We start from the raw sequence: 115,343 nt of genomic DNA, 5'->3' as shown, positions 1-115,343 counted from the left end.
ATATAGCATAACAGATGTTCGGTTGTTTGGAAATGAGTAGAGGGGTACATCTTACGAAAAGATGTTCCCCTCTTGTAATTTCATCCCATATGAACCATTCGCTTTTCCCCTAATTGGAGACAGCCCTGATTGTCTAAACACACTTGTAAATTAGCAATTGGTTCCGGAATCGTCGGATCAGCAACATGCGCTTGGTGAAAATAATGCTGCGCTTTCTCCGTATTTCGATCCATCGCTTGAATACAACCTAGTGCATTGTATGCCAATGCCTTCAACATTGCATCCTCCGTCAACGGAATAATAAAATGAAAATGACGGCATGCTTCCTGCTTGCGACCGAGATGCAAATAAGACAATCCCAAATAGGCTCTTGCTAATAATCGTTCAGGTTGCTGTAAAGCAGCCTCTTCAAAATGATTGGCCGCTTGATGATACATCAGTAGCGTAAAGTAACCTTGCCCCCGTTGAAAAGGATCACTGTAATCCAAGTCCAGCATTGACTTCTGTACAGAAGTTGAAGTCTGTTTTTGGGAAACAATACTTGTTAGACTGTTGCTTTGGCTGTTATGCTCGCCTTCATTTTGCTTACGAAGTAATGCCAGTTTTTCTTCAAATCGGAGCCATTCTTCTAGAAAATGGTCACTCATCGAAGTAAGCAGTTGAATTTGCTGATTCAGCTCTTCACGTATCTGCCCCTTCGCTTTCGGATAATGCTTCAAGATGTCATCCAACTGATCATTCATCGTCGCGAACATGTGCTGCAACACGATTCATCCCACCTCTACATGTGATGCTGTGCGTTGTTGTTTGGCTCACGTTCATTGTGTGTATCAACGATGCTTTTCATGCGAGATGGCATTGATTCAACAATGCTGCCTCATGCTGTTATCTAATTATCGAATTGTAGCATGAATTTCAACACCCGCTGTTTCAGTAGGGCGATTGCGCTCATCTACAAAGACGATACGAGGCTCATATTGACGCGCTTCTTCATTCGTCATGCCAGCGTAGGATATAATAATGACGTTATCTCCTGGTTGAACAAGTCGAGCTGCAGCCCCATTCAAGCAAATAACGCCAGAATGGCGCGCTCCACGAATGACATAGGTCTCTAGACGAGCACCATTGTTATTATTAACGATTTGAACTTTCTCATTCGGCAGCAGATCAGCAAGCTCCATAAGATGCTCATCAATCGTAATGCTTCCAACGTAGTTCAAATTTGCTTCTGTTACCGTCGCACGATGAATTTTCGACTTCATCATTTCACGAATCACGGCATAATCCCCATTTCTTTATGATTCATATATTTGTAAAACGTAAATAATATAGAAACGCAGAAACTAAATTCCAAACTTATGATTGATACGGCAAATATAAGTTATCAATCAATCTCGTTTTGCCAAATCTTACAGCAAGCGCGATTAGTATGTCCGACTTTTGTTCTGGCAACTTCGCAGAACCAGCAAATCGCTCCATACTTGGATACTGAACAATTTCCACATAATCCATATTTGCAAGTGGCATTGCATGGATATGTTTTACGATTATATCCATCAATTCTCCTGCTGAAATGGCAGCTTGTTCGCGAAATAGTGAATGAGCCATTTGTAATGACTCTGATAATACAAGCGCCTGACGACGTTCTTCATCCGACAAATAGACATTACGCGAACTAAGAGCTAGACCATCTGCTTCTCTTACAATCGGACAAGGAACAACGTCCACGTCGATATTAAGATCATTTACCATCTGCTGAATAACAGCCACTTGCTGAGCATCCTTTAGACCAAAATAAGCACGATCTGGCTTTACCATATTAAATAATTTGGCTACAACTGTTGTTACTCCGTCAAAATGACCTGGTCTAGAAGCACCGCATAAACCTTCCGTTACTTCAGCAACTCTGATTTTAGTCTTTGTTGCTTGTGGATACATAACTTCAACGGATGGTAAAAATACGATATCAATACCACATTGTCCAGCCAATTGCAGATCACCTGATTCATTTCTTGGATAGCGATCCAAATCTTCATTAGGTCCAAATTGAATGGGATTCACAAAAATGCTAAGCACCGAAATGTCATTTTGTTCAACCGACTTGCGCATTAGACTTGCGTGTCCTTCATGCAAATATCCCATTGTCGGGACGAAACCAACCGTACTATTAGGGCGATTGCCACGCAATTGCTGCACTGCTGCTCTTATTTCTTCAACCGTACGTGCTACGATCAACGTACTTCCACCTTTCCTGGGCCATACAAATGATCAACTACATCATCTTCTGCACGGAAGCTATTCGCCTCTGCTGGGAATGAACGCGTCTTGACATCTTGTACATAAGATTGAATGCTTTCTCTTATCGTCGTTCCGATATCGGCATATGTCTTAACAAAACGCTTCTCACGGTAATCTGGAGAGTATCGGACAATATCATGGAATACAAGCACTTGGCCATCACAACCAGCACCTGCACCTATTCCAATAGTAGGGATGCTGAGTCGTTCGCTAATATACGCAGCCACTTGATCGGTTACTAGCTCAAGTACAATTCCGAATGCACCCGCTCGCTCCAATGCAAGTGCATCTTGCAACAATCGATCTGCATCTTCTTTCGTTTTCCCTTGAATGCGATAACCACCAAGTTGATGTACAGATTGAGGCGTTAGTCCGATATGACCTAGTACAGGCACTCCTGCCTTAACGCATGCATCCACCATAAGCGTAATTTCCGCGCCGCCTTCCATTTTAACAGCGTTTGCATGACCTTCTTGCATAAGTCGACGAACATCATTCAACGTCTCTGCAACCGTGCTGTGATAAGTCATGAACGGCATATCTGCAACGATAAATGTATGAGGCGCTCCACGGCGTGCAGCGCGTGTATGGTAAACCATGTCATCAACGGTGACTGGCAGTGTGGAATCGTATCCAAGTACGACATTTCCAAGTGAGTCTCCGACAAGAATCATATCTACACCAGCTTGTTCCACAAGTGCTGCAGTTGGATAATCATAAGCAGTCACCATCGTAATAGGATCTTTATTTTCTTTCATATTTTTCAATTTAATAATGCTTACAGGCTGTTTTTTGACTACTGACATGTAAGTCAACTCCTTTGGTTTTTCCTTTTTAGTTTACGCAAAACAAAAAAAACCTTTTAGCGTTTCCACTAAAAAGGTCCCAAAGCAAAAAAGAAGTCACATGCGGACGTCTTTCTGTCTCGGTCCCTTCGGCTCAGAGCAGAAATGTGCAGCACAGCTACTATGCAATTAAAGGCACAATTCCGTTGCTTTGCGAGTGCGGTTCCAATCATGGATACCGCCTACACAGCTAGTATACCAGAAATGCGCCTTCAAATCATGTGCTAAATTGCACGTCTCCTGAAAATACTTTCTTATAGCAGCCATCCGTATCAAGCAGTACGAGCGCACCGGATTCATCCAATCCTTGTGCGACACCGCTAACCTGTCCGAAAGGCGTATCTACGTTGACCGAACGACCAATTGTAATGCTTTGCGCTTCCCATAACGAGCGAATCGGGCCGAAACCTTGCTCTTCATAGAGTCGATACAATTGCTCCCATTCGAATAATACTTCGGCAAGCAGTGCAGCTCGGTCTACTTCTCGACCACTTTCATGTCGCAGCGAAGTCACCACTTGTCGAAGTTCCTCTGGGAAGTCTTCTTCTTCTAAATTAACGCTGATGCCTACACCAGCTATTACACTAAGTAATCGCTCGTCCTCTGCTTGGGACTCCAGCAAAATACCGCATACTTTCCGCTCGCCCACGAGTAAATCGTTCGGCCATTTTATACCAATCGGCAAAGAAACCATTCGTTTAATAGCACGACAAATCGCTACAGCGGTCAGAAGCGTTAAATGAGGCGTGAAGTGAAGTGGTATACGCGGCTTAAGCACGAGACTCATCCAAATCCCTTTACCCGCAGGGGAATGCCACGCTCGTCCACGACGACCGCGACCTCCCCCTTGTTCTTCAGCAATGACAATCGCTCCCTCTTCTGCCCCTTCCAAAGCCCAAGCAAGTGCCACATTCTGAGTCGAATCTGTTCGTTCAAGCAGCTTTAGCTGCTGGCCAAAGCTGCTTGTCTTCAGATGCTCTCTAATCGAAGCTTCATCGAGCTTGGTAGGCTGACCAATTAAACGATAACCGAGCTTTGGAACCGCTTCGAACTGATAACCTTTGTTGCGCAAACGATTAATTTGCTTCCATACCGCTGTACGCGATATGGACAGCTCCCTACTTATCTCTTCGCCAGAAATATATTGATCTTGATGGGATTGGAACCATCCTAAAAGTGGATCGCTCACGTCGTATCCCCACCTTTCCTTACGACATTCATTAGGGCATCGTGCTCATTCGGAAGCGTGTCAATTGCCACCTGGAGCCAGATATGTTCAAGACTAGCTCGTACCCAAGGGCCAGCAGGACGCTCGCTCGCTTCTAGAATGTCTCGACCCTTAATAGCGAGGTCTGACAGCTGACGGACCGGCATGGTGCTAAGCCATTGCGGTCCCATGCGCAGCAGCGTGCAAGCAGCATGCGCCACCGCGCATTCATGCGGTAGATCAGCTGCGGCCTGCGGCTGCATGTATGCCTGCTGCACTGCCGCAGGCTGCTTGCCCTCGCTTACGCCTAGCATCGCTTGGCGGCAAGCGAGAGCTCCGCGCACAGCCGTTTCGCCATAGGCGAGCACGGCTTGCGCGAACGCGCGGCGCAGCGCAGCTTCGCCAGCGCTAGCGGCGCCTTGCGCTGCTGCGTCGGCGGATGCCGCCTGCGCCGCAGCAGCGAGCTGCGCATGGGCGCGCAGGACGGGCAATATGCCGTCCTGCTGCGCGCCTGAGAGGCGCAGTGCCAGGCATACAGCCTGCGCCTCTTCTGTGCTTGCGCCATGCACAAGCGCAAGCAGCGCAAAGCGCAGCTCGGGCGTCTCGACCTGCCCCAACACGAGCAAGGCACTTCGCCAAGTGGCGCTCCATGGATGCGCCAAGAACAGAAGCGGCTCTTTTGCATATGCGAGTATGCCGCTACGCACGACGAATGCCCAGCCTCTAGCAGGATCTGGCCCAGCAGTAAGCTTCCACAGCTCCTCACGCACGCGTTCCATCGCAACAGGAGCCAATCCAGCACGCATCTTCACCAATGCGCGCCATGTCCCCTTTGCGATCCGCATCTGTAACACAGATGCGAAGCGAAGCGCTCGCAGCATACGTAATGCATCCTCGCTGAATCGCTCCTCTGCAACACCAACCGTCCGAATACGACGAGCTTGCAAATCGACTTGTCCAGCAAATGGATCCAGCAACGTGCCGTCAGCATCAACTGCCATTGCATTCATCGTAAAGTCTCTGCGACGTAAATCTTCCGTCACATCCATAATAAATGCCACAGATGCCGGACGACGATTATCCACATAGCCGCCCTCATGTCGGAATGTCGTCACTTCATAGGTACCATTTTTCATGACAACTGTAACCGTCCCATGCTGCAAGCCTGTCGGTATAACACGCTCAAACCACGCAATTACTTGATCAGGCTCTGCGGAAGTAGCAATATCGATATCGTGAATCGGTTGCCCGAGTATCGTATCACGTACACATCCGCCTACCATATAAGCTTGATGACCCTGCTGCTCTATTGCGCGAATGATTTCTCGCGCTCCCTCAGCCAGTTCACTATTCAACTGTAGTCGAAGCATATTCATTCAGGCCTTTCTTGACATTTGGACATTTGCTTCATGTAAGGATGCCGACAATAACCAAATGTATATCGTCCCTTACACTTACGTGCACACCGGTTGCTCTAAATTCACTTCCCGATTCAATACACGATAATAAATTTTCTCATACTCATGTGTAATAAGATCATTACAGAATACATGACGAGCTCTATGCAAGCACGCTTCACGCATTCGTGCTGCCAAAGCATCATCCGATAACAAGCGAACCGCATAAGACGCCATCGCGTCGGTATCCCCCACTGGCGCCAAAAATCCCGTCTCTTCATGCGTAACGAGCTCAGGAATTCCGCCGGCAATGGAACCGATAGTCGGAACTCCACAAGCCATTGCTTCTAACGCAACTAAGCCAAAGCTTTCTTTTTCCGAAGGCAATAGCAGCACATCAGCCAAGGAAATGACTTGAGCGATCTCATCCTGCTTTCCAAGGAAATGAACCCGGTTTTCCAAACCCATCGCCATAATTTTATGCTGCACTTTTGGCATATCAGGCCCTTCCCCTACAAAAACAAGTCGTGAAGGCACTTTTTCCGCCATTTTTGCAAACGTATCAACTACATCACATACCCGCTTCACAGGACGGAAATTAGAAATATGCATAACGATTTTCTCATCTGGATAGGCAAATTCTGAACGCAAGTGAGAAATATCACGCGGATAATACACACGCTTATCGATAAAGTTATAAGTCAAATCAATATGACGATTAATATCGAGAAGATCTCTTGTTTCAGCAATCAAGTCTTGGGAAACTGCCGTAACAGCATCACTTTGATTAATCGCAAATCGAATCATATCCTTTAATGTTTCATCCTGCGCCAACACGGTAATATCTGTACCATGAAGCGTAGTGACTACTTTAAGATCGGAAGTGCTCATTTGTTTCGCCAAATAGGCGCACACAGCATGTGGTACCGCATAATGAACATGGAGCAGATCCAATTGCTGCATTTTTGCCACCTGTGCCATCTTGCTGGCTAATGACAAGTCATAAGGCGGATATCGGAACACATAATAATCGTTTACATCCACCTCATGATAATAAATATTTTTTTGAAAAGAAGTCCCTAACCGAAACGGAATATTGTGTGTAATAAAATGAACTTGATGTCCACGCTCAGCCAACAGTTTGCCAAGCTCCGTTGCAACAACACCTGACCCACCAAGTGAAGGGTAGCATGTTATCCCTATTTTTAAAGGCTCCTGTGTCATACCCCGACCTCCCTTACACTGCTGCTTTTTACAACAACGGTTTCCTGCTGCTGCATCAATGAAGGATTCTATGCCTTCTATAGTATTTACTTATTTATAATTCCCGGTCTAACAAATATGCAACATGATACGGTCCCTTATAAATAAAGCCTTCTGCGAAACCAATTCCTCTTGCCTGTCCTATAAGCGCATCGCGAGCAGCAACCCGTTCAACGTAACCTTGATTCAATGGGGTAACAACGATATCTTCTCCACGCTTGGCACTTGTGAACTGAGACTTATAAGCATGGAGTGCTGCTTGCTTCTGTTCATAAACTTCTGTTACATCGACAATAAGATCAGCTGGTGCTAAATCATTAATGAAATAGAAATATACATGTTCAGGCTGATGAGCAGCCAACTCAGGCATATATCGACGTAACTTCGCATTAAATAGTGCTTCCTGAACAATACGACTACACATGACGTGATCAGGATGCCTATCTTCCCAATAAGGCACGAACACAATACGCGGCCGATAGGTACGAATCGCCTTAACAACTTCATCAACATGCGACTTATCCAGTTTCAATCCGCGGTCAGGCAACCCCAAGTTCAAACGAAAGGCAACTCCCAAAACTTCATCAGCTGCCTTGGCTTCCAGTTGACGTATTTCTACCGTTCCATTAGAAGACATTTCAGCATAAGTCATATCGACAATGCCAATGCTAAAGCCTGCTTGCTGATGTTTGGCCAGTGTACCCCCCATCCCAATCTCTACATCATCAGGATGAGCCCCGAATGCCAATAAATCCACCTGATTCATTAAGCTTCATCGACTCCCGGTTTATATTTGTCCGTTAACTCTCTCCAAGCAAAATCTCCACGCTCTAATGCACGTACAAGCAGCTCAGCTGTAGCAATATTCGTCGCCACCGGAATACCTTGCACATCGCATAGACGAAGAAGTGCGATAATATCCGGCTCGTGAGGTTGTGCCATAAGTGGATCACGCAAGAAGATAATAAGATCCATTTCATTTTCAGCAACTAGAGCTCCAATTTGTTGATCTCCACCAAGCGGTCCAGATTGGAAGCGACGAATGTCTAAGTTAGTAGCAGCCATAATACGGCTTCCTGTCGTACCCGTCGAGTAAAGCTTATGCCCGTGAAATACATATTCGTAAGCAATGACAAAGTTGACCATTTCATCTTTTTTGCGGTCATGTGAAATGAATGCGATGTTTAGCATAGTTAATTACCCTCCGTCTATCTGCGATGTGTATTAGTTTAGTTATCGTGAATAGCATGTATCTAATAAGTCTATTAGTCCATCATGTGCTCAAAACCATAAATTAATTCTTCTATTTCCATGACTTTCTTTATCGCAACATTAACACCAGGCATATAGCCTGCTCGCTCGTAAGAATCATGACGAATTTTTAGTGATTGGCCATATCCGCCGAAAATAACTTCTTGCTGTGCAAACACACCAGGTAGTCGAACACTGTGAATTCGGAATCCATTGTAGTATCCGCCACGAGATCCTTCGATGGTCTCTTCCTCATTCGGATTGCCTTGACGATGCTCTTTACGAACTTGAGAAATCAACTCCGCCGTTTTAACAGCAGTACCTGATGGTGCATCCAACTTTTGATCACCATGATACTCAATAATTTCGAGATCAGGGAAGTATTTAGAAGCCTGTTGGGCAAATTTCATCATTAAAATAGCTCCAATAGAGAAGTTTGGTGCAATTAAGCCTCCCAGCTTCTTCTCACTGCATAGCTGCTGTAACTCTTCAATCTGTTCTGTCGTAAAACCAGTTGCTCCTACAACAGGCCTTACACCATATCGAATAGCAAGTAATGTATTATCCATAACTACGTGAGGAGTAGTGAAGTCAACAAGTACATCAGGGCTTGTCTGTTCCAATGCTCGTTCCAAATCATTTGTCACGATAACACCACTTGCTGGCAAGCCAACTAATTGTGCAGCATCTATGGAGCCAGAAGATCTATCGATTGCTGCTGCCAGTTCCAGCGTTTCATCTTCTAGAACCATCTTTACAACTTCGCGGCCCATACGACCACCCGCTCCAGTCACAGCCACTCTTATCTTTTTCAATTTTCATCAACCTTTCCGTTATCAGCCTGTTCCACGTTCGATGTTTCGTCAATTCGAGTCCATCGATTCGCATCACGCGTATTGAATTTATCCATTACTTTATCATGAGCTTCTGTCAAATCAATTCCTAAGGAATTGGCAAAGCATATTAGAATAAAGAGAACATCCCCAAGCTCCATTTCAATGGAGTTATCAGCTTCTGATGATTTCTTCGGTTTTTCACCATAGAAATGATTCACCTCACGAGCTAATTCTCCCGCTTCCTCCGTTAATCTAGCAAGCATCGCTAATGGGCTGAAGTATCCTTCTTTAAACTGAGATATGTATTGATCCACTTCGCGCTGCATTTCAGCCAATGGTTTGTCACGAAGGTCTTTTAATGAAGAAAATGGTTGTTGATGATCCGACATGGTCAATCCTTTCTGTACATGCACATGTTGTATGCCTGCACGATGCCTAATATAGCTAATATGTTATCGCAAAGCATGATGGAAAACAAATGCTTTTTAAGCCCATTTATTGTTGCTGTACAGGATTGAAGCATGCTAACAGGCACCAATTTCACCAAATGATAAAAAAGACGACTTCTACTTTCAGAAGTCGCCCTAACTTTCATTTATAACGAGCCCATGGACTATTGTGAATACCATCTCGATCATAGCGATATTTTTGATACGCCACATATGCTAATGTAACCGTAACCATACACCCTAACCATATTAGCACTTGCATCGGAATCGGTTCTTCAACTAGTGGCGCAATTGTCTCTAATTCCTTCGTTGATCCGAACAAGTTATCTAAAATGATGGATTCATAATCTTTTAAAGCTCGCTGTACATCTTCATGCTTCACTTCACCACGAATGCCTTTATTAACAAGTGCAACCATCGAAGATGCCATTTCAATAACTTCCGGTGATCGATCCATGGAAGCAGCAGGAAGCAACCTATCCATATGTTCCAACCATTGTAAGGATACTTGCTTCCATTCAGCAGCAGATTTGGCATCCGCCATCTGCTGCATCTCATCCATAATGACCGTTGCATACTGTCGCCACATCGCATCTTGTTCATGTGTGACAGCGTCAATAACTAATCGTAATCGAGCAGCCGCACGTTCAAGCTTCTGTTCATCTTGCTGTGCAGCAACGAACGTCTGCTTAAAGCGGATCACACTATCGGTAATCGCCTTCATTTGCTCGTAGGTCATATGATCGAACATGCCTGGTGCTGATAGTACCGTGGTAAAGTTTTTCATATTGGCATGTATATTTGTCATGTTTCCATTCACGCTATCTTTATACATCGCGGCAGCAATTCGGTCTGCCTCTTTCCAATTCAGGATGTTGACATCCGATTGTTTCTCAACGGCAGCTTGTACGTACGGAGGCATGGACATTATGGCCCATACAAGTACGAAACAAATAACGATACGAAGTGCATGCATGTACACCCCTCCCCTTCACTAACCTATGGGGAAGAAGAGAAATGTAGAACAATTCAAACAGACAACCTATCTTTTTCTTGCAGCAATAACAATACTAATCGAATCCCCTGTCAAAGGCTGCTCTTTCCAACCACCCCACATATGAAGCAGCTCAAATCCACTATCCTTAATTAAACGAACTAGCTCTTGAGGGAAGGTATAACGTAAATCAATATAGGTTGTATCCTCACTATCTAATGTTTCATTCACATAATAGGACCTAACCGTCTTATACCGTTGAATTTGGCTAACCGCATCATAGCTGCTTTGATAAGCAACTTCACATAGACGCCCATCTGCACATGTATATTTATGATCGACGAGCAGCTCATCTGGCTGAAATATTTCTTCTGCCAACGGGAATCTCGTGTCAAATATACAAATGCCTCCTGGCTTCAGTGCTCGATGAAAAGATTGCAGCAAACGGTTCTGGGCTTCATTTGTCATAAAATGCTGAAATGCATTCCCCACCATAGAAACGAGCTGGAATTGATTGTCCCAAGGTAGATCTTCACAGTCAGCTTGTTGCCAAACAATGTCCAAATTCAGCTCAGCTGCCTTTTGAGCAGCATGATCGAGCATACCTTGATGAAGATCAACACCTACAACTTCATACCCTTGTTGTGCTAAAGGTATCGCAATTCGACCTGTTCCTGTCGCTGCATCTAACACAGGACCTGCTGACAAATGACACATTTTCAAAATAGTTTCAAGTTCATGAGTACCTTTGTTCTCTTCATCATAACGTATAACATCTGCATATTCTTGTAGATTATGATCCATGCTATGCCTCCGTATGCGCTAGTTGTATGTATAAAACTGAAACTGATTAGAGCCATCGATTCTTATCTTTCCCTACAAATGCCAATCGTGCAGCAGCAACACTGACGCCGGTAAGTATAAATGTAAAAATACAAATGATGGTCAAGTCATCCATTAATAATCGAGATAAACTAGGAAATACACCGAACATGTAATCAACAGTATCATTGAGCCAAGTCCAGCCAGCTGCCACCATAAGACTAATCGCCCCATAGCGGAACCATTTGGCAAATATTAAGGCCTCGATTGCCATGGCCAAGTGAGAGGAAATTAACATCCAGTCCTGCCAGACCATGTCCTGCCCTTGATAGGTCGCGCTAAAAATCATTACGCATGCCCATATCCCATATTTAATTGAGGTAACCACGGCTAATGCATCAATGATTCCCCTGAATGCAATTATCGCAATTCCCGTCCCTTTAGGAGGAAATAACAAGAATAGAAGAGATAGCGTGAAAAACAAGCTCGCAGTAGGGCTGTCCGGCACAAATACAATTTGCCATAGCGGACGATTCATCCAAGTGTAAACAAGCTGTTCTTTGTACCAATAATAACCGTATATTGTACCTATCGCATTAGACCAAAATAACGCCCACAATACCCAGCGCTTTGTGAAAAAAGCTTGATTACCTAATGAAATTGCCATACTATGCCTCCAAACAGAAAAATGATCGCAGAAAGCCTGACCGCAAGATTGCGATCAGGCCTGCATTGTGGATCATTCTACTATTCTTTCTTCTGCTTCGCAAGCCAATCAGCAAGCTTATCTAACTCTTCTTCGGTCACGCCTGCTGACTTAGATGTATCCAACATCGGCGGCATCGCACCACGACCATCTTTAATGACAGTCAATATTTCTTCCTTGGACAAACGGTCACCTACACCAAGCAAGGCAGGAGCTCCGCCACCTTCAAGTTCCCCACCATGACACGCGATACAAGTAGCTTTCTTGTACGTTTCCATAGCTGGATCATCTGCAGCTACTAACGCAACCGAATCGTTAGGCTTCGGATGATTGTACGGCTTGCCTGCAAGCGCATTCTTTTCTGCCTCACGGACACGCTTATGATGTTCTGGCTCAATCTTTTGCACTTCAAGCTCATGTTGGTATTGATCCCATGAAACTACTGTTAAATAGACACAAGCAGCCAAAGAAACAAGCATAAGTGAAGTAGCAATTGGACGTTTATAGAAGCGGCGTTCTTTGCCAGTGTCCAAGAATGGAGCAAGCATTAATCCACCAAAGGCAATACCTGGTATAAGCACAGTACCAATGAGTACATAATCACCGGCAGCATACGGATATTTGAGTAATTGATACAAAAATAAGAAGTACCAGTCCGGTATTGGAATAAACGCTGCATTGTTCGGATCAGCCGGATAACCTAACGGTGGAGCCTCCGAAATCGTTAAAACGAGAAACCCAACAAGTACAACCGCACCTACCATCCATTCTTTTAATAGAAAGTTAGGAATGAAGGCTTCCGATTTACCTGGATAGGAAGAATAGTCCGGCTGAAGCGGTTGCGAACTCTTCTTCTTGACGCGGGAGTCTCCTACGTATACGACTTTTTCATCTTTAGAACCATGTGCCATCTCTTCTCCCCCTCTCTTATAGCGGCCCTGATATGCCTTGACGGCGTATCATGAAGAAATGTGCTCCTAGCAATCCTAATAGAGCTGCAGGTAAGAAGAAAACGTGTATAGCAAAAAATCTAGTTAGTGTCTGCGCACCAACAATTTCGCCGCCTTGCATTAATTCTTTTAAGTATGGCCCGATATATGGAACCGTATCGGCAATCTCCATACCAACTTTTGTTGCAAAATAAGCTTTGTTATCCCAAGGAAGTAAGTAGCCTGTGAAACCGAGTCCTAGCATGACAAAGAAGATAAGCATACCAACTACCCAGTTCATCTCACGTGGAGCTTTGTATGAGCCTGTGAAGAAAACACGGAGTGTATGTAAGAACATCATAACAATGACTAGTGATGCTCCCCAGTGATGCATTCCTCGAACGATACCACCGAATGCAACTCGTTGTTGTAAGTACTCTACGCTGTAATATGCATTTTGAATATCTGGCACATAACTCATCGTAAGAAACATACCCGACAAAATTTGAATTACCGTTATGAAAAACGTCAATCCACCAAAGCAATACACGAACGCTGAAAAATGATGTGCTGGGTTAACGTGTTCCGGCACTTCATGATCGGCTACATCACGCCATATCGGAGTGATGTCCAGACGTTCGTCTATCCAGTTGTAAACACCTTTAAACATCTGTCATGCGCCTCCTTATTTCACGCGTGTATTTGGTTTGATTGCTCCTAAATAAACAATACCATTGTCAACTTTTACGTCGTATTCGTCCAATGGAGCACGTGCAACTGCCATTTGTTTGCCGTCTTTAGTGTAAAACGCTCCATGACACGGACAAAAATATTGGTCTTTATGAGCGGCACTATTATTCCAGCCAACAGTACAACCTAAATGCTTGCATACTGGGGACAAAGCTAGAACTCCATTCTCATCCTTCGTAATCCAAGCTTTCATCTTAACTTCGCTTTCGTACCATCCATCAACTTGCAGTTTCTTAAAGGAAAATTCTTGCGGCTCAGCGGTCAATTTACTCTCTTCCACTACCTTAATATACTCGCTCGCTCCCTTTTCTTGAAGCAAAGGATCAACAGCGAAGCGAACCATCGGTAGTGCCGCACCACCCATCATAAACGCGCCAGCCCCACCTAGCGTGTAGGAAAGAAATTGTCGACGGGACATTTCTTTACGAGTTGCCGGTTTGTGAGGTTGCTTGTTCTCAAGCGGTTGACTCATCCTCTCTAACCCCCTTTACCAACCGTTGTTACAGCTAATTATGAGATTTATTACCATCTAACTAAGACATCCCTATAATATCCCAGCACTATGTAAGCGTCAATAATTTACCAGATTAATTGGAACTATCAACCATTAATACTTCATTAATTGTTGATAATTTGTCACATTTAGTGATCAGTTTGTGACGGATTCCACATTTCACTCACTTTAATTTCTATCATTTTAGCTATACTTTTCTCATTTTCCACTCCTACAGAATATGGAGTTAGTATTAAATCAGCCTCAGATAGATTCTCTTTAGAAATATGAGGCTGACAGGACATAATAATGACATATTTGAACCCGATGCGTTTCACCATACGTACAACCTCTTGTAAAGCAAACCACGCATCATCCCTATCATTCATTCCGAAACTGCTATAATGATAAGCAGGATAAGTGACAACCCTCCCGTGAAAAGGAGTTTCAACTAAGTCCAACCAATCTCGTAACTCTTCTAATCTTTCTGCCGCCTCCACAGGAGACTCCAGTCCAGTTAACCCTGTAATCGGTAAAAGGCAAGTATCTAGATATGGCCTCCACTCTGTCCATTGTTCTCTAGTCAAATCACTAAATTTCATCATTACCCCTCCATCATTGCCAAGTTGTTCCTATTCCATTATACCTGTACAAACAAAAAAATGAAGAACTGCAAAATGCGTTCTTCATTGAAGCGTCTTTAGTTCATTTGTGAGTTGATGAAAGGTGTTTTCATCCCCCGCAGCGAGCGCTTTATCAATTTCTTCGTAAATTCGTAAAGTTCGATGCTTTTTAATCGCTTCGTCCCACACCATTTCAGCAGTCAGACTCAGCATTGCTTCATACGTTACTTTCATTTTGTCCATAGGATGCACCTCCAACCATAACGATTAAGAGCCCCTATATTCCTTTCCTTTCACCACATAGCTTTCGGTTGTTCGCTTCATACGTTGTAAATCTTCTTCCGTCAGTTCTCGAATAACTCGGGCGGGTGAACCGATGGAAAGAGTATAGGCCGGGATTGATTTGTTTTCGGTTACAACCGATCCTGCCCCTATTAAAGCATATTCACCGATGTCTGCCCCGTTCAGTACAATCGCCCCCATCCCAATTAATGTACCCTTGCCTAGTGTACAACCGTGGATGATCGCCCCGTGTCCTACAGACACTTCCGAGCCTACAATTAAAGGTTGATTTGCATTCACGTGACCGATGACTCCATCTTGAATATTAGCGGATTCTCCAATGATAATAGGTGCCAAATCCCCTCGCAGTACCGCATTAAACCATATGGTCGACTGCGCTCCAACCGTTACGTCTCCAATTATTTTAGCTCCATCTGCAACATATACCGATTGATGAATAGTCGGCATAATATGATTGTAAGGAATGAGCATCGCTTTCCCCTCCAAGTCGGCATAAATAGCTTTACTGTAAGCATAGCCGTTCAATTTGGGTTCATCGTAACAATGCTGCATTTTATTGTCAACCTAGCTTAATTTTATCCTCATGTGTGATATTTACACCTTTAACTAGAAGATTTCCCCGTTTTGACATTTGAACGGATGTACCCGTCTGTGCATCTTCACCTATTCTCATCAAGCCAAGATGAACTAGCATCTGAATGATCCGCTGCCTAATGATAGACTGTGGTTCATCGTAGAAAAAAGGCTTCACATAAGGAATCAATGCTTGTTCCATTGATTCAACGGTCGTCCATCTTGCCGTACATAAGTGAATCCAATGAACGATAGCTGACAAATTAGGGATTGCATTTTTATACAGTTTCAACCAAAACCGGTAAATTGGCTGTATCGGCTCATAAGCTGCACCTTTTTCCAACCGTTCAAGTCCCGACGATGAAACAATTAGCTTACCTGCATGTTCTTCGATCCATCCTTGATAGAACACATAATCGTACAATAGAGATAAACGATTCGGGTAATTATGAAACCGTCTTCCATAACCGAAGCGCCATTCTCCTTTGGATACGGTTTCTTCCATCACAGACATTTTTTCAATAAGCAATTGCTGTGTCTTCTTGTACATGACTCCTTCAGGATTAAGCGGCACGCTGCCTGCTTCATGAAAATATCGAAGCATGGTAATGATATCGTCACCAATTCGACCATCTTCATCCCGATATGCCTCCGGCTCTTGAACAGATACAAGTTCTTGCTCCATTCGTCTTTTCATAACAAGTTTGAAGCGCTCTTTAAGATCTTCTGGAACTTGAAAGAGATATTTGGTTTGCTGGCTAGCACCATTGAACAACCAACCACTCTGCCGCATTTTCACAATCATATCGCGCGGGCTAGACGTTTGCGTTTGTTCATCTCGTTCAAATCGAGTTTGTTGAACTCTCGCAATTAACTCTTCCAAACTGAACAACGTTCGCTGCTCAAACAGTAAAGAGTTTATGAAACGAAGCTCCTCTACGCTCATCTCATTAATGAATTGCTCAAACCAATCTTTGCGACCAATTTTCGTCAAAATGGATTGAATCAATTCACGCTTCGAATGGGCATCACACTCGCAATCATATCTTTTCGCAATGCTGACGAGCTGTTGAATATCTGCATAGCTAAGCATATCGGCTAAGTTCATGAGCCACCTCCAATTGTCCCTTCATCCATCGCCGATTCTCGTTGTCTAGAATCCATTATTGGACAATTCTGCTTGTTTATACGAATGATCTGAAAAAATATAATAATAAGCCGGATTGTAACCTCATGATTACACTTATCTAAAAATAAAAAAGGTTGTTCCGAAGCTGGTGTGCAGCCTGTGGAACAACCTTTTTTATAAAACTCTCAAACCTATTTAATTCAATTTACCGAACCTCAACAGTCGGCTCTTCCATATGACGAGAACAGTTTAACAACAAAGACTCCCACTGCTGCTCATTCCTCTCTACAACCGTAAATGACAAGTTTCCAATATGACTTGTACACTCTTCTCCGAACCAAGTGTAGAACAACTGAGCTAGCCAGCTTCCATGGCTAATAATGAGTATGTTGCGATCAGGCCATTGATTGGCAATAAAGCTCACTGCTTCTACCGCTCTCAACCTAATAGCATGATCTTTCTCTTGACCAACATCTTGAGCTTTCCAATCCACTCCCCATCTAGAAGTTCTTTCTTCTAGAGTGGTTCCTTCCGCAAGTCCAAATGCCCTCTCTAGCAAACCAGCATGCGGCTCTAATAACGGAATCTGTAAATGTGATGCAATGATAGCAGCCGTTTCTTCGGCACGTTGCAGACCACTTGAAATAACGGCATCAAAGCGATAAGGCTCGTGCACTAATCGTGCAGCAAGCTTCATCGCTTGATCTCTACCGATATCATTAAGTGGAATGTCAGTCTGACCTTGAATACGACCATGCGCATTCCAATCAGTCTGTCCATGTCTTACTAATCCTATCTGTTGTCTACTCATTAGATACTCCTACCTGTTCCAATTGATGATATCATCAATATTACCATATTAACGCCTCATACGCGCTAAATAATGATACAGTAAGGAGGCTATGATGATCCCTACTAGGGAATAAACAATCCAGTACTCTGGAATAGTCGGGACGACTTGTAGAATTAGCGGTTCACTTGTTTCAGAATAAGGAACATCTCCGATGGTAATGTCCAATTCTGTTGAATTGCTGCCTGCTATTGCGGTTGGTATAATGCCACTCTGATCAGAAGGACCCGTTTCCGCTTTGTTTGGGTAAACAGCCATCACAATCAGACTGCTCATAAATACTACGATACAAAAAGACATTACCCCAACCAAAATGTTACGCATCTTAAGCGACATCACATGAGAACGTCTATGGACCGGCATAAGCCATTCTTGTTCACTGTATATGCGGTCCATCACCAGAGAGGAGTCAAACGTAATAGGCCCGTTTATCTCCGCCTCTGCCAAGCTTGACTCTACTAAGTCATCTGTCCATGCCTCACTTGCCGCCCAAATCAGATACTCTTCCGCACAGCCTTCACAAACTGACAAATGACTTTGAATGCTAAGACGTTGCGGATCGTCTTCTGGCATATCGCTGTAAACCGATATCCATTCGAGCGCTTCCGCACATTTCATTTTCCGTTCATCCCTTCAATCCCGGGTCAGTTATGTATCCTTCCATTTGACATTTAATACTTGTGCGAGCCCGGAACAACAATGATTTTACTGAGCTTACCGTCTGTCCTAGCTGATTAGCTATCTCTTGGTAATCCAGTTGGTCATATTCACGCAGGATGATGGCAGAACGCTGTTTATCAGGCAAATTGTTAATCGCTTCCCTAACGAGCTGTACTTTCTCATTACGAAGAGCTGTATACTCAGGTGTTAGTTCCTTTGGAGCTTCAGGTACAATGCTATTATCTTCATCTAGTGATACTTGAAGGCTTCGTTGCTTACGAAGTTCACTTAACACCGTATTACGAGCTATCGTATAGAGCCATGTAGAGAATGAAGCTTCTGCTTCTCTAAACGTATGTAAGCTGCGGTATGCCTTATAGAAGGTCTCTGCACACAAGTCCTCTGCAAGCAATTCCAACTGAGAATTACGAAGCATGTGATAAATAAAAGCTAAAACTTTGCGGTGATAACGATTCATCAAATCCGCATACAAGTCGGTATTTCCTTCCTTGATTTCACGGATAATTAGGGAGTCTGTCATGGATTGCGATCCTCCTTGCTTTCCATTTCGTCCCCGATGCGCTACCTTTAACGATATTATACATCAAGAAACAATAAAAAGTTGCGAATCGGATACTACTTATATTTATAAAACGATAATTAATTTCCAACGATACGACAATAAATCCTATGATTTGACATCTTTGTTTACTACATTGCTATTTTAGCATAAGACCTGCCCGCATAATGTTAATTTTTCTTAAGAATCTTTTAAGGTTAGACATTTGCACAAAAAAGAACCTCTTCGTATTGAAGCGGCTCCAGCTCTTACATAATAACACATATTATACATCTGTAGCACAGAATTGGAGAATTGCGAGCATGGTAATTAATGTTTCTTTAAGCTTTTGATTCGTACCTTGGCTTTGTCACCTTGCACAATAATTTATAAAAAATGCATCCGCTTCCTTTACGATGGAAGCTCCATTATTCTGGATGAAGATAAAAAAAAGAACCACTCCATAATGGAGTGGTTGCACAAAGTGCATATTTGGATAGGAGTGGAGAGAAACCATACTGTAGTTATAGTATAATGTATACGTTTTCATTCTGTCAATAACTTCTACCGAAAAAATTTCATGTCTTATCAATTTTTTCCGTTTCCACGTAAAAAAGCCCTTTCACAAGGGCTTTTTTACCTACACGTATACTTCATAACCCAAAGTACGCAAGCACGCCTGCGCACGCTCCCAGTTCTGCTCTTCTCGGAATGAAAGTCGAAGCACGCCTGGAACATCTTCTCTACTTTCAATAATCTGAAGATTGCTAAGATTAATCTCTTCTTGTCCCAATTGGGTTGCAATGCGGCCAATAACACCTGGCGTATCAGGTATATCCATATATACATCATAAAGGGCATGAATGGCACCTTTACGTCGTTCAGGCATTTGATTGCGGAAATGTCCCGAAAGACGGAAAGACTCTTCTATCCACTCACCATCTTCTCGCAGCAAAACATCTTTCCATTCCTCCACTTTATCCTGCCAATCCTGAAGTAAATCCAGCATGACTTGGCGATTGTTAATCAAAATGTCTCGCCAAACAGTAGGATCACTGGATGCAATCCGAGTAATATCTCGGAAACCGCCAGCAGCAAGTACAAGATGCAGCTCATTAGAATCATTGTACTGGCGTACTTGGTTGACTAGTGCAGTTGCCACAATATGCGGCAGATGACTAATCGCTCCAACCACTCGATCATGCTCTTCTGCATCCATTTGAATAATATGTGCGCGTGTATATTGAAGCAGTTGACGAAGTTCTTGTATCACATTGTCTGGACAATCACTAGTAGGTGTCAGTACATAGTATGCATTCTCAAATAACAATAAGGACGCCGCTTCCACACCAGAACGCTCAGATCCTGCCATCGGATGACCACCAACGAAGTAAACCTCATTCCAATTCAATTTACTTGCGCATGCGGTTACCGAGGCCTTTGTACTGCCAACATCCGTAATGACACAACCGCGTCTAAGCGTTAAAGTATTCAGGTGCGAAATAGTTTCTTCTAGCATACCTACAGGAGAACAAATAAATATATAGTGCGCATCTTTCACTGCTTCTTCCAGATTTGTCGTTGCTTCATCAACGACACCGCGCTCTACGTATTTCTCAGCTGATGATGCACGGGGGGAATATCCAATGACATGAAGCCCTGGTTTTCCCTTAAAACATAATGCAAGCGAGCCTCCGATGAGGCCCACTCCAAGAATGGCAATCTTTGTAGTCGTAGTCATAGATCCACCTTACATTCTGATAAAATTTGTTCTATAGCTTGAATAAATGCTTCATTCTGCTCACGACTTCCTACCGTGACACGTATCGCATTTGGATAATGACGGAATCCTGCTCGAACGATAATCCCTTTGCTAACCAATTGTTCGAACATGACCTTACCAAGCGTTGGAACTTCGATCATAATGAAGTTACCATGTGCTGGCATTGTACGTAATTCTAACCGCTCACACTGCTCTTGTAAATACCTCAAGCCTTCCGCGTTCCATTGCTTACATTGTGATACATACTCTTGATCTTGAATCGCAGCGATTCCTGCCGCCTGTGCAAAGCGCGACGTATTAAATGGCTCTCTAACTTGATTAATCGACCGAATCACCTCAGGTTGGCCGATACCATAGCCAAGCCGCAATGATGCTAAGCCATGAATTTTGGAAAACGTGCGGAGTGCAACCAAATTTGGATACTTTGCAATTAATTCGAGTGAATTAGGATAGCTTGCATCCGTCACATATTCACAATACGCTTCATCTAGAGCTACTAGTACATGAGTAGGAACCTGACTCATAAATGTAATAAGCTCTTCTTTCGTAACTATCGTTCCAGTTGGATTGTTCGGGTTGCATATCCAGACTATTTTCGTTCGATCAGTAATAGCAGCGAGCATACCTTCTAAATCATGTTTGCCTTCTTTTAAAGGGACTTCAATCGTACGGGCTCCCTCAATGTCAGCATTGTGCTTGTATTGAGGAAAGGTTTGATCCGCTACAATAGACTCATCATTCACAGTTAAAAATGCACGACATATCATCAGTATAATATCATCTGAGCCTGCTCCAAAAATAAGCTGTTCACTGCTAACTTGCAATTGTTCTGCAACTGCCTGCTTCAGCTTAAGAGAAGCTCCATCAGGATATAAACTCAGCTTGCTCATTTCTGCTTCAAGCGCCTGCTTGACTTGAACCGAACAACCGTACGGATTTTCGTTGGATGCTAGCTTAACGACCTTTTCAATGCCGTATTCACGCTTCACATCCTCAGCAGATAAACCAGGCTGATAGACAGGAAGCTTCGCGACGATGTCTTTCGTTTTGATACGCATCCAATCACACCTCTCCACTTCAGGGTATCAACTTGCTAAAGCTATGATTTTAATTCTCGCACAAATTTACAAATTTGCAATACCCCATCTTGAGCCGTCTGTGGTGATTGGAGTAATGGCAGTGCCTCTTCAATTTGACGAACAATAGCACTCCCAACAACAACTCCATCACAGTGTGAAGAGAATCGGCGTACATGCTCTGCATTGGAAATACCAAATCCGATCGCAATTGGCAGATTCGTAGCTGTACGAACTTCTTGCAAAAACTGTTCGATATTAGCGGCAAATGAACTCCGAACGCCTGTTACACCTAATGAAGACACACAATAAATAAACCCTCGGCCATGCTGTGCGATTTGTTGGACCCGCTCCTTCGAAGTTGGCGCAACTAGCGGCACAAGATGGATCGAGTAGCGATCCGCTATTTCTCGAATAGGTGTACTCTCTTCAAGAGGCAAATCAGGGATAATAATGCCGCTGATCTCGGAGTCTACCATTTCCTTAAATAATTTCTCTGCTCCATATTGAAACACAGGATTGTAGTACGTAAACAGCACATATGGAATGTTTGCACCACGTTCTCTAGCTTTTTTCGCTACTTGTAAACTGTCCCGAAGCGTAATATCGTTTTGCAACGCACGGGCTGAAGCACGTTCGATAACAGGCCCATCGGCAAGCGGATCTGAGTAAGGTACACCTAACTCAATCATATCCGCTCCTGACTGTTCCATACCAAGCAACAATTCTAACGTAACATCGATATGAGGGTCTCCAACCGTAATAAACGGAATAAGTGCCGTTTTTCCTTCTGACTTTAATTTTTCGAATGCTGCATCCATACGATTCATGACGGTGTTATTCATGTTTATTTCCCCCTAGTACTTCCATGATCGTACCAACATCCTTATCCCCGCGACCAGACAAACAGATTACTAACAACTCATCTTGCCTCATCGTAGGAGCAAGCTTTATCGCTTGGGCTACAGCATGAGAAGATTCCAAGGCAGGGATAATCCCTTCTGTACGACACATAAATTGAAGAGCATCTAGTGCTTCGTTATCTGTAATTGGTGCGTAGGTTGCTCTTCCGGATGCATGTAAGTGAGCATGCTCTGGCCCAACACCTGGGTAATCAAGACCTGCCGAAATGGAATGAGCTGGCTGTACTTGACCAAACTCATCTTGCAACAAATAGCTTAATGAACCCTGAAACACCCCTGGTGTACCCAAAGTCATCGTAGCGGCATGCTCTTTCGTGTCAACACCTCGTCCTGCAGCTTCCACGCCTACAAGATTGACACTGAGGTCATTTATAAATGGATAGAACATTCCCATCGCATTGCTTCCACCGCCAACAGCGGCAACACATACATCTGGCAATCTTCCCTCTAACTCTTGTATTTGTCGTTTCGTCTCGTCCCCGATAATACGTTGAAAATCACGAACGATCATCGGATAAGGATGAGGTCCTACTACAGAACCCAAAATATAGAAGGTATCCGTCACGTTAGAAACCCAATAACGCAATGCTTCATTTCCGGCATCCTTCAGTGTTCTTGTACCAGAAATAACTGGCACCACCTCAGCACCGAGCAGCTCCATCCGGAACACATTCAGCCGTTGACGTCTCATATCTTCCTCACCCATAAATACTTTGCACTCTAAGCCAAGCAGTGCACATACGGTAGCTGTAGCTACACCATGTTGTCCCGCTCCAGTCTCTGCGATTACCTTTTTTTTGCCCATTCGTTTGGCCAGTAAAGCCTGACCAATGGTATTGTTTATTTTGTGAGCCCCTGTATGGTTCAAGTCTTCTCGTTTTAAATAAATCTTCGCACCGCAGAGCTCCTTTGTCATGCGCTCCGCATAATAAAGTGATGTCGGACGACCTGAATAGCTTTGCAACAGCTGCTTGTACTCCGCCTGAAACTGCTCATCATTTCGGTATGTTTCATAAGCTTGCTCTAGCTCAATTAATGCATTCATTAATGTTTCAGGGACATACTTTCCACCAAACTGACCATAACGTCCGTTCGCATCAGGATAACGGTAAACTTGTTCTTGTATCGACATGCTGTCTCACCCTTCCTATAAATGTGTCTACTTTACTCATGTCTTTCATTCCGTCTGTCTCGACACCGCTGGAAACATCAACCCCATCAAGCTTATAGCTTGTTAGTAAACTACCAATGTTGTCCGGATTCAATCCGCCAGCCACATACAGCGGCATACCTAATTGCTGGGCACGAGATTGGTAAGATGGGATCACATCCCATTGAAACACTTTCCCTGAGCCCCCACCCTGAACTGAATCATGAGTGTCGAGCAACAATAAGTCAATGTAAGGAACTGCTTTCGCTAAGCGCTCAAACTGATCATTCAATTTATCCTCAAAATCTATTTTTTTAACGTTTGATATTGGTAATGTTAACCAAACATCCATATTACTATTTTCTTTCACCCATCGACAAATGTCCAGCTGTTCATTGCCATGAAATTGCAGCGCCTGAACCGAGCAGGATTTCATGACAGCCTTTAAACTTTGAATATCAGCATTTGCAAATACACCCACTGTATGAGGAATGTGAACTTGCTCATTCTCTAATTGATTCAGAATGGATTGAACGGTGTCAGGTGACACTTGCCTGCGACTTTTCGCAAATACAAATCCGATATGATCAGGATTGCATGCAATGACGCCTCTAGTCATCTCCAAAGACGTCATCCCGCATATTTTAACGTTCATGAACTCACACTTCCTGTGGTAGATGACACCTGCTCAGCGGGCTTCATCAGATCGTGCACAGCCTCTCCAATGTTGTCATTTCGCATAAAATGCTCGCCTATAAGCACTGCATCGACACTGGACTCATATAGATGAGCAATATGTTCGGGCAAATGGATACCACTCTCACTCACTAATGTGCAGTGACTAGGCACCAATTTGCGCAATTGATCCGTTTGAGCCAAGTCTGTAACAAAGGTGTGTAGGTTACGATTGTTAATGCCAATTAATTGAACATGCTCCAAGTTCAACACACGGTGCAGTTCACTTTCTTCATGCACTTCAATTAATGCTTCCATTCCCAGCTCTTTGCTTTGCTCGAATAATTCCTTCAGCTGTACATCATCTAAAATGGCAGCAATGAGCAAAACCGCGTCCGCTCCTATTAATCTTGCTTCGAGCAGTTGCTCACGACTGATGATAAAATCTTTGCGCAGCATAGGAACATCTACTTGAGCCCGAACTTGCTTAAATATATCGATTCCGCCCTGAAAATAGGAAACATCGGTCAATACCGACAGTGCATCAGCACCCGCTTGAACGTAGCTTTGCGCGATTTCTACCGGATTAAATTGCTCTCGTATGATCCCTTTAGAAGGAGATGCTTTTTTCACTTCGGCGATTAATCCTACTCCACGACTGCGCTTCGTCGTAATCGCTTCTCGTAGTGAGCGCACTGGCATTAACGTAGATATATCTGCTTCTGCTTGAGCAACATTCAAATGCTTCTGCAGTTGTTCGACTTCTGCCTTCTTCGTTTCTACAATACGATTAAGAAACATGACTCATCCCTCCAGTTGTCTCGATCAATTGTTGCAGCTTACTGTTTGCCTTTCCAGTATCTATCATATCAGCAGCAATTTGTACCCCTTCGCGTATGGAATCTGCTTGACCTGAGACATAAATGCAAGCACCTGCGTTTGCTAGTACGATATCTCGATGCGCCCCGCGCTCGCCATTTAAAATATTCACGATAATTTTTGCATTATCTGCCGCTTCGCCGCCAAGTACGTCACTCAATGACTGAGTTCGCAAACCCATATCTTCAGGTGTGAGTTCATACGTCCGCAAATCTCCATTTCGCAATTCGCTTATACGAGTTGGTGCAGACAAGCCAATCTCATCTAATCCATCAAGACTGGACACAACCATAGCCCGCTTCAGTCCTAACTCTCGCAGTACCGCTGCAACAGTATCCGTTTTCGATTTGTCATAAATGCCTAACAGTTGTCGATCAGCCCCAGCTGGATTGGTCAATGGTCCTAACATATTAAATACGGTACGTATGCCAAGCTCTCTACGGGGTGCTGCTGCATATTTCATTGCAGGATGGAACATTTGAGCGAACATAAAGCAGATTCCAATGCGATCCAAACACTCGGCAGCACTCTCACTAGAAAGATGGATGTTCACACCTAATGCTTCTAACACATCTGCACTGCCTGAACGACTGGATGCTGAACGATTTCCATGCTTTGCTACGCGGACAGATGCAGACGCCGCAATAATAGCAGATACAGTCGATACGTTGAGCTTATGGATTCCTGATCCGCCAGTACCACATGTATCAAGCAATTGTTCACGAGACGTAATTACCTGTTTCGCAGCATTTCGCATCCCTTCAGCCAACCCCGTGATCTCATCGACCGTTTCACCTTTAAAGCGAAGACCAGCAAGTAAGGCGCCAATCTGAGCAGGTGTTACATCACCGCGCATAATATCTTCCATGACATGCCTAGCTTCTTCTCTTGTTAAGCTGTCTCCGCTTAACAACTTACTTAAAGCTTCCTTCACACGATAATCATTTATCATATGATCCTCTCCTTTTCGTTTCTTAATTTAATAAGCAACTATGTCCTTCGTGACATCTAAACTCGTTTATGATGCAATGAAGCTTCTAAGTTTCCTAATTGAATTACTTGCAAATAGCTTCTTATCAGCGAGTTGTACTGCATAACGTTCGCCAATCTTCTAATCGGTAATTCGGTATGTGTGAGAAACGAAAAAGAGAAGATACTGAACTCGTGGGATCATTCCTGCGCTCAATCATTGGAGGAATCATCGCGCACACTCCTTTCCCTTACTTGCATTTGTAGGGATAGATAGGTGTTCAACAACAAAAAAACCTCTGCTTCCGCAGAGGTGTGTTGAACGCGATGATAAAATTGAAGAAATAAAAGGTGGTGTTGTTATCAGAACGCAAGGTACATGAAGTAAAGACAACGATGCCCATACATCATCTATCCATGCATAAGTATGGACATATAGAAGATATACCAATATTAATGTTCCACCCTTGTTACACAAACAAGACTATGGACACATAGCACTGAGAACTCTTCTTATCTCCATATATCGAAATCTGATCTGATAATCAAAAACACGCTTAAACTCAACTCTACTCATCTAATCTCATCTCAACTACACTATACTCAACTCTGCTAATGCCAACTATACACTAGCATGTGGAAGTCGTCAATGACGGAATCACATGCTCATAGCTATTCCGCTACGAAGTCGGTCCAGCCAAATCAGGGCGTAGCTGTGCCGACTCCTTTAAATACACATGCTGGATAGCCTCTTGTGATTTTTCAGTATTAATATGAACCATTAATCGTATACATTTAGGCAAACTACCCTCCACAGGTATTTCCAATGCACACATAATAGGAACGAGCTCCCAATTCGGCAAAGTACGGATCGCACGAGCCGGGAACGTTGCATTTAAATCTTCTGTCATAGTAATCCAAACACTTGAAATGGATTCTGGCTCAACGCCATTACGTTGAACGATTTCGTCTAACAGCTCTGATGTTGCTTGTAAAATTTCATCTGCATCATTTGCTTGCACGGTTGTTGCTCCACGTATTCCCCTCACCCACATCGTTAAGCCTACTCTCCTTTCAATTTATCCACTACGCTGCGCACAAGCTCAATAGATATATCATGCCTAATATCTACTTGGCCCACTGCAGTTGGAATGACAAATGTCGTTCTGCCGCCACTAAATTTCTTATCATGCATCATAGCCGCCATTATAGCGTCTGTTTCATAATGTGACGGAATGGAAGTTGGCAAGCCGAATGCTTCGATTATGCAACGAGTATATGTGACAAGTTGTGAATCTTCACCGAGTAGTACGGCCAACTCAGCTGATCCCACCATACCAATAGAAATTGCCTCACCATGAAGCAGTTCGCCATAATGGCCTACTGCTTCAAGCGCATGACCAATCGTGTGCCCTAAATTCAAAATGGCGCGTAAATTTTGTTCACGCTCATCTTTAGAAACGACCTGCGCTTTCACATTGCAGCCCATATAAATGCCATATGCTACCTTCTCCTGATCTAGAGCAACTAAATCATCGGCATGCTCTAAACACCAATCCGAAAATGCTTGATCCCAAATCAAACCATGCTTAATCATCTCAGCAAGACCAGCACGTACTTCTCTAATTGGAAGTGTATGAAGCGTATCCAAATCAAAAATAACCGCCTCAGGCTGATGGAAAGCACCAATCATATTTTTGGCCAACGGATGATTCACAGCTACTTTACCGCCTACGCTGCTATCATGAGCTAAAATAGTAGTAGGAAGTTGAATAAATCGAACGCCTCTCATGTACGTAGCTGCTACAAAGCCTGCCAAATCTCCGACTACACCGCCACCAAGCGCAAGCACAGTAGATTTCCGATCCAAGCCCGCCTCAATGGCAGTTGTCATACATGCTTCATAATGCGATAAAGATTTTGAAGATTCGCCCGATGGAACAATATGTACAACCGTGTTATGGCCGCCTTCTTGCAAAGCTTGTAGTACAGTCTCTAGATGATGCTTAGCAACCTGTTCATCGGATACTAGCAAAAGCGGACTCTTATTTGATATGCTACGTTCAAGCAGTAACGTACTTAAGCGAGGGAGCAGACCACTCCCTATCCATATCGGATAGGAGCGATCCTCCAAAGAGACGACAAGTTCACGACATCCCAAAGATTCATTAGTATCCATATCTATCACCTTAGTACTGCGTTAGTTGATTCAAGTAATTATCGTAGTTAGAACGAATTTCTTCCATGGAGTCCCCGCCAAACTTCTCTAAAAATGCCTTAGCAATTTCCCACGCCACGACATGCTCCATCACTACACTTGCAGCAGGTACTGCACAAGCATCTGAACGCTCTACTTGAGCGGTAAATGCTTCTTTTGTATCAATATCAACACTGCGCAACGGCTTGTACAAAGTTGGTATCGGCTTCATAACACCACGGACAACAACAGGCATGCCATTCGTCATGCCACCTTCAAAGCCGCCTAAGCGATTCGATGAACGTGTATATCCATGTTCACCGTGCTCTATTTCATCATGGACCTGTGAGCCACGAAGAATACCTGCTTCAAAGCCGATTCCAATCTCAACGCCTTTGAAAGCATTAATGGACATAACTCCTTGTGCAATACGGCCATCCAGCTTACGATCGTATTGAACATGACTTCCTAACCCTACAGGCAACCCTTCCACGATACACTCGACAATGCCGCCGATAGAATCGCCTTCTTTTTTTATCTGATCGATATAAGCTTCCATTTTCTTCTCAGTCTCTCCATCAACTACACGCACAGAAGACTGTTCTGTACGCTCGATTAATTCATCAATGGAAATATCTCCTACAGGAGGCGCCTCAATCTCACCAATACGAATAACGTGACCTGCAATTTTGATTCCAAATTGCTCAAGAAGTTGGCGAGCCAAAGCACCGCAAGCTACTCTTGCAGCAGTTTCACGTGCACTTGAACGCTCCAATACATTGCGCAAATCTTTCAAGTTATATTTTAATCCGCCGTTCAAATCCGCATGTCCAGGGCGCGGACGATGCACGCGGCGCTTCTCTTCGTCTGTTCCTTCGATTGGCTCTACATTCATAATGGACGTCCAATGCTTCCAGTCTTTATTTTCAACGACTAACGCAATTGGCGCCCCCGTTGTACGTCCATGGCGAACACCGCCTACGATTTGCGCAGTATCTGTTTCAATTTGCATGCGACGACCACGTCCATAACCTTTTTGACGACGTAGCAAATGATTGTTCAACTGTTCAAAATCTACACTCATATTACTAGGCATTCCTTCTATAATAGCGGTTAGTTGCGGACCGTGGGTTTCACCAGCTGTCAAAAATCGTAGACTCATTTACTGTTCCTCCTTTAAGCTGTGATGCTGTGAATGACTAAAATCTCAGACTCTTTGCTCATTATAGTATAGGTGACATGGTTTGACAAGAAAGCATCAACTGCATACATCAATCCTCTAGCAGGAAGAAGCAAAGATTACATCTATGTACATCTAGCGATTGCAACCATATATCCCTCATTATTCCGAGGCTCGAACTATAATTTACGATAGAAAAACGTCTCCTGTGTTTCTAATCCATATTGTGCAGGATTAAAGATTTGTTCTGTACTGCCTACAAACAGCATTCCACCTGGTCGAAGCGCTTGAGCGAACTTTTTATAAAGTTCATGCTTTGCTTCTTCCGTGAAATAGATCATAACGTTGCGGCAAATGATCAAATCCAGATTCGATTCGAACTTGTCCAACAATAAGTTTTGCTTTCGAAATTGAATATGCGGCTTCAACATATCATGAATGCGATACATATCCCCATCTTGCTTATAATATTTTTGTTGAAAAGCAGGCGGCACATCTTTCAATGCACGCTCAATATAAATACCATCCTTTGCACGCTGCAATGCATTCTCATCAATATCCGATGCATAGAGGGTTGTTTGCTTAAGACAATGTTTATCATCCAGAATCATCGCTAGCGTATACGGCTCTTCACCTGTCGAACATGCAGCACTCCAACAACGTAGCTGTTTATTTTCCGTCAATAATGCAGGAAGCACACGATCTTTCAACACTTCCCAACGGTTCGGATTCCGCCAAAATTCAGATACGTTGATCGTCATGCGGTCCAAAAACTCATAAAATAGCTTCTTGTCTGCATTCATAGCATGCGCAAATTGCTCGAAGGTCGCATAACCGTTCTTTACTCGCAGCGTCGTAAGTCGACGTCGCATCTGTGCTTCTTTGTATTGCGATAAATCAATTCCTGTCTTTTGTTTAATGAGCTGTATAAATGTCGTATAATCTACATCCTCTTCTTTTGAATATACGATTGTGCGTGTAGGCATATCGGCTAGCGCAGCCAACTTTTCGGCTTTTGTCTGTTCATTGTATGTAGGTCTCTCCATTTGCTGCTTCTCCCATCATTTTTCATAAAGTACTGTTTCTTCACTTATATCATACTAGCAAGGACTATGCACCAATTAAAAAAGGCATGACGAAAAAAATTCGTCATGCCTGTTCGTATTACAACATTATTCGACTTAAATCCAAGGTTCAATTGTACGAGTATATCCAAGCAACTCGCTATCACTGAACATATTAGCAATCTCACGCTCAGCACTTTCAGGTGCATCAGAACCATGCACAAGATTGAAGTTCGTATGTGCAGCATAATCACCACGAATCGTTCCTGGTAATGCATCAGCAACCTTTGTCTTGCCAATCATAAGACGAGACAGCGAAATGACATCGTCACCTTCCCACACCATAGCGAACACTGGACCAGAAGTGATGAAGTCTACCAATTCTCCGAAAAATGGCTTTTCTGCATGCTCGGCGTAATGACGCTCTGCTTGACCACGCTCAATAATCATCAACTTACCTGCGACTAGCTTAAATCCCTTGCGTTCAAACCGGCTTACGATCTCACCAATCAGGCCACGCTGCACGCCGTCTGGTTTAACCATGATGAATGTGCGTTCCATACGTTCACTCCTTGATACCTATGTGAAGTTGTCCAACACAGAGATTATACCAGATATTGTTTGTAAGCGCATCCTTTTCAAAAAATATAGCCTATGCATTTATAGCATAACGAATGTATTGCTATTGCATAAGCTCTATTTTTAGTGATTTCGATTTGCGATGAAATGTGCAATATCTTTTAAATTACGCTTCGCTCGTTGGTTGGGCAGCTGCGCGAGCGCATCCATTGCCTTTTGTATGTAGCGATCTGCTAACTTCTCCGCAATCTTAATTCCATCGCTGTATCGAATTAAATCAAGTGCTTCTGTCGCATCCGAATGACCATTGTTCAAACGTATTTCGTTAATATGCTTAAGCAATGGCTCTTGCAAACGAGATTCTTGCAGTGCGTACAAAACAGGAAGTGTAATGTTCCCTTGTAAAATATCATTACCAGGAGGTTTGCCCAACTGTGATTCCGTGCCAATCAAGTCAAGCACATCATCCCGGATTTGGAATGCCATCCCAACGTTGTATCCATAGCGATACAATAGACGACTTACATTACGATCGGCACCTGCTGCTAAAGCTCCTAATTGACAACTGATGGCGATTAGGAGTGCCGTCTTTCTCCGGATACGCAGCAAGTACTGACGAACAGATTGATTCGTATTAAAGAAATCACGGATCTGTTCCATTTCTCCTAGACACATCTCAACCATAGCTTTGGAGAGAATAAGATGGATATCTGGATTTTTCAATTCCGTCACGAGGGTCAATGCTTTACCATAAATAAAATCGCCCGTATACATAGCAATTCGATTGTCCCATTTTGACTTCACCGTCATGCTGCCTCGACGTGTATTCGCGTCATCAATGACATCATCATGCACGAGGGAAGCCATATGAATTAATTCTAGCGGCACAGCAATTTTTTTGAGCTGCTCCAAATCGTATGTGCCAAACTTACCCGCAAGCAGAACAAATACTGGTCGTATGCGCTTGCCGCCAGCCTTTAACAAATGCAGTGTCGTTTCATTAAGCAGTTCGTGATCAGAGACGACCGTACGCTCCAGCTCACGCTCAATATAGGACACGTCATTTTTCATTTTTGCATAAATATCCCACAATTTCATACCGTCACCTAACCAACCTTATTTTCAGACCATATATCGAGTTGAACATGATGATCAATAAGACCTAGCTCATATGCGTATTTAAAATACAACTGCAATCCTTGCTGCTGCCTTGGACCAAAATCATAGTTCAAGTTTGCAAAATAGTTACGCCAAAACTTCTCTGTACCTCCGACTCGTTGTACAGCCGATTGAATAAGGGGATCAGGGTTGTGAATGCTTTTGTACTTACTTCGTTCAAATGCATCGACGATGCGGCCAATGTCAGAAGGATGACTAACGAGTGCCTGCTTGCGAACAGCCCATACAGCAAATGTCATCCAATGCCCTGTCCATTCTTGCCACATTTGCCCTAAATCCAGCACTTGATAGCGCCCATGCCGCTCATTGTCCCAATAAGCACGAATCGCATGATCCCCTATCAATAAGGCAGCATCCGCTTTTTCCATCATTCGATCAAGTTGAGGGTCCATCGAAATATAGCTAGGGTGAGCGCCATAGCGCTTCTCAGCTATTATTTTGAATAAATTAATGGAGGTAGCAGATGAGGTCGTTAATGCAACCGTACCTTCTAAGGCTTCAATTAATGGTTTATTCAAAAATAGCAGAATGGAATTGACTGCTCCATAGGCACTAACCGACAAATCAGGGAATAACACGTAGTCTTCACTGGATTCGCCATACGCAAACGCTGATATAGGTCCCATATCGATATTCCCTTCCTTCATCGACTTATTCAAGGTCGAAGGAACGGCAGGAATTAATTCGACAGGTGATAGCGTTTGTTCCGGCTTAAAGTGAAAGAAAATCGGCCAAACATTCGTATAATCAATTTGACCGATTCGTATCGTTCTCTTCTGTGGATCCAACGGAATGCTCATTCGTCTGCTCTCCCCACCTTGTAAACAGCTGATGATCGATATCCAAGCTATCCAATACCTTTCCAACAAGGAAGTTTACGATGTCATCCAATGTCTGTGGACGATAATAAAAGGCAGGCATCGCAGGGACTATTTTGATACCTAATCGGGACAACTTGAGCATATTCTCAAGGTGTATAGCATGCATTGGCGTTTCACGAGGAACTAAGACGAGCGGCCTTCCTTCTTTAATCATGACATCAGCCGCACGCGCCATCAAATTATCAGATGTACCATGAGCAATAGCAGACAGTGTCCCCATTGAACATGGCATAATGATCATTCCTTTAACGCGGAATGATCCACTCGCAATACTCGCGCCTATATCTTGTATAGGATGATATTGAATGCGTTCAGCAGCATCGCCAAAAGCATTCTCAATCGCTTCCTGCCTTCTGGTCACTTGCCAATCCAGCTCTTCTTTAAGTACACGCCAGCCAGCGTCAGAAATGAGCAAATGAACGAAATGACCAGCAGCGAGCAAAGATTGAACAAGACGAACACCATATACAGCTCCGCTTGCTCCTGTAATGCCTACGATCCAACGTTCAGAGCCACTCATTAGCGCAGCACCACCAAGTCAAGTAAACTAAATACAAATACTACGACGCTAAGCACTCCATTCATGGTGAAAAATGCAGTGTTCAAGCGTGTCAAATCATTCGGTTTCACGATAAGATGCTCATAAATCATCAAGCCTGCAGCAATTAATGTTCCAATAAGATACAGCCAGCTTAACTCTGTCATAAACGTTAATGATATAAAACCAACTGCTGTCACAATATGAAAACCGCGAGCTATCATAAGCGATTTTGCAATACCAAAACGAACGGGAATGGAGTGCAAGCCTTCTTTCTTATCGAATTCATAGTCTTGACATGCATACACAATATCAAACCCTGCCGTCCATAAGGCTACGGTCAAGAAGAAGACCATTGCAGTCCAATCAACGACATTCGTTACAGCTACCCATCCACCTAGTGGAGCAAGCGCGATGGTTAAACCGAGAATAACATGACAGAGCCAAGTGAAGCGTTTCGTAAATGAATAAAATACGAGCATAAACACAGCAATAGGTAATAATAAAAAAGATAATGGCTGTAACTTTGATGCCGCCCATATTAATAATCCAAATGAAACAATCGTAAACACAATTACTTCACCAAACTTCAACAACCCTGCTGGAATCGCTCGATTAGCTGTACGAGGATTTTTTGCATCATATGCTGCGTCAATAACTCTATTCAATGCCATAGCAGCACTGCGTGCACCAACCATAGCAACTAAAATCCACCCAATCTCCGTCCAGCTCGGCATTCTGCCTTGCAACGTTATTGCACCTAGAATGGATCCCATAAATGCAAATGGCAGTGCAAAAAGCGTATGTTCAAACTTGATCATTTCAAGAAATACTTTTATTTTATTAAACATGTCCGTTCCCCTTCGTCCCCATATGAAGCGCAGCTACACCCATAAAGAATGGCTTCACATCAACTCGTTCCAATCCCGCTTCCTCAAACATACGGGCCAATTGTATATGATCAGGGAATGAAGCCTGAGATTCAGACAACCACTGGTATTGCTCAAATCGCTTCGCAACCATTTTGCCCATCATCGGCATCAATTTCTGGAAGTAGAAATTATAAATACCTTTAAAAGGCTGTGTTGAAGGCTTGGAAGTCTCTAAGCAAACGACTTTTCCACCTGGTTTGACGACTCGACGCATCTCACGAATAACCTGCATGTAGTCAGGCACATTCCGCAAGCCAAATCCAATCGTCACATAATCGAACGTATTGTCCTCAAACGGAAGTTCCATCGCATTTCCTTGTACAAGCGTTATTTGCTTGTCCAAGCCAAGCTTGTCTACTTTGGTCTTTCCATGTGCTAGCATATTCGCACTGAAATCCAAGCCGTAAACAGCTCCCGTTTCCGTTGCTTGTGCAAGCTGAATCGTCCAATCACAAGTACCGCAGCATAAATCGAGAGCCGTCTGCCCTCGTTGAACGTTCATCTTCTTCATCGTGAACGCTCTCCATGCTTTGTGGCGACGGAAGCTTATGATGTCGTTCATCACATCGTATTTCGGTGCGATATTTTCAAATACCGCGTGTACATGTTGCTCTTTAGCTTTGCCTTCCTTCGGCGAATGTGTCTTCACGTCACGTCACCTAGTCCTTTCATCGCCTATTTAACAACTGGTTCGTCACTTATCGGCGTTGAGATACAGCTTGTACGCAAATACAAACCTATATCGCAAGTTCAGAAACAATTGACTCCACAAAAGAAGATTGCGTGTCGCTCACACTTGCACCTAAAATGGTTGACAACCGCTCTTCAACAGACTTCATTCTCTCATGCAAAATCAACTCTGGCTTGCATTGCTGCAGCAATTCATCCCATTCCTGCTCGATAATTACTTCATGCTGCCAACGATGAAGTTGAGAGGATGAAGCATGTGCCATAACGAACCAATATGTCCAACTATGAGACTCCACAGCTTGCTGCTTCACAATCTCTAACTCTTCTTGAATTACTTCTCGTTCACTAATTAAATCAAGCAATTGTTCGTATAATTCAACATCAGCACGATTGAGCCATTCATTAAAAGCGTGGAACAGACATTGTTTTATTTTCACTGCATGCTCATAATAGCGGCTGTGATTCATAGATCCATCACGCACACTAGCAGCTACGGTCATCTTCAAGCGATTTACTTCACAAACTGCTCGACTAAGCAGCTGAATCGCTTCAATTTGCCCCACTTCGGCTAACATTTGATAAAAGCGGCTGCTGAAATAGTCTCCTGCCAACACTTTCAGCTGTCGAGAACGCATATTCCGATCACTGGTGGAACTACTCGCATACTCAACCGTATGATGCGTATCGATTCCAAGCTGAATGAGTAACGTTACAGCTGTCATACGTTCCGTAGTCTGTTGGTTGTCTTCGTTCCGCTTCAAAAAGGCGTACAGCAAAGCTATCCGCTCATTCGCGAACGATGGCAGCTTCGTGTGCGCCTGAATCATGTCGTGTCCGACATAACGCTTTACTTCTTGCGGAATAGCATATCCTTTCATCCTCGTGCCTCCGAATGCAATCATCCATCTGGATGTCGTGATCTTGATTATTATAGCATATTGTCAGTAAGACGGTGATATTTTTTATAGCCCAACACGTGCTCCAAATTGTTCAGTCCACAATGTTGTATAACTCAATCGCATGGCTCGTATCGCTTGAACAGATGGAGGATGTCCATTTTGGACCAGCTCATTCAAGACAGATGCGGTAACTTGATCGCGAAGTGAGTCCAAGGCGAGCAGGACGTGTTTTTGGCGGCGTTCTTTATTTTCAATAACGACTCTAAGTTCCAAACGATTAATATTGTCCGTCTCATAAAAACTATAGTGAAGCCAGCGGTACAATTCTTCATAAATGATTCTCGGGCGATGGATACTGGCAGCTACACGGATGTCCAATGATAGTACGCCTGAATCACTCCATTTCACACGGCTAATAGGCAATTGAGTAGGCAAAGAGAGCAGCGCATCTACAAGCTTATCATCCTCTATGTGCATAGCGGGATTAATCGTACTCATCATTGGCATTGCTTTCAGCTCACTGCGATGCAAGCTGCGCCCTGAGGACAACATTCCTAGAGCATAGACTACTATCGTAACGCTCAGTATGTAAAACGTAGTTATACGGAGTGCTTTCTGCCATCTACGCAACTTCACACACCCTTTCGCCTTCCACTAAGTCATCACAAAGACATACTACCAGTGTCGACGGACGAACTTATGTCCATACCTCATTCTATAATGAAAAAAAGCAGGCTATGCCTGCCTTTATTCTATTCGTCTTTATCCGTATGAACCGTACCATGCTTGCTCATAATCATAGCTTTGCCGCGAATCTTGATTGCAGATGTATGATCCGTGAATTGTGCAATGAGGACCTCATTCTTGTCTAATTTTTCGGTGTGATGAAATCTTGTATCTTGCCCTCTTGTCAATCCGATAACTTGTACGCCTTGTTCTTTCGCCTTAATTACAACAAAATCCGTTTGTTCCACGCCAACCCCTCCTTCTTACATAAGTGTAACACATAAAGTAAGCCGTGACATTCGTCACGGCTGAGCAAAGACAGTCCTATGTAAAAGCTTATTTGATGCCTTCTTTCAACGCTTTGCCTGGTTTGAACGCAGGGATCTTGCTAGCAGGGATCTCGATCTCTTCACCCGTTTGCGGGTTACGGCCCTTACGAGCGGAACGCTCACGAACCTCGAAGTTACCGAAGCCTACCAACTGAACCTTATCGCCCTCTTGCAGTGCAGTGGAAATCGCTTCGAATACTGCGTCTACAACTTTTGTTACATCTTTCTTAGGAAGTTCAGTTGACTCAACGACTTGCGTAATCAATTCGGACTTGTTCATGTATGCTCACCTCCCGATTCAAGTATGTGGTTATCCATTGTTTACACTAGTTCCTATAAAAATATACATGAGTATATCAATATGGAGTCCCTTAGCATGTAATCGTACTTCTGGAACAAATTTATAGTAATATACCCTCAGATCAAATGCAAGTAGCGATATGTCTGCCAGCTTACAAATTATGAAGAAGAAGAACGCCCTCGATTCACCACATAAAACGTAATCGAAAGTGCCAACACAAGAACCGTCCCTTTAATAATATCATGTGTGTAATATTGCAAGTTCATCATCGTCAATCCATTGACCAGCACACCTATAAGCAGCGCACCAATAAAAGTACCGAATACATTGGGTTTGCCCGCTCCAAAAACAGAGAAGCCAACAAATACAGCCGCTACTGCCTCCATCAAAAGCGGCGCACCCGCATCAATTTCTCCCGTCCCTACTCTTGATGTGAATAAAATACCACCAATTGCAGCGCAAACCCCTGAGATAACATAAGCCAGTGTCCGAATTCGATTCACTCGGATACCAGACAAACGTGCAGCCTCACGATTTCCACCAGTCATGTACAGCTGTCTGCCAAAACGAGTATAACGCAACAGCAGATGTGCAGCTACAATGGCCAGCACCATGAACAGTACAGGGATAGGCACGCTAAGACTGCCAATATAGAACTCTCCTTGACCAATCGTCTGAAATGATGTTGTAATAACACCTGGAGCCTTGGTGCCGTCAGGGAATAACATATGGTCATTAATAGAGTAGCCTTTCGTATATGTCTTGTGAATACCCGCAATTATGTACATAACAGCTAGCGTCGCTAATAGATCAGGAATACGAAATTTGATAATAAAAAGGGCGTTCAGTAAACCTACTAAAGCACCAATTAAAAGTGGCACTCCAATGACAACGATCATCGGCATTTCATACCACACCATCATTGAGGCGGTTACGACGGTCGTAAGTGAAACGGTAGAGCCTACTGACAAATCAAATCCATCCACAATCAATGAGAAAGTAACACCCAGCGCAACAAAGGTTACGATCGATATGGAAGCCATAATATCTCCAATATTGGAGGCCGTCAAAAAATGTTCTAACCGCAGCGAAAAATAAACAAATACGCCAATGACTACAAAAATAGCTCCATAACGGAATAAAAAGTGCAATAGTTTATGCTTAATACCTGCTTCCATACTTATAGCTCCCCTTCTTTGCCGGCGCTAGCGTAGAACAAAAGCTGTTCTTGGGTAGCTGCATGTCGATTAAATTCTTGAACTATCTTCCCGTCACACATCACAAGAATTCGATCTGCTATCCCTATCGCTTCTGCAAATTCGCAAGTAAAGTACAGAATGGCATGTCCCTGCTTCGCTAAATCACCGATAATTTGAAATATATCCTCTTTCGCACCGACATCAACACCTTTGGTAGGCTCATCAAATACATATACATCCGCATCGGATTCCAGCCATTTTCCAATTGCTATTTTTTGTTGATTACCACCGCTTAAATATTGTACCAGCGTCTGTACTGATGCTGTTTTAATTCGAAGTTTTTCGACGATTTCCGCCGCAAGTTGACGTTCTTTCTTAGCGTTAATCCACCCAATCCAGCTTGATAGTTGTTTTAATAGGGGGAGACTCACATTGGTTTCCACCGATTCATGTACAATAAGCCCTTGTTTGCGTCGCTCTTCCGGTACTAGTACAACTCCCTTTGCAATCGCATCCGCTGGCTCCTTGAACCGAACCGACTGGCCTCTAATATAAATGGAACCCGCTTCGGGCTGTTCCACACCCGTTAATAACCTTGTTGTCTCCGTTTTCCCTGCACCAACGATACCAACCACGGCCACAATTTCGCCGCTATGTACGGAAAAATCAACACCGCGAACTCGATGACCAGATAAGAGATTTTTCGCTTCCAAAACAACTTCACCGATCGGGACATCTTCCTTTTGCACCCGCTCCTCAAGCGTGCGTCCCAGCATATGACTGACGACATCCTGTATCGATAGCTTTGAAACATGGTCTGTATGAACCCTAACCCCATCTCTCATAATCGTAATACGATCACAAATAGCAAATACTTCAGGTAAGCGATGCGATATAAAAATGACGACGAGTCCTTGCTCTTTCATCAGCTGCATTACAGCAAACAGCCTTGCAGCCTCCTCCTGACTAAGCGGTGCTGTAGGTTCATCAAAAATAACCACTTTCGCCTGCCCAATAAGTGTTCTTGCAATGAGAACCATCTGCTTTTCTGCCAATGATAGCTCTGACACGAACTTTGTTAGTGGCAGCTCCACCCCAAGCTTGGCACATGCAACAGCCGCCTGCCGCTGCTGCTGCGCAGGACTAACCCACCAAGATGCTGTGACTTGCGCCATCTGATCCAACATAATATTTTCTGCGACCGTTAACTGTGGGACAAGCGCGGTATCTACTTCTTGATAAACACAGTAAATCCCCACACTACGCGCGTCTTTCGGCTGCTCAATTTGCAGCTTCATTCCGTGCAGTTCGATCTGGCCTGCGTCCGATGAATAGGCGCCAGAGAGCACTTTCATAAGCGTACTTTTCCCAGCCCCATTTGCTCCCAAGAGTGCATGGATTTCACCGCTATATGCTTCAAAATCAACTTCCTTAAGTGTCGGTACCCCATTAAAACTCTTTTCTATACCCACCATGCGCAATAAGGAGCGAGAAATATTCATAGCACACTCACTTCCCGGCTCCTTATTTACGATCGTGGGAGAAGATTCTGCTGCGTATCGTGTTGTCAGCGTCATATCAACCCCACCTTTGCTGGATGTTGCAACTTATTTATATGGATACGATTTCATCCACTCTTTCTCCCCCTGCTTGCTGCCACTCCAACCTTGAACATACTGTCCAAGTTCATTTGTTGATACTTGTTTGTCTTTGGGTAAGTCTTCACGCTTTACAAATACCGGCTCAAGAACAACACGATCTTCTGTTTGTTCACCGTACAATTTTTGATATAAATAGCGAACTTGTACACGACCGATGTCTTTCGGATCAACAGCAGCTGTTGCAATCCATGGACTAGTCGGGTCTTGAAGCATTTGCAAATCCTCATCACTCATGTCGATGCCATATACTTTGATTTCGTCACGGCCTGCTTGCTTAATCGCTCGCGAAGCACCTTTAGCGAACTCATCCCAAGCAGCCCATACTGCCGTAATGTCACCTTTATTAGGATACTGCTTCAAAATAGCTTCCATTTTAGCCTGTGTATCCAATGCTGTACTGCTGGATGCAGCACCAAATGCCGCAATTTCTTTAATATCCGGATACTTTTGTTGGAAAGCTGCATACGCCGTCTGACGACGTTCCATCGGAGCAAATCCAGCTACCCAAATTTTCACGATATTTCCTTTTCCACCCGCATCGGCTGCCAACTGCTCTAATGTCAACTCAGCCATTCTCTCATCCCCTTGTTCGAGGACAGTTACACCCGGAATATCTAGTAGTGCATCAAAGGCGACGACGGGAATCTTATTTTCCTGTGCCTTTTTAATCCCTTTCGTTAATGCCTCTGGTGTTCCATGATCCGTTAAAATACCATCGAAGTTCTGGTTCACAGCCATATTTACGTATGTAGCCATCTTAGATTTATCTCGTTCAGCGACGAACACCGTCAGCTCTCCACCAAATCGCTCTACTTCTTCCTTAACGCCTTCAGCATACTGCTGCGAGAACGTTCCTGTATTTAATTCCATGACTAGCGCGATCCGCTTGCCTTTTAGATCCTTCTCGTTCTCAACTTTATTTTCTTCCTGATGATTTGCGGTTGTCGACTGTCCCGCTGACTTAATTCCACATGCAGATAAAAGAATTGAAAAACATAAAATAGCAGAAAACATTCCCCATATGCGCCCTCGTCTCAACGTTGTCCCCATCTCAACATCCCCTATTGTATATTTAGCGTGCTTATAACCAACATTTTCCGCACAACTATTAGACAATAATATATACGTTATTTCCTAGTATGTAAATCGGTTTTAAGGTATTTAATGATATTTCCATTAAAATTCAATCAAAATCACATAAAAAAAGGGTACTTACCCTCTAAACGGTAAGCAACCCTTGAGTTATAATTATATTGTTTCGCCTGCTTGTTGTGCAGCCTCCAAAAGCGTATCAAATAAATCGTCATCTTCTTCTAATCTTTCATCTAACTTCAGCAACTCTTCTTCTACTCCACTTTCAGACGTGTAATGTAGACTATAATCCCATTCTTTCCCCTTCTTACTGTAGACCGTCAACTCGTACGGATGCTGGTAGCCTTCAAGCTTGAAAACAACCGTTCCAAGGTACGCACCTTCCTCATCTGTTTTCATTTGCGCTGACACAATATGTACTTCATTTTGCACGCTCATCAAAAATCCCTCGCTCTTCTTATCCTACTCCCCAAAAATAGGGACTTACTATGAGTATACCATTTTCTTAAATAAACTTCATAAAAGCCACTTGACAGATACAGGAATTACCATTAAATTAATTATCACAATTATCGAAACAGACATTAGACGAACAACGAAGAGGGGTGTTATTATGATCAAACCTTTTAAATCGATTTTTTTCAAAGCAAATAGACGTGTGTTACCAATCACTACTCTAAACAAGCTATTTAGTGATAAGAAATCAAAACAATCTGAATCTGCACGAACTGAACACTTGACAGTAGCAAGAATTACCCTAACGATGTATTCTAATCTGAGGTAACATTCGATAATAATCAAACATCAGTTACGAATATAATGGATATTCAACTTCTTGTAAAAAGTAAGGACAAATAAAACAATTGACTGTTTCATCGATTACCATTATATTGTAATCTAAAGATATGTTCGATGATTATCTAAAAGGAGATTCGAAATTGGTGAATAATCTAGCATCGATCCCACTAAATACGAGCAGCTCTATTACCGTTGAGCTACTTGCAGCAATGTTCCGACTAACGAACCATGACCAACTGGTACCGCAGCAACCTTCCATGCAGTTGCACCAAGATAACCAACTCAACCAATACGTTCAAGAAGCTCGGCTTAAACTGTCAAAAGATACTTTGGAACAAATACAATTGTTTTTCCACCATGATAATTCCTGCGGCATATCTGTTCTGCCGACTATTATTCAAAATGACATGTCCATTGAAGATTTGTTTCACTGGATAGAGCAATTGCCGTCCAATGAGCTTTTCCTTCAATTTTTGAACTATAGTATAGATCCAGAAATAAGCACCATTCCAGAACTCACCACAAGCAATATACTTGAACGCTTAGAACAAACGTCATTACCTGAAAAAGAACGTTGGAAAATGCTCTACTTTCACGCAGATACAGAACGCATGAAGAGCAAATATCTAGAACTGCTTCGCGTATTTTACGAAAATATTTTTAAGCTATGGGAAGAGGAGCTAACTGCGCGATTAGAGCAAAGCTTGCTACAGCTTAATCAGCTTATTCAAGAGAATGGCGTTAAGCAGTTGAACAAAGCTTTAAGAACAGACATTGTTCCTGTTTCGACGAACGATCTTCCGATTCATGTATTCCCTTCTTATTTTATGAACACAGCAGCGTTCATTTATGATAATGAAGATGGATTTATATGCTTGTTGGGCATTAATCGTCTGGACATGATAAGCAAACACGATATTAATCATCAACAAATTAGCGATTCTCTCAAAGTACTGTCAGATGAGAAGCGGATTCATATCATTCAACTATTGAACCGAGCACCACGTTATGGACATGAGCTTGCCAAAGAACTAAACCTGACTAACTCTACAATATCCCATCATCTCAACGCATTAACGACGACAGGGATTGTCAAAGCCATCCGGCAAGAAAATAAAGTTTATTACCATACGGATAAAGAACGCATCGCAGAAGTACTTCAACATTTAACGCAGATGTTAACCGAATAACACAGCTTTATCGCTGTGTTATTCTTTTGAAACAACATTCGATATTCATCTAAAGTCATTTTATATAAAAATATAAAAAAGGTGGTTAATCATGAAAAACTTTTTACGACGCAACCCAAAGTTTCTTCGCTTCTGGCTTGCTGCATGGTCTTCTGAATTTGGTGATAACATTCGCAATACCGCACTTTTATTCGTTATTTTAGAACAATTCGCCGATAAAGCCGCAGCAGCTATATCCATCAATCTCATATTAGAGTACGCCCCGATTTTTTTACTAGGCCCTATTATTGGCGTATTTGCAGATCGCTTTGATCGTAAGACATCCTTGTCTAGTGCATTATTGTTTAGAGCCGTAGTTATGCTGCTATTTATCGGAGCGATCGCAGTGAACTCCGTACTAATGATCTACATAGGTTCCTTTTTATCCGCTATTTCTACGCTTGTCTTTCGAGCTTCACAGCCTGCTTTTACGATGAGTCTTGTGCACAATGATGATAGACTTATTGCTGCAAGCTATCGTCAAATGTCCATCAGCTTTACTAACATTATTGGACCTGTAGTTGCCATCATGTTGTACGGCGCGATTGGGTCAAGTTTCATGATCGTCATTGCTACAGTCCTCTTTATTGGTGCTGCTACTACTATTATTCGAATTCCGAATGAACAACAAAACAATGAATTATCTGCGAGCATCAACACAAAATCACTAACATTCCACTCCATTTGGAGCGATTTAAAACTTGGTTTTCAATTTGCGCTGAGCCATAAAATCGTCAAGATCGTTACACTTAGTAATTTGGCGTTCGGATTAGTAGCAGGCGTATATAATGTAATGCAGATGTTCCTCATTACTGAATATTTAGGGCTGCCTAAAGAATCCTTGGCTTGGTTTACCCCTATTATCGGAGTAACTATGCTTATTGGTTCGTTAGCAATTCCGAAAATAAAATGCAAACCGGAACGTCTGTTAACGATATCTGTCTTCCTTCTTGCATGCGGATTAGGAGGAATGACTATTTTCCCAAGTGTTATCTGGGTCATTGCTGCAACTGTCCTATTCTTTTCCGGTATCGTAGCCTATAACATCACAACCGCATCTCTCATACAAACTCATGTTGAAATAGATTTTCAAGGTAGAGTGAGCACCTTCATTCAATTAGCATGGATGGGACCTATGCTGCTTATGTCACTTATAGTCGGCCAGCTGTATCCAGCCGTTTCGATTAGCTATTTGTTTATTGGAACAGGATGTATCGTCTTCCTGCTCGCAATTACAGTCGCTTATCGGATCGCCAAATTACAAGTCAATCCTCATCCGCTTTCTATGGAAATGGAACAAAATAAGCTGGCACAATCTTTATGAGTGAACTTCAATCCGAGTCCTTCGTGCGAAATAGATACATAAAGTAAATATTTTTATGCTCTGGTAAACAAACACCCCCTTCATTGTAGAGAAGCTCTCAACAGAGCTGTCTACCAATTGAAGGGGGTTGCTTAGCTTATTTAGAACATCAAACAAATGTACAACGCCATTACAATATAATAGCTATCAAGCCACCAGATCCTTCGTTAATAATACGACCCAGCGTTTCTTGCAGCTTGTATCGAGCATTGTCTGGCATCATCGCAATCTTGCCTTGAATGCCTTCACGCACAATCGAATGAAGCGAACGACCAAATATGTCGGACTCCCAAATCTTCGTAGGATCATTCTCGAAGTCCTGCATCAAATAGCGCATAAGTTCTTCACTCTGTCTCTCCGTACCAATAATCGGAGCAAATTCTGATTCCACATCGACACGTATCATATGTATCGACGGAGCAGTTGCTTTCAGGCGAACACCAAAGCGAGAGCCTTGACGGATAAGTTCTGGCTCATCCAGTGCCATCTCTGCAAGAGTAGGCGCCGCAATGCCATAGCCCGTTGTTTTAACCATTTCTAACGCCTCTTCGAAGCGATCAAACTCTTTCTTCGCATGCGCAAACTGCTGCATCAATTGAAGTAGATGGTCTTTGCCTCGAATTTCAACGCCAACCACTTCCATCAAAATTTGATCATACAGCTCATCCGGTGCATACAAATCAATCTCCGCAACGCCTTGCCCCATATCCATACCGCTCAAGCCAGCACGTGCGATGAAGTCATATTCGGTGAATTGTTGTACGATACGGTCCACATCACGCAAGCGACGAATATCTTTCACAGTATCACGAACTGAACTTTCATAGCTGGATCGGAGCCAGTGCTGTTCATTCAGTACCATTACCCAGCTAGGTAGATTCACATTCACCTCATGAACCGGGAATTCGTACAATACTTCGCGCAATACGCCGATAACATCTTCTTCACCCATCGTCGCAGCACTAAGCGCCAGCACTGGAATATCATACTTCGCTTGTAATTCATTACGGAGCGCCTGTGTCTCTTCGCTGCGCGGCTTCGTAGAGTTGATGATAAGCACAAATGGCTTGCCAACTTCCTTCAACTCATTAATAACCCGCTCTTCTGATTCCACATAAGAACGACGTGGGATTTCGGCAATCGTACCATCTGTTGTTACGACTACACCTAATGTTGAGTGTTCCTGTATCACCTTGCGTGTCCCTATCTCCGCTGCTTCCTGGAAAGGAATTGGATCCTCAAACCAAGGTGTATTAATCATACGTGGTCCACTTTCATCCTCGTAACCTTTGGCACCTTCAACGGCATAGCCGACACAGTCTACCAACCTTACATTTACGTCAAGACCCTCTGCTACTTTAATCTGAACCGCATTGTTCGGAACGAACTTAGGCTCTGTTGTCATAATCGTCTTGCCAGCCGCACTTTGTGGAAGTTCATCCACGGCACGAATGCGATCGGATTCGTTCGTAATATTCGGCAGCACGACCGTTTCCATGAAACGTTTTATAAATGTTGATTTACCCGTGCGGACCGCACCAACGACCCCGAGGTAAATATCCCCGCCGGTACGCTCGGCAATGTCCTTAAAAATGTCTACTTTCTCCAATTGATATCCCCTCCTCAAATAATTCCCGACGGACATGAAGGCAGCGTCCGCCTTCCGCCCTTCAGAAACAATTAGCACCGTTGCTGGAATTGAGCTGTTGCCGTTGTCGCTAGTGTTCGCCGCCCGGTTCATATGCAGCAATGAGCAAGCGATGCAACCTGTACATGCTTTGGACTAGTAAGATCATATGATAGAACGTCATAAATATGACGATCATCCACACTTTTTTTTACTATCGCTGCTCATAACGTTAGTAAATAACTATGAGGGGCTCTTCAGCAGAGCGACGCCTTCCTACACAGGTATATGTGTTTTGTTCAAATATATGACAACCATTATGTATTTCTACTTAAAAAATTTATACATAAAAAAAAGCAAGTGCAGTCTCTTACCTGCACTTGCTTCTACTTGCTATAGATATGGCTCCACATTCTAATCATATCCTGACGCTTTGCTTAGGCCAAGGCGCATTCTCTCTCCATTCATAAACAGGAGATTTAACGGGTACAAATAAACCTTCCGTTACGAGCAATTCCTGAACCTGATCTGTGTGGTCAGCAGGTTTCTTACCCGACTTCTCAACAGCCTTCATGATGTCTGGAGCATAGTCTGCAAATACGTTTCCTTGCTCATCCATAATAAAAGGGAGTGAATCACCGCTATACGGACTCCTGATATCAACAGGGCGAGCACCTATCTTTTCTAACGATATTTCAAAAAATCCAGGATAAATTTGTTCTTTGCTCGGCAATTGACCTTCATGCTTCTCTATGTACATCGTAACCGCTCGCTGCAAATCATTTACTCTCTGAGCCGTCGGAAGGTGCATTAAACGAACAGTAGGTTTAATCTCTTCATTAACAATGAGATAAACCCCAGTCCCACCATTTTCAAATGCATTCGCAGGAATTGCGCTAAGCACTTGATTTGTCAGTAGAGCTTCAAAATCAACTTTGAATTTCTCGTATCTCGGCACAGATTGGTCTGCAGTAACAATCGGAAGTAATGAATTTCGTTTCTGATATTCGTCAACTGCATGCTGAACGAGCAAAATTCCATCTTTTGCAGAAGCTTGATTCTCTTTTCGCAGTTCATTAGGGTACATACATCCCTGCAGAAGCAAACAAACAACTAGAAGTAAGCTGACTACGAATTTAGTGCGACTCAATCCGATTCTCCTCCCCCACCTACCATAGGCGGTCCTCCTCTTGCTGCTCCAACAGTCGTTTACGAACTGCCGCCTTTAAAGGATCTTCTGGCACATGAATGACCGCTTTACCATGTGCCGAGCCAATAATACGAGTCTGACAGGCTAATCGTTCTCCACAAGTTGAAAAATAACCCATCTTACGCTGCTCAGCCTCAGTCGGGGAGTTCATCATCCCCTCATCAGCCTCAATCGACACTTTGCATTGTAGACAGCCCGCTTTGCCATCACAACGAGTTCGTATGGAAATACGAGCTTTACGCGCAGCCTCCAAAACGGTCATGCCTTGCTTAATTTCAATCTGTTTGCCATCAGGTTCAAACTGAATACTAATGCTCATACAGCACCTCCTTTATGCGGATGCTAGTAGAGTTAATCCAACAACACGGTGTAGAATACTCCTTTAATCCTTGCTGTGCGCGCTATTCTCATACGCATCTAGGCATAATTCAGGCAATATACGTCGAATATTTACATATGCACTAGAGGATGGCTCACATTTAGATAATACATAAGACAATACCTCTCTATGCTGCTGGGGATTGCATTGAATTGCCGCTGCAATGGCATCTACACGCTCTACTCTTCCCCTCAGCATATTAAAAAGAAGTTCATGTATGAGTGGTGTCAATATGATGGAATGTTCCCCAACAGTCACCGATGGAGCATAGTTCCACAAACCCTCACTAACTTCCATCTGGTAACTACACCATTCGTTCCTTACATGGAATTGTCCAACAAGCTCTACAGAACAACTATTTATTTCATAATGACTTAGCAATGAACGATACATTTCTGTCTCATTCCAAACCGCGTCATCCGTAGATTTGCTCCGCCATAATTGATGAAGCAGCTGTGCATCACATTGATCAGCGAACACATCAATATCATTTGGCGGAGCTAGTAGCTCCACTCCTTGTAACAACAGGCTGCAACTTCCACCTATCATCCATTTCGAAGAATCATGCGACTGACTTGCAAGCCATTCAATCGCATGAGCCATCGTTTCTCTCATTTGTTGATGCATAGTAAACCCCATCACAATTTCATTAGTAATATGGTGCAAACTTCGCTGCCACTGTCGTGTCAGCATCTAACACTTTAGCCTGACATGCTAATCGGTAACCTGATCGTAGTTCATCTTCATCCATACGGTCCCATTCAGCATCTGTTATTTCATTCAACTGGAGATGTCCTTCCTCGATTATACAGCGGCACTGCGCACACGTACCTCGTTCACATCTATATTGCCAATCCAATTGAAGCTCGATTGCCGACTGCAGCAACGTTCGACCTACAATAATTTCTGCTTGTCCTTCTCTTGTTCGACCCATTAATTTGAGTTCTCCCATATACGCTGAGCCCCTATACAATTGAAATAAAGCTGTATAACATACCTAGCAAAAGTATTACGAAAGCAATTAATGTTAATATTCCCTTAATCCATCCACGAGTCTTGGATCGGGCAAACACAACGAGGATTGCTGATAAAGCCATGAGACCAATTCCGATAAAAGAAACCCACATCTTCGTTAAACCATCCATGCCAACGTCTCCCATTCTTCCAAACTGACCCTATTATAACATCCGTCATAAAGAAACAAAAGACGACATATTGGTTGATTTCACCAACATGCCGTCTCAACGATTAGCAGCCGCCTACTTCTTCGTCATCAGCTTCATTAATGACTCTAGACTGCCTCCATTTATCCCGCTCTTTTTCACGGTACTAATAATTTCATTTACCGTTGACTCCGTAACTGGCACGTTCGCCATCATAGCGACCTGCTTAATGAGCTGTCGAAGCTGAGCCTCGCTCTGCATCGTTTCAGGAGTTACAGTACTTGCCACGTTTTTGATCTGATTTTCTGTAATAGGCTTGTTAATCTTCTTATTAATTGCTTGGAGTGCATCTTTCGGAACTTTCCCCTTCGACATGTCAACTGTACCTCCTCAACTGAACTCTTCATAGTGTATGAAAGAGCAAGCATGAAGGTGAGGCTCGTAACCATGTCCAATTGAAATCATGTCCCGTTAAAACGAAATATCCTCAATCTCGTTTTTTCGAACACGACCCATCAATTTCTCAACAGCGGTTTTGGGTTCCAGTTGTTCGAACAATACTCGATACAACTGCTCTGTGATTGGCATTTGTACATGATGCTTCTCAGCCAATATATGAGCAGCCTTCGTTGTACGAATACCTTCTACAACCATTCCCATCTGCTGAAGCACTTCATCAATAGGCATCCCTTGACCGATCATAGATCCAGCACGCCAGTTGCGACTGTGCTGACTCGTACACGTTACAACCAAGTCACCAACACCTGCTAAGCCAGCAAACGTTAATGGATTGGCCCCCATAGCTGTTCCAAGACGTACGATTTCAGCTAAGCCACGCGTAATAAGTGCTGCTTTGCCATTATCACCGAATTTTAGACCATCTGAGAGCCCCGCTCCCAATGCTATAATATTTTTAAGTGCACCAGCCAGTTCTACCCCAACTACATCTGAGTTCGTATAGACACGGAAATAAGAATCATTCATAAATAAATCTTGTGCCTTCGCAGCCGTTTCCTGTGACGCTGAAGCGACAACGACTGTAGTTGGACACTGACTAATTACTTCTTCCGCATGGCTAGGACCAGATAAAACAGCAATGCGTTCTTCACCACATTGAAGTTCGTCGTTTAGCACTTCAGACATTCTTGCAAGTGTCTCCGTTTCAAATCCTTTGACGGCATGAACGATAAACATATGCTGCTGCCAATACTGCTTCATCTGTGCTGCTACACTGCGCAATGCTGATGATGGAGCGACGATTACACATGCATACGCGCCATTCATCGCATCCTCAATTGAAGTAGTTGCCCGAATAGCTGAATTTAGCATTGCATTTGGCAAGTACTTTTGATTCGTGTGCCGTTCATTTATTTCAACGGCTTGCTGCTCGCTGCGTGTCCAGACGACTACTTCATGTTGATTGTCAGCCAAAACTTGGCATAACGCGGTTCCCCAACTCCCAGCTACAAATACAGCAACCTTTTTAACGGACACGTGCCTCTCCTCCCTTATTAGCACCGAGACGATTCTCTGTGCCCTTCATCAGCTTCACAATATTACTGCGATGAGCGTAGAAAGCAAAGAGACAAAGCAGCACACTTCCTAAAAAGATACTATTGTCGTATTTATACAACCAAATAAACACTGGTGTCAAAAATGCAAATACTAGCGAACCAAGGGATACGTACCTTTTCCATACGATGGTCAAAATTGCAAACACAGACGCTGATAGTGCCGCCCAAAATGCCAACATGGCGAGAACCCCAATTGTAGTAGCAATTCCCTTCCCACCACGAAAACGGAAAAAGATCGGCCAATTGTGGCCAGCAATAGCTGCGATTCCACAAACTACAGCTACCCATGAGTCATCCGATACAAGGTAGCCCAGCAAAACAGCAGCAATACCTTTCACTGCATCAAGCAGTAATACGCAAAGGGCAGGACCTTTTCCTAAAACACGCAGCGTATTCGTTGCGCCAGCGTTGCCGCTGCCATGATGTCGAATATCAATTCCACGGAGCCACTTGGCAAACAGAACGCTGAAACTGACTGAGCCAATCAAATAGCTGCCGATTATAGAAAGTATGGGTAACGTCACCTTAGATCGCTCCTAACTCTCGTCTGATTTGCGGCGCGTGAACAATCGCATCGGCGTTCCCTCAAAGTCAAACGAAGCGCGAATGCGGTTCTCCAGATAACGCTCGTATGAGAAGTGCATAAGCTCTGGATCATTCACAAAAATAACCATCGTAGGCGGTTTGACCGCCACTTGAGTGGCATAGTTAATCCGCAGACGACGACCTTTGTCCGTTGGAGGCGGGTTGTAAGCCACCGCATCAGATATCACGTCGTTAAGCAAGTGGGTCGGAATACGTCTAGCATGTTGTTGCGCTACATGTTGGATAACTGGCAGCAGTTTATGTAAGCGCTGCTTCGTTTTTGCTGACAAGAACACAATTGGTGCATACGTCATAAACAAGAAATTATCACGAATGCTCTGCTCATTTTGATGCATCGTCTTGTCATCTTTCTCAACCGCATCCCATTTGTTCACAACGAATAGTGCTGCTTTGCCCGCTTCATGAGCATAACCAGCGATATGCTTGTCCTGCTCAATGATGCCTTCTTCACCATTAATAACAACCAGTACAACATCTGCTCGTTCAATGGCTTTAAGGGAACGCATTACACTATACTTTTCTGTAGTCTCATATACTTTGCCGCGCTTACGCATACCTGCTGTATCAATAATGACATATTTTTGACCGTCTTTTTCAAACGGTGTATCAATCGCATCACGTGTAGTACCAGCAACTTCACTCACAATAACTCGATCTTCACCTAGAATAGCGTTGACTAGAGAAGACTTACCAACATTCGGACGGCCGATTAATGCTACTTTAATGACATCATCTTCGTACTCATCTTCAGTTAGATCAGGCAGATTTTTAACAACTTCGTCCAACAAATCGCCGATTCCTGTTCCGTGAGAGCCCGATATTGGCACAGGGTCACCGAACCCAAGAGAATAGAATTCGTAAATATCATCCATGCGTTTCATGTTATCTACCTTGTTAACTGCTAAAATAACAGGTTTACCAGAACGGAATAGAATTTGAGCTACTTCTTCATCCGATTGTGTGACACCGCTTTTAGCTTCACACATAAATACGATAACATCCGCTTCTTCAATCGCCAATTCTGCTTGTACACGAATGGAACGAAGAATATGATCGACGCCGTCAATCTCGATTCCACCTGTATCAATAATGCTGAACGTCTTCCCGTTCCATTCGCCCGACCCATAAATGCGATCTCTAGTAACGCCGGGCTTGTCTTCCACAATTGCCAATCGATCGCCGATGACACGGTTAAAAATGGTCGATTTCCCGACATTCGGCCTTCCGACGATGGCAACAACGGGTTTTGCCATGCAGTTCACTCCTTCATATACCTAAACAATATACACGTACAACATCATATCAGAAAAATCACGGATTGGCTAACTATTCCCGACGCATATACATAACAAACCGCTCCGCATAAAGTACAACTAATGCACTGAAACGACATATCACATAGGTCATCCACCATTCATCAGCCGTTGATAATGTACCAAATAACATAACAAGTGTTGCTTTATCACGCAATTGCAGCAGCCATTCCTTACACAGAAGAACACCTGTTACAACGATAAATGAACGACTCGCTGACGAGTACATAAGACCTACAACTAGTCCAACAATTACACTTATCAACAGCGGAGTAAACGAAGTTGCCCACGTATCTCCTGCTTCACGTAATAAGTCTACGATCAACCAAAGTGCGGCAATAATCGATATCTGACCACAAAGCACGATGGAGTCTGAAAGCGTCATGCCTGATCGCCAAAGCTGCACGAACATGACTACGGCAACGAGACAGATAAGCAGCCATCCTAAATCCCAAATGGTTTCACCTACTCTTAGCTGCAGTCCAGTTACCCATAACCAAGTCCCAATACCAAGTATGAGCACATAACTTGACGCATGAGGTAAAATCACTTGTCTCCAGCCAGTAAATACAAGAATGATGGAACAGACCGCACATAAGGCAGCGACGGTCCCCGGCACCGAGGCAAGCTGTAGCCCCATCTTACATCCCTCCATTCTATGTTAGGATGGGATAAAGAAGGACAAAATAAACGGCAACCCAGAAGAGGATTGCCGTTCGTTTACATCTTATTTTAAGTTGTTCAACTTGTCGCCAAATCGTTCAGCCAATGTAAAGCTCATTGTTTCGTTGCTCAAAGAAACGTTTGGATTGTTCAGCTCTTCTTTTACCTTCTTCTCCGGCTTCTCACTAGGAGCTGGTGCCTCTTCTGTTTCTTTGATACTTAGACTAACACGTTTCTCAGCCGGATTAAAGTCTAGTACTTTAACCTGAACCTCTTGGCCTTCCTTCAATACTTCGTGCGGTGTGCCAATATGACGATGTGAAATTTGGGAAATGTGCACCAATCCTTCTACACCTGCTGCTACTTCGACGAAAGCGCCGAATGCAACCAAACGTTTTACAACACCCGTCAGCACATCTCCGATATTAATGGAGCCACCAGCTTGTTCCCAAGGTCCAGGTTGAGTAGCTTTCATACTCAAGCTGATTTTTCCATTTGAAGGGTCAACCTTAAGTACTTTAACTCGTACTTGCTGGCCCTCTTGAACAACATCAGCAGGCTTCTCAACATGCTGCCAAGCTAACTCGGACACGTGTACAAGACCATCTACACCGCCTACATCAACAAATGCGCCGAATTGGGTTAAGCGTTGAACCGTACCTTCAAGTTCTTGACCTTCTTTAAGGCCTTCGATGACTTGCTTTTTATTTGCTTCGAACTCTTCGTCAAGCACATCTTTCTGAGAAAGAATAAGCTTGTTGTTCTCGCGGTCAATTTCTTTAACTTTCACACGCAACGTACGGCCTTTATAATCGCTGAAATCTTCTACAAAATGACGCTCTACCATGGAAGCTGGGATAAAGGCACGCACGCCAACATCTGCTACAATGCCACCTTTAACAACATCTGCAACCGTTACTTCGAATACTTCTTTGTTATCAAAGCGCGCTTGCAATGTTTCCCAAGCAGACTCACTATCGATCATACGTTTCGACAAAATCAAGCTTTCTTTGCCATCATTAATGCTGACAACTTTAGCTTCAACTTCTTGACCAATTGTTACAGCATCAGAAGCTTTCTCTACTGATACCGAAGATAATTCACGAACGGGAATAATACCATCGTATTTATATCCAATACTTACATATGCTTGATTGTCATCAATCTTGACAATCGTGCCTTTGACGGTATCTCCTTTTTTCAAAGTCACGATGTTGTCCACCGTTTGTTCAGTAGCACTTTCAGTTACGGTTTCAACTTGTTTCGTTTCTTCAGACATGTCCATACCTCCTCGATTAGAACCCCATTTATAGAAAGCTGCTTAATGTAGCAGCGCCCATAACAAATCGGCTTACAAATAAGCTCGAAAATAATACCAATAGTATGAAACGTAGATCTTGAATTCATGCATAAACGAAAGCTATTGCGACTCGGAATCGATCAGAGCATAGATGTGCTGCATAATCCGATCCGTCGCTTGCTCTAGCATATCGCTATCTTTAGCATCAAGCAAATCTTGCATATCAATAGGCGGACCATAAGTTACGGTAACCTTACCAAACAACTTATACGAACCGGAAATAGCAACTGGAACAACTGCTGCACCACTTTTAAGAGCAATCATGGCTGCCCCCTTCTTAGCTGCAACATCCCCAGACATATTACGAGTTCCTTCGGGAAATATCCCCATAATTTCGCCTGAGCGAAGTACTTGGAAGGCTGTCTTGATTGCATCCTTACCTACACCGCCACGCTTGACTGGAAAAGCGCCCAGTGCTGAAATCATTGAGCCAAGAACAGGTACTTTAAACAGTTCCGCCTTAGCCATAAATCGAACTTTTCGCTTTAGAGCAATACCGATAGTAGGAGGATCAAAGTTACTTATATGATTGGCACATAATACAACGCCACCTGTATGTGGCACATGATGCTTCCCTTTCACTTCCAATCGGAAGAAAAAGCGATAAAGAACGTATAAAAGATTTTTACAGAATGTATAGAACATATGCCTATCACTCACCATCCAATAAGGAGTTAGCTTGCTTAACCATGCGTTGAACAATCTCATCAATGCTCATATAAGTTGTGTCCAACAACATAGCGTCGTCGGCTTGCTTTAATGGTGAGATAGCGCGTGTCGCATCCTGATGATCACGTTCGGCAATGTCCTTTATGAGCTGTTCCATCGTAATTTGCTCTTTCCCCTGCCATTCCACATAGCGTCGGCGAGCTCTCTCTTCCACCGTAGCAGTTAAGAACCACTTCTGCTCTGCATGAGGAAGCACATGAGTTCCAATGTCTCTGCCATCCATAACCGTTCCTTTGCGTTCCGCAAGTTGACGCTGCATATGTACGAGCGTCTCACGAATTAACGCAATTTGAGCGAATTTAGAGGCTTGAAGACTTACTTCAGGTGTACGAATTAATTCCGTAACATCCTCGCCATTTAACGATATGGATTGACGATCTTCTCCAGGTATGAGTTCCACCTGTAACCGCTTCATTTCCTCGATAGCTCGTTCAGGCTCGTCTGGAGAAATGCCTCTCCGGTTCATATGTAACGCAACAGCTCGATACATGGCTCCTGTATCAATATAAATATAACCCAGTTCACGAGCAACATGCCGTGCAACTGTACTTTTGCCTGCGCCTGCTGGCCCGTCGATGGCAATATTGATTCTTGTTTGAGTGGATCGTGACGCTTGCTTCAACGAGTCTACCCCTTTCTACCTGATAACACTTCACTATGTTTCATGCGCTTCAATAAAAAAGCAGGCATTGCCTGCAGACGTAAAAATTATACCACACCTTACAAAAAGGATGCAAAAGGCCCAAAGACCGATATGAATGGTGAAAACAGCACGAAACTTACTCATTAGTCATCTTCTACATTTATTATTTGTAGGGAACGCCTTCAAGTCTTTCTACTTTACTAAACCAGCTCCTACACTTAGGAATATGCATACTAACTTGAGTAACAACTCCTAACAAACTAACGATCAAGAGCAATTTCAACAGCTTCGAACTCCAATTGTCAATCTGATAAAGCAATTGGCGTTGAGCAGCATTATCATCGACTTCATCACGTTCTTCACATTCCTTAGTCGGCTCAGAACAGATAGGCAATTGCTCCTGCGAATTGTTAGTCATCTCCACACCCCTAACCTCACAATAAGTGGAATTAGTGTGCGGTAATACGAGCTAACTTATGTATAATCATTTTATGTATATAGATTTACAATTTCGTTCTGCGCTACTATGTTTACACTCGGCGTTGAACGAGCTGTCTTTCAAAGCAAAAACGAATTATCTTCTGCTGGTCAGTAGCGCTTATTTGATGGAACTTGATCATGTTTAATCTGTTTGCAGTCGATTCATCCTTCTGCACAATACGAATCACTTCAGCCACAAAAGGAATATGTTCATACTCACCACTTCGGAAAGGAACAACCATCCAGCAATGTATTTGTTCCTCTAATTGTAACGTTTCATTTTGTTTGGGTACGATGAACGATATTCCACCACCACTTATATCTTCTGTAATAGCCAACAGCTTTTGACCGCCGCTCGTACGAATCGCAATTTCCAATTCAGCATTTACTCGTAAAAAAGAACGCTGGTGGGTCGAACGAATATCTTCAGCAGCCGGCATTCTTATGCCAAACATTCTTACACCAGCTTCTTTTCTAGCAACGATGTTCGACATAAATTGAAACACTGCTCCTTCGTGTTTACTATAGCGAATTTGCAGTACTTCTGTATTCACAAATATTCCGTACTTGCCTGTATCGTGATTAAGTGGAATTTCGATCCAGATGTGAGAATCATCCAAATCCAACACACGGGCCTTATAATCCCCTGGATGATTGGCAGAATCAGTTTGAATAATTAAAGTATCATTAATAGTTGGAAACATAATTGGACTCCCCTCCGTCCTAATTATACCATTCCTGTACCTTTTGCTCCATAAATATATAGTATAAAAGTCACAGATATACACAAAAAATCGCCCCATCCTATAGATAGGGCGATTCCCATAGATTTCCGTTTCCTTCATTGTCTTTACTATTATTTCAATGTCTCAATAGACTCTTCCTCGCCCGTATCTGCATTGATAAAGACTCGGTATTTTTGACTTCCTTGTTTGCCAACAAATTCATAGCACAGCACTGACTTGGACAATTCATTTTTGATAACCGCTAAGTTGCTGTCCTCGATAATGATATCTTTATTAAGTCGTTTTAGCGCTTCTTTCTCTGTTAGCTTAGGCTTCAAGGAGACAGATTTCACTTCCTCTGCTCCATAAAGATAATCGGCTGCCTGAATCCCTGTAATATCACCATTATCCAATGCTACTCTTACTTGAATTTTTTGTGGATATAAATAAACATCTTGCTTTTCAGGGACAAATGTGAAGCTTGCGATATTTTGGTGATCATGATATCGAACTGCCTCAAAATCTTGGTACCCGTGCTTCTCTAAATACTTTTCAGCTTTGGATTCAGCAGTCTCAATGGACACGCGAGAACCTTTCACAGTCCTTGTATCCATATAAGACATCGGTTGACCTTGCTTCGTAAAGTCAATCATAATGCCGCCGTCTCCATGCTTATGATCAGCACTTACCGTATAAGTTTCGTGCTCTTGGCTATTGCCGTTCTTTTTGACGCGAACATTGGTAACAGAATGCGGTTTCATTAATTCCAGTGCTTTCTTCTTCATTTCTTCTTGTGTGGCTGGCGGACCTTGCAGCATTCTTACAGATCGCTTCGTATAGATACTGGAGACAGATGGCCCCCAATTAATTTCCGGATATTCAGTTACTTTTTTATCAACCGTCTTAAAACCATCGATAATTGTATTATCCGCCTGCTCATTTTCTGTTGCCATCGCTACTTCTACATCCATCCAGCGGAGGTTGTTACTAAGTACTTTTGTACGCACCTGTTCAAGATCTTTTGCTATTGTAGCCGAGTTCGCATAGAGTGTCTTCAACGTCTTGAGTTCCTCATCTGACAGTGGTTCTTTTGTCATATCGCGTACAGCTGCGCGGTACGAGAAATTAGATATGCGAGACAAGAAATCTTCTGTTTCACTAAAAGGAAGCAAGGTCAATGGCAATTGATTAATCTCATTTTGAGCTTCGCTAGTTAAGCGCCACACATTAACTAGTCCTTTGCGCTGCATTCCTTGTGAAGATGAATGGACAGCCAACGTCTGACCAATTTGGTCGTGAAGTTTATCCACATGGAACGTCAAATCATGGAACGCTCGCTGGTACTGATTTTCGGCCTTAAGCAAAATTGCATTTTTTTCTTGATTCTCTTGATACCCCCACACTACCGCTCCAATAAGCAAAAGCGTGACGATCGGAAACATCACGGCACTAAATCGTTTATACATCGTACAAACGTCTCCTTTCACAGCTCCAAGTTAATCGTGTTAGTATTGTGCTGGAAATGGATTCAGATTATACATACCATGGAATCTCTTCGTCACGCTCTATTCAGCTTGTTCTTCTACCGCAAAATGCTCCCGATTATCACATAAGCACTGCTTAAAACCTGTTTCGATCTTGCCCTTTTCACGCTTGCCTCGCAGGATAAACTTTTCTCCGCATAAATTGCATCTTATCGTCACTTTAACTCGCATAGGAACACTCCCTCCACGGAATGAACAGTACGAGTTCATTATTTCCATTTTTTCTATGGTCTAAACCGACTCGGATCCTCTTCATGCTTTACCATACGAAGCGGTGAACCTGCATTCGCCTTCCTCACCTTCCCCATACCAAAATACCAGAGGAATATCATTAAAGGCACAACAAACCACAGCCAGTATTTAGTCATTGTCATTAAAATAATGTCATACACACCGTGCCAGAACAATGGAACGAGGAACGAAAAAGCCAGCAACTTCTTTTTGTCCTTTTGCAATGTGAATTTGCTTTTTCCCATGTAGTAGCCCATTAGAACACCAAAGAGCGCATGACCAGATACAGGCAACAAGGCGCGCATTAGCAAATAAGCAAAAGACGCCTGATTCAGCCATGCATAAAGAACATTCTCAATTGTTGCAAATCCTAAAGAAATAGCTACTGCATACAAAATCCCATCATAATGTTCGTCAAATTCTACATGGTTGTAAATCATATGGTACAGGACGAACCACTTTACTCCTTCCTCAACGAAGGCAGATATGACGAATGAAAATACAAATGGCTGTTTTCCCCATGACAATACTAGTCCATGCTGAATAATCATAATCGGCAAAACGATTAGAAATCCGATTAGGAATAAGCGAATTACTACATGAATGGGTTCAGCATGATACCGATCCTTCAAATAAAAATAAACCAAAAGTGCAATTCCAGGAGCTACTGCTGCCGTAATAATAGAAAATAAAGGGGTGGACATTTCATTTGACTGTATTGTACTCATTGTTAAGGACATCTCGTGAAACATATTTAACACAGCCATCGCTAACCTCCTACGGAATCACATGCTGCAACCAACAGTGTCCATATCCAACTGCTATGCATATACTAGCAACATATTGTATTTATTTTAGGACGATATGAAACATGTCATTACTCAAAAAAAGAGCCTCGATCATGGACCGAGGACTCTTACTAAATTAGACATACACTTATGTCCCGCGCGGTTTGAAGTATTCGCACGTCAAGGTGATTGCATTCTCAGGCATAATGCAAGACCCATACTCTTCCAACACTGCAGTCGTTACTGAGGTCGCCTCTCCGAACTCCGCTAGCAAAGCGACAAGCGCTTGCAAACGGCTCTGTTCTATGGAAGCGCCGTCCAAATGATACATATACTGACCATTATATAGGTATAGTGCCCCCGACACGTCAAATCGACCATTGACTTCGTGAGCCGCATCAATAAAATGTTCAAAGTCACGGAAAGCAAACAACACAGTATCGCTCTCCTCTAACGTAACTTCCATTTCATATACGCCTTCCATATCTTCATCGTCATGACTTGAAATATTCAAGTTATCAAGACGAGTGCGAGTAACAATAACAACCATCCCTTGTGCTGGCATTGCAAATACTTCAACTGCTAGCGGGCCTGTCGCGTCAAATCCGAGTTCAGTATAAGCCTGATCCATCATCTCCGCAAACAGATCCTGTAGCTTTGACATTTCACGCCACAGATCATCCCGCTGGATCCCGCGCTCTGATAAATCATCAAACGTAAGGAAAATACGAATCTTATCTTGACTTAAACGTTCGATTTTCATGACAGGACCCTCCTTTACAACATCGGTTATAACAGATTATGAAGCAACATATAATATGTGCTGAAAATAGTTCTATGTAATTCATGTTATCATGGTTTCCAACGTTTTGCACGTATTAAAATGATCTTCCATGATCAATATCATACGCGATAAAACATAAAAAGCCACTTCTGATCTTATCAGAAGTGGCTTCTTCTTGGCTTGTAACGCCATTGTTTCGTTATTCAACTCATGAACTATGCTTCCGCCGTATTCGTTTGGCACGAGGCACACGTTCGTTCTTACGCTTTCAATGAGACGATTGATGATGTGCAGAAGTTTTGTGGCTCGACTTTGCAGCTTCAGCCACTACAGCAGGCACATGGGCTTCACTTGTACCTAAAGCGTGTGAAGCTCCACTTTCTCGCAGAATGGCATCTACTTGACGCTTTACTTCCGGGTCCCGTTCAATCAATTCCTTAATTTGTTCAAGACGCGGAGTATGTTGCTCTTTCACTACAGCAGACGTCACAGCCTGACTTGTTTTCGCCAGAGTGTTTCCAACAGTGCTTGTCCCTTGAGCGAATGACTCAATCGCTGTTTCTACAACTTGATTTTTCGCCTTGCCTACTACATCATTTACTACATCTCCTGCAGTTTGCAGCTTTGCCTGCAATTGCTCAAACGAGCGGCGATCCGCCAAATAAATACCAGCCAATGCCCCAATAGTCAATCCTGTAAGAAACGTGGTTACCCTCACTACTGTTCCCTCCTTGTTATGATAGGATCAGTTCTTAGTGTGGGTTGAATTCTCTATCCACATGCGCTTCAAATAAAGGAAGCTGTGGGGATCGCCGTAATGTAATAAAGTGACCCTGAGGCTTTGCATTCCATCGGAGGGGCACATGTGATGTACCGAATCCATTGCTAACGAACAACTTGTAGACGTGAGCCGGTACATGATCGGATATTATTTCATACCAACCGGACAAATATCGACGATAAAAATCGTTTAATCTTAACGGTCCATATATCGGTAATCTAATTTGTCCACCATGGGTGTGCCCTGTCAATACCAGCTTTACATAAGAAGGTAGCTTTTCAAGAATTACTACTGGATCATGAGCTAAGACGATGGCACAGTTTGCATCTGAATTGGATGATGTAAACGCAGCGTTCACATTAGCGTGCCCGCTGCTGCTGTCGCCGATTCCACAAATCCAGATCGATTCCCCATCCTTCTCAAAGCGTACTGCTGTGTTGTCTACTATTTGAACTCCAGCTTCTATCAGTTCAGCATCCAACTGGGCTGTATTACATTTGTGATCATGGTTACCATGTACCATTACGACAGGCCCGATCTTCTTTAATTGTTCAACGCTTGTCATAACCTGTTCAATGGACACACCATTTTCGATAATGTCACCGCCTAACAACACAAGCTCTGCACTAGGATAATGTCCAACAATGCTTACATGTTCAGCAGTGAACGGCCTTCTATGCAAATCAGTAATCAAGAATAGCCTTACACCATCCCAAGGATGCGGTAAATCATCCACAAATACTTCTTCTTCTGTAACGGTAAAACTGCTTGCTTCCTTTTTCATGTAAAGCACAAGCAATATCAATATGAGACCCGCACCACTGATAGCTGTGCTTACAACTAGTAAAATCTCGGCAGCAAGGCCCTTCATCCGTTACGATCCCTCCACAATTTGACGTCCCCAAATTAATAAAGCAACTAATAAGACAACAAACAAAATAAATAAAATATTATAAAACCACTTAGACAATCGTCCAGAGCTTGATGGATACAACGCACTGCGTGGAGGAAGTGTACGATCTTCTTCTTCCCTAGCTGTAATTAACTCATGTAATGCTTCAGCAGGCAAACCTTGTTCCTTAGTCTCCTCTGCCTGAACTTCTGTATCGTTTTTTTTCAGTAGCCTTAGTGCTTTTAGCGCTTGGCTGCTGCCCTGTTCTGACATCCCGTACGTTCTACGTCTCTGAGGGGTTGATTCCATATCTGTTCTATAACGTTGTTCTTGCCCGGTCATGCTTCCCTCCGATAACGCAATATTAATCCCATAACAAAATCAATTGCAAAATGTGCCATAATCGGCGCCCACAGTGATCCTGTCCATTCATACATAAGGCCCATCGCATAGCTAATACTAAACACAAGAGCGGTTGGTACCCAATGTCGTAAATATCGAACATGTATAGCTGCAAACAAAATACTCGTCCAATAAGGTCCTAGTGCAAATTGAATTGCACCACGAAACAGCAGCTCCTCACAAATACTGACGATCAGAGCTATAATAAATATATGCCAGACTGGCCGTTCACGGAACAGTCGTTCATTTACACCCCCATCATCGGTAACATCATCGGGAATGAATCGGGAGATTAACAAGTCAACGACAATAACAATTGCAGCTAAGCCTATCCCCCATAACCACGGCTGCGCGTGATTGGGAAACTGTAGCAGTTCAAATGGACTGCGCTGTTGCAACCATATCCATACAATCCCTATGATAAGTGTAATCGCTTGAGTCAGATATAAATTCAACAGTAACGTTCGATCATCCAATTCGCCAATTCGTGCTTGCTGTTCTTTGAACGCTTTCCACTTTTGTTTCATTCCATCCCTACTGTTCTATGTAGCTTATGGCTATTCTTGTCGAGAATAGACCATAAATGTATCATATCAAATTCGAGAATAATCGCACAACTACAGGAATTAGGAAGCAATTTGACAACTTCTGCGAATTTGGCAATTGTTATGATTGACACGAATTATGAACCGTGTTAAAGTTAGAAAAAATTTCATGTTCGTAAAAGTACGATGAAGGAAACGAGCAGTCATGAAGCTTACAGAGAGCCGATGGAAGGTGCGAATCGGTGGTGGATGATCTTGCTCTAGCGTTCCCGAGTAATTGGACTGAAACTTTCTATTTCTCATGAGAATTAGTAGGTTCAATCGGCTAGAATCCGTTACCATTCTCATCTCGTAAGAGATAACAAGGTTGACCGTGCGAACGGACAACGAACTAGGGTGGCACCACGATCTAAACTCTCGTCCCTTACTACGGAAGTAGTATGTGGATGAGAGTTTTTTTATATTTTTCATGATTATGTAGGTATACAAAAGGGAGGAACTACAATGTTTAAAGTATTGGTATCGGATCCGATAAGCGATTTCGGAATCCAGCAATTAATGGATGCTCCAGATGTACAGGTGGATAAAAATACCGGATTATCTGAAGACGAACTCGTAGCCATTATTGGGCAATATGATGCACTACTCGTTCGCAGCCAAACAAAAGTAACTCCGCGCATCATGGAAGCTGGTACAAAATTAAGAGTCATCGGTCGCGCTGGAGTTGGTGTAGATAATATTGATCTTCAAGCAGCAACACAACGCGGTATTATTGTAATTAACGCTCCAGACGGGAATACAATCACAACTTGTGAGCATGCATTCGCGATGATGATGGCGATCGCTCGACATATTCCTCAAGCCTATGAAAAGACGATTAAAGGAATTTGGGATCGCAAATCTTTCCTAGGCGTTGAACTCCGCAACAAGACGTTGGGTGTACTAGGTATGGGACGTATTGGTAGTGAAGTTGCCAAGCGAGCAAAAGCATTCGGCATGAATATCATCGGATTTGATCCATTTATGACAGACGAGAGAGCAGATAAGCTGGGCATTAAGCTTGGATCTGTGGATGATATTATCCGACAAGCTGATTTTATTACGGTTCACACACCATTAACCCCTGAGACTAAACATATGATTGCAGGCCCTCAATTTGAGGTGATGAAGCCTGGTATGCGCATAATTAATTGTGCACGCGGAGGTATCATTGATGAGCTAGCACTAGTTGAGGCTATCGAACGCGGTATCGTAGCTGGTGCAGCATTTGACGTGTTCGAAGTAGAGCCACCTGCACCTGATCATCCATTCTTGAGCAATCCAAACATCATTGTTACTCCTCACCTAGGCGCATCGACAGTTGAAGCTCAAGAAAATGTTGCCATTGACGTTTCAGAACAAGTGATTTGCATACTTAGAGGTCAACCATTTAAAAATGCAGTCAATATGCCTCCAGTTCCGGCAGACGTATTGAACAAAATTCAACCTTACTTTGATCTCGGTGAAAAATTAGGAATTTTTGTTTCCCAATTATCCAAAGGTCCAGTTGTTGAAATTATGGTTAACTATTCAGGTGAATTGGCAGAGGTAGATACTCAGCCTTTAACTCGCTATATTGTTAAAGGAGTATTGCAGCAGCATCTAGGCTCTAATGTTAATGTGGTTAACTCGATGCATTTGGCTAAAGTGCGCGATATTAATATTGTTGTGCAAAAATCTCATGTTACAAAAGGCTTCACAAACTTAATTACCGTTACCCTTCGTACGAATGAAGATGAGCGTCTAGTTGCTGGTACTCTTTTAAGTGGTTATGGTGAGCGAATTGTGCAAATCGACAAATATCCAGTAGACGTTGCACCAGAGGGTCATCTGTTATTGGTGAAGCACAATGACAAGCCAGGTATGATCGGTTCTGTAGGTACATTGCTGGGCAACAACGACATTAATATTGCTACGATGCAAGTGGGACGTAAAATTGTCGGCGGATCTGCTATTATGGTGTTGTCTGTAGATCGCGCTGTTCCAAAAGAAGTTATCGAACAATTAAAAACAACGCCTCAAATTAATAAAGCAAAAGAAATTGTGTTTCAGTAATTACGAGCACATGCAGTTAATTAATTTTTAATCCTGACTCTTAATTAGCCCTATATACGTTTTATTATTTCAACAATGTGTATCTACGCTTACTGTTCCACGAACAACAAGATTTACATCGCAAAAATGACGTCTGACTACGGCAGACGTCATTTTTGCTGTTTGCCCTTTACTTGTCGACAAATCTTATTTCGCAATTCCGTAAGGTTCGTCAACTTCTCCTACTCCTTTCAAAGAAAAAAGAACCTTCACAACTACAACAGTTCTATCTATTGCAGCTGTAAAGATTCTTTTTAAGTTTTTGAGGTTCTCTTTACTATTTCGACTTATCTCAATTCATGAGACCGAGCGGCAATGAAATAGAGAAAGTCGTCCCCGCCCCTACCTTGCTGCTCACTTCAATCTTGCCCTGATGTGCCTCAACAATATTTTTGACGATAGCTAGGCCTAATCCCGTTCCACCCGTAACTCCACGTGTACGAGCTTTATCTGCCTTATAAAACCGTTCAAAAATATAAGATAAATCTTGAGACGGAATCCCTTGCCCATGGTCACGAACATGAATGACAAGCCATTCTTGCTGTGAACTTGTAATTACTTCGGTCTCAATTTGTATCAGTTGCTCAGCCTGCGAATGCCGAAAGGCGTTATCCAACAAGTTCGTTAATATTTGCTCCAAACGATCCTCGTCGGCACTAGCCAGTATATATCGTTCAGCTCTAAGCTCTGCTCCTAGTGGAATGCCCTGTTCTTTTGCTAATACGGAATACTTCCGCAGAACACGATGGATGAGTTCGTTGACATTTACTTCTGTCCAATGCATTTGCAAATGACCCGCTTCCATACGAGCAAGATCCAGCAAGTCTTTCACGAGTCGTCCCATACGAAGGGACTCGTCATGAATGACCTGTACAAGCTCTCGTCTTTCCTCTGGAGAAGTAACGATATCATCCAATAATGCTTCACTATAGCCTTGAAGCATCGATAATGGCGTTCGAATTTCATGAGAAATATTAGCGATAAAGTCTTTTCGCATTTTCTCCAAGCGAACTTCCTCTGTCACATTTCGCAATACAGCAACAGCGCCTCGAACACCATTAACATTATGCAAAGGTCCTATTACAACAGACCATACCTCTTGTTTAACATGAATGCGTGTCGTTACCTCTACCGCTTGGCTAATTACTTCATGAAACAAGGGACGCAATGGACCTGGCACAGATTGTTCCAGCTCATACTCTTCCATCTCGTTCCATTCCAACGTATTCCACTTCTCAAGCTGTGCTTGACCTTGAGGATTAGTAGACAACACGCAACCTACTGCATCAAACGTAATAACCGCATCCGTCATACTGCGCAGTATGCTTGATAAATGCTCTTTCTCATGTTGCAAATCTTGAATGACTAAATCAAGTTCTTCTGCCATATGATTAAATGTCTGCGCGAGTTCACCGATTTCGTCCTTAGAGCGAATAGGTACGACTCGCGAAGAATAGTCTCCTTGACGAATCGTTTCAGCAGCCGACTTAAGCAGGCGCATCGGTTGTGTAATCTTAGTGAACAGAAAAAAGGCAAAAAATGTTGTTAGCGAAAACCCTACTATTGCCGTATATACGAATAGCCGTTTCACATCATTTGGATGCGTAAAATTACTATCGATATAAGGAAGCAGATACACACCTAAAAATAGCAGGATCGCAGCAACTAATCCAATGATCGTGATCCATAGCTTACCAACTACACTTCGCCAAAATTTCACTTACTTCGGTACCTCCAATTTATAGCCTACTCCCCATACGGTAGTAATCATGGTAGCTGCTTCAGGAGATACTTTGTTTAATTTTTCACGCAAACGTTTGACATGTGTATCCACCGTACGCAAATCGCCGAAGAACTCGTAATTCCAAACATCCTTCAACAGTTCTTCGCGTGAAAACACCTTATCTGGTGAAACGGCCAAGTAATGAAGCAGTTCATACTCCTTAGGAGTCAAGCTAACTTCCTGTCCGCCTGCTGTAACACGATGAGCATCATGTTCAATAATTAGATTAGGAAACACGATATTGTTGCTTGTCTTTGGATCATTCGTCAAAAAGGCTGTAGCAGAAGAACGACGAAGTACCGCCTTCACACGATAAATCACTTCACGAGGACTAAATGGCTTGACCACATAATCGTCAGCTCCTACTTCAAAGCCCTGAACACGGTTCATTTCTTCCCCTTTAGCCGTGAGAATGATAACAGGTGTCGCTTTCACTTGACGAAGTCTTGTACACACTTCAATACCATCTATACCTGGGAGCATTAAGTCGAGCAGGATGAGGTCGAAGTCATCATTGACCGCTTTGTTTAAAGCTTCCTCCCCATCTTCTGCCTCATCAATTTCGTACCCTTCTTTTTCCAAGTACATTCTCAACAATCGCCGAATTCGTTCCTCATCATCTACGACAAGAATGCGATTTATCTGTTCTGACATGACTAACTCCCCTTTCAACACCACTAACAATACGTTCTTCTATATCATACTGCATAATTCCTTAGGTTTACACCCCTGCATATGAATGAAGTCCGACAATTAGCAAATTCACACCAACCAATGTAAACATAACGATTATAAAGCCAATTACAACTAGCCATGCCGACTTCTCTCCATGATAACCTCGAGAAAGACGCAAATGAAGATAGGCACTGTAGAACAACCAAGTAATTAGAGCCCACACTTCTTTCGGATCCCATGCCCAGAAACGTCCCCAAGCTTCTTGTGCCCAAATCATTGCAAAGATAAGACCGCCTAGCGTAAAGACTGGGAACGCAATAGCTGTTGCACGATAGCTAATCTCATCTAGATCATCTGGATTCATACCACGTAGCAGTGGTTGAAGTGCTTTGGCAATAGGCTTGCGAATAATTAATCGAATGAGTCCATATAACAACAACCCTGACATGAGAGACCAAGTCACCGTGTTCATTTTACGCGCAGTTTTATGACTGTCCATCGCTGCTGGAACTTCCATTAGTGGAAGCTGCATACCTAAAAACTTCTCATCTCCAACTACTTTACTGTTAGTAGCAGCGAAAATAGGTGGCAATGTGTAGGAAATGGTATCCGGCTTGTTACTGATTTGTGTGTTGTTGTCTATGGTTTCAACCACTTCAACTGTACGCTGCAATTCTACTTCATAGCCAGCAGCACGATAGCCGAAAACAGTAACGACATATCCTAAAATAATAATGACAGTGAACAAACTGAATTCCAAAGCAATTTGGGATTTACGCTTCGTTGTATCATCCCAACGCATTGTATGAACCAAGTACATAATTCCAGCCACAAAACCGACCGCAAAGAATGCTTCACTTGCGCCTACCATCGATACGTGCAAAATAAGCCAAATGGATTTGAGTTGTGGAATTAATGGCTGAACTTCACTAGGAAATACGGATGCATATCCCATCATTAGAATAGCCAATGGGACAGCAAACAACCCAAGTGCAGCTGAACGATAAATAAAATGCATAACAATATAAGCCGCTATTATCATAATCGCCAAAAATGACATGAATTCGTACATATTACTGAGTGGGATATGCCCTGAACCTATCCAGCGTGTTATAAAGTAAGCCAATTGAGCAACAAATCCTAATACGGTAACAGCAAAAGATATCGTTCCCCATTTCTTCAAATGAGCTTCTTGATTTTTCCTGCGTCCTGCCACAGTAAATACATATAAAATAAGTGCGAAGCAAAAAAGGAAAAAGGAAGTTAAATAGGAGTTCTGGCTGAACTCTAATATGTTCATGACTTGTCCCCTCCACGATCAATAGCATTCACATCTACTTCAAGCTCTGTCTCTCGCAATATGCGAGCCACTTCATTACGCATACCATACCAATTTTTGTTCGTATGTGCTCCAAGCAGTAATTGATTCTCATTTAGTCGCAGCCAAATACGACGATGCTGCCAATAGAAGCCCATAACCAAACCAATCATAGATATTCCCGCTCCCACCCAAATATAAGGAAGGGCCTTTTCAATTCTAACGTTCAAGTAGCTTAAAGATTCCTGGATGGTGACATCTGCCATAGACTGAACGTCAATTTGGATTTTTTTCATAATTTCCTGATTCAACACATCTTCACGGAAACGCTGTTTGTCCTTCTGAAGCGGGAAGTAAAAGTATGGCTCACCCGTTTCTTCCAACCCTGGCCCTTTGATCATAAATAAAAATGCCGGGGCATTAGGATTAGGCGTTTTCGTTATCGGCTTGCCATCTTTACCCAAGTCAAAGTCCATGTACTTCTCACGAAGCTCCAATGTATAGGGGCCTACCGTGTACTTAGGTTCTGATTTGCTAATGTTCAATTCGAATGAACCATAAATTTCGTTGGTCTTCGGATTTTTGAGATTAGGTTTAACGGCTACAAGCTTGGGCGTAAGGTCAAAGTCATATTGAAATATCATCAAGTCTTCATATTTCAACGGCTCATTTACTCTAATATTGTGCTTATGAACTTCCTCCAGCTTCGGTTCAGCTAAAGGATCGTCACAATTCGCCACACAACGATATAAAGTAGCTTGTGTTTCAAACAGTTTAGGGATGACACGACCCTCTTTTGCAAATTGCTCCGGCATTTCTTCTTTGGTGTAATATTCAACGGTAAATTTCTCATTTTCTAAATAAAAGGGAGTGTTCTCAATCGGACGTGGTTCGTTATGCGGAAATGCTGCATAATATTCTAGATTCCAGCCTGGAATGCTGCGAGCCAATACAGCTAATAAAAAAACAATTAACCCAATATGGTTAATATAAGGCCCCCAACGGCTGAAACGGTTCTTCTCTGCCAGTATTGCACCATCCTGCTCATAGACACGATAGCCTTTGCGCTTAAGCGCCTTCTGGGCTTTCTGTATCCAATCTCCCTGATGCATAGCATTAGACAATTGCTGTTCATAGACGATGCGTTGACGACGTAAAAACTGATCATGTTTGCGAATTTTTTGCTTGTGCAGGGCACGATATAGTGGCAATACTCGATCTAAGCTGCAAATGACCAATGAAGCACCAATCATAACTAGCAAGCTTATAAACCACCATGATTCGTATGTATGTGACAATCCTAGCAAGTAATAAATATGACCAATCGTGCCATAGTTTTCTTTGTAGTAAGTCGAGGGATCAAAGTTGATGAACTGGCTCTCTTGAGGATAAATCGTTCCCAGCGACGCACCAATAAGTGTAATGATAATAACAATAACTGCGATTTTTACAGAAGAGAAAAAATTCCACACGCGGTCAATCACACTTGGATTTGCTTTTTGAGATTTACGGGCAACACCATCATATCTCATTTCTAATACTGATGTTTCGTTATCGCTTTCATGTAAAGGCTTACCACAAGCTTCACACAGAATGGTCTGAGTGGGATTTTGATGCCCGCATTCACACTTCGTATTTTGAAATTCCAAGGATGCAGCCCCCTTGCATTATACACTGGTTAGCTAGTAATTTCCTTTATCTGCGTCTTGAGCACAGATTCCTCTACTTCACCTAATATGATGTTGTGTACGGTACCATCCGGCTTAATAAAAAAAGTGGTAGGAAGTGGTCGAATACCGTACGCTTTGGCAACTGACTTTTTACTATCCAGCCAAATCGGAAACGTAATATTCATAGTGTTAACATAGTTATTTACGGTAATTGGATCTTCACCATTATTGATAGCTATAATGGAAACGCCTTTGTCTTTCCATTCCTCATGCGCACGTTGAAAGGCTGGCATCTCACGCGTACATGGCTCACACCATGTGCCCCAGAAGTTTAATACAATAGCTTGGCCTTTAAGGTTAGTTAGCTCTTGTACATCCCCATTCAATTGCTGAAGCTTTATATTCGGCACCTTACTCCCGATTACAGGAACTGAGTTGCTCGTAAATAAAGCCGAGCCGATGGCGAATCCGCCAAGTAGTAGGATGGCTGCAAGAATAACCATTTGAAGTGATTTATTTCGTTTTCCCATCGTAATTCGCCCTTTCTATGACAATTTTCACAATTAGGCGGCGCAGTTTAAACAATTCCATTACACCGAACACGTCCATTATAATCCATATAGGCAAGGACACATCTTCCTTTTTATGAAATTTATGTGTCATAGAAGGGCGACACGTTGGCTACACACTGTTAGATAGACACAAATCCATCATGCATTTTGCAGCAGTAAAATATTACTTTAGTCGCTCTGACTTGACAGGCGATTGCATCAATTCATTAATTTCAGACTTCGTCAACAGACGATGCTTGCCTCGAACAAGACCTTGCAGCGTAATATTACCAAACTGAACACGCTTCAGACGCGTGACCGGATGTCCGATAGCCTCAAACATCCTTCTAACTTGACGGTTACGACCTTCGTAAATGGTCATGCTAATCGTTGCTACATTTTGCTCCATATCAACATCGAAATATTCAACTTCTGCAGGCTGAGTCATTCCATCTTCGAGCATAATGCCTTTTTTAAGTTTCTCCAGCGCATCGCCATGTGGAATGCCTTTAACAGTCGCTCGATAAATTTTGCCAACATGATGGCGTGGATGTGTCAGCCTATTAGCTAAATCTCCATCGTTGGTAAGAAGCAATAATCCTTCCGTATCGTAATCCAAGCGACCTACTGGATATACACGAGTCTTAATCTTTTTAAGGAAATCCTTAACCGTCTTGCGGCCTTCAGGATCTGACATCGATGTAATAACACCTTTCGGTTTATAAAAAGCGATAACGACTTTCTCAGCCGCTTTTCTCAACGGACGACCATTCACTGTAATCTCATCCGTATTTGGATTCGCTTTGACGCCAAGTGTCAATACAGGCTCACCGTTCAATTCCACTTTACCATCTAATATCAATTGCTCACATTTGCGGCGAGATGCGATACCTGCATTCGCCATAATTTTTTGAAGACGTTCTTCCATTTGTGTCATTCACCTCAAACCTATGATATCCGTTCGTGAACAAGTCCACAAGCGAAACTGATAAAAACGTGTCGAAACAAGAAAAAACACCCTGTTATAGGTGGATATCACCTAGAAACTGGGCGTCTCTAACACATTATAACACATTTTCGTTTCTATTATACAAATATGAGCATACAAATAATGATTGCCGCTACAAATCCAACGATATCTGAAAATAGCCCTACTTTTAAAGCGTATCGTCCTTTGCGAATACCAATGGCTCCAAAATAAACAGTCAATACATACAGCGTAGTGTCTGTACTCCCTTGAATCGTGGAGGCAATCCGACCTATCAGCGAGTCAGGACCGTATGTTTTTATTAAATCCGTTGTGAACGCGAGCGAACCAGCGCCTGTAATGGGTCTCAAAAATGCTAACGGCATTACTTCGCTTGGTATTCCGAACCAGTCCAGTAAAGGTCTCATTAGCCCGACGAGCCAATCCATGGCTCCAGATGCTCGAAACACACTAATGGCGACCATCATGCCTACCAAAGTTGGAATGATGTTGATCGATGTCTGGAACCCATCCTTGGCACCTTCGACAAACGATTCATACACCGGAACTCGCTTCATATATGCGTATAGGGGGATGAAGACGATAATGGCTGGAATCGCCCAAGTAGAAATGGTTGTCAAGAATGCATACAAGCTCCATCATCCTTTCTGCACATGCGTTACCGTATCAGACAGCTACTAACACGCTATGGTCCTGCTGGCACAGAATTCGATTCATGATGTTGAGTATGCGGCGGGCTCTTTGTTCGAGATCGGTACCAACGATCTGCCGCGATGGCAGCTATTGTAGCAACCATTGTGGCTAATAGAGTAGTTCCTACGATTTCTGCTGGATTAGCAGAATCAAAGTTCATACGTATGGCGATTAATGTAGTTGGTATTAACGTGATACTAGAGGTATTAATCGCCAACAACGTGCACATTGCTGGTGTGGCCGTTGTTTTATCGGGATTCAGTTTTTGCAGCTCCTGCATAGCTCGAATACCCATTGGAGTGGCTGCATTGCCTAACCCTAACAAATTGGCACTCATATTCGACATAATGAAGCCCAAGGCAGGGTGGTTGCGCGGTACATCAGGAAATAAATAACGCACCACGGGTCCAAGCAGTTTAGCTAGTGATTTGAGCAAACCTGCATCCTCCGCTATGCGCATCATTCCAAGCCAGAACACCATGACGCTGATAAGGCCGAAACTGACCGTTACACCCGTCTTGGCTCCGTCAAATACAGCTTCGGTCACAGCTTCAATTCGCCCTTGTGCAGCAGCTGCAATAAAACCTACGACCAGCATAAAAATCCATATCGCATTAACCATGCCGCTCCCCCTCATTTACTTCATGTGAAACTTGTCCAGCGCACTCACCTCTCCCTAAGCTGCCTGTGCGCTAAACGACATGAGTAAAAACAAAGCAATGAAGCTTTTAATGTTTATTTAGGTAGTTTCTGATTCGCTTCTGCTTGTTCTGTTTTCACTTGCATGGATTGCTTGATCGGAATGGTTCCAATCAACTTATCTTCCAGCCAAATGGATAACTTGCCATGGAGCCCTAGTCGATAATCAAGAGTATCAGGTTGGAACCATTCAACTTTTCGCTGGATTTTCGCCTGTTCCTCTGAACGTAATGGATAACTCCACGACGCGTCCATTTCATAAGGTTGTCCTTCTAGTTTATATCCTTTCTCAATGACGGTTGTAAGCGGATACTGTGCAAATCCATAGTCAAGCAAAGTTTGATGATCATTCCAATCATCGCCGTCATTTAATGTAACTACAGCAAGCTGTTGTCCATTACGAGTAGCAGAGCTCACTAAACAACGCAGCGCATCGCTCGTATAACCTGTTTTCACACCATCTGCTCCCGCATAGAAGCGAAGCATCTTGTTCTTATTTGTCCATTTATAATCCCATTTTTCAATTGGATTTGGAACAACTTTAACTTTTGTCTTTACAATGGTTTGGAACTGCTTGTTATGCAAAGCATACGCACTTAGTCGTGCAAGATCATGCGCGGAAGTGTAATGTTCTTTTTGGTCTAAGCCATGCGGATTGCGAAAACTTGTATTTTCAAGACCAAGCTCCTCAGACTTTTGATTCATCATATATACAAAGCCGTCTTCCGAGCCGCCAACATGTTCTGCGATTGCTACTGCTGCATCATTTCCTGAGCGAAGCATGAGACCATAAATCAAATGCTGCAACGTCATTTCTTCACCTAAACGCAAATATATCGATGATCCTTCTTTACCCACTGCGCGTTTACTCGTCTTGACTTTGTCCTTTAACTTCCCTGATTCCAAAGCCACTATCGCAGTCATTATTTTTGTTGTACTTGCCATAGGCAAACGTGTTTCACCATTGTCACTATGCAGAATCCTACCCGTTTTTACATCGATTAAGGCAAATGCTTTTGCTCCTGTTCGTGGCGCTTCTGATGCATTGGTTTTATTCTTCTGCCTTTTCTTTTTCTCTTTGCTTACAGCAATCACTTTATCCGGATTGTTCATTTTTATCGCTTCTGCATTACCCGCTTGTAGAATAGGATTCCATAACAGTACAAGGGCAATGACGGCTGCTAACTTGCGATGAATCATTAATTCGTAGTCCTCCTTCATGATGTCGGAGCATGGAGTTCAGTCTGGATAAGCACCTGTTACTCACGCCGTAATTCATATGTATGCGAATACGATGCTACGTATGTCCAACATTTTGTACAAGCTATTCCCATGTAAAATGGTTCAAAAAAAGCGCCATACCCACGCAGCCGCATGATAATTCAGCCAAACGACTGAATGACAGCTCGAGTTTATTGACGCTTTAATTTCATACAGTCATTATGAATCGGCATGTGTGTGATGACTATGTGTTGTTTCGTTCTGAGCATGACTATCTTTACGTTTAAATAGTGACTCAAGTCGATCGATAATGTGCGGAGTCGAATCGATGAGTTTTTCTAGTAAGTGAGTATTGTTGTCCATCGATACAACCTGCACATTTTGCTTCCCTACTACTAGGAAGCCGATCGGATTCATGTATACTCCACCCCCGCTGCCTCCTCCGAACGGCTGCTGCGGCGGATAGCGATGTACTTGTTGATTTTGATTCTGTGACTTCTCACCATTCATAATTCGATAGTCACTACCCCCTGCGGCAAATCCGATACCAACCCTGCTAATGGGAATGATGACAGAACCATCTGGTGTTTGCACAGGATCACCGATAATTGCATTAACATCGATCATCCCTTTAATATTTTCCAGAGCGACTTGCATCAAGCCTTCGATTGGATGCTCCGCCATTGCTTAACTCCTCCTTCAGCCCGCTTGATGCGGAAAATGAGCACAATCACTGCAAAAATAGCATGTACGACACGAATTCGACCTATGCACAGAAATCTGGTGGAAAATTCAGGGCGATCAAATCGTGGAACAACTTCCACATCAGGTAAACGTCTGAAAGTCAGCAGCTGAGTAATAAAGCCTGTTACTCCACCTATGAGAGCCCAAGCTAATCCATAGAGCATCCCTGTATGGGCAGCATTTGATGTTCCATATTCGGTATCCCATATGTAGCTATTTACCTCAATATGCTCTAATGTTTCTAGACTCCACTTTTCAAATCCATATGTACGAGCGGCTATACGCACAAACTCCCTGTTCCATTTTTTAATCGTTTCAGGCCCTACAAAATTACGCATTCGTTCTTTGTGCTTGCCTGCCCAAGACTTTTCTTTCTGCTTGGACTTCATACTAAACCCTTGCTTAAAATTTTGAAATTGAATGCTGCGGATCTCGTATCGCCAACGAACGATTCCGTAGACGGCTTTAATCCCAATCCATATCCGCTCGTGCTTGCCCTGTTTAGAGACAACTAGCTTGACCTCCAAATGAGACATCAACACGGTCACATTGAATCCTATCATGATTGCCGCAGCAAGCAAGAAACTCCATAGCCATATGGACATCTGCAAGTCACCCCTCTTCCTGCAATGCTCGTATTATAGCCACATGTATCCAACTCCATGCAGGGCGACATGGAATAGATTTAAAATAGAAAAGAGCTGTCCCATTAGCAGCATCAACTACTACAGAACAGCTCTCATATTCATTGGTGACATGGCAACCAAATCATAAGTTTAGATTTTTTTACAAAACGTTCCTATGCGTTTATACGAGTTGCCACGTAGATGTATCCAGTACTTGTCCAGGCTCCATCACAATTCCTTTAATACCATATTGCTTCAGCTTCTCAGCATAATCATGCCCATCCTGCTCTATAAGCGAGAAAGTATTGTAGTGGATAGGCACAACGACCTTAGCCTGTAACCATTGTGCAGCGAGAAGTGCATCAGTAGGATCCATTGTAAAATGACTGCCTATCGGTAAAAATGCGATATCCGGTGCATACCTTTCCCCGATAAGTTTCATATCCGAGAACAAAGCTGTATCACCTGCATGATAGATCGTTACGCCTTCCATCTGAAGAACAAAGCCAGCGGGATTACCTAAATAAATAATCTCTCCATCCACAATAGCCGATGAACTGTGCAAAGCAGGAACCCATTTTAGCTCGCCAAATGGAAAGGAGGCTCCACCACCGATATTCATAGGCACAACAGACTCTAAGCCTTGCAGAGATAAATACGCTGCGAGTTCAACAATTGTAATGACCGTCGCATCATTTCGCTTCGCTATATGAATGGCATCTCCAGTATGATCATCGTGACCATGTGTCAGAAGAATCGTATCGGCCTGAATTGTCTCTGCTGACTCTACAGCGACAGGATTGCCTGTCAAGAAAGGATCAACGAGCACGGAATGTTCTTGCCCAGTAATTTGAATACATGCATGTCCATGAAATTTAATCTGCATCTTCCTGGTTCCCTCCAACATCTTCAATAGTTAGCTGCCTACCATCTAACTTCGCGAATAGAAGCTGGGTTTCCTCCTCTAAGCCATCAGTTTGCTCAAATTGTGCAGCCTCAGGCAGTTCTTCCAGACTGGAAAGCGCAAAATAATCAAGAAATGCTTTTGTTGTACCATAAAGAATCGGGCGCCCAATCGCTTCCGCACGGCCAACCTCTTCAATAAGGTCTTTATTCACAAGCGTTTGAATCGCTCGATCAGACTTTACTCCACGCACTTCTTCTATCTCAACACGGGTAATCGGCTGGCGATAGGCCACAATGGATAAAGTTTCTAGTGCTGCCTGTGATAGCGATGCCCGAGCAGGTGAGTATGCCATTTTTTCAAAATAAGGTACGTGTTCAGGCAGTGTCGCTAAATGATACATACCTGCGATCACAAGAACTTGAATGCCTCGCTTATTTCGCTCAAAGTCTCCTTTTAAATCTTGCACAGCTTCTTCCACAACTTCCACACGCTGTTCCGTAATTTCAGCGATATGCTTGGTACTTAACCCTTCTTCTCCTGCCATAAACAGCAGGCCTTCAATAATCGACTTCAACTCTAGAAAGTTCATCTGTGTCCACCTCACCTTGCCACTGAATAACGATATCTTCAAATCGCTGATCTTGATGGCAGCGAATATGCTTTGTTTTCATTAACTCCAATAGTGCTAAAAAAGTGACAACAATCTCATGACGTGTCATTTCTTCACTTAGCAGCTTAGAGAACATAACTTTGCTTCCTTTTCCTGAAGGCTTGAGCATACCGACAATATCGCGGATACGATCTTTAACAGATATTTCATCACGATGAATGGTAGCTACTTGCTCTTTTCGTTGAGCTTTACTTAGCGCCTTCTGGAACGCACGAACAAGATCGGACACATGCAATCCTTCAACAGGGTTAGCAGGAGCGGTCGGCAAATACGTGCTTAAATCCTCAGCTTCCTTCGTGAAAATGTGACTTCTTACCGTTTCCTTTTCACGTAAATGTTGAGCAATACCCTTAAATTTACGGTACTCGATCAACTTACGAATAAGCTCGTCACGAGGATCTTCTTCTTCCTCTTCGTACTCAGGATAGTCTTCCCATTCCATAATAGGAGGTTTGGGCAGCAGCTGCTTGGACTTTATAGACAACAATGTCGCTGCCATAACGAGGAACTCGCTCGTAATTTCTAGCTCTAGCTCCTGCATACTTTGCAAATATTCCATATATTGATCAGTAATTTCGCTAATAGAGATGTCTTGAATATCAATTTCAGACTTGTCCACTAAGTGAAGCAACAGATCAAGCGGACCTTCGAATTGATCAAGCTTATATGTAACGGACACCCCGTAATTCCCCCTGAAAAAACAAATGTAGCACCCTTTTGCAAAAGGGCACTACATTAACTAAGCACTATTTTAGCTGTTTCGTCAAGTTAGCCATCTCGATGGCAGTCGCTGCTGCTTCCCAGCCTTTATTGCCTGCTTTTGTACCCGCTCGCTCAATCGCCTGCTCGATTGAATCGGTTGTGAGTACACCAAATATCGTAGGAACCCCAGTTTTCAAGCCTATTTGCGCGACTCCTTTAGCAACTTCATTGCACACATAGTCGAAATGCGGTGTCGAACCTCGGATGACAGCCCCAAGTGTGATGATCGCGTCATATTTTCCACTTTCGGCTAATTTTTGTGTAATTAATGGTATTTCAAATGCTCCAGGTACCCACGCAATATCAATTTCTTCATCCTGTACACCGTGACGCTTCAACGCATCTAGGGCACCTGACACAAGCTTTGATACGATAAATTCATTGAATCTCCCGGCAACAACACCGTATTTTAAGCCTTCCGAAACAAGATGACCTTCAAAAATATGCGGCATAACAACAACCTCCGTTTATATATGTTTAATTTGTATAAATGAGCACCTATTTATATAAGTAGATATGAATATCCATAAGACATTGTTAGGAAGAGTAGTCAAACAAATGCCCCAACTTCTCTTGCTTTGTATGGAGATATCGGCGATTCGATAAATTTTCAGACATTTGCAGCGGGACTCTTTCCACCATTTTCAGACCATATCCTTCTAGTCCAGTAATTTTTCTCGGATTATTGGTCATAAGTCGGATGCTGCGAACACCAAGATCCTTCAGTATTTGTGCGCCAATCCCGTAATCTCTTAGATCCGCTGCAAACCCCAGCTTCGTATTCGCATCAACCGTGTCATAACCTTCTTCTTGCAAGTTGTATGCTCGAAGCTTATTAATTAACCCAATTCCTCGTCCCTCTTGACGCATATACAACAGCACTCCACTGCCTTCCTGCTCGATATGATGCAGGGCTGCTGCCAGTTGCGGTCCGCAGTCACAACGATGTGAGTGGAAGATATCACCTGTTAAACATTCTGAATGGACACGTACAAGCACAGGCTGAGCAGGATCAATTTCTCCCTTTACCATTGCAACATGTTCCTTACGATCAACGGCATTCGTATAAGCTATTATGCGAAATTGCCCATATTCCGTCGGCATGTTCGCCTCAACTTCACGCTGAACTAGTTTTTCCTGCGCATGTCGATATTGAATGAGATCCCGAATACAAATGAGCTTGAGGCCATGTTTCTCTTTCAACTGCATCAAGTCTGGCAGCCTTGCCATCGTTCCATCTTCATTCATAATCTCGCAAATAACCCCCGCTGGGGCTGATCCACTCATACGTGCCAGATCGACCGCCGCCTCGGTATGTCCAGCACGACGAAGCACCCCACCCTTTTTCGCGACTAAAGGAAAAATATGACCCGGCCGTCTAAAATCGTCCGCCTTTGCTGCAGGATTGATTAGCGCCTGTATCGTTAATGAACGCTCGTGTGCGGAAATACCTGTCGTTGTGTTATTGTGATCAACCGAGATCGTGAACGCTGTACCATGAAAATCGGTATTATGGCTAACCATAGGGGGGAGATTGAGCTCTACAGCCCGCTCAGGTGTAATCGGAACACAAACGAGCCCGCGACCTTCTGTTATCATAAAATTAATCACATCAGGTGAAGCCTTATCTGCTAACGCAATAAAATCACCTTCATTTTCACGATCTTCATCATCAACTACAATGATGACTTTTCCTGCTTTCAATTCCTCTACTGCTGCTTCAATCGTATCAAAATAAAACGGCTCACTCATAGTCGTTCCCCTCCTTACCCGTTAATCGTTAAAAAAACCGTGTTCTGCCAGAAAGCTTTCCGTCATTTTTGATGACTTCGAGCTAAATGAGGTCAAATGAGTTTCCATATTACGATCGGCTTTACTTGCAAATCCAAGCAGCCTTTCAACGTACTTCCCTAGTACATCGCATTCCACATTAACCGTGTCACCTATGTTTTTATGGGTTAGCGAGGTTTGGCTCAATGTATGAGGGATTATAGATACGGCAAACTTGGACTCCTCCGCTTGTATAAGTGTCAAACTAATACCATCTATGGCGATTGAACCTTTCGGAATCATATAGCGCCCTATGCTGGGATTCTCTAGCTGGAATTCAAATACGACGGCATTCGAATCAACGATTCGACTCACCATGATTGCTGTACCATCAACATGACCTTGGACAATATGACCACCAAATCGACTATTAGCAGCCATCGCTCGCTCCAGATTGACAGATGCACCAGGCCGCAGTTGTTTTAAATTCGTATGACGATACGTTTGCGGCATAACATCTGCATGGAACGAAGTGCTACTAGATGCTGTTACCGTCAAGCAAACACCATTGACCGAAATACTGTCACCCAGCTTTACCCCTTCAATCACCTTACTAGCACGGATGCAAAGCACCATGGCCTCTCCCTGCTTGCTAACCGAATGAAGTGTTCCAACCTCTTCAACTAGACCAGTGAACAAGCTGTATCCACCTCCTGTGAATCACGTAACTCTCGTAATTTTCGATTCAACGGACTGCCACCAATGATAATGTTGTCCCCGACTAATTCCACTTGTAAATGCTCCAGTTGCAGCGCATCTTCCATACTCTCTGCACCTTCAAAAGTAAAGACAGAGGGAGCCTCACGATGACCGACAATTTTGGGAGCTAGCATGAGTAGAACACGATCAATAAGCCCAGCCTTCAGCATGGAGCCATTCAACGTCCCCCCGCCTTCAAGTAAAATAGAACCGATCTCTTCCTCAGCACAAAGCTTCATGGCCAGTGAAAGATCAACAAGTGGTCCGTCGTTCACTCGAATAATGCGTACTCCACGTTTCTCTAGTTCACGTGCCGCGTGCTCATCTGCTTGAGTTGTTGTGAGTACCCATGTTGGTACTGTATGATCCTCCACAAGTCGAGCCCCCAACGGCAATCTCAGCTTGGAGTCCACAATGATGCGAATTGGATTTAGCGCTGGAACTGACAAGCGAGTCGTCAGTGACGGATTATCCTGCAGTACCGTCTCAATACCAACCATAATGGCTTGATGACGATGACGCAGCGCATGTACACGTTCACGAACATCTGTATTCGTAATCCATTGGCTATGACCGGTATGCGTCGCAATTTTTCCATCCAGCGTGGTTGCCGTCTTCATCGTCACATAAGGAAGCTTCGTCAGCATGAACTTCGAGAACATCGTAATAAGCGATTCCGCTTCCCTCTGCATGACACCTAGAGCCACCTCGATATCATGGTCACGCAGCGCTTGCAGTCCACGGCCTGCAACTAGCGGATTAGGGTCAGCACAAGCAACGACAACACGCTTAATACCCGCTTCAATCAACCGTGAGCAGCATGGAGGCGTATGCCCATAATGGCTGCACGGCTCCAACGTTACATAGGCAGTTGCATCTCGCGCATCTTTACCTGCCATTTGCAAGGCATGTACTTCTGCATGCTCTTTGCCTCGCATTAAATGCGCCCCCATACCCACAACTCGACCCTCACGGACGATGACACAGCCTACAGGTGGATTAATGCTCGTTTGGCCGACTACCCGCTCTGCCAATTGAATCGCTAATTGCATATAGAACTCATCATTTAGCCGAGGAATCATATAAACACACCTCCTCACAAAAAAACTAAATACTTAGTTTTGTAATTGCGTGCAAGTAGAAGTTTGCAAGTAGCAATTACAAACGAACAACAGAAAAACCCCTCGGAACTATATCCGAAGGGTCATAAGGTCGAATAATCAGGTATGTACCATCTTTCACATGCATTGCATATGCTTGTCGGCAGCAACAAAAACCACTTATAAGCATAAGCAAACAGACCAATGCTATTCACCTGCATAGCGCAAATAAACTGCATATATAGGCCAAAAAACAACCGTCATGTGAAATACAGCGCGTTGAAAATGAAATGTGTTTACAGCTGCTCCGTACCAATTGTCACAACCATTAAATGTCATGACCAAATAAGAGCAAGCAGCAGTCACATCCCACCTGTCCTGATATCCTTCTCCCATCCAGACTATACTGTCGGCTCTGGAATTGCACCAGATCCACCGTCTACGGCATACACCGCATCCGGGTCACGGACTAAGCATAAAGAGTGAATCACACTCTTTATTCATCACCGCCGGTTGGGACTTTCACCCGACCCCGAAGGATAAAACATATAAAATTGTGCTCCTACCCTACTGCCATTTCATGCAGCATGGTAATCAGACATCGACTATACAAGTCTTGCCATGTATGTTACACCCGCATTTCAAAAAATGCAATAGCCTCCCCACATATTGCTATGTACACGCCTATCACTAAAATTCAATCAACGACAAAAAGCCCTAGCCTTCCATCGCTTAAATCAATGGAAAACTAAAGCTTTTATGCATGCATTCGTTAACAGATAATTGTCATTAATCGAAGCTAATACTTCTAATTAATTTTTATTAAGCTACTGTTACAGATTTCATTTTGTCGCCTTGTTTGATTTGGTCAACAAGTTCCATACCTTCTGTTACTTGACCAAATACAGTGTGAACGCCATCCAAATGTGGGAATGGAGCGTAGCAAATAAAGAACTGGCTGCCGCCTGTATCCTTACCTGCATGAGCCATAGACAATGCGCCGCGCACGTGCTTATGCGTGTTGCCAGCTGTCTCACATTTGATTGTGTAGCCAGGGCCGCCTGTACCTGTACCGTGTGGACAACCACCTTGAGCAACGAAATCTTTAATAACACGGTGGAACGTCAAACCGTTATAGAAACCTTCGTTAGCCAATTTCTCGAAGTTTGCAACTGTTCCTGGAGTTTCTTGGTCGAAAAGCTCGATTACGACGTTTCCGCCTTTTTCTAGTTCAATTGTAGCTGTTTTCATATGTAAACATCCCTTCTTTATTGCGAATTTATAAAACACAATGAAAATAGTATAGCATTTAAGCAACCAAGGCTCAACCCAATTGAACTGGATCAGCAACTAAGCCCTTTTTCCCACTCGCCATTTAAGTCGAGGCCAAACTGTCGGACTTCATCATCGGCTACAATCAACGTAAGGTCTTGTTGAGATCCAAAAAAACGGAGTTTATGCGTATTGTCCTTCTCTAATTTCGTCCATTCCAAATGATATAGATGTTTTTCGAAAGAGGTGTACAAATTATCTAACTTAAAATCATTTAATACCTCAAGCGGAAAATTCGAAGTCACTTCAACATAATTTTTAATCGTCAGATTCGTCCAACCAAAGTTCAACTCATAAACGATACGGTTTCCCTTGTAGTGTTTAAAATTAAGTTGACATCCTTCGTAATCGCCGGGTATGCACTTTAAAAAAGAAAATTCAACATAAGTTCCATTTTCCTGTATATCTCGCAGTATCGCCATTCCATTACTCCTTTGAATCGTAGAGCTAGTTATTTGAATAGTAACTCCGTCTCAATTGCTCCTCGATAGCATGTTGAGCGCTTATTCATCGTAATATTTTCGAGTTAAAATCGCTACGGTACATTGAAAATGTTCGGCAGCTGCGTGCCCTTTATGTAGATTGAGATTATTATCTGCTCAGGCTGTCATACGTCGCTGAGCAGCATAAAAAGCCAGTCATTAGCCTCATCGTACTCGACGACTTGGTTAACGACCAGCTCTGAGCTATACATCAAACTTGAACAGCACTCTTCTTCTGAAGACGAGCAGGGATAATATCTTTCCCAACAATATCCTCGTGCGTCTCACGTTCTACAACTACATCTGCTTGACCTTCGTGCGCAAACACAACTGCCGGACGGCGGATACGGTTGTAATTGTTCGCCATTGCATAGTTATACGCACCTGTACATGATACAGCAAGCAAATCATCTTGCTTTACTTTTGGTAAAGAAAGATCCCAGATGAGCATATCTCCACTTTCGCAGCATTTACCAGCGATAGATACTACTTCTTCCACCGCATCATTAGCACGGTTAGCAAGCACTGCTTCGTAGCGAGACTCGTAAAGAGCAGGACGCGGGTTATCTGTCATACCGCCATCAACTGCCACATATTTACGAACACCCGGTATTTCTTTTACAGAACCAACTGTATATAACGTTGTTCCCGCTTCACCAACAATACTACGGCCTGGTTCTACCCAGATCTCAGGCAATGTTGGACCGATACCTGCAAAATGTTGTTTCACACCGTCTGTAATCGCCTTAACATAGTCGGATACAGCCAATGGCGTATCTCCATCCACATAGCGAATACCAAATCCTCCGCCCAAGTTTACCACTTTGAACGTAATGCCTGTCTGCTCTTTAATAGAGCGAGCAAATTGAGCTACGCGCTCTACTGCCATTTGGAAGCCTTGTACTTCAAAGATCTGCGAGCCGATGTGAGAATGAATACCGAGCAAATCAATATGATCCGCATTCTCTGCTTCTTGAACAGCAACCGCAGCCGTACCATTGCCAATATCAAAGCCAAACTTCGAATCTGTCTGGCCTGTCGAAATATATTCATGCGTATGTGCTTCAACACCTGGTGTTACACGAAGCAGCACATTAACGCGAACGCCGCGTTCCTTAGCGATCGCATTCAACAATTGAAGCTCATTGAAGTTGTCCACGACGAAACAACCAATTTGTGCGTCGATAGCCATTTCAATCTCTTCAGGAGTTTTGTTGTTACCATGGAAATGGATGCGTTGTGCTGGGAAACCTGCCTGCAATGCCGTAAACAACTCTCCATCTGAAACGACATCGAGAGACAATCCTTCTTCTTCAGCAAGTCTGCACATCGCCATGACACAAAAAGCCTTACTTGCATAAGCCACTTGGAATGTCAGGCCAGAAGCACGGAATGCTTCCATATACTGACGACAGCGCTCACGAACAAGCGCCTCATCAACTATATAAAGAGGTGTACCGAATTGAGCTTTCAATGCGGTCACATCACAGCCACCAATTGTTAGATGCCCTTCATTACTGATCGTACTCGTTCCATGTAGATACATCGTTTTATTCCCCATTTCTACGCGATTTACTGGTTTTGGTACAATGATTATAGCAACTCTTGGTGTTGTTTACCAATGGACTAAATTATGTTTCATTTGCATTTTATGCGATTTTATTTTTGTGTGTTACGCATTTTCGTACGGTCTTTTGTCTTATTAAAACTAGGTCTATCCTTGTTTTTTAACACAGGTTGGCGAACAAATATGTTGTACATCGCCTTTGCATTAAATGGTATAAACGGCCACAAATAAGACGAGTTATACGAGCGATGTAGCGTTAATACGATAATATATATCGTGATCCCAATAATCAAGCCATGCACCTTGAAGAAGGCCACAGAAACGAGCAAAATCAACCTGACCATCCGATTAGCTAACGCCAACTCATAGCTCGGTGTCGCAAACATTCCCACCGCAGCAAACGCCATATAGAGTATGACTTCATACACGAAAACGCCTGTCTTGACAGCTATTTCCCCTAGCAGTATCGCAGCAACCAAAGTCATCGCTGTCGCTAGTGGCGTTGGCGTATGAATGGAAGCCATCCTCATTAAGTCAACCCCAAACTCCGCAAGAATAAACTGCAGAAGAAGAGGAAGCTTACCTGTCTCTTGTGGACCAAGTATTTGGAGATAAGCTGGCTTCAAGCCTGGTTCCAAAACTAACAGCAACCAAATCGGAAGCAGGAACAATGATGCAAATATACCCAAAAATCTAATCCAGCGCAAGTAGGTACCCATAAACGCCGTCTGGCGATTTTCTTCTGCGTGCTGACAAAGATCAAAAAACGTCGTTGGCATGAGCATAACCGATGGAGAAGTATCCACCAGAATCGCTACACTTCCGTCCAATAGATGATCAGCAACGACATCTGGCCGTTCGGAATAACGAACAAGCGGATATGGGTTCCAACCCTTCTGAATAATCGCCTCCTCCAGCTGTTTATCAGCTAACGGAAGCCCATAGATATCCACTGCCTGTATTTTTTTTCGTATCGACTCCACAAGCCGTATGTCCGCTATATCATCGATATAAAGAATAGACACGTCGGTTTGTGTTCGGCGCCCGACTTGCATAATTTCTACCTTCAGTCCTGGATCACGAACTCTGCGACGTACAAGGGCCACATTTGTAAGCAACGTCTCATTAAATCCATCTCTAGCCCCTCGCACCACTTTTTCCAAAGATGGCTCTTCTGGTCCACGTGCTGGATAATTACGAGTATCTAGCACAATAGAAGTAGATTCCTGCTCTATGTAGAACACACTGTAGCCTTGGAATACTTTATTTATTGTCTGGCTCATCGAAGTCATAAGCTCAACTTGAATATGTGGAATGTACAGGTCAAAAAAAGCTTTAAGCGCGTCAGCACTTATTTGCTTTTTATCCAACATGCTCAACCGCGCCAATATAATATCCATAATATTGTCTTTTGCAAAACCAGATACAAAGAAATAACCGACTTTACGTCCTGCAAATGTCATTTCGCGGAACACAAGATCGAATGATTCGCCTAGTCCAGAGACATCCTTTAACGTTCCTTTGACCTCTTCGATATCAGTCGGAATCTTATCATCGCCTTGCCAATATTGTACCGATTCCTCCAAACTGTTGGAATACTCTTGCTTGCGCTTCCTTGCATGCTCCGGACTCTCCTCTCCAACAGGACTGCCGGCAGTTCGATCTGGAATTTGATTGGATGCATGATGCTCATTCTGATTCGATGCTTGTTCCTGATCACCCTGTTGTCCAGGAGGCTCAGACACTTTTCCATCTTCAGCATGTGATGAAATTTGATTGTCTACGCCTGTATCTTCTTGTTGGTCTGTATCACGTGTATCAGCCACCGTATTCCCTCCTTCTTGCCTTCAATTTCACATTTATCTAGATCAATATCTAGCTGGGACATTCCTTAGTATGGAACAGAAGGAAGAAGTTCATGAATGGATGCTGCAATAATTAAATCGGGCTTCATAAAAAGACAACAGCCGCTCTCCCCATGGAAGGGAGAAGCGGCTGCTAATTATTGTGGATCGTTCAATCGATCGACTATTTGAAACTTGTAAATGGTAACCATTACTGTGCGATTTGCGATTTAATGGTCTGCAATATTTTTTTCTCGAGCCTCGACACTTGTACTTGAGAGATGCCAAGACGACTCGCAACCTCAGATTGCGTCTGATCTCGGAAGTACCTCAAATACACGATGAGTCGTTCCCGCTCATTTAACCCCTCAATCGCCTCGTTAAGAGCCAGCTTATCAAACCATTTCTCTTGTGATTCATCTGCGATCTGGTCCATTAACGTTATCGGGTCGCCATCATTCTCGAATACCGTCTCATGGATAGAGGTCGGTGGCTTGTTCGCCTCCTGAGCAAAAACAACATCTTCCGGCGAAACACCGAGCTCTTCCGCCACTTCCTTTATCGTTGGTAGTCTATTGAACCTCTTGGACAGCTCGTCCTTCGTCTTGCGAACTTTGTTAGCCATTTCTTTGAGGGAACGGCTGACCTTAAGAGTTCCGTCATCACGCAAAAAGCGTTGAATCTCCCCAATGATCATAGGTACAGCATAAGTCGAGAATTTCACATCATAAGATAGATCGAACTTATCCACTGACTTTAACAATCCAATGCATCCGATCTGGAACAAATCTTCAGGCTCATATCCACGGTTCATAAAACGCTGCACGACAGACCATACGAGCCGAATATTACAATTTACCAACGTCTCACGAGCCAGACTATCACCAGATTGGCTGAGCGCAATGAGACGTTTTACTTCTGCATCGTCTAAGTAGCCGGGTGATGATTGTCTCATATCGGCCTCCATTGCCTCAACCCTAGTTATAGAGCGCTTTTTTGGATTCAATCCGCTTTTTCATGCGGATCGTTGTTCCTGCGCCGGGTTCGCTATTCACTTCAAATTCGTCCATAAAATTCTCCATAATCGTAAATCCCATGCCTGAACGTTCCATGTCAGGTTTGGATGTATACAGCGGCTGACGAGCCATTTCCAGGTCTTCGATTCCATTGCCTTCGTCTGAAACGTAAATTGTTACTTCTTCCCCTACGATTTCAGCAGAAATCGTTACCACTCCGCTTGGATTGTTATCGTATCCATGGATGATGGAATTCGTAACCGCTTCAGAGATTACCGTTTTCAAATCTGTTAACTCGTCCATTGTAGGATCCAACTGAGATACAAATGCCGCAACCGTAACTCGGGCAAACGCTTCATTTTCAGACCGGCTCGCAAATTGCAGTTTCATATGATTCGTTTGATTCTTGTTAGATAGATCATTCATGATACGACCTCCAAACCAGTAAGTGCGGTGTGCTCACTATCATAAACGTTCATAATCTTAAACAAGCCAGACAGTTCAAACAGTCGGCGAACGGCAGGGTTCATATCGCAAACAACCATTTTTCCACCTTTACCTTTAAGCAACTTGTAGCGTCCTAATATGACTCCAAGTCCGGAACTATCCATAAAGGAAAGCTCTTTCAAACTAAGTACAACATGGTTGATCTGACCACGTTGAATCGCTTCGTCCAATTGAACACGCACCAACTCTGCAGTATGATGATCCAATTCTCCTTTTAAGCGAGTAATTAGAACATTACGTTGATGCTCAAGCTCTACATGAAAATTCATACTTTCACTCTCCTCCCACATTGCCGAACCTTTTCGTTGCCGAAACCTCTAATTCCTGCCCAGTGACAAAACTAGAACTTCCCCATCAATCATTGACAAAAAACAACTTAGAAGTCGCCCGTTTGAGCAGGGTCCACCAGCCAGCTTTCGCAATATCGCGGTCTGATTCGACAGGAATTTCACGAATGACTTGTTCCCCCTGATAGACGACAATTTTCCCTATTGATTGTCCTTTAGCAATTGGAGCAGATAAAGATTCTGGTGCAGACAATTCGAAGCGAACTTTATCTTTGCTGGCTCCTTTTTTAAGAAGAAGATGATAAGGCTGCTCTGCCTTCAATTCCAGCTTGGATTGCATGCCCTTCTCAATTTGAACTTCTCCGATCCGATCCCCTTTTTTAAGAAGAGGGACATTCATATATTGAGCAAATGCATAATCGAACATTTGTGTCACTTCTGCATTTCTTGTTTTCGTATTCGGCTCACCTAGCACGACCGCAACAACACGTAAGTTATCCCGCTTCGCGGTTGCAGACAAGCAATATTTAGCTTCTGATGTGTAACCTGTCTTCAATCCGTCAGCACCGCTGTAGAACCGAACAAGCTTGTTCGTATTGACAAGCCAAAACTTCTTTTCTGTATGCTGCCGCAAGTAATCCTCGTAGGCTCCTGTAAACTTCGTTACTTCAGGATATTTCAGCAGCTCACGAGACATAATCGCAATATCATGTGCTGACGTATAGTGATTGTTAGCCGGTAGACCATTGCAATTTACGAAGTTAGTATTGTTCATCCCTAGCTTCTTAGCCTTCTCGTTCATGAGCTGTACAAAAGCTTGTTCAGAACCTGCTATTTTCTCAGCGATTGCTACCGAAGCATCATTTCCAGAAGCCATTGCGATTCCTTTGAGCATATCGCGTACGCTCATTTCTTCACCAGGCTCCAAAAAGATTTGGGATCCACCCATAGAAGCGGCATATTCACTCGTCGATACTTTATCGTCCCATTTTATTTTTCCGTCCTGTATAGCTTCCATCGCAAGCAGCATCGTCATTATCTTTGTAATGCTTGCAGGAGGCAGGCGATCATTGCTGTTTTTTTCATAAATGATAGTTCCCGTATCTGCATCCATAAGCACTGCAGAACGAGCACTTGATGCAAGCTGTACCGTATCTGTACTTGTTGTTGAAACTTCCGTAACTGCGCTTGTGTCTGCTGATTGATTCGTACTTGTATTCGTAGTGTCAGGCGGCAGATCAAGTCCGTACACTGCTGAAAATCCTGTCAGCATCAAGGCCCCACACAATGTGATACAGACAAAGAGCTGCATCGTTCGGCTTTTACGACTCAAGTCGTTCCCTCCTCATTGATTGTATTCACTCTTAACTCTCTGAAAATGCATAAGATTACGTATATTCACATTCTCACAAAGCGAACGCCTGTCGTTCATAGCAATCACGCATGCATAAGAGAAAAGAATGCCTTTTCACATTGTCGACCTCTTGCACCTAAAATATTCCACACACAAAAAAAAGCACAGTACGCATAACGCGCAACTGTGCTTTCCTTCCTAGTTATCTAGTTCTAGACGATTTGTTTTTGCGAATAACACGAGTAAACTCCGAGTTGAGTACACGATGTGTAGGATTCAAGTTGCCTCCCGCTGTTTTACCAAAAACACCTAGAAGTGCACTGCGTCCCGTAATTTTGATTTCTACCTCAAACTGCAAAACGCTGCGGTTCAAGTTGACAGAAAGGAAATCAGACGTGCCTGGAGATAAAGTGACCGAATCTCTCGTAATACACTTTTTCTTACCATTCAACTTAAACACAGCTACTTCTGCTTTAACTTGGCCAGTTCCGTTATTCAGTACTTTTGCAATGACAGTGGCAGAACGGTTATTCGCTGCATTTTCTAGTGGACCTGTAGAAAATGTTCTAGTGGTAGAGGTATTAGTAGTAGTAGCTCCTGCAGTCTCACTATTACTGCTGAATCCCATACAAACAACTCCTTTTTGTTTTATCCCTTTATAAGATGCAGCTTTACAGTCTTTTGAAAGGTACATTCGTCGAAAGGTACATTTACCTTACTAGATATGCACAGTTACAAGGGGGGATTTAACGATTTTTAAGAGAGTGACAGATAATGACACAGTAACTTCGTTATGCATAATTATACATGCACTGTATTGTGATGAAGCGTTTTCTTCACATAAAATCAGGCGATATCATTCCCACGAACATCTAATAAAACATTGAAAAATAAAGGTCTATAAAGATTTCTTTTGTGCTCATATAAAAAATTTCATTCACATAACTAGCCAGTTTATAAGTTGACCGACCGCATATTTATGATAAAATACAAGAAAATATTTAGATAGTGCAAACGGAAGGACCTAATTTCAGGTATCCTTTCAAAAAACTTACACCACTGAAAAATAAACAATTTGGAGGAGAACCATGGCTATTACATCAACAGCAGTTAAGCAAGAGACACTGAATCCTTATGAGATTGTACAGAGGCAGATCGAAATTGCAGCATCTCACTTGAATCTACCTCAGCAGGAAATCGAATTTCTTAAACGTCCTATGCGCGTGCTCACTGTCAACTTTGCAGTTAAGATGGATGATGGTTCTGTAAAAGTTTTCGAAGGGTATCGTTCGCAGCACAATGATGCAATTGGTCCAACAAAAGGCGGCATTCGTTTTCATCCAGATGTAACTCTTGATGAAGTAAAAGCTTTGTCGATGTGGATGAGCTTCAAATGTGGTGTTGTTAGCTTGCCATACGGTGGTGGTAAAGGCGGTGTCATCTGTAACCCTACTGAGATGAGCAAAGGTGAACTAGAGCGTGTCAGCCGAGGATTTATGGAAGCCATCGCTGACTTCGTAGGCCCTGACAAAGATATTCCTGCTCCAGATGTTTATACGAATGCTCAAGTTATGGCATGGATGGTGGATACGTACAGCAAGAAGAAAGGTTCCTTCCAACCTGGCGTCATTACAGGTAAACCGATTATTCTTGGTGGATCAAAAGGGCGTAATGAAGCTACGGCTCGCGGCTGCGTATTTACGATTCTCGAAGCTCTTGAAGAATTGGGCAAGAAGCCTAACGAGGCAACTGTCGCTATTCAAGGCTACGGCAATGCAGGGCGTATCGCTGCAGAATTGTTAACTGAGCTTGGATTTACGATTGTAGCAGTTAGCGACTCTAAGGGTGCTATTTACAATCAGAACGGTCTAGACTTAGAAGCAGTTAATGCGTGTAAAGACGCAGGATCATTGGCTAATTACGATAAAAAGTATCAAATCAGTGCCGACAGCATTTTGGAGCTTGATGTAGATGTACTTATCCCTGCTGCTTTGGAGAACGTAATTACATCTGTGAATGCTGATAAAGTTAAAGCTAAAATTGTCGCTGAAGCAGCAAACGGGCCTACAACACCAGAAGCAGATAAAATTTTGAGTGATAAGGGAGTCTTAGTCATTCCAGATATCCTTGCAAATGCGGGTGGCGTAACTGTTTCCTACTTTGAGTGGGTACAAAACTTAATGAGCTTCTATTGGAGCGAAGAAGAAGTGAATGAGAAACTTCAAGTGAAAATGGTAGAAGCTTACCGCGAAGTTCGTTTCTTAGCTAAAGAGCATCAAACTGATCTTCGTACAGCTGCGTTTATGATCTCGATCAAGCGTATCGCTGAAGCAATGCGCATTCGTGGTTGGGTATAATAAATAGAACAAAATAAGAAAGCTGCTTGTCCCTTGAAGGAACAAGCAGCTTTCTCTGTTACCTATATTTAATATAAAAATGGATTACACAAAACGTTGTACGCCGTCCTTCGTTACGATGGCATACACAAGCGGTTTCTCCGCAACTGGCTCAGCAGATAGCTGATACGCTTGAATAATGCGCTGTTTAGACTCTTCCACACGTGATTCATCATTCACATGTAGAATCGCAAGCACATCACCTTTTTTCACTTCATCTGCTACTTTTTTACGTAGGTCAAGCCCTACAGCCAAGTCAATGACACTTTCCTTTGTCTCACGTCCGGCACCTAGAAGCATAGCTGCAATGCCAATGCTCTCTGCTTCAATGCTGGAGACGTAACCATCATTCTCAGCAAGCACTTCTATACGTTTAGCTGCATGCGGAAGCTTAGCTGTATCTTCAACCATAGCTACATCGCCGCCTTGCGCTTCAACAAGCTGCTTCAAACGATCGAATGCAGAACCATCTGCAATTGTTTTCTCAAGAATTTCACGAGCCTCTTCTGTAGTGGATGCTTGCTTGCCAAGCACAACCATATGAGAACCTAGAATCATAGACAATTCATGAAGATCTTCAGGGCCTTTGCCATGCAGTGTCGCAATTGCCTCCTCTACTTCAAGACCGTTACCAATCAGATGTCCTAGCGGTTGATCCATATCAGAAATAATTGCTACTGTATCGCGGCCAACTTCTGTTCCGATATCCACCATCGCTTGTGCGAGCGCAATGGAATCGTCAAGCGTCTTCATAAATGCACCGCTGCCTGTCTTAACATCAAGCACGATCGCATCTGCACCCGCTGCAATCTTCTTACTCATAACAGAGCTTGCGATAAGCGGGATTGATTCCACTGTTGCTGTTACGTCACGCAAAGCATAGAGCTTCTTGTCAGCCGGTGTGATGTTACCACTTTGTCCGATCAGCGATACGCCGATATCATTTACTTGGTTAATAAATGTTTCGCGCGGAAGCTCAACTTGGTAACCTGCAATCGCTTCCAACTTATCTATAGTACCACCTGTATGTCCAAGCCCGCGCCCTGACATTTTCGCTACAGGAACCCCTGCTGCTGCGACCATCGGCGCAAGAATTAACGTTGTTTTGTCGCCTACACCGCCAGTGGAGTGCTTGTCTACTTTGACACCAGCAATTGGGCTCAAATCAATTTGATCGCCAGACTTCGCCATTTCCAAAGTTAATTGCGCTGTTTCTTTTGCGCTCATCCCTTGGAAGTAGATAGCCATAGCCCAAGCAGCTACTTGATAGTCAGGTACATTTCCTTCACTATATCCACGAACCATAAATGTGATTTCTTCTGGTGTAAGTTCCTTACCTTCACGCTTTTTCTGAATGATGTCAACTGCTCTCATGTTAACTCCTCCTACCTGAAGTCATTCTTGTTGTTCAATTGTATTACTTGTATAGTAACCTGACAATTACATTGCAGGTATGATATCCAGCACAAGTCCCAGGAATTGTTCTTTAACCTGTTCTGCCGTTTCCATAACCTCTTCATGAGAAAGTGGTTGATCTAGGATTCCAGCGGCCATATTACTAATACAAGATATCCCCAGCACTTCAAGTCCAGCATGCCTTGCTACGATAACCTCCGAAACCGTCGACATGCCTACCGCATCTGCGCCCAGTGTACGCAGCATACGGATTTCCGCAGGCGTCTCATAGTTAGGTCCTAACAGACCAACATAGACACCTTCCTGAAACGTAAAGGAGTGACGTGCTGCAACTTCTTTGGCAACAGCGCGCAAGCGCTTACTATAAGCTTCCGACATGTCGGGAAAACGAACGCCAAATTGCTCATCATTTGGGCCGATGAGCGGGTTGCGCGCAGTCAGGTTCAAATGATCGCTTATAAGCATTAAATCCCCTGCGTGATAGGCAGTATTAATGCCCCCTGCCGCATTCGTTACGAGCAGTTGCTTAACGCCAACCGCTTTCATAACACGTACAGGAAATGCGGTAAGCTCGGGACCATATCCTTCATAGATGTGAAAGCGACCTTTCATCAACATGACGGTTCGTCCACGAATCGTACCAATAAGTAGCTCACCAGCATGGCCTTCTACCGTTGACTTTGGAAAATGCGGGATATCATCATATGCAATAGTAGTTGGGTTCTCAACTAAACTACTGAGAACCCCCAACCCTGACCCAAGAATCAAACCAATCTCAGGTTGATGAGAAGAACGACTCTGAATATAAGCCGCAGCTTCCTGCACTTGATTATACGTTGTTACTGTACTCATTACTTACATCCTCCTTAATATGTATTAAGGAGCTAGATGCAATCTCATGATGTATATTCTTATAGCTCCGACAAGAAGCTTGTCCCAATCTCTGGAAGCTTCGCTCCAAAGTTATCAGCTACTGTAGCACCCAAGTCTGCGAATGTCGCACGAATTCCGAGGGAGCGACCTGGTTCAATAGACGGGCTGTATACCAACAAAGGCACATATTCACGTGTATGATCCGTACCTGGATGGATCGGGTCATTACCATGGTCTGCTGTAATGATAAGCAAATCTTCAGGACCTGTCATTTCCAACAATTTTGGAACTGCAGCATCGAATTCTTCCAACGCTCCTGCATATCCTTCTGGATCACGACGATGTCCGAACAAGGAATCAAAGTCTACCAAGTTTGTGAACAACAAACCTTCGAAAGATTGTCCCATCAAATCAATTGTCGTTTCGATACCGTGTGCATTGCTCTTCGTTGGATAAGAAGCAGTAATGCCTTCACCACTGAAAATATCGTTAATTTTGCCCACAGAAATAACATCTTTGCCAACATCCTTAAGCGCATTCAATACCGTCGGTGATGGCGGAGATACCGCATAGTCATGACGGTTAGGCGTGCGCTTGAAGTTGCCTGGAGTTCCGACATATGGTCTTGCAATAACGCGACCTACCATGAACTCTTCTTGCAATGTCAACTCACGAGCAATTTCACACGCACGGTACAACTCGTCCAACGGAATAATTTCTTCGTGAGCTGCAAGCTGGAATACACTATCAGCAGAGGTGTAAACAATCCAGCTTCCTGTCTTCATTTGCTCTTCGCCATATTGATCCAATACTTCCGTACCAGAAGCAGGCTTGTTGCAAAGCACCTTGCGACCTGTTTTTTCTTCAAATTGACGAAGCAACTCTTCTGGGAATCCATCTGGATAAGTTTGGAATGGGGTTGTAATGTTAAGACCCATCAACTCCCAGTGACCTGTCATTGTATCTTTACCTACTGAAATTTCAGCCATTTTGCCATATACTCCTGTTGGAGCATCTACAGGCTTCAATGTGCCTAAGTCTGCAATAGAACCCAAGCCAAGTTGATTCATATGTGGGATCTTAACAGCTGGGACACGCTCAATAATATGACCTAGTGTATGCGAGCCTTTATCGCCAAAAGATTCAGCATCAGGAAGCTCACCAATACCGACACTATCCAACACGATAACGGTTACTTTTTTGAATTTGCGTGACATCGTACCACTCCTCTTTGTCTCTTTGCTATTGTGCTTAGGGCACGTCATGCTCATACGCAATATAGCAGCTTACTTATTTTTCTTAGCTCTTGGATGAGCAGATGAATATACTTCCTTCATATTCGGCTTCTCGGGAATCGACGCGTAACGTTGGGTCGTTGCCGCATCCGCATGGCCAAGTAGTTCCTGCACAACACGAATATCTGCCCCATTGTTCAACAAATGAACAGCAAAAGTCTGACGAAGCATTTGCAAAGTCAGCTCAGGCATATCTGGTATTTGTGCTGCATACGTACGAAGACGCTTCCAGAACCCTTGTCGAGTCATACGCTGCCCATGACGATTTAGAAATAGAGCTTGTCCATCTTGCGTCTGATCTCCAGATGATTGGGACTGCAAGCCTTCTCTACTCTTCTCTAAATAAAGTCGAATCGCTTCAATGGCTACTTCCCCAAGTGGTACAATTCGCTCCTTGCGATTCATCACACAACGAACAAATCCCAATTGTAAATTGACATCCGTTATGTTCAGATCAAGCAGCTCAGATACACGTGCACCCGTTCCATAAAGCGTTTCCAGCATGGCACGATCTCGAATTCCTTGCGGTGTATGCAGCGAAGGCGCTTCCAATAGCCTGCCAACTTGCTCAACTGACAGCACCGTCAACTGCTTGGGGTCGCTTTTAGGAACTTCAAGATCCATGGTTGGATCTTTGCTAACTTCCCCTTCCCGAATCAAATAACGATAGAAGGCACGAAGAGCGGCCACATGCCTCGTAATCGTCGATGCAGCCCGTCCTTGCCTTCTTAGCCAATTTACATAATGAAATAAATGTACAGGAAGCACTTCATTTGCCTGCTCAATACCTTCAGCTGACAAGTGACGAACAAAAGATTGAATATCCCGCTCGTATGCATCTTTCGTATGAGGGGATAGTTGACGTTCATCGGTTAGATACTGCATATATTGCGCCATTTGTCGTTCCAACGTCGTCTTCATGTTCGTCAATCTCCTTCTCTTACACTTTAACACCATTTATGAACGACTTCCACCACAAAGAATACAATATTAACTGCCGTTATTCTCCAAGCCAGTAATACAACTTCAAACGTTCACGAAATTGTTCCGGCTCCAATTCAAGTTCCACATTAGGATGGAATACTTTTACTGCACGACCTTGCGGTTCACGGTATTTATTCACCGGAGCTATCCAGGCCGAAACAACACCAAGTAATTGAACCACTACATAGGTGGCTAAGAAAAAAATAACAATAAATCGTAAGCGCTGCATTACAGATCGAATCGATACAATCAACGTCTACACACCTTTCCATAACGGAATGACAAACTCCGAAAAACGATAGTCTGGAAGCTGTTCCGCTCTATCATAATCAACGTATGTCCACGTTAGGGAGGTTATACCCCGATGCGCATGAATTGTGTATGTAAACAGGCTCACCGGAATCGATGGCTGCTCATAAAATAGGAGACCAGACAGCATCGTGAGAGGAGCAACGTCATGCGATCGTTATCCGCTTATATGAAGGCCCATATTCATTCCCAGCCTCATAAATACAGTGTTCGTAAAATGATTGTGTGCCGCAATCGTGAAGCTTATGAAAATTGGCTACATGAGCTTCATAAACAGGGCATTAATCCCCTGAAGCAAATCCCTTCTGCTCTCACCATATGTTGTCATATGAATCCCGATAAGGAGCTCCATACATCAAGTTACCATCCAAGCATCCGAAAGGTAGAAACGGATAAGCAAGTTCGCATTCATCGTTGGTCAAAAGGAGGGGTACGTTCATATACCTCTTCACCTGACAACTATTCGCCTACCTTCACTTCTAAGTCAATGAAGGAGGTCAAAGTCAGGCTCCCGCAAATTCCTTGGAATATTCACGCTGTTGAAGCCCCAAAAGTGTGGAAACAGACAAAAGGAGAAGGCATCAAGATTGCAATCATTGACACAGGTGTAACAGAACACCCTAACTTAAAAATTGCTGGCGGCATAAATATGATTAATCGACTTGAGTCCTATGAGGATGACAATGGTCACGGAACTCATGTGGCAGGCATCGCTGCAGCAATCGGACATCAAAAAATGCCTTTTGGCGTAGCCCCGAATATTCAACTGTATGGCATCAAAGCCCTTGATAATACGGGAACGGGCTATGTATCCGACATTGTGGATGCGATCGAATGGTGTATTCAACAACGAATTCATATTGTTAATATGAGTCTTGGGTTGGATGATCCTAGTGACGTTCTTCGGCGTGCAATTATTAAAGCTCACCAAAGAGGAATTATTGTCGTTGCTTCTGCCGGAAACGATGGTCCAGATACGCTATCGGTAGATGAGCCAGCGAAATATCCAGAAACGATCGCTGTAGCTGCTATGAACGCTAAGTATGAAGTTGCTTCTTTCAGCAGCAGAGGTAAGGAAGTAGATATCATTGCTCCAGGAGAGCTTATCGTTTCGACGAACCATAAAAATGGCTTTGCTATCGAATCTGGCACTTCTATGGCTGCTCCACACGTTGCTGGCGCAGTTGCGCTGCTATTGTCATTACATGGCGCTCTAAGCCCTGATGAAGTGCGAAGATTGTTAATGAACACAGCAGATCCCCTAAAAAATACGAATGAACGCTCTCAAGGAAGCGGTCTGATCCAAACGCTGAAAGCAATTCAAGCAGTTCCTCAATTTGCAGCAGCTAGTAGACGTACGATATCTCGAAGATCAAGAACTGCCTATAAGCTCCAGCCTACACACTTAAAAAAAGGGAGCCCAAAACCTATTTCCTCACGCCCTCTCTTCGGAATTGCTTTGTCCAAAAGGTTGAAAACCAATGCTCGATCCAGTAGAAATGTAATTGCAAAAAACAACCCAAACGTTCAAACAAAAAGAGAAAAAAAAGTAAAAAACCAGGCACGTTCATACCGTCTAAGCACGAGTACAAAAAGTAATACTCCACTAGTACGGAAGCAACATGGTTTCTCCTCTCCCATGAAAACCCCCATAAAACGTCAATCGGCTCGTAAACTGCATTATCGCAAATGATTATGGGCTTTCAACGTAAAAGGGCTGCCCTAGTCATTATACATGACTTGTCGGACAGCCCCTTGCTTATATGCGGATGTAATTGTTGTGTAACAGCAGTTGCATATTCTAATTAACATGAACTACTGTTCTTGCTTGGATTCCTTCTCCTGGCATTTATTACAAATACCTTGGAAATCCAAACGATGATCGAGTACATGGAAATTGTATTCTTGTGCTAACCGCTCTTCCAACGGTCCCAGCCAGTCATCCAAAATTTCTTGCATCGTACCGCACTGCACGCAGATTAAGTGATGGTGATGATGTTTGCTGTTGTCGCCGCGCAAATCGTAGCGAGCAACTCCATCTCCAAAGTTCAACTTCTGTACCACATGCAATTCACTAAGAAGCTCTAACGTACGGTAAACGGTGGCAAGACCGATTTCGGGAGCTTTCTCCTTGACAAGCATGAAGACATCCTCTGCACTTAGATGGTCCTCTTCATTCTCCAGCAGCACGCGCACAGTCGCTTCACGCTGCGGTGTCAGCTTATATCCTTGGGATTGCAGTTGTTGTTTAATTGTATCAATCCGCGACTCCATGGTCTCCCCCCTTGCCGCCTATCCGCAATTCAATTCACTTCTATTATTATAGGGGGACTATCTAATCAGTGTCAAATTATTTACGAGATCTTTAAAGCACTCTCGACATCAATTATGGAGGAAGACATCCAATTCATGAGATAAGGGCTAACCCAGGTCATTATAACGGCAACCGCCATCATTCCTATACATACCCCAACTTGTGTCGTCAAATAATCGAGAAACGGTTTTTTTAACGAACGCATCTTCGGAACGAACAGCCTGTCCTTCATCACATGAATCGCAAAAGACAGGGCAGAAACACTCGCTATAAGCATAAGCGGAATCGCAATCATATTGTGAGGAGCGACTCCAAGCAAAGCTACGAACATTCCCTTCCATGAGAATTGGCTGACCAGAGTTCCGACCGTAAATCCAATGAGTACACCTTTTGCAAAGTCAAGAATCAAAATAAGTGGAAATCCTACAATAGAAATACCAAGCACAGCAATGAGTAATATCCACCGCCAATACATCCAAAGTGAGGACCAGAATTCAGTAGTGTCGGCAGAATCTCCTGCTGTTAAAAAGATTTGCTCCAATTGACGCGATAGCTCCTCTTGTTGGTCATACGTTAACGAGTTGACCAATAAAGCACCGAACACAACACCTACAACAAATATCAATGTCACGAACACATACAAATATAAATGCTTCTTTATATCCGGCATGATTGCTAACAAGGTCAACGTCTCCTTTCTCCTTACGGAAAACTTGTCCGCTCTGACGTTGCTCCATGTATATGCATATACATGCCATCATATGATAATGCCTTATTTTTATTTTTCTGTGTTCATGACTCCTCCATACGTTCCTCCACCGCCGCTTCTGAGCTCCAGTGTTCCTGTGCGTGCCGCTTGAATGAATTGTGCAATTTTGTCACCTACGACAGCACAAAGATCCTCCATACTTGCTCGATGCAAAATATTCATCTCTGTACCGAACTGCTGCAGCATCTTCCTCATCGTGCTAGGCCCAACACCAGGTAAATATTCTAAAGGTACCTGATGAATATAAGGAGTACGATCAGGGCGAACAGCCTCCTCTACACTTCGATCTGCAATAGATGCAATTCGATCGTACACACCGCCGATGACTACTTTACTGCCGCATGTTGAACATGGTTGAGACATATGATTCCCAGACGAATGAACTCCATCCACTAACAAGTGCCCATTGCCACAAGTTGTGCGATGGTACTTTCCAAGCCGCGGATTCAGGCCATAATTCGCTGCAACACCGCGTCCCTCCTGCTTGCGCAGCACTTTGCACCATTCTGCAAAATTCGGCTCCGCCATAACAAATGAATTGTACTCACGTCCAATTTTGGATAGTGAGTGGGCATCTGAATTCGTTAATAGTGTATACGGGTCAAGTTCTGAAATACGCGCTGTCATGTCACGATCTGCACTCAAGCCAACTTCAACAGCATCAACGAGCTGCATGTCCAGCACGTCCTCCATCCGATCTGTACAGCTGCCGTATATGCTTTTATGCGGGGTGAAAATATGAGCAGGGACGAATACTCCTCCATAGGCTGCAACCTCCTGCTGTAGCTTCACTGCCTCTACATAAATACGCTGCGTGGACAGATGGATATTACGCATATGTGCAGACATCCAACGTGAAAAGTGCTTCATCGCGTCAAGGCTGGGCATATAGCAAAGTACATGTGCCGTGCCTTTTCCGTCGGGCTTAATCTCAATTTCACTCCCCAATAAAATGGTCGTATTTTTATAGCGAATCCCACCCGCAGGGAGCTCCTCCATTTCCCCTCGGGCGATTAAGCGATCGATATCAGCAAGCACACCTGGTGATTGCGCATCAATAATCCCGATTAGATCGATTCCTTTACGATCAGTTGCTTCACGAGCAATCGCTTCGAAAGTTAAATTTCGACTGGCGCTTATTTTAACAGCCCTTCCTTCTGAAGTAGCTCCGATATGGACGTGTAAATCCGCGTAGTACGTACTCAGATTTAGTTTCATTTTCTCACTCACAGAGGCCATTGTCCTGTCAACTTCTTAATTTGCCATGCATAAACCGCACTTATCGTTTTTGCATCACTAATACGTCCTGCCCGAATCGCTGTGAAAGCTTCATCCAACGTAAGTGCCGTGACTTCAAGAAACTCATCCTCATCTGTCTGCATCGAACCTTGTACAAGCTGTTCAGCAACAAATAAATGAATAATTTCATCTGCAAAGCCAGGTGATGTGTAAAAAGAAGTAAGGGGAATTAGCGACTCTGCGATGTATCCTGTCTCTTCTTCCAATTCCCTTGTTGCCGCTGCCTGCGGCAGCTCACCCGCATCTAACTTACCCGCAGGTATTTCAACTTGGGACTTCCCCAGCGGCTTCCGGTACTGTTCAACAACAATCATTTTGTCGTCGCGAATCGCAAGTACAGCTACAGCTCCTGGATGCTTAACAATTTCACGAGTGGCCGTCGAGCCATCAGGCAAAGATACCGTGTCTACTTGCAAGGAAATCACTTTGCCATCAAATATTTTCTTCGTCTCTATCGTCAATTCTTCAAAAAGTTTACCCGCTTCATATTGATTCGAATGATTCATTCTCTATCCATCCCCTTATCCATCTGCAATAACTACTCAATCTATTATTTTTCACATATACACACAATCTATTACATACAAATTATATCAGATGGCATTCATAAACACGATGACGACAAGGAGATGAGATGCAGCAATGAAACAATTTCGTACGAATAAACAGTTGTGGCTTTCCGGTAAAGGTTATGATATAAGTGCAGCTTTACGACGTATGATGATGAAAGAAGGCAAAGATGCCAAAATATCCGATATACTAAGTAAACCGCACAGAAAATAACACTTTTAACCAACCACGTATCCATCTGTACACTGATGCAATCAACGAGGCATCTTAGCATAATTTTCACAAGGCTTTGACCCTACTCCGCTGTTATGCACTTGACACCTCCTTCTGACCAAGCTAAGATTTGATTATACTGACCGATCGTTCTAATAATGGAGGATACGTATTCATGGCACGTCGAACTGCAGAAGAAGCCGAACAGACTAAGCAAGCGATAGCTGCTGCTGCGAAGCAGCTCTTTATTCAACAAGGATACCAAGCCACTTCTATGGAGCAGATTCGAGAATCTTCTGGCATGAGTAAAGGCAGCATTTACTACCATTTCAAAAGTAAAGAACAGCTATTTATGTACTTACTTGAGTTAAATATGGTCGATTGGATCTTTAAGTGTACAGAACGATTCAAACTCGTTTCAACCGCTACGGAGAAGCTGTATGCGATCGCTCATCATTTCGCTCATGACTTTGAAAACCCATTAATGCAAGCATCGATGGAATTTTCCGGGACTAAAGGTGCAGATCCAGAAGTGATTGAGAAAATTGTGGAAATGTCTAAGTTCCCACTCCCGTTAATTCTCGATGTGATTAAAGAAGGTATCCAGCAAAAAGAATTCGCTGAAGATGATCCCGAGAAGCTAGCTCTGTTGCTTTACAGCGTATTAGGCGGACTTGGCATTATCCAGTTTGACAACTACTCGCTTGAAGAACTTGAGTTCATACATCGCAAGGCAATCGATGTGTTCCTTAACGGTATTCGCGCATAACATAAAGGACGAAATAGATGGATGAACGAATCCATCTTTATTTTCACCCATTATTAAACCGGACAGTCAGTATATTTAAATTTAGGGGGACAATAAATCATGTCAAGCAATGCTACACCTGTAGCTGCACCACCATCTTTATGGAGCAATCGAGTTTTTCTTATCGTAGCTTCTGCTGATTTACTCCAACAAATTGGCATCTGGGTACGTAATATGGCCCTTCTATTCGCTGTTACGGAGATGACAAACGGAAATGCAGTAGCCATTTCCTTACTCACCGTATTTGAAATGGCTCCGATATTTATCTTTTCCTTGATCGGCGGCGTATTCGCGGATCGCTGGAATCCAAAATGGACAGTCGTTATCGGTGACTTGCTCAGTGCCTTGTCCATCGTCGTCATCATGCTATGTCTCGCATCTGGCATTTGGCAAGCTGTATTTTTAGCTACTGTCGTCTCTGCAATCGTGAGTCAATTTTCAGTACCCTCGTCATCCGTACTGTTCAAACGACACGTTCCAGAATCTCAAGTGCCAACTGCAATAGGGATTACACAAGGTCTGGGCTCCATATTCGTCATTCTTGGCCCCATTATTGGAACTACCTTGTACAAGGTGCTCGGGCTTCAAGGCTCTTTGATCGTATTATGCGGAATTTTCACATTAGCAGCACTTATCCAACTTGCTCTACCCTCCTATAAACGAGAGAAGAAAGAGAACACTGCTGTATTTGAAGATATTAAAGCAGGTATATCCTATGTATGGGCGCACCCCACCCTACGACTATTAACACTTACGCAAATTGTAATTAGTCTCGGAATCGGCTTAATTCAGCCACTTGAAATATTTATTGTAACAGAGCGTCTCGGACTGCCTAAAGAATCATTACCTTGGATAACAACAGCGGCAGGTGTTGGATTGTTCATCGGGATTAGTATCGCATCGGCATGTGGAACCTTTATTCAGAAACACCGCAAAATCATTTTTGCAGTTGCTTTATTAGGATTAGCCATATCTTTAGTTATTGAAGGATGGTCTACAATTTTATGGTTAACACTAGGTATTCGCTTCCTAAGTGGTTTGCTGATTGCAGCACTGCAAGTTATTTTGAGTACGTGGTTCATTCAGTTTGTAGACGAAAACTTTATCGGACGTGTAAATGGAATTACAATGCCGCTGTACACGGCAGGTGTAATGATCGCTTCTGGTATGGCTGGATTTATTAAGGAACAATTTTCACTCGTTACGGTCTTTACACTTGCAGGTATCGTAGTCGCGTTTGGAGCGTGGCTGAGCCTTTACATTAATTTATCTGCGTCGAAGGAGCCTTCCAAAGAAGCAGAAAACGTAGAAGTGAGTAAGTCGTTACGTACAGCAAAATGATTACAAAAAAAGAGAAGCATCCTCTTTCACTAATTATCAGTGAATCAGGATGCTTCTTTCTTAAGGGTCGATTTTAGACAAAGGTTTCGTCCCGTTTAATGCTACGCCTTAATTGCTTCTTCTATAATCGCAACAACAAGCTCTGTCGTCTTCACCAAATCCGAAGTATGAATATGCTCATTCGTCGTATGGATGTCTTTGTAGCCAACTGCAAGGTTAACGGTAGGGACACCATGACCGTTGAAAATATTCGCATCGCTTCCGCCGCCGGAATGGAATACGCTAGTTGGCACGCCAATTTTCTCATTGGCACGAGCAACCAATTTCACAACTTCATCTTCTTCTGTAAAGTTAAAGGCTGGGTACATCACTTCACTTGTGAAATTAGCGCGAGCACCGTACTCTGCTGCTGCTGATTCAAGCGCTTCTTTCATAACAGCCGTTTGCTTATCCATCTTATCTTGCACAATACTTCTCGCTTCAGCTGTCAGCTTGACATAATCGCATACGATATTCGTCGCACCGCCACCTTCAAAGCGACCGATGTTTGCTGTTGTTTCGTGATCGATACGGCCAAGTGGCATACGTGCTACTGCTTTACCTGCCACTTGAATCGCGCTAATTCCATCTTCAGGGTTCACACCTGCATGTGCAGACTTCCCGAAAATCTCCATCGTAATCTTCGCTTGTGTAGGTGCAGCTACAGCTATGGAACCGATCTCACCGTTCGAATCCAAAGCATATCCCAAATCAGCCTTCAAAAGAGATGCATCCATAACACGAGCACCATTTAGGCCTGATTCCTCACCAACCGTAATAACGAATTGAATTTGACCATGTGCTTGACCGGATTGTTGCACGACACGAATCGCTTCGAACATGGCAGCAAGACCAGCTTTGTCGTCCGCACCAAGAATAGTCGTACCGTCACTGCGAATCATGCCGTCTGCATCGACAACTGGCTTAATGCCTTTACCAGGCGTAACTGTATCCATATGAGAGGTGAAGAAAATGCGCTTCGCTTGTTCTTGTCCTGCCGATGCTGGCCATGTAACGATCAAGTTCCCTGCGCCATGTCCAGACTTCTCTTGCGTATCATCTTCATATACATCAAGTCCTAGTTCGCTGAACTGTTTTTTTAGCAGATCACAGATTTCGCGCTCATAGCGTGTTTCACTATCTACTTGAACCAATTGCAAAAAATGTTGTACTAATCGCTCTTGTTGTACCATCGTATCTTTCCTCCACACTCATTTTTCGTTAAAATAAATAGTATATCATTGATTTAGAGAGAAAGGAGTGCCTTCCTATGCAATCCAAACGTTGGTTTAAGATCGTTGTCTACGTCATGCTCATCGCTATGATCGCTTCCACTTTAATCTTCCTTATTGAGCCAATCTTATATGGCCTATAAGATATCGCTTGAGAAGTTCTCAGCACCATTCGGTTTGATCGTGTAGAATCGTTTAGGCAGGACAAGCCTATTTGCAAGTTGTCCACATCCATCTTTACATGTACCTACGGATGAAGCCATGCTATCAGCATGGCTTTCAACGTGTTAGGTTAGGAGACGGAATGATGAATGATCTCAGGATATCCGAACACATTCATAAAATGAGGAAGCAATTCCTGTCCTACCTGCTCTACTGTAAAGGTTTGACCTGTTACATCTTCTAATGACGTTACTCCGAATTGTTGAATGCCGCACGGAACGATTCCGGTAAATCCAGAGTGCTGAATTCCTTGCTTAATATTAAAAGCAAATCCGTGACTCGTCACAAATCCTCTGCGGTTTCTACATTTATTGAACTTAACTCCGATCGCTGCAATCTTTTCATTGCCGACCCAAACACCAGTAAAATCTGGCTTGCGATCCCCAACGATACCATATGAAGCAAGATACTGAATCATCATTTCTTCCAAATTTCTTAAGTATCCGTGCAAGTCCAAGCTTGGACCTTCAAGCAGCAGCATAGGGTATCCAACAAGTTGACCCGGCCCATGATACGTAATATCACCACCGCGATCAATTTCGTAAACAGAAATCCCCTGCTTCTCCAGCTGTTCAGCGGATAAGAGTAAATGCTCAGGGTTGCGCTGGGAACCAATCGTATAGGTTGGAGGATGCTCCAGCAAAAACAACGTATCGTTCGCTGAACCATTATCGATCTGCTTAACAATGTCTTTTTGCATATCCCATGCTTGCTTATAATCCAGTTGTCCATAGGTATGTAGGTGCAGCGTCTGAGTGTTAGTCGTTTCCAAACTGATCTGATCCTGCTGACTGTTCATCATGCTATCACTCTTTCTTCTCTGACATCCTACTCTAGTATACCACGGAATGAAGCAATCAATATAATTTCGTATCAGAATTATAGCTTTCCAAATTCTCTTTTACACGCTGAAGGAATCGACCGCAAATGACGCCGTCCAAAATACGATGATCAAGAGACAAGCACATATTTGCCATTGAACGAACCGCGATCATATCATTAATAACAACCGGACGCTTTACAATCGACTCAAAAGTAAGGATTGCAGCTTGCGGATAGTTAATAATCGGATAGGATTGAATAGAGCCAAATGAACCTGTATTGTTAAATGTAAATGTGCCGCCTTGCATATCCTCTAGTGTAAGCTTGCCTTCGCGTGTGCGCCGTGCTAAGTCGTCTATTTCTCTAGCAAGACCTGCGATATTTTTCTGATCTGCTTTTTTAATAACGGGAACCATAACAGAATCTTCCGTACCCACAGACAAGGAAATATTCACATCACGCTTTACAATAATTTTATCAACAGCCCACAATGAGTTCATAATCGGGTAATCCTTGATTGCATTTACAACGGCTTTAAGAACAAATGCCAAATAAGTCAAATTGACGCCTTCTTTGCGTCGGAATTCGTCTTTCCACTTATTGCGAAGTTCTACTAAGTTCGTCACATCAACCTCAATCATCGTCCATGCATGCGGGATTTCAGAGACACTTTGACGCATACGAGTCGCGATCGTATTACGGATAGGCGTGACATCAATAAAGCGCTCCCCATCACCAACCGTTTGTGGTCGTTCCACATCGATATGCGGCACTCGCGGAGATTCCGACAAGTGCAGACCCGAGCTGCGAACCGGCAGGCTAGGTAAGCTTGCATCACCAGCCATGCCTTGATCAAGTCCAGCCAGTTGTTCTTCTTTAAGCTTGTGCTGTTCATGCTTCAACGCTTCTTGCGTACCGTTGCCGCGCACCTCTATGAATTGCAAGACATCCTTACGCGTAATGCGTCCACCAAGCCCAGATCCTTGGACATATGTCAAATCAACATCATAGTCACTTGCCAACCGCTGTACTGCGGGTGATAAGCGTGCGCGCATCGGAGCGTTCTCATCGTTAGAGCTCATACTTACTTGCTCCGCAGCAGCTCTACGCTTGTCCGCTGTAGCTTCTACAGCATTGGAAATTGCAGCAGGTTGGTACTGGCCTACACCTACTGTTGCTGCGCCTGTTCCATTCAGAACCTTCGCACCTGCTCCAGCTACTTCCCCAGATGAAAGCTTGGCTTGTAATGCTGAATGGTACGTACAAATGACCTTACCTACTTCAACTACATCGCCATCATGCACGAGATGCATACCCATTACCCCATTTTCCGTAGCGGGTATTTCAGCGACGACTTTCTCCGTAAACACTTCACATATCGGTTCATAAGCTTCAAATGCGTCACCAGGCTGCTTCAACCACTTATTGAGTGTCGCAGATACGAGGGATTCCGCAAGCTGCGGCATCGTAATCTCTTTCGTTATTCCATTGTCTGACATCGATCACTTCACTCCCGTCTTTCTTTCGACTTTCTCACATTTAGTATTGAGCGAGCTTGCGCATCGCTTCTTTGAGCTTGTCTTTATTTAACATAAACTCCCGCTCAAGCGGTGGGCTGATCGGCATCGCCGGAACGTCAGGACCACATAAACGCATAATCGGAGCATCCAGTTCATGCAGCAATTCTTCAGCAATGATTGCGGACACTTCAGCACCAATACCCCCAGTCTTATTGTCTTCATGAACAATAAGAACTTTACCTGTTTTGGCCACCGCTTCTAAAATACCTTCCTTATCAAGCGGCTGCAGTGTGCGCAGATCGAGAATATGAGCGCTTATACCTTCTGACACCAACTCTTCAGCAGCCTGCATCGCGAAGTGCAGCGGCAAGCTATAGCCAATTATCGTGATGTCTTCTCCCTCACGAATGACATTTGACTTGCCAATCGGAACGATATAATCGGTTTCAGGAACTTCACCCTTGATCATGCGATAGCACTTTTTATTTTCAAAGAAAATAACCGGGTCAGGGTCACGAATTGCCGCTTTGAGCAGCCCTTTCGCATCATATGCCGTATAAGGCGCAACAATTTTCAAGCCTGGCGTACCAAAGAACACCGATTCCGGACACTGGGAATGATACAGCCCACCAAATATGCCACCACCAATCGGTGCTCGAATGACAACTGGACAGTTCCAGTCATTGTTTGAGCGATAACGAATCTTGGCTGCTTCGCTAATGATTTGATTCGCTGCCGGAAACATGAAGTCCGAATATTGCATTTCAGCAATCGGCTTCATCCCTACCATGGCAGCCCCAATCGCCACTCCAGCAATAGCAGACTCAGCTAGTGGAGTATCCAATGCGCGAGCTTCACCAAATTGTTCGTACAACCCTTTCGTGGTCGTAAAGACACCGCCCTTTACCCCAACATCTTCTCCAAGTACGAATACTTCTGGGTCGCGCTCCATTTCTTCTTTCATTGCCAATCGAATGGCATCAATATATTCAATAACGGCCATTGGATGCTCCCCCTTCCGATTCAGCATACACATGCGTATAAGTTTCGTCAGGATGAGGATAAGGAGCTTCCTCAGCATAAGCCGTAGCTTCGTTGATAATCGCTAACAATTGTTTCACTAAAGCCTCATCTTGAGCTTCTGACCATATCCCGCAATTGATCAAATATTGCTTAAAACGGGGAAGCCCGTCATTCGCACGATGCTGCTCCACTTCTTCCTTCGTCCGATACGCAAGATCGTTATCCGACGTGGAATGCGGCTGCAAACGATACATGACCGATTCAATAAGCGTCGGTCCTTCACCACGAATAGCACGCTCGCGCGCTTCCTTCACGACTCTATATACTTCTAACGGATCCGTCCCATCAACACGAACGCCCGGGAAACCATAGCCTGCCGCCCGATCGCTTATATTTCCAGCCGTTTGCTTGGATAAAGGCACTGAAATCGCGTATTGATTGTTCTGACACATAATAATAACGGGAAGACGATGAACGCCAGCGAAATTGCAGCCTTCATGGAAATCTCCCTGATTGCTCGAGCCTTCACCGAAGGTTACATACGATACGATATCCTGCTTGCGCATTTTAGCAGCTAACGCAATGCCTACAGCATGCGGCACTTGCGTTGTAACTGGGCTTGAGCCCGTCACAATGCGATGACGCTTCGACCCGAAATGGCCCGGCATCTGGCGTCCTCCACTGCTAATATCTTCTGCTTTCGCAAAAATAGAGAGCATCAAATCCTTCACCGTCACACCAACCGATAGTACAAAGCCATAGTCACGGTAATACGGCAGAAAATAATCCCTCTCCCGATCCAAGGCAAACGCTGCTGCGACTTGCGTCATTTCTTGGCCGATTCCTGATACATGGAAACCTACCTTGCCAGCCCTCTGCAGCAATAAACCCCTCTCGTCGTATTTGCGTGCAAGTACCATCATACGATACATCTCCAAAGCTTGATCATCCGAGATTCCTAGCTGCTCATGGCGTGAACGCTCACGAACCGTTACATCTGGTGTCATGGAGTGATCCCCCTTTTCCACATGTCCTAATCACATAAAGTTACATGTAACTACAAAAGTTGTCATCAACATCTAATACCAGGTACTAATTTTCTGGTTAGATGTATTATACCCTCTTGTTAAACAAAAAGAAAATGTTAAACGTCATATCGTTATGATGACAGTTGCGATAACTTTAAAATGAGAAATGCCTCGCCCCTTCTCCCCATGTAGCAATCCCATCATCAACTTAGGCTGAGAACGTGGAATATTAAAGGATATGAGAGCGACCTTGTACAGCTAGCATAGCTTCCTGTACAGCTTCTGACAATGAAGGGTGCGGATGAACAACTTGTCCAACCTCCCAAGGAGTTCCATCCAAAAGTTGCGCCACTGCAGCTTCACTAATAAGCTCCGTCGCATGAGGGCCGATTATGTGAACACCGAGCACATCGTTCGTAGCTTGATTCGCAATCACTTTGACAAAACCTGCTGTTTCACCATATACAAGAGCCTTGCCGATGGCTTGAAAAGGAATTTTCCCAACTTTCACATCGTGTCCAGCAGCACGAGCCTCTGCTTCCGTCAAACCGATTGAAGCCGTTTCTGGTCTCGCATAAACACAACGTGGGACCATTCGGGATTGTAACGCCGTGCCTTTATGCCCACTCATATGCTCAACAGCAGCTATTCCTTCTGCGGATGCTGCATGCGCAAGCTGCAATCCGCCAATACAATCACCAATTGCATAAATATGTGGTTCATTCGTTTGCAAATGTTCATTCACTCGGATAACCCCGTTTTCAACTTGGACATTTGTCTGCTCCAAACCAAGCTTCTCCACATTAGCTGCGCGGCCAACAGACACAAGTATACGGTCTGCTTGTAAATGAATGGTCTCTTCTGCAGTGGTCGCTAAAATATCCATTCCAGATTCGTCTTTGCGAATTCCTTCCGCATCTATAGTACAATTCGTATAAATCGTTACGCCTCGATCCGCGAGCTGCTTATGCATTTCTTTCGCAACTTCTTCATCTTCTGAAGGAAGAATTCGAGCACCTGCTTCTATCATTGTTACCTGAACGCCAAAGTCCACCATCATCGAAGCCCATTCTACACCAATCACACCACCGCCGACGATAGCGATACGCTGTGGCAGCGTGTCCCATTCAAGCGCTTCGTCGCTCGTAAACACATACTGTCCATCTGGTTCTAGACCGCGGAGTATTCTTGGGCGGGAGCCTGTCGCAATAATAAGGTACTTGGGCACAATCGTTTCCGACTCACCATTGTCCAACTCAACGGCTACTGATCCACTTTGCGGTGAAAAAATAGAGGGACCCATGACGCGCCCGCTGCCATGTATTACTTCAATTTTATGCTTATTCATTAAATATTGAACGCCACTATGCAATTTATCTACGATTTGCTGTTTGCGAGCTTGTACTTCATCAAAGTGAAGCTTTACCCCCTCCGTATGCACACCAAACTGGGCACTTTCCTTTGCTAACGCATATACTTCTGCACTACGCAGCAGCGCCTTGCTCGGAATGCAGCCGCGATGGAGACAGGTACCTCCCAGCTGCTGTTTTTCTATAACAACAACATGATGACCTGCTTGTGCAGCTGCAATTGCAGCTACATAGCCACCTGTTCCTCCGCCGATAATGGCAACGTCTACTTGTTTCGTCATGAAACTTTTCACTCCTCTCTATATCTTGGTGCTATTGTAACTCCTTTTTCCGTTCCAGCCAATTACATAACTATCGGTCAAATATCTTCTAATCAATAAATATGGCAAAAAAGCAAAATTAGACATATTTCCATACTCAAGGTAAGATGAATAGAGCAGAAAAATAGGTAAACGACACACACATCCTCTTAATAAAGGAATGAGCGCTAACGATGGCCAATGCAAATGTTAAAGTAACCATTTCTCGTTTTATTGCGATAATGATGCTTGTGATTCCTGGCGTGCTCGCAACTGCTGGATTTTTGTACATGAAAGATGCCATTTATCAATATATTGTTGACAAAGGAAATCCCGCTTTAACCGATATATCATTTGGATGGCTGCCTTTCTTAGGAGGTTTATTACTCTTTGCCATCGGGGTCGGATTTATTGGGGGCTGGATCTTTTTCCGCGATCGGAAACATAACTATGTTGCACCTCGATTCCGTGAAAAGAAACCTCGCGGACCGCGCCCAGACTTTCGTCAGCAAGCGACACGTTCCCAGCACAATTCTGGTAATAACCAACCTGTTGATGCAAAAACGAAGTAAATAAAGAAGGAAGCCTACGGCATGCACCGTGATCTGGACCCTTTGTCAAGGACACATTCAAAAGAAAGAGCTTATGGGTTTTAAACTGCGGACAAAAGATGATTTCTGTACTGTACAGGAGTCATCTTTTTTCGTCCCCATTGATATCTGTGGTTGTTGTAATAGCGAATGTACCGATCTACATCTTGCTTAAGACTTTCAAAGGTCAGGCAGGCTCTGTGGTCGACATGATCCTTAAGATGACCAAAGAAGGATTCCTGAGGGGCATTATCCCAGCAGTTTCCTCGTCTAGACATGGATTGCCCCAACTTGTGCTTCTTTAGAAGCTTTTGGAAGGTGGGGCTTGTATAGTGGCTGCCCTGATCGGAGTGGATAAAGGCGCCTTTAGGCAGTTTGATTCGTTTTTGTTGCATGAACTTCTCTATGGTATCAGTAGCTAAGTCAAGTGTAATTCGGTCAGATAGATGATGTGCCAGGGCCTCGCCTGTAGAAGCATCCAATATGGTTGACAAATAGGCCATCTCCGACCGACCGTAAGGCAGATAAGTGATGTCCGTTAGAAGCGCAAGGCCCGGGATTTCTTTCCTGAAATCTCGCTGTAAAAGGTTAGGTAGCGTCCGGTGTTCAAGCGTTGCCTTAGCTATTCGTTTATATGGGTTTGGCTTTCGGTGAGGGCAGACTAATCCAAATTTCTTCATCAATTTGCGGATTCGCTTCAGGTTGTACACAATACCAAACTCGTGTTCCAGGATCATTTTAATGGAGCGTGAACCCTTCTTGAAGCCTCGACGAGCAAAGGCCTTTTTGATCCAGGTACCGGCCTCCTCGTCTTCTCTAGCTCGTTGCAGGCGTGTATCCGCAGCCTGAAGATAACGATAGTATCCGGAGCGAGAGACCTCTAGCAGCTCGCAGAAATACCGAGTCATTCGTCCCAATCCTTGCTTTACGGCTTCATGGATCAGTTCGAATTTATGACTTATGCTTAGATTGCTTTTCTCTAGTACTAGCCTCCTTTCGTTCTTGTCGAACTTTTTTAACAGTTCAAGCTGTGATTCGAGAAGCTTGATTTTTGCCTCTTGTTTGGCAATCACTTCGGCAGCAGTCAGTTCCCTCTGTAACGGACGACCCGAGGAACCTTTCCTTGAGTCGGTGAGCCCGATAATCCCATCCCTTTCATAAGCCTTCTTCCAGCGATCTGCGCATTGTTCGACACGAGTCATTCCTAGGGTGCTGACATCGAATCCACTCGCCTCAAAGATCTCCCTAGGCGTTTTCCCGAGCATGTATTGTTCAATGAAGAGCCGTTTAAATTCATCTGTGTAGGCAATGGATTTTTCACTAACTCTAGCGATATATCTGTTGTTTGATAAAACTTCGCGTTGTCCCTCATTAAAATATTTCTTGCTCATGTCATCCCCCCCGTTACTCTTCCAGTATACGAAAAAGTACCCATAGCCCAAACACCTTTTTTTCAAAGTGTCCAGTCTATGGGTACCAGTTTAC

126 protein-coding genes, 1 riboswitch and 1 other annotated feature are annotated in these 115,343 nt (G+C 43.4%); of the genes, 10 read left to right on the top strand and 116 right to left on the bottom strand.

Going from position 1 to position 115,343, the window contains the following annotated elements; genetic code table 11:
* Positions 1-80: 80 nt before the first annotated feature.
* The 49 genes from H580_RS0103550 to H580_RS0103310 all read right to left on the bottom strand — a co-directional run bounded on the left by H580_RS0103550 (position 81) and on the right by H580_RS0103310 (position 42,277).
* Complete coding sequence (locus tag H580_RS0103550; RefSeq protein ID WP_028593566.1) at positions 81-767, bottom strand: tetratricopeptide repeat protein; 687 nt, start codon at positions 765-767, stop codon at positions 81-83.
* A gap of 126 nt (positions 768-893) precedes the next feature.
* A complete protein-coding gene (gene panD, locus H580_RS0103545) occupies positions 894-1,277 on the bottom strand; it encodes an aspartate 1-decarboxylase (protein WP_028593565.1) in 384 nt (127 codons plus the stop codon).
* 79 nt (positions 1,278-1,356) lie between these two features.
* The gene (gene panC / locus H580_RS0103540) at positions 1,357-2,235 is read right to left on the bottom strand and encodes a pantoate--beta-alanine ligase (RefSeq protein ID WP_028593564.1); all 879 of its coding nucleotides are present in this window, start codon (positions 2,233-2,235) and stop codon (positions 1,357-1,359) included.
* Positions 2,232-3,104: a 3-methyl-2-oxobutanoate hydroxymethyltransferase gene (panB, locus tag H580_RS0103535; protein WP_028593563.1), complete on the bottom strand. Its 873-nt coding sequence runs from the start codon at positions 3,102-3,104 to the stop codon at positions 2,232-2,234. The genes panC and panB overlap by 4 nt, the downstream gene beginning before the upstream one ends.
* Positions 3,105-3,360: 256 nt before the next feature.
* Entirely contained in the window at positions 3,361-4,332 is a 972-nt protein-coding gene (locus tag H580_RS0103530) for a biotin--[acetyl-CoA-carboxylase] ligase (protein ID WP_028593562.1), read from the bottom strand.
* The gene (locus H580_RS0103525) at positions 4,329-5,726 is read right to left on the bottom strand and encodes a CCA tRNA nucleotidyltransferase (protein ID WP_028593561.1); all 1,398 of its coding nucleotides are present in this window, start codon (positions 5,724-5,726) and stop codon (positions 4,329-4,331) included. Before H580_RS0103525 ends, H580_RS0103530 begins: the two co-directional genes overlap by 4 nt.
* A gap of 78 nt (positions 5,727-5,804) precedes the next feature.
* A complete protein-coding gene (gene bshA / locus H580_RS0103520; protein ID WP_028593560.1) occupies positions 5,805-6,971 on the bottom strand; it encodes an N-acetyl-alpha-D-glucosaminyl L-malate synthase BshA in 1,167 nt (388 codons plus the stop codon).
* A gap of 94 nt (positions 6,972-7,065) precedes the next feature.
* Positions 7,066-7,776, bottom strand: a complete 711-nt coding sequence (gene bshB1 / locus H580_RS0103515) for a bacillithiol biosynthesis deacetylase BshB1 (RefSeq protein WP_028593559.1) — start codon at positions 7,774-7,776, stop codon at positions 7,066-7,068.
* A complete protein-coding gene (locus H580_RS0103510) occupies positions 7,776-8,201 on the bottom strand; it encodes a methylglyoxal synthase (protein ID WP_028593558.1) in 426 nt (141 codons plus the stop codon). Before H580_RS0103510 ends, bshB1 begins: the two co-directional genes overlap by 1 nt.
* Before the next feature lie 74 nt (positions 8,202-8,275).
* On the bottom strand, positions 8,276-9,076 hold the full coding sequence (gene dapB, locus H580_RS0103505; RefSeq protein ID WP_028593557.1) for a 4-hydroxy-tetrahydrodipicolinate reductase: 801 nt from the start codon (positions 9,074-9,076) through the stop codon (positions 8,276-8,278).
* Complete coding sequence (locus H580_RS23210; RefSeq protein WP_051217212.1) at positions 9,073-9,486, bottom strand: nucleotide pyrophosphohydrolase; 414 nt, start codon at positions 9,484-9,486, stop codon at positions 9,073-9,075. The genes dapB and H580_RS23210 overlap by 4 nt, the downstream gene beginning before the upstream one ends.
* 202 nt (positions 9,487-9,688) lie before the next feature.
* The gene (locus tag H580_RS23205; RefSeq protein ID WP_051217211.1) at positions 9,689-10,522 is read right to left on the bottom strand and encodes a sporulation protein YpjB; all 834 of its coding nucleotides are present in this window, start codon (positions 10,520-10,522) and stop codon (positions 9,689-9,691) included.
* A 66-nt stretch (positions 10,523-10,588) separates the two neighbouring features.
* Positions 10,589-11,344, bottom strand: a complete 756-nt coding sequence (locus tag H580_RS0103490; RefSeq protein WP_036604511.1) for a class I SAM-dependent methyltransferase — start codon at positions 11,342-11,344, stop codon at positions 10,589-10,591.
* Positions 11,345-11,390: 46 nt separating this feature from the next.
* Positions 11,391-12,029 (bottom strand): DUF1405 domain-containing protein, encoded by a 639-nt coding sequence (locus H580_RS0103485; RefSeq protein ID WP_028593555.1) that lies wholly within the window; start codon positions 12,027-12,029, stop codon positions 11,391-11,393.
* A gap of 80 nt (positions 12,030-12,109) precedes the next feature.
* Complete coding sequence (locus H580_RS0103480; RefSeq protein WP_028593554.1) at positions 12,110-12,979, bottom strand: menaquinol-cytochrome c reductase cytochrome b/c subunit; 870 nt, start codon at positions 12,977-12,979, stop codon at positions 12,110-12,112.
* A 16-nt stretch (positions 12,980-12,995) separates the two neighbouring features.
* Complete coding sequence (qcrB, locus tag H580_RS0103475) at positions 12,996-13,667, bottom strand: menaquinol-cytochrome c reductase cytochrome b subunit (protein WP_028593553.1); 672 nt, start codon at positions 13,665-13,667, stop codon at positions 12,996-12,998.
* A gap of 15 nt (positions 13,668-13,682) precedes the next feature.
* Positions 13,683-14,219, bottom strand: coding sequence for a Rieske (2Fe-2S) protein (locus H580_RS0103470; RefSeq protein ID WP_028593552.1), 537 nt, complete (start codon positions 14,217-14,219; stop codon positions 13,683-13,685).
* Positions 14,220-14,389: 170 nt separating this feature from the next.
* Positions 14,390-14,845 (bottom strand): DUF2487 family protein, encoded by a 456-nt coding sequence (locus H580_RS0103465; protein WP_245583477.1) that lies wholly within the window; start codon positions 14,843-14,845, stop codon positions 14,390-14,392.
* Positions 14,846-14,926: 81 nt separating this feature from the next.
* Positions 14,927-15,106 carry an IDEAL domain-containing protein gene (locus H580_RS0103460; RefSeq protein WP_028593550.1) on the bottom strand — a complete coding sequence of 60 codons (180 nt, stop codon included), beginning with the start codon at positions 15,104-15,106 and terminating at the stop codon, positions 14,927-14,929.
* A gap of 24 nt (positions 15,107-15,130) precedes the next feature.
* Complete coding sequence (locus H580_RS0103455) at positions 15,131-15,637, bottom strand: gamma carbonic anhydrase family protein (protein ID WP_028593549.1); 507 nt, start codon at positions 15,635-15,637, stop codon at positions 15,131-15,133.
* A gap of 88 nt (positions 15,638-15,725) precedes the next feature.
* Positions 15,726-16,847 (bottom strand): hypothetical protein, encoded by a 1,122-nt coding sequence (locus tag H580_RS0103450; protein WP_028593548.1) that lies wholly within the window; start codon positions 16,845-16,847, stop codon positions 15,726-15,728.
* A gap of 226 nt (positions 16,848-17,073) precedes the next feature.
* On the bottom strand, positions 17,074-17,679 hold the full coding sequence (locus H580_RS0103445; protein WP_028593547.1) for a histidine phosphatase family protein: 606 nt from the start codon (positions 17,677-17,679) through the stop codon (positions 17,074-17,076).
* A gap of 48 nt (positions 17,680-17,727) precedes the next feature.
* Positions 17,728-18,336, bottom strand: coding sequence for an anti-sigma factor (locus H580_RS0103440; RefSeq protein ID WP_028593546.1), 609 nt, complete (start codon positions 18,334-18,336; stop codon positions 17,728-17,730).
* Between the two features lie 7 nt (positions 18,337-18,343).
* Positions 18,344-18,919 (bottom strand): RNA polymerase sigma factor, encoded by a 576-nt coding sequence (locus H580_RS0103435; RefSeq protein ID WP_028593545.1) that lies wholly within the window; start codon positions 18,917-18,919, stop codon positions 18,344-18,346.
* A 658-nt stretch (positions 18,920-19,577) separates the two neighbouring features.
* The gene (locus tag H580_RS0103430) at positions 19,578-20,678 is read right to left on the bottom strand and encodes a prephenate dehydrogenase (protein WP_028593544.1); all 1,101 of its coding nucleotides are present in this window, start codon (positions 20,676-20,678) and stop codon (positions 19,578-19,580) included.
* Positions 20,675-21,772, bottom strand: a complete 1,098-nt coding sequence (hisC, locus tag H580_RS0103425) for a histidinol-phosphate transaminase (protein WP_028593543.1) — start codon at positions 21,770-21,772, stop codon at positions 20,675-20,677. Before hisC ends, H580_RS0103430 begins: the two co-directional genes overlap by 4 nt.
* Positions 21,773-21,819: 47 nt before the next feature.
* Positions 21,820-22,641, bottom strand: coding sequence for a tryptophan synthase subunit alpha (gene trpA / locus H580_RS0103420; RefSeq protein WP_028593542.1), 822 nt, complete (start codon positions 22,639-22,641; stop codon positions 21,820-21,822).
* Complete coding sequence (gene trpB, locus H580_RS0103415; protein ID WP_028593541.1) at positions 22,634-23,851, bottom strand: tryptophan synthase subunit beta; 1,218 nt, start codon at positions 23,849-23,851, stop codon at positions 22,634-22,636. Before trpB ends, trpA begins: the two co-directional genes overlap by 8 nt.
* On the bottom strand, positions 23,817-24,524 hold the full coding sequence (locus tag H580_RS23200; RefSeq protein ID WP_036604508.1) for a phosphoribosylanthranilate isomerase: 708 nt from the start codon (positions 24,522-24,524) through the stop codon (positions 23,817-23,819). Before H580_RS23200 ends, trpB begins: the two co-directional genes overlap by 35 nt.
* Positions 24,521-25,345 carry an indole-3-glycerol phosphate synthase TrpC gene (gene trpC / locus H580_RS0103405; RefSeq protein ID WP_028593540.1) on the bottom strand — a complete coding sequence of 275 codons (825 nt, stop codon included), beginning with the start codon at positions 25,343-25,345 and terminating at the stop codon, positions 24,521-24,523. Before trpC ends, H580_RS23200 begins: the two co-directional genes overlap by 4 nt.
* The gene (gene trpD, locus H580_RS0103400) at positions 25,335-26,375 is read right to left on the bottom strand and encodes an anthranilate phosphoribosyltransferase (RefSeq protein WP_028593539.1); all 1,041 of its coding nucleotides are present in this window, start codon (positions 26,373-26,375) and stop codon (positions 25,335-25,337) included. The genes trpC and trpD overlap by 11 nt, the downstream gene beginning before the upstream one ends.
* Before the next feature lie 697 nt (positions 26,376-27,072).
* Entirely contained in the window at positions 27,073-27,447 is a 375-nt protein-coding gene (gene aroH, locus H580_RS0103395) for a chorismate mutase (RefSeq protein WP_028593538.1), read from the bottom strand.
* An 8-nt stretch (positions 27,448-27,455) separates the two neighbouring features.
* Positions 27,456-28,571 carry a 3-dehydroquinate synthase gene (aroB, locus tag H580_RS0103390; protein ID WP_028593537.1) on the bottom strand — a complete coding sequence of 372 codons (1,116 nt, stop codon included), beginning with the start codon at positions 28,569-28,571 and terminating at the stop codon, positions 27,456-27,458.
* A gap of 10 nt (positions 28,572-28,581) precedes the next feature.
* Positions 28,582-29,751 carry a chorismate synthase gene (gene aroC / locus H580_RS0103385; RefSeq protein WP_028593536.1) on the bottom strand — a complete coding sequence of 390 codons (1,170 nt, stop codon included), beginning with the start codon at positions 29,749-29,751 and terminating at the stop codon, positions 28,582-28,584.
* A 197-nt stretch (positions 29,752-29,948) separates the two neighbouring features.
* Positions 29,949-30,755: a CheR family methyltransferase gene (locus H580_RS0103380; RefSeq protein ID WP_028593535.1), complete on the bottom strand. Its 807-nt coding sequence runs from the start codon at positions 30,753-30,755 to the stop codon at positions 29,949-29,951.
* Positions 30,756-30,950: 195 nt separating this feature from the next.
* Positions 30,951-31,394, bottom strand: a complete 444-nt coding sequence (gene ndk / locus H580_RS0103375) for a nucleoside-diphosphate kinase (RefSeq protein WP_028593534.1) — start codon at positions 31,392-31,394, stop codon at positions 30,951-30,953.
* A 141-nt stretch (positions 31,395-31,535) separates the two neighbouring features.
* Positions 31,536-32,510 (bottom strand): heptaprenyl diphosphate synthase component II, encoded by a 975-nt coding sequence (gene hepT, locus H580_RS0103370; protein ID WP_028593533.1) that lies wholly within the window; start codon positions 32,508-32,510, stop codon positions 31,536-31,538.
* Between the two features lie 8 nt (positions 32,511-32,518).
* Positions 32,519-33,391 carry a menaquinone biosynthetic enzyme MqnA/MqnD family protein gene (locus H580_RS0103365; RefSeq protein WP_036604507.1) on the bottom strand — a complete coding sequence of 291 codons (873 nt, stop codon included), beginning with the start codon at positions 33,389-33,391 and terminating at the stop codon, positions 32,519-32,521.
* A complete protein-coding gene (locus H580_RS0103360; protein WP_028593531.1) occupies positions 33,339-33,992 on the bottom strand; it encodes a UbiX family flavin prenyltransferase in 654 nt (217 codons plus the stop codon). Before H580_RS0103360 ends, H580_RS0103365 begins: the two co-directional genes overlap by 53 nt.
* Positions 33,992-34,861 carry a UbiA-like polyprenyltransferase gene (locus tag H580_RS0103355; RefSeq protein WP_028593530.1) on the bottom strand — a complete coding sequence of 290 codons (870 nt, stop codon included), beginning with the start codon at positions 34,859-34,861 and terminating at the stop codon, positions 33,992-33,994. Before H580_RS0103355 ends, H580_RS0103360 begins: the two co-directional genes overlap by 1 nt.
* Complete coding sequence (locus tag H580_RS0103350) at positions 34,854-35,591, bottom strand: demethylmenaquinone methyltransferase (protein ID WP_028593529.1); 738 nt, start codon at positions 35,589-35,591, stop codon at positions 34,854-34,856. Before H580_RS0103350 ends, H580_RS0103355 begins: the two co-directional genes overlap by 8 nt.
* 88 nt (positions 35,592-35,679) lie before the next feature.
* A complete protein-coding gene (locus H580_RS0103345) occupies positions 35,680-36,510 on the bottom strand; it encodes a heptaprenyl diphosphate synthase component 1 (RefSeq protein WP_028593528.1) in 831 nt (276 codons plus the stop codon).
* A gap of 84 nt (positions 36,511-36,594) precedes the next feature.
* Positions 36,595-37,167: a hypothetical protein gene (locus tag H580_RS0103340; protein WP_036604505.1), complete on the bottom strand. Its 573-nt coding sequence runs from the start codon at positions 37,165-37,167 to the stop codon at positions 36,595-36,597.
* A gap of 116 nt (positions 37,168-37,283) precedes the next feature.
* Positions 37,284-37,505, bottom strand: coding sequence for a trp RNA-binding attenuation protein MtrB (gene mtrB, locus H580_RS0103335; RefSeq protein WP_028593526.1), 222 nt, complete (start codon positions 37,503-37,505; stop codon positions 37,284-37,286).
* Positions 37,506-37,593: 88 nt separating this feature from the next.
* Positions 37,594-37,866, bottom strand: coding sequence for an HU family DNA-binding protein (locus H580_RS0103330; protein ID WP_028593525.1), 273 nt, complete (start codon positions 37,864-37,866; stop codon positions 37,594-37,596).
* A 179-nt stretch (positions 37,867-38,045) separates the two neighbouring features.
* The gene (locus H580_RS0103325; protein ID WP_028593524.1) at positions 38,046-39,053 is read right to left on the bottom strand and encodes an ABC transporter permease; all 1,008 of its coding nucleotides are present in this window, start codon (positions 39,051-39,053) and stop codon (positions 38,046-38,048) included.
* 14 nt (positions 39,054-39,067) lie between these two features.
* The gene (locus tag H580_RS0103320; protein ID WP_028593523.1) at positions 39,068-40,588 is read right to left on the bottom strand and encodes a sugar ABC transporter ATP-binding protein; all 1,521 of its coding nucleotides are present in this window, start codon (positions 40,586-40,588) and stop codon (positions 39,068-39,070) included.
* 105 nt (positions 40,589-40,693) lie between these two features.
* Positions 40,694-41,797: a sugar ABC transporter substrate-binding protein gene (locus H580_RS0103315; protein ID WP_051217210.1), complete on the bottom strand. Its 1,104-nt coding sequence runs from the start codon at positions 41,795-41,797 to the stop codon at positions 40,694-40,696.
* A gap of 198 nt (positions 41,798-41,995) precedes the next feature.
* Positions 41,996-42,277: a hypothetical protein gene (locus H580_RS0103310; protein WP_028593521.1), complete on the bottom strand. Its 282-nt coding sequence runs from the start codon at positions 42,275-42,277 to the stop codon at positions 41,996-41,998.
* Between the two features lie 503 nt (positions 42,278-42,780).
* On the opposite strand from H580_RS0103310, the gene H580_RS0103300 reads away from it, so the two are divergent.
* Together H580_RS0103300 and H580_RS0103295 are read left to right on the top strand one after the other, a co-directional pair.
* Complete coding sequence (locus tag H580_RS0103300; protein WP_169449343.1) at positions 42,781-43,827, top strand: ArsR/SmtB family transcription factor; 1,047 nt, start codon at positions 42,781-42,783, stop codon at positions 43,825-43,827.
* A gap of 91 nt (positions 43,828-43,918) precedes the next feature.
* A complete protein-coding gene (locus H580_RS0103295; RefSeq protein WP_028593519.1) occupies positions 43,919-45,190 on the top strand; it encodes an MFS transporter in 1,272 nt (423 codons plus the stop codon).
* Between the two features lie 169 nt (positions 45,191-45,359).
* On the opposite strand, the gene spoIVA is transcribed toward H580_RS0103295, so the two are convergent.
* The 24 genes from spoIVA to H580_RS0103175 form a co-directional block, all read right to left on the bottom strand.
* A complete protein-coding gene (spoIVA, locus tag H580_RS0103290) occupies positions 45,360-46,838 on the bottom strand; it encodes a stage IV sporulation protein A (protein ID WP_028593518.1) in 1,479 nt (492 codons plus the stop codon).
* 436 nt (positions 46,839-47,274) lie between these two features.
* Complete coding sequence (locus tag H580_RS0103285) at positions 47,275-48,006, bottom strand: hypothetical protein (protein ID WP_028593517.1); 732 nt, start codon at positions 48,004-48,006, stop codon at positions 47,275-47,277.
* A 19-nt stretch (positions 48,007-48,025) separates the two neighbouring features.
* Positions 48,026-48,385 carry a 2Fe-2S iron-sulfur cluster-binding protein gene (locus H580_RS0103280; protein ID WP_028593516.1) on the bottom strand — a complete coding sequence of 120 codons (360 nt, stop codon included), beginning with the start codon at positions 48,383-48,385 and terminating at the stop codon, positions 48,026-48,028.
* A gap of 63 nt (positions 48,386-48,448) precedes the next feature.
* Positions 48,449-49,072, bottom strand: a complete 624-nt coding sequence (locus H580_RS23195; RefSeq protein ID WP_051217209.1) for a nucleotidyltransferase family protein — start codon at positions 49,070-49,072, stop codon at positions 48,449-48,451.
* Positions 49,073-49,094: 22 nt separating this feature from the next.
* Positions 49,095-49,397 (bottom strand): 2Fe-2S iron-sulfur cluster-binding protein, encoded by a 303-nt coding sequence (locus H580_RS0103270; RefSeq protein WP_028593515.1) that lies wholly within the window; start codon positions 49,395-49,397, stop codon positions 49,095-49,097.
* Between the two features lie 13 nt (positions 49,398-49,410).
* Entirely contained in the window at positions 49,411-49,590 is a 180-nt protein-coding gene (locus tag H580_RS0103265) for a DUF2768 family protein (protein ID WP_028593514.1), read from the bottom strand.
* 114 nt (positions 49,591-49,704) lie between these two features.
* Positions 49,705-49,983 carry a stage VI sporulation protein F gene (locus H580_RS0103260; protein WP_028593513.1) on the bottom strand — a complete coding sequence of 93 codons (279 nt, stop codon included), beginning with the start codon at positions 49,981-49,983 and terminating at the stop codon, positions 49,705-49,707.
* 96 nt (positions 49,984-50,079) lie between these two features.
* Positions 50,080-51,102, bottom strand: coding sequence for an NAD(P)H-dependent glycerol-3-phosphate dehydrogenase (locus tag H580_RS0103255; protein ID WP_028593512.1), 1,023 nt, complete (start codon positions 51,100-51,102; stop codon positions 50,080-50,082).
* Entirely contained in the window at positions 51,092-51,706 is a 615-nt protein-coding gene (gene plsY, locus H580_RS0103250; RefSeq protein ID WP_028593511.1) for a glycerol-3-phosphate 1-O-acyltransferase PlsY, read from the bottom strand. Before plsY ends, H580_RS0103255 begins: the two co-directional genes overlap by 11 nt.
* A gap of 12 nt (positions 51,707-51,718) precedes the next feature.
* A complete protein-coding gene (der, locus tag H580_RS0103245; RefSeq protein WP_028593510.1) occupies positions 51,719-53,041 on the bottom strand; it encodes a ribosome biogenesis GTPase Der in 1,323 nt (440 codons plus the stop codon).
* A gap of 73 nt (positions 53,042-53,114) precedes the next feature.
* Positions 53,115-53,741: a hypothetical protein gene (locus tag H580_RS0103240; RefSeq protein ID WP_028593509.1), complete on the bottom strand. Its 627-nt coding sequence runs from the start codon at positions 53,739-53,741 to the stop codon at positions 53,115-53,117.
* Between the two features lie 87 nt (positions 53,742-53,828).
* Complete coding sequence (gene rpsA, locus H580_RS0103235; RefSeq protein ID WP_028593508.1) at positions 53,829-55,043, bottom strand: 30S ribosomal protein S1; 1,215 nt, start codon at positions 55,041-55,043, stop codon at positions 53,829-53,831.
* Positions 55,044-55,184: 141 nt separating this feature from the next.
* Complete coding sequence (locus H580_RS0103230; RefSeq protein ID WP_028593507.1) at positions 55,185-55,769, bottom strand: lysophospholipid acyltransferase family protein; 585 nt, start codon at positions 55,767-55,769, stop codon at positions 55,185-55,187.
* 7 nt (positions 55,770-55,776) lie between these two features.
* Complete coding sequence (gene cmk, locus H580_RS0103225) at positions 55,777-56,475, bottom strand: (d)CMP kinase (protein ID WP_028593506.1); 699 nt, start codon at positions 56,473-56,475, stop codon at positions 55,777-55,779.
* 184 nt (positions 56,476-56,659) lie between these two features.
* Positions 56,660-56,914: a hypothetical protein gene (locus tag H580_RS0103220; RefSeq protein WP_028593505.1), complete on the bottom strand. Its 255-nt coding sequence runs from the start codon at positions 56,912-56,914 to the stop codon at positions 56,660-56,662.
* Between the two features lie 112 nt (positions 56,915-57,026).
* Entirely contained in the window at positions 57,027-57,680 is a 654-nt protein-coding gene (locus tag H580_RS0103215) for a flagellar brake protein (protein ID WP_028593504.1), read from the bottom strand.
* A gap of 152 nt (positions 57,681-57,832) precedes the next feature.
* Positions 57,833-59,167 carry a germination protein YpeB gene (ypeB, locus tag H580_RS0103210; protein WP_028593503.1) on the bottom strand — a complete coding sequence of 445 codons (1,335 nt, stop codon included), beginning with the start codon at positions 59,165-59,167 and terminating at the stop codon, positions 57,833-57,835.
* A 99-nt stretch (positions 59,168-59,266) separates the two neighbouring features.
* Positions 59,267-59,416 (bottom strand): hypothetical protein, encoded by a 150-nt coding sequence (locus H580_RS26350; protein WP_169449342.1) that lies wholly within the window; start codon positions 59,414-59,416, stop codon positions 59,267-59,269.
* Positions 59,417-59,469: 53 nt separating this feature from the next.
* Entirely contained in the window at positions 59,470-60,180 is a 711-nt protein-coding gene (gene prsW / locus H580_RS0103200) for a glutamic-type intramembrane protease PrsW (protein ID WP_036604564.1), read from the bottom strand.
* Between the two features lie 232 nt (positions 60,181-60,412).
* Positions 60,413-61,027: a genetic competence negative regulator gene (locus tag H580_RS0103195; protein WP_028593501.1), complete on the bottom strand. Its 615-nt coding sequence runs from the start codon at positions 61,025-61,027 to the stop codon at positions 60,413-60,415.
* A gap of 289 nt (positions 61,028-61,316) precedes the next feature.
* Positions 61,317-61,766, bottom strand: a complete 450-nt coding sequence (locus tag H580_RS0103190; protein ID WP_028593500.1) for a hypothetical protein — start codon at positions 61,764-61,766, stop codon at positions 61,317-61,319.
* Positions 61,767-61,800: 34 nt separating this feature from the next.
* The gene (locus H580_RS23190; protein WP_051217208.1) at positions 61,801-62,700 is read right to left on the bottom strand and encodes a metallophosphoesterase; all 900 of its coding nucleotides are present in this window, start codon (positions 62,698-62,700) and stop codon (positions 61,801-61,803) included.
* 3 nt (positions 62,701-62,703) lie between these two features.
* Entirely contained in the window at positions 62,704-63,063 is a 360-nt protein-coding gene (locus H580_RS23185) for a hypothetical protein (protein WP_036604502.1), read from the bottom strand.
* Positions 63,060-63,650 (bottom strand): CPBP family intramembrane glutamic endopeptidase, encoded by a 591-nt coding sequence (locus H580_RS0103175; RefSeq protein WP_028593499.1) that lies wholly within the window; start codon positions 63,648-63,650, stop codon positions 63,060-63,062. Before H580_RS0103175 ends, H580_RS23185 begins: the two co-directional genes overlap by 4 nt.
* A 195-nt stretch (positions 63,651-63,845) precedes the next feature.
* Positions 63,846-64,096: a binding site (T-box leader), on the top strand.
* A gap of 76 nt (positions 64,097-64,172) precedes the next feature.
* Between H580_RS0103175 and serA the strand changes: the two genes are divergently transcribed.
* A complete protein-coding gene (gene serA / locus H580_RS0103170; protein ID WP_028593498.1) occupies positions 64,173-65,762 on the top strand; it encodes a phosphoglycerate dehydrogenase in 1,590 nt (529 codons plus the stop codon).
* 331 nt (positions 65,763-66,093) lie between these two features.
* On the opposite strand, the gene H580_RS0103165 is transcribed toward serA, so the two are convergent.
* The 27 genes from H580_RS0103165 to H580_RS0103030 all read right to left on the bottom strand — a co-directional run bounded on the left by H580_RS0103165 (position 66,094) and on the right by H580_RS0103030 (position 91,754).
* Complete coding sequence (locus H580_RS0103165) at positions 66,094-67,521, bottom strand: ATP-binding protein (RefSeq protein ID WP_028593497.1); 1,428 nt, start codon at positions 67,519-67,521, stop codon at positions 66,094-66,096.
* Complete coding sequence (locus tag H580_RS0103160) at positions 67,522-68,238, bottom strand: response regulator (RefSeq protein WP_028593496.1); 717 nt, start codon at positions 68,236-68,238, stop codon at positions 67,522-67,524. It abuts the gene before it with no gap.
* 67 nt (positions 68,239-68,305) lie between these two features.
* Positions 68,306-69,559, bottom strand: coding sequence for a cytochrome c biogenesis protein CcsA (ccsA, locus tag H580_RS0103155; protein ID WP_028593495.1), 1,254 nt, complete (start codon positions 69,557-69,559; stop codon positions 68,306-68,308).
* Complete coding sequence (resB, locus tag H580_RS0103150) at positions 69,556-71,226, bottom strand: cytochrome c biogenesis protein ResB (RefSeq protein ID WP_028593494.1); 1,671 nt, start codon at positions 71,224-71,226, stop codon at positions 69,556-69,558. Before resB ends, ccsA begins: the two co-directional genes overlap by 4 nt.
* A gap of 29 nt (positions 71,227-71,255) precedes the next feature.
* Positions 71,256-71,777: a thiol-disulfide oxidoreductase ResA gene (resA, locus tag H580_RS0103145; protein ID WP_028593493.1), complete on the bottom strand. Its 522-nt coding sequence runs from the start codon at positions 71,775-71,777 to the stop codon at positions 71,256-71,258.
* Positions 71,778-71,982: 205 nt separating this feature from the next.
* Positions 71,983-72,726 (bottom strand): pseudouridine synthase, encoded by a 744-nt coding sequence (locus H580_RS0103135; RefSeq protein ID WP_028593492.1) that lies wholly within the window; start codon positions 72,724-72,726, stop codon positions 71,983-71,985.
* Between the two features lie 158 nt (positions 72,727-72,884).
* Entirely contained in the window at positions 72,885-73,418 is a 534-nt protein-coding gene (locus tag H580_RS0103130; protein WP_028593491.1) for a spore maturation protein, read from the bottom strand.
* A 53-nt stretch (positions 73,419-73,471) separates the two neighbouring features.
* Positions 73,472-74,101: a nucleoside recognition domain-containing protein gene (locus tag H580_RS23180; protein WP_051217207.1), complete on the bottom strand. Its 630-nt coding sequence runs from the start codon at positions 74,099-74,101 to the stop codon at positions 73,472-73,474.
* A 113-nt stretch (positions 74,102-74,214) separates the two neighbouring features.
* Complete coding sequence (locus tag H580_RS23175; protein ID WP_051217206.1) at positions 74,215-75,378, bottom strand: D-alanyl-D-alanine carboxypeptidase family protein; 1,164 nt, start codon at positions 75,376-75,378, stop codon at positions 74,215-74,217.
* A gap of 240 nt (positions 75,379-75,618) precedes the next feature.
* Entirely contained in the window at positions 75,619-76,083 is a 465-nt protein-coding gene (ytfJ, locus tag H580_RS0103115; protein WP_028593490.1) for a GerW family sporulation protein, read from the bottom strand.
* Positions 76,056-76,748, bottom strand: coding sequence for a DUF2953 domain-containing protein (locus H580_RS0103110; protein WP_051217205.1), 693 nt, complete (start codon positions 76,746-76,748; stop codon positions 76,056-76,058). Before H580_RS0103110 ends, ytfJ begins: the two co-directional genes overlap by 28 nt.
* Before the next feature lie 202 nt (positions 76,749-76,950).
* Positions 76,951-77,655, bottom strand: a complete 705-nt coding sequence (locus tag H580_RS0103105) for a metal-dependent hydrolase (RefSeq protein ID WP_028593488.1) — start codon at positions 77,653-77,655, stop codon at positions 76,951-76,953.
* Positions 77,645-78,265 (bottom strand): SMC-Scp complex subunit ScpB, encoded by a 621-nt coding sequence (gene scpB, locus H580_RS0103100; RefSeq protein ID WP_028593487.1) that lies wholly within the window; start codon positions 78,263-78,265, stop codon positions 77,645-77,647. The genes H580_RS0103105 and scpB overlap by 11 nt, the downstream gene beginning before the upstream one ends.
* Positions 78,234-79,025: a segregation and condensation protein A gene (locus tag H580_RS0103095; protein ID WP_051217204.1), complete on the bottom strand. Its 792-nt coding sequence runs from the start codon at positions 79,023-79,025 to the stop codon at positions 78,234-78,236. The genes scpB and H580_RS0103095 overlap by 32 nt, the downstream gene beginning before the upstream one ends.
* A gap of 67 nt (positions 79,026-79,092) precedes the next feature.
* Positions 79,093-79,560: a 6,7-dimethyl-8-ribityllumazine synthase gene (gene ribH, locus H580_RS0103090; protein ID WP_028593485.1), complete on the bottom strand. Its 468-nt coding sequence runs from the start codon at positions 79,558-79,560 to the stop codon at positions 79,093-79,095.
* A gap of 85 nt (positions 79,561-79,645) precedes the next feature.
* Complete coding sequence (locus H580_RS0103085; protein ID WP_028593484.1) at positions 79,646-80,860, bottom strand: bifunctional 3,4-dihydroxy-2-butanone-4-phosphate synthase/GTP cyclohydrolase II; 1,215 nt, start codon at positions 80,858-80,860, stop codon at positions 79,646-79,648.
* Between the two features lie 21 nt (positions 80,861-80,881).
* The gene (ribE, locus tag H580_RS0103080) at positions 80,882-81,577 is read right to left on the bottom strand and encodes a riboflavin synthase (RefSeq protein WP_028593483.1); all 696 of its coding nucleotides are present in this window, start codon (positions 81,575-81,577) and stop codon (positions 80,882-80,884) included.
* On the bottom strand, positions 81,562-82,719 hold the full coding sequence (gene ribD / locus H580_RS23170) for a bifunctional diaminohydroxyphosphoribosylaminopyrimidine deaminase/5-amino-6-(5-phosphoribosylamino)uracil reductase RibD (RefSeq protein ID WP_084508892.1): 1,158 nt from the start codon (positions 82,717-82,719) through the stop codon (positions 81,562-81,564). Before ribD ends, ribE begins: the two co-directional genes overlap by 16 nt.
* 398 nt (positions 82,720-83,117) lie before the next feature.
* A riboswitch (FMN riboswitch) is annotated at positions 83,118-83,281 on the bottom strand.
* Positions 83,282-83,559: 278 nt separating this feature from the next.
* A complete protein-coding gene (locus H580_RS0103070; protein WP_028593482.1) occupies positions 83,560-83,988 on the bottom strand; it encodes a peptidylprolyl isomerase in 429 nt (142 codons plus the stop codon).
* A gap of 92 nt (positions 83,989-84,080) precedes the next feature.
* The gene (locus H580_RS0103065) at positions 84,081-84,491 is read right to left on the bottom strand and encodes a hypothetical protein (RefSeq protein WP_028593481.1); all 411 of its coding nucleotides are present in this window, start codon (positions 84,489-84,491) and stop codon (positions 84,081-84,083) included.
* 271 nt (positions 84,492-84,762) lie between these two features.
* Positions 84,763-86,097: a diaminopimelate decarboxylase gene (lysA, locus tag H580_RS0103060; protein WP_028593480.1), complete on the bottom strand. Its 1,335-nt coding sequence runs from the start codon at positions 86,095-86,097 to the stop codon at positions 84,763-84,765.
* A 113-nt stretch (positions 86,098-86,210) separates the two neighbouring features.
* The gene (locus tag H580_RS23165) at positions 86,211-87,863 is read right to left on the bottom strand and encodes a spore germination protein (RefSeq protein ID WP_425414108.1); all 1,653 of its coding nucleotides are present in this window, start codon (positions 87,861-87,863) and stop codon (positions 86,211-86,213) included.
* A 310-nt stretch (positions 87,864-88,173) separates the two neighbouring features.
* Positions 88,174-88,929 (bottom strand): RNA polymerase sporulation sigma factor SigF, encoded by a 756-nt coding sequence (gene sigF, locus H580_RS0103050; protein WP_028593479.1) that lies wholly within the window; start codon positions 88,927-88,929, stop codon positions 88,174-88,176.
* Positions 88,930-88,939: 10 nt separating this feature from the next.
* A complete protein-coding gene (gene spoIIAB / locus H580_RS0103045) occupies positions 88,940-89,404 on the bottom strand; it encodes an anti-sigma F factor (protein WP_036604500.1) in 465 nt (154 codons plus the stop codon).
* Positions 89,401-89,754, bottom strand: a complete 354-nt coding sequence (gene spoIIAA, locus H580_RS0103040) for an anti-sigma F factor antagonist (protein ID WP_028593477.1) — start codon at positions 89,752-89,754, stop codon at positions 89,401-89,403. Before spoIIAA ends, spoIIAB begins: the two co-directional genes overlap by 4 nt.
* Before the next feature lie 85 nt (positions 89,755-89,839).
* Positions 89,840-91,105, bottom strand: a complete 1,266-nt coding sequence (locus tag H580_RS0103035) for a D-alanyl-D-alanine carboxypeptidase family protein (protein ID WP_425414105.1) — start codon at positions 91,103-91,105, stop codon at positions 89,840-89,842.
* A 223-nt stretch (positions 91,106-91,328) separates the two neighbouring features.
* A complete protein-coding gene (locus H580_RS0103030; RefSeq protein ID WP_028593475.1) occupies positions 91,329-91,754 on the bottom strand; it encodes a hypothetical protein in 426 nt (141 codons plus the stop codon).
* A 460-nt stretch (positions 91,755-92,214) separates the two neighbouring features.
* Between H580_RS0103030 and H580_RS0103025 the strand changes: the two genes are divergently transcribed.
* Complete coding sequence (locus H580_RS0103025) at positions 92,215-93,483, top strand: Glu/Leu/Phe/Val family dehydrogenase (RefSeq protein WP_028593474.1); 1,269 nt, start codon at positions 92,215-92,217, stop codon at positions 93,481-93,483.
* An 84-nt stretch (positions 93,484-93,567) separates the two neighbouring features.
* Here the strand turns inward: H580_RS0103025 and H580_RS0103020 are convergent, their stop codons facing one another.
* The 5 genes from H580_RS0103020 to H580_RS0103000 form a co-directional block, all read right to left on the bottom strand.
* Positions 93,568-94,896, bottom strand: a complete 1,329-nt coding sequence (locus H580_RS0103020) for a pyrimidine-nucleoside phosphorylase (protein ID WP_028593473.1) — start codon at positions 94,894-94,896, stop codon at positions 93,568-93,570.
* Between the two features lie 66 nt (positions 94,897-94,962).
* Positions 94,963-95,790 carry a purine-nucleoside phosphorylase gene (locus H580_RS0103015; protein ID WP_028593472.1) on the bottom strand — a complete coding sequence of 276 codons (828 nt, stop codon included), beginning with the start codon at positions 95,788-95,790 and terminating at the stop codon, positions 94,963-94,965.
* A gap of 59 nt (positions 95,791-95,849) precedes the next feature.
* Positions 95,850-97,028, bottom strand: a complete 1,179-nt coding sequence (gene deoB / locus H580_RS0103010; RefSeq protein WP_028593471.1) for a phosphopentomutase — start codon at positions 97,026-97,028, stop codon at positions 95,850-95,852.
* Between the two features lie 69 nt (positions 97,029-97,097).
* The gene (locus H580_RS0103005; RefSeq protein WP_036604498.1) at positions 97,098-98,027 is read right to left on the bottom strand and encodes a tyrosine recombinase; all 930 of its coding nucleotides are present in this window, start codon (positions 98,025-98,027) and stop codon (positions 97,098-97,100) included.
* Between the two features lie 79 nt (positions 98,028-98,106).
* Positions 98,107-98,343, bottom strand: a complete 237-nt coding sequence (locus H580_RS0103000; protein ID WP_028593469.1) for a DUF4227 family protein — start codon at positions 98,341-98,343, stop codon at positions 98,107-98,109.
* 204 nt (positions 98,344-98,547) lie between these two features.
* Between H580_RS0103000 and H580_RS23160 the strand changes: the two genes are divergently transcribed.
* Complete coding sequence (locus H580_RS23160; protein WP_051217203.1) at positions 98,548-100,092, top strand: S8 family peptidase; 1,545 nt, start codon at positions 98,548-98,550, stop codon at positions 100,090-100,092.
* A 122-nt stretch (positions 100,093-100,214) separates the two neighbouring features.
* On the opposite strand, the gene fur is transcribed toward H580_RS23160, so the two are convergent.
* The 4 genes from fur to H580_RS0102975 all read right to left on the bottom strand — a co-directional run bounded on the left by fur (position 100,215) and on the right by H580_RS0102975 (position 103,287).
* Complete coding sequence (fur, locus tag H580_RS0102990) at positions 100,215-100,673, bottom strand: ferric iron uptake transcriptional regulator (RefSeq protein WP_028593468.1); 459 nt, start codon at positions 100,671-100,673, stop codon at positions 100,215-100,217.
* Positions 100,674-100,753: 80 nt separating this feature from the next.
* Entirely contained in the window at positions 100,754-101,401 is a 648-nt protein-coding gene (gene spoIIM / locus H580_RS23155; RefSeq protein ID WP_245583476.1) for a stage II sporulation protein M, read from the bottom strand.
* Between the two features lie 90 nt (positions 101,402-101,491).
* A complete protein-coding gene (locus H580_RS0102980) occupies positions 101,492-102,700 on the bottom strand; it encodes an endonuclease Q family protein (RefSeq protein ID WP_157282677.1) in 1,209 nt (402 codons plus the stop codon).
* Positions 102,701-102,708: 8 nt separating this feature from the next.
* Positions 102,709-103,287, bottom strand: a complete 579-nt coding sequence (locus tag H580_RS0102975; RefSeq protein WP_028593466.1) for an NUDIX domain-containing protein — start codon at positions 103,285-103,287, stop codon at positions 102,709-102,711.
* A gap of 136 nt (positions 103,288-103,423) precedes the next feature.
* On the opposite strand from H580_RS0102975, the gene H580_RS26115 reads away from it, so the two are divergent.
* The 3 genes from H580_RS26115 to H580_RS0102960 all read left to right on the top strand — a co-directional run bounded on the left by H580_RS26115 (position 103,424) and on the right by H580_RS0102960 (position 105,713).
* Complete coding sequence (locus tag H580_RS26115; RefSeq protein WP_157282675.1) at positions 103,424-103,564, top strand: hypothetical protein; 141 nt, start codon at positions 103,424-103,426, stop codon at positions 103,562-103,564.
* Between the two features lie 175 nt (positions 103,565-103,739).
* Entirely contained in the window at positions 103,740-104,333 is a 594-nt protein-coding gene (locus H580_RS0102965; protein ID WP_028593465.1) for a TetR/AcrR family transcriptional regulator, read from the top strand.
* Positions 104,334-104,432: 99 nt separating this feature from the next.
* Positions 104,433-105,713 carry an MFS transporter gene (locus H580_RS0102960; RefSeq protein ID WP_051217202.1) on the top strand — a complete coding sequence of 427 codons (1,281 nt, stop codon included), beginning with the start codon at positions 104,433-104,435 and terminating at the stop codon, positions 105,711-105,713.
* 101 nt (positions 105,714-105,814) lie between these two features.
* Here H580_RS0102960 and H580_RS0102955 read toward each other — a convergent pair whose 3' ends face one another.
* On the bottom strand, positions 105,815-106,945 hold the full coding sequence (locus tag H580_RS0102955) for a M20/M25/M40 family metallo-hydrolase (RefSeq protein WP_028593463.1): 1,131 nt from the start codon (positions 106,943-106,945) through the stop codon (positions 105,815-105,817).
* A 77-nt stretch (positions 106,946-107,022) separates the two neighbouring features.
* On the opposite strand from H580_RS0102955, the gene prli42 reads away from it, so the two are divergent.
* Positions 107,023-107,127, top strand: coding sequence for a stressosome-associated protein Prli42 (prli42, locus tag H580_RS26110; RefSeq protein WP_157282673.1), 105 nt, complete (start codon positions 107,023-107,025; stop codon positions 107,125-107,127).
* Positions 107,128-107,276: 149 nt separating this feature from the next.
* Here the strand turns inward: prli42 and lipB are convergent, their stop codons facing one another.
* The 5 genes from lipB to lpdA form a co-directional block, all read right to left on the bottom strand.
* On the bottom strand, positions 107,277-108,008 hold the full coding sequence (gene lipB / locus H580_RS0102945) for a lipoyl(octanoyl) transferase LipB (RefSeq protein ID WP_245583475.1): 732 nt from the start codon (positions 108,006-108,008) through the stop codon (positions 107,277-107,279).
* Between the two features lie 55 nt (positions 108,009-108,063).
* On the bottom strand, positions 108,064-109,527 hold the full coding sequence (locus H580_RS0102940) for a dihydrolipoamide acetyltransferase family protein (RefSeq protein ID WP_028593461.1): 1,464 nt from the start codon (positions 109,525-109,527) through the stop codon (positions 108,064-108,066).
* A 40-nt stretch (positions 109,528-109,567) separates the two neighbouring features.
* Entirely contained in the window at positions 109,568-110,551 is a 984-nt protein-coding gene (locus H580_RS0102935; RefSeq protein WP_028593460.1) for an alpha-ketoacid dehydrogenase subunit beta, read from the bottom strand.
* On the bottom strand, positions 110,538-111,578 hold the full coding sequence (locus H580_RS0102930) for a thiamine pyrophosphate-dependent dehydrogenase E1 component subunit alpha (RefSeq protein ID WP_028593459.1): 1,041 nt from the start codon (positions 111,576-111,578) through the stop codon (positions 110,538-110,540). The genes H580_RS0102935 and H580_RS0102930 overlap by 14 nt, the downstream gene beginning before the upstream one ends.
* A 250-nt stretch (positions 111,579-111,828) precedes the next feature.
* Positions 111,829-113,250, bottom strand: coding sequence for a dihydrolipoyl dehydrogenase (gene lpdA / locus H580_RS0102925; RefSeq protein WP_028593458.1), 1,422 nt, complete (start codon positions 113,248-113,250; stop codon positions 111,829-111,831).
* Between the two features lie 212 nt (positions 113,251-113,462).
* On the opposite strand from lpdA, the gene H580_RS0102920 reads away from it, so the two are divergent.
* A complete protein-coding gene (locus H580_RS0102920; protein ID WP_028593457.1) occupies positions 113,463-113,840 on the top strand; it encodes a DUF2627 domain-containing protein in 378 nt (125 codons plus the stop codon).
* An 80-nt stretch (positions 113,841-113,920) separates the two neighbouring features.
* Here the strand turns inward: H580_RS0102920 and H580_RS0102915 are convergent, their stop codons facing one another.
* Positions 113,921-115,249, bottom strand: coding sequence for an IS3 family transposase (locus H580_RS0102915; protein ID WP_028593456.1), 1,329 nt, complete (start codon positions 115,247-115,249; stop codon positions 113,921-113,923).
* Between the last annotated feature and the right edge of the window lie 94 nt (positions 115,250-115,343).

Source organism: Paenibacillus assamensis DSM 18201 (assembly GCF_000422445.1).
In the GTDB taxonomy this organism is placed as follows: domain Bacteria; phylum Bacillota; class Bacilli; order Paenibacillales; family Paenibacillaceae; genus Paenibacillus_B; species Paenibacillus_B assamensis.
Note: the sequence above shows the minus strand (reverse complement) of the source record. Positions and strands in the feature narration are given on the sequence as shown.

Excerpts from the sequence above, each read along its gene's own strand:
- bshB1 (WP_028593559.1), bottom strand. The coding sequence starts at position 7,776 with ATGAATCAGGTGGATTTATTGGCATTCGGGGCTCATCCTGATGATGTA.
- H580_RS0103265 (WP_028593514.1), bottom strand. The coding sequence starts at position 49,590 with ATGGATGGTTTAACGAAGATGTGGGTTTCTTTTATCGGAATTGGTCTC.
- H580_RS0103005 (WP_036604498.1), bottom strand. The coding sequence starts at position 98,027 with ATGAAGACGACGTTGGAACGACAAATGGCGCAATATATGCAGTATCTA.
- H580_RS0103110 (WP_051217205.1), bottom strand. The coding sequence starts at position 76,748 with ATGTCCATATGGCTATGGAGTTTCTTGCTTGCTGCGGCAATCATGATA.
- H580_RS0102955 (WP_028593463.1), bottom strand. The coding sequence starts at position 106,945 with ATGGTACAACAAGAGCGATTAGTACAACATTTTTTGCAATTGGTTCAA.
- fur (WP_028593468.1), bottom strand. The coding sequence starts at position 100,673 with ATGGAGTCGCGGATTGATACAATTAAACAACAACTGCAATCCCAAGGA.
- der (WP_028593510.1), bottom strand. The coding sequence starts at position 53,041 with ATGGCAAAACCCGTTGTTGCCATCGTCGGAAGGCCGAATGTCGGGAAA.
- ytfJ (WP_028593490.1), bottom strand. The coding sequence starts at position 76,083 with ATGGCGGAGCATCCAATCGAAGGCTTGATGCAAGTCGCTCTGGAAAAT.
- resA (WP_028593493.1), bottom strand. The coding sequence starts at position 71,777 with ATGGGAAAACGAAATAAATCACTTCAAATGGTTATTCTTGCAGCCATC.
- trpB (WP_028593541.1), bottom strand. The coding sequence starts at position 23,851 with ATGTCGATACAAGAACAAGTTTACCGTTATCCTGATGCGAACGGACGT.
- trpD (WP_028593539.1), bottom strand. The coding sequence starts at position 26,375 with ATGATAAATGATTATCGTGTGAAGGAAGCTTTAAGTAAGTTGTTAAGC.
- H580_RS0103510 (WP_028593558.1), bottom strand. The coding sequence starts at position 8,201 with ATGCTAAACATCGCATTCATTTCACATGACCGCAAAAAAGATGAAATG.
- H580_RS0103455 (WP_028593549.1), bottom strand. The coding sequence starts at position 15,637 with ATGCTCATTCCTTACAATCATATTATGCCGACTATTCATCAATCGGTA.
- H580_RS0103525 (WP_028593561.1), bottom strand. The coding sequence starts at position 5,726 with ATGAATATGCTTCGACTACAGTTGAATAGTGAACTGGCTGAGGGAGCG.
- H580_RS0103310 (WP_028593521.1), bottom strand. The coding sequence starts at position 42,277 with ATGAGCGTGCAAAATGAAGTACATATTGTGTCAGCGCAAATGAAAACA.
- H580_RS0103295 (WP_028593519.1), top strand. The coding sequence starts at position 43,919 with ATGAAAAACTTTTTACGACGCAACCCAAAGTTTCTTCGCTTCTGGCTT.
- H580_RS0103355 (WP_028593530.1), bottom strand. The coding sequence starts at position 34,861 with ATGTTTAATAAAATAAAAGTATTTCTTGAAATGATCAAGTTTGAACAT.
- H580_RS0103270 (WP_028593515.1), bottom strand. The coding sequence starts at position 49,397 with ATGGGAGAACTCAAATTAATGGGTCGAACAAGAGAAGGACAAGCAGAA.
- H580_RS26115 (WP_157282675.1), top strand. The coding sequence starts at position 103,424 with ATGAAACAATTTCGTACGAATAAACAGTTGTGGCTTTCCGGTAAAGGT.
- H580_RS0102965 (WP_028593465.1), top strand. The coding sequence starts at position 103,740 with ATGGCACGTCGAACTGCAGAAGAAGCCGAACAGACTAAGCAAGCGATA.
- H580_RS0102940 (WP_028593461.1), bottom strand. The coding sequence starts at position 109,527 with ATGTCAGACAATGGAATAACGAAAGAGATTACGATGCCGCAGCTTGCG.
- H580_RS0103320 (WP_028593523.1), bottom strand. The coding sequence starts at position 40,588 with ATGAATATTTCTCGCTCCTTATTGCGCATGGTGGGTATAGAAAAGAGT.
- lpdA (WP_028593458.1), bottom strand. The coding sequence starts at position 113,250 with ATGACGAAACAAGTAGACGTTGCCATTATCGGCGGAGGAACAGGTGGC.
- panB (WP_028593563.1), bottom strand. The coding sequence starts at position 3,104 with ATGTCAGTAGTCAAAAAACAGCCTGTAAGCATTATTAAATTGAAAAAT.
- H580_RS23210 (WP_051217212.1), bottom strand. The coding sequence starts at position 9,486 with ATGTCGGATCATCAACAACCATTTTCTTCATTAAAAGACCTTCGTGAC.
- H580_RS0103220 (WP_028593505.1), bottom strand. The coding sequence starts at position 56,914 with ATGACTAACAATTCGCAGGAGCAATTGCCTATCTGTTCTGAGCCGACT.
- aroB (WP_028593537.1), bottom strand. The coding sequence starts at position 28,571 with ATGGATACTAATGAATCTTTGGGATGTCGTGAACTTGTCGTCTCTTTG.
- H580_RS23190 (WP_051217208.1), bottom strand. The coding sequence starts at position 62,700 with ATGAAGGGCCTTGCTGCCGAGATTTTACTAGTTGTAAGCACAGCTATC.
- H580_RS0103460 (WP_028593550.1), bottom strand. The coding sequence starts at position 15,106 with ATGGACAAAATGAAAGTAACGTATGAAGCAATGCTGAGTCTGACTGCT.
- H580_RS0103345 (WP_028593528.1), bottom strand. The coding sequence starts at position 36,510 with ATGAAAGGATATGCTATTCCGCAAGAAGTAAAGCGTTATGTCGGACAC.
- H580_RS0103435 (WP_028593545.1), bottom strand. The coding sequence starts at position 18,919 with ATGACAGACTCCCTAATTATCCGTGAAATCAAGGAAGGAAATACCGAC.
- H580_RS0103330 (WP_028593525.1), bottom strand. The coding sequence starts at position 37,866 with ATGAACAAGTCCGAATTGATTACGCAAGTCGTTGAGTCAACTGAACTT.
- prli42 (WP_157282673.1), top strand. The coding sequence starts at position 107,023 with ATGCAATCCAAACGTTGGTTTAAGATCGTTGTCTACGTCATGCTCATC.
- H580_RS0103065 (WP_028593481.1), bottom strand. The coding sequence starts at position 84,491 with ATGGCGATACTGCGAGATATACAGGAAAATGGAACTTATGTTGAATTT.
- H580_RS0103195 (WP_028593501.1), bottom strand. The coding sequence starts at position 61,027 with ATGAAAATCGAACGTTTAAGTCAAGATAAGATTCGTATTTTCCTTACG.
- H580_RS0103135 (WP_028593492.1), bottom strand. The coding sequence starts at position 72,726 with ATGGAAGAACGTCTTCAAAAAATTATGGCGAATGCAGGTATCGCATCT.
- ndk (WP_028593534.1), bottom strand. The coding sequence starts at position 31,394 with ATGGAACGCACATTCATCATGGTTAAACCAGACGGCGTGCAGCGTGGC.
- deoB (WP_028593471.1), bottom strand. The coding sequence starts at position 97,028 with ATGTCACGCAAATTCAAAAAAGTAACCGTTATCGTGTTGGATAGTGTC.
- H580_RS0103470 (WP_028593552.1), bottom strand. The coding sequence starts at position 14,219 with ATGAGTCAACCGCTTGAGAACAAGCAACCTCACAAACCGGCAACTCGT.
- hepT (WP_028593533.1), bottom strand. The coding sequence starts at position 32,510 with ATGAAATTGTGGGATATTTATGCAAAAATGAAAAATGACGTGTCCTAT.
- H580_RS0102915 (WP_028593456.1), bottom strand. The coding sequence starts at position 115,249 with ATGAGCAAGAAATATTTTAATGAGGGACAACGCGAAGTTTTATCAAAC.
- H580_RS0103240 (WP_028593509.1), bottom strand. The coding sequence starts at position 53,741 with ATGGGGCTACAGCTTGCCTCGGTGCCGGGGACCGTCGCTGCCTTATGT.
- H580_RS0103015 (WP_028593472.1), bottom strand. The coding sequence starts at position 95,790 with ATGAGTACAGTAACAACGTATAATCAAGTGCAGGAAGCTGCGGCTTAT.
- H580_RS23175 (WP_051217206.1), bottom strand. The coding sequence starts at position 75,378 with ATGATTCATCGCAAGTTAGCAGCCGTCATTGCCCTTGTACTGTTATGG.
- trpC (WP_028593540.1), bottom strand. The coding sequence starts at position 25,345 with ATGTTTCTTAATCGTATTGTAGAAACGAAGAAGGCAGAAGTCGAACAA.
- H580_RS23200 (WP_036604508.1), bottom strand. The coding sequence starts at position 24,524 with ATGAACGTTAAAATATGCGGGATGACGTCTTTGGAGATGACTAGAGGC.
- H580_RS0103070 (WP_028593482.1), bottom strand. The coding sequence starts at position 83,988 with ATGAAAACAGCTACAATTGAACTAGAAAAAGGCGGAAACGTCGTAATC.
- H580_RS0103020 (WP_028593473.1), bottom strand. The coding sequence starts at position 94,896 with ATGAGAGCAGTTGACATCATTCAGAAAAAGCGTGAAGGTAAGGAACTT.
- H580_RS26350 (WP_169449342.1), bottom strand. The coding sequence starts at position 59,416 with ATGCGAGTTAAAGTGACGATAAGATGCAATTTATGCGGAGAAAAGTTT.
- H580_RS0103380 (WP_028593535.1), bottom strand. The coding sequence starts at position 30,755 with ATGCCTACACGCACAATCGTATATTCAAAAGAAGAGGATGTAGATTAT.
- serA (WP_028593498.1), top strand. The coding sequence starts at position 64,173 with ATGTTTAAAGTATTGGTATCGGATCCGATAAGCGATTTCGGAATCCAG.
- qcrB (WP_028593553.1), bottom strand. The coding sequence starts at position 13,667 with ATGTTTAAAGGTGTTTACAACTGGATAGACGAACGTCTGGACATCACT.
- ccsA (WP_028593495.1), bottom strand. The coding sequence starts at position 69,559 with ATGAACATATTAGAGTTCAGCCAGAACTCCTATTTAACTTCCTTTTTC.
- lysA (WP_028593480.1), bottom strand. The coding sequence starts at position 86,097 with ATGTATCTACATGGAACGAGTACGATCAGTAATGAAGGGCATCTAACA.
- H580_RS0103025 (WP_028593474.1), top strand. The coding sequence starts at position 92,215 with ATGGCTATTACATCAACAGCAGTTAAGCAAGAGACACTGAATCCTTAT.
- H580_RS0103230 (WP_028593507.1), bottom strand. The coding sequence starts at position 55,769 with ATGTTCTATACATTCTGTAAAAATCTTTTATACGTTCTTTATCGCTTT.
- H580_RS0103490 (WP_036604511.1), bottom strand. The coding sequence starts at position 11,344 with ATGGATCATAATCTACAAGAATATGCAGATGTTATACGTTATGATGAA.
- H580_RS0102935 (WP_028593460.1), bottom strand. The coding sequence starts at position 110,551 with ATGGCCGTTATTGAATATATTGATGCCATTCGATTGGCAATGAAAGAA.
- H580_RS0102980 (WP_157282677.1), bottom strand. The coding sequence starts at position 102,700 with ATGAAACTAAATCTGAGTACGTACTACGCGGATTTACACGTCCATATC.
- aroH (WP_028593538.1), bottom strand. The coding sequence starts at position 27,447 with ATGTGGGTGAGGGGAATACGTGGAGCAACAACCGTGCAAGCAAATGAT.
- lipB (WP_245583475.1), bottom strand. The coding sequence starts at position 108,008 with ATGATGAACAGTCAGCAGGATCAGATCAGTTTGGAAACGACTAACACT.
- H580_RS23160 (WP_051217203.1), top strand. The coding sequence starts at position 98,548 with ATGCGATCGTTATCCGCTTATATGAAGGCCCATATTCATTCCCAGCCT.
- sigF (WP_028593479.1), bottom strand. The coding sequence starts at position 88,929 with ATGGAGGCCGATATGAGACAATCATCACCCGGCTACTTAGACGATGCA.
- H580_RS0102920 (WP_028593457.1), top strand. The coding sequence starts at position 113,463 with ATGGCCAATGCAAATGTTAAAGTAACCATTTCTCGTTTTATTGCGATA.
- bshA (WP_028593560.1), bottom strand. The coding sequence starts at position 6,971 with ATGACACAGGAGCCTTTAAAAATAGGGATAACATGCTACCCTTCACTT.
- ribD (WP_084508892.1), bottom strand. The coding sequence starts at position 82,719 with ATGATTCCTCGGCTAAATGATGAGTTCTATATGCAATTAGCGATTCAA.
- H580_RS0103360 (WP_028593531.1), bottom strand. The coding sequence starts at position 33,992 with ATGAGTGGCTCTGAACGTTGGATCGTAGGCATTACAGGAGCAAGCGGA.
- H580_RS0102960 (WP_051217202.1), top strand. The coding sequence starts at position 104,433 with ATGTCAAGCAATGCTACACCTGTAGCTGCACCACCATCTTTATGGAGC.
- H580_RS0103030 (WP_028593475.1), bottom strand. The coding sequence starts at position 91,754 with ATGGGATTCAGCAGTAATAGTGAGACTGCAGGAGCTACTACTACTAAT.
- H580_RS0103445 (WP_028593547.1), bottom strand. The coding sequence starts at position 17,679 with ATGAGTAGACAACAGATAGGATTAGTAAGACATGGACAGACTGATTGG.
- rpsA (WP_028593508.1), bottom strand. The coding sequence starts at position 55,043 with ATGTCTGAAGAAACGAAACAAGTTGAAACCGTAACTGAAAGTGCTACT.
- H580_RS23185 (WP_036604502.1), bottom strand. The coding sequence starts at position 63,063 with ATGACCGGGCAAGAACAACGTTATAGAACAGATATGGAATCAACCCCT.
- prsW (WP_036604564.1), bottom strand. The coding sequence starts at position 60,180 with ATGTCCACCCCTTTATTTTCTATTATTACGGCAGCAGTAGCTCCTGGA.
- H580_RS23205 (WP_051217211.1), bottom strand. The coding sequence starts at position 10,522 with ATGCATGCACTTCGTATCGTTATTTGTTTCGTACTTGTATGGGCCATA.
- H580_RS0103440 (WP_028593546.1), bottom strand. The coding sequence starts at position 18,336 with ATGAAATGTGCGGAAGCGCTCGAATGGATATCGGTTTACAGCGATATG.
- H580_RS0103450 (WP_028593548.1), bottom strand. The coding sequence starts at position 16,847 with ATGAACTTAGCCGATATGCTTAGCTATGCAGATATTCAACAGCTCGTC.
- H580_RS23195 (WP_051217209.1), bottom strand. The coding sequence starts at position 49,072 with ATGCATCAACAAATGAGAGAAACGATGGCTCATGCGATTGAATGGCTT.
- H580_RS0103315 (WP_051217210.1), bottom strand. The coding sequence starts at position 41,797 with ATGGGGACAACGTTGAGACGAGGGCGCATATGGGGAATGTTTTCTGCT.
- H580_RS0103160 (WP_028593496.1), bottom strand. The coding sequence starts at position 68,238 with ATGTCAGAACAGATAAATCGCATTCTTGTCGTAGATGATGAGGAACGA.
- H580_RS0103260 (WP_028593513.1), bottom strand. The coding sequence starts at position 49,983 with ATGTCGAAGGGGAAAGTTCCGAAAGATGCACTCCAAGCAATTAATAAG.
- scpB (WP_028593487.1), bottom strand. The coding sequence starts at position 78,265 with ATGAACTTTCTAGAGTTGAAGTCGATTATTGAAGGCCTGCTGTTTATG.
- H580_RS0103175 (WP_028593499.1), bottom strand. The coding sequence starts at position 63,650 with ATGAAACAAAAGTGGAAAGCGTTCAAAGAACAGCAAGCACGAATTGGC.
- trpA (WP_028593542.1), bottom strand. The coding sequence starts at position 22,641 with ATGAATAACACCGTCATGAATCGTATGGATGCAGCATTCGAAAAATTA.
- H580_RS0103480 (WP_028593554.1), bottom strand. The coding sequence starts at position 12,979 with ATGGCACATGGTTCTAAAGATGAAAAAGTCGTATACGTAGGAGACTCC.
- H580_RS0103085 (WP_028593484.1), bottom strand. The coding sequence starts at position 80,860 with ATGAGTGAGCCGTTTTATTTTGATACGATTGAAGCAGCAGTAGAGGAA.
- ypeB (WP_028593503.1), bottom strand. The coding sequence starts at position 59,167 with ATGTATAAACGATTTAGTGCCGTGATGTTTCCGATCGTCACGCTTTTG.
- spoIIAA (WP_028593477.1), bottom strand. The coding sequence starts at position 89,754 with ATGAATTTTCATGTAGAGCTTGAGCATCAACGTAATGTTCTAATTACT.
- H580_RS0102975 (WP_028593466.1), bottom strand. The coding sequence starts at position 103,287 with ATGAATCATTCGAATCAATATGAAGCGGGTAAACTTTTTGAAGAATTG.
- H580_RS23180 (WP_051217207.1), bottom strand. The coding sequence starts at position 74,101 with ATGGTTAATGCGATATGGATTTTTATGCTGGTCGTAGGTTTTATTGCA.
- H580_RS0103485 (WP_028593555.1), bottom strand. The coding sequence starts at position 12,029 with ATGGCAATTTCATTAGGTAATCAAGCTTTTTTCACAAAGCGCTGGGTA.
- H580_RS0102930 (WP_028593459.1), bottom strand. The coding sequence starts at position 111,578 with ATGACACCAGATGTAACGGTTCGTGAGCGTTCACGCCATGAGCAGCTA.
- H580_RS0103465 (WP_245583477.1), bottom strand. The coding sequence starts at position 14,845 with ATGATGAAATTTAGTGATTTGACTAGAGAACAATGGACAGAGTGGAGG.
- spoIIAB (WP_036604500.1), bottom strand. The coding sequence starts at position 89,404 with ATGAATGATCTATCTAACAAGAATCAAACGAATCATATGAAACTGCAA.
- H580_RS0103105 (WP_028593488.1), bottom strand. The coding sequence starts at position 77,655 with ATGCAGATTAAATTTCATGGACATGCATGTATTCAAATTACTGGGCAA.
- H580_RS0103280 (WP_028593516.1), bottom strand. The coding sequence starts at position 48,385 with ATGAGCATTAGTATTCAGTTTGAACCTGATGGCAAACAGATTGAAATT.
- aroC (WP_028593536.1), bottom strand. The coding sequence starts at position 29,751 with ATGAGTCTACGATTTTTGACAGCTGGTGAAACCCACGGTCCGCAACTA.
- H580_RS0103430 (WP_028593544.1), bottom strand. The coding sequence starts at position 20,678 with ATGACTACGACTACAAAGATTGCCATTCTTGGAGTGGGCCTCATCGGA.
- ribH (WP_028593485.1), bottom strand. The coding sequence starts at position 79,560 with ATGCCGCATATTTTTGAAGGTCATCTTGTTTCGGAAGGCTTAAAATAC.
- H580_RS0103365 (WP_036604507.1), bottom strand. The coding sequence starts at position 33,391 with ATGAGCATTCCGTTGGATCCACAGAAGAGAACGATACGAATCGGTCAA.
- H580_RS0103215 (WP_028593504.1), bottom strand. The coding sequence starts at position 57,680 with ATGTTTCCAACTATTAATGATACTTTAATTATTCAAACTGATTCTGCC.